Origin of the sequence: Uliginosibacterium sp. 31-12 (assembly GCF_030548425.1) — a bacterium.
Classification (GTDB): Bacteria; Pseudomonadota; Gammaproteobacteria; order Burkholderiales; family Rhodocyclaceae; genus Uliginosibacterium; species Uliginosibacterium aquaticum.
In genome coordinates this window covers 1-114,435 of sequence record NZ_JAUOOA010000007.1, presented here as the reverse complement: position 1 = coordinate 114,435, position 114,435 = coordinate 1, and the positions used below count along the sequence as shown (strand labels likewise).

The following is a 114,435-nucleotide window of genomic DNA, read 5'->3' as shown; positions in this document are numbered from 1 at the left end:
CTTCGGCGGCCTGGCCGATATCCTGCGCTGCCACCAAAGCCTGTGCCAGGCGCATCACCGCCACCACACGGCCGGCCGGACTCAGGGGCAAGAGGCGGCTACGCATGCCGAAAGCGGGCAGCACTGCGGCCACGGTGGCACCCAACAGGATAACCAGCCAGCTCAGATAGACCCAGATCAGGAAAATCGGCAGTACCGAGAAGGTGCCGTAAATCAGGGTGAAATTGGGTAGTTTGGCTAGGTAGAAACCGAACAGGCGCTGCACCAGTACTACCCCGACACCTGCCACCAGCCCGCCGGCGAGGCCATGCCAGAACTTCAGGCGCCGATTCGGCACGACGTGGAAAAGAAATACAAAGAGTGCCGACAGTAGCAAGGCGGTGGCGGCCCGGTCGGCAAACTTGCGCAGCCAGCCGGCGGGGTTGTCCATCATCCCGAGCGAGGCATGCATCAGATCCCCCGTTGCCGCCACGCCCACCGCAAAGATCACCGGCCCAAGCGTCAGCGCCAACCAGTAGATCGGGATGCGCACATACCAGGGGCGCGGACGGCGGATCAGCCAGATGCTGCTGATGGTGCGGTCGATGGTCGCAAACAGCATGATCGCGGTGACCACCAGAAAGACGGTGCCGACAATGGTCAGGCTGGAGGCCTTCTCAGAGAACTGCAAGGCGTAGGTCGCCACCACCTTGCCGGCCTTTTCCGGCAGCAGGTTCTGCAACAGGAAGCCGCGCATCCCCTCGCCGAGCTTCATGAAGGGCGAAAACTGGCGCATCACGAGAAGCACTACGGTGAGCATCGGCACCAGCGACAGCAGGGTCGTGTAGGTCAGCGCACCTGCGGTCTGCATCACCCGCACTTCACCGAACTTGTACTGTACAAGCCGGGCAAACTGGAACAGGGGATGGTCTGCGAATCGTGCTTTCATGGGGCGGGGGGCAACACCAGAACCGTATAATGCGGGCATTCTAACGACTCAGACGGCCACGCCCAACGCCGTCCGCCCCAATGCCCAGCCTGTCCGTCACCCGCACTACTGCCACTGTCTGCCTGCTGGCCCTGATCACTCTGTGCCTGGCCGCCGAACTGTGGCTGGCGCCTCTGCGCCCTGGCGGCTCCTGGCTGGTGTTGAAAGTGCTTCCACTATTGGCCGCCCTGCCCGGTTTCCTGAAGGGCAGGCGCTACACTTTCCAGTGGATGAGCCTGGCAATCTGGATCTACTTCACCTTCGGCGTGGTGAGCGCCAGCACCGTCAAGGGCATCAGCGCAGTGCTGGGGGGCTGCGAAGCCCTGCTGGCGCTGGCCATTTTCTGCCTGTGTGCGCTCTTCGCCCGCCAATCCGCCCCTTCACGCCAGAAGGCATGACAGTGAACGAAAAAGGCGTGCCGCAGCACGCCTTTGTGACGCCTACCAGCGCCTGATCAAACACCCTCGCCTTGCGGATCGACGCGCAGGCCACTCGACTCCAGCCGGTTCAGCGCATTGATGTAGGCCTTGGCTGAAGCGATGATGATGTCGGTATCCGCGCCCTGGCCATTCACTACCCGGTCACCCTTGCTCAGGCGAACCGTAACCTCGCCTTGTGCATCGGTGCCACCGGTGATCGCATTCACCGAGTAAAGCAGCAGCGCAGCACCGCTCTGCGCGATCGATTCGATGGCCTTGAAAGCGCCATCGACCGGCCCGGAGCCATTGGCCTCAGCCTTGTGCTCAACCCCGCCTACCGACAGCGTAATTCCTGCAGACGGCACTTCGCCGGTTTCCGAGCACACCCGCAAGGACAGCAATTTGTAGTGTTCCTGCTCAGGCGTCACGACTTCGTCAGACATCAGCGCCTGCAGATCCTCGTCGAAGATTTCCTGCTTCTTGTCTGCAAGCTCCTTGAAGCGCGCAAAGGCCGCGTTGAGCTGCTCTTCGGATTCAAACACGACGCCCAGATCCTGCATCCGCGCACGGAAAGCATTGCGGCCGGAAAGTTTGCCGAGAGTAAGGCGATTGGTGGTCCAGCCCACATCTTCGGCGCGCATGATCTCATAGGTTTCACGATGCTTGAGCACGCCATCCTGGTGAATGCCGGATTCATGCGCAAAGGCATTCGCCCCCACGATGGCCTTGTTCGGCTGCACCGGGTAACCCGTGATCTGCGATACAAGCTTGGAAGCCGGCACGATCTGCGTGGTGTCAATGCGCGTGGTGACCGGAAAGACATCGCTGCGCGTGCGAATCGCCATCACCAGCTCTTCCATCGCAGCATTGCCAGCACGCTCGCCAAGGCCATTCACCGTACATTCAACCTGACGCGCACCAGCACGCACGGCAGCCAACGAATTGGCGACCGCGAGGCCGAGATCGTTGTGGCAATGCACTGACCACACCACCTTGTCCGCATTCGGTACGCGCTCGATCAGGCTGCGGATCAGGGCCGCGTACTGGTCCGGCATGCTGTAGCCGACCGTATCCGGCACGTTGATGGTCTTCGCACCAGCCTTGATGACCTCATCGAATACCCGGCACAGAAAGTCCAGCTCGCTGCGCCCGGCATCCTCGGCCGAGAACTCCACATCGTCCGTGAATTGACGGGCCCAGCCGATAGCGCGCACCGCCTGCTCGACGACCTGATCTGGCGTCATGCGCAGCTTCTTCTCCATGTGGATCGGACTGGTCGCGATGAAGGTGTGGATGCGCCCAGCATTAGCCGGCCTAATGGCTTCGCCGGCGCGCGCGATGTCCTTCTCGTTGGCACGTGCCAGCGAGCACACGGTGGAATCCTTGACGGCCTCAGCCACGGCACGCACAGATTCGAAATCACCGTTCGAGGCGGCAGCAAAACCGGCCTCAATCACGTCCACGCGCATCTTCTCGAGCTGGCGCGCAATGCGCACCTTCTCATCACGGGTCATGGCTGCGCCCGGGCTCTGTTCGCCGTCACGCAGGGTGGTGTCGAAAATGACCAGACGATCCGTCATCACAATTTCTCCGGAAAACTTGTTACTTGATTCGGGGGGCTGCAGCACGCGCCTTGCGCAGGCGACGCCATAGACTCATCACATAGCCCGACAGGCCGTAGCACACGAAGAGGCCGAAAAGCACGCTGGGCGGATCGGAATGCACCGCGAGCAGCGCGCCAATGAACACCAGCGCCACCGAGAACGGGACGGCCCGGCGCAGATTGATGCTCTTGCCACTCCAGAACAGCACATTGCTGACCATCGACAAGCCGGCAAAGATCGCGAAGCCTGCAGCCAACCAAGGCACGGGGATCCAGCCCAGATGAGCCGTCCCAGCAATACCGTTATCATTAACCACCCAGATAAAACCCGTCAGCAATGCCGCAGCCGCCGGACTGGGCAAGCCCTGGAAGTAACGCTTATCGACCACCGCGATATTGGTATTGAAACGCGCCAGACGCAGGGCGGCACTCACGCAGTAAATGAACGCGGCCACCCAACCAAACTTGCCCAGATCCTTCATGGCCCACTCGTAAGCCACCAGCGCGGGCGCCGCACCGAAGGCGACCATGTCGGACAACGAGTCGTATTCGGCACCAAACTGGCTCTGGGTGTTGGTCAGGCGTGCCACACGGCCATCCAAGCCATCCAGCACCATAGCAATGAAGATTGCCACGGCCGCCAGTTCAAAGCGGTCATTCATGGCTTGCACGATGGAATAGAAACCAGCGAACAGCGCCGCGCTGGTAAACAGATTGGGCAGGATGTAGATCGCACGCGAACGCTTGCGCACATCGGCCTCAGGCGTGTCTTCATCCATCTGGATCGGATCGCTCATGGTGTTCCCTTGTTGCCATCGGCAGCCTTGCAGACCATCTGCATGTGCTCCGGTTTCACTGCAGCAGAATACAACGAGGGGGCAGAGGCAGGGGCCAAAGCCACTCCCTCTACCCCCTCAAGGCAAAACTACATCAGTTCTTGCTTTGATCAACCAGCTTGTTCTTGGAGATCCACGGCATCATCGAACGCAGCTGACCGCCGACGGTTTCGATCGGGTGCACTGCGTTCAGACGACGGCGAGCCGTCATCGACGGGTAGTTGGTACGGCCTTCGAGGATGAACATCTTGGCGTATTCACCGGTCTGGATGCGCTTCAGGGCATTGCGCATGGCTTCGCGGGACTGCTCGTTGATGACTTCCGGGCCGGTCACGTACTCGCCGTATTCGGCGTTGTTGGAGATCGAGTAGTTCATGTTGGCGATGCCGCCTTCATACATGAGATCGACGATCAGCTTCAGTTCGTGCAGGCACTCGAAGTAGGCCATTTCGGGAGCGTAGCCAGCTTCGGTCAGGGTTTCGAAGCCCATCTTCACCAGCTCGACAGCGCCGCCACAGAGCACAGCCTGTTCGCCGAACAGATCGGTTTCAGTTTCTTCGCGGAAATCGGTCTCGATCACGCCACCCTTGGTGCCGCCATTGGCTGCCGCGTAGGACAGAGCGATGTCCTTGGCCTTGCCGGAACGATCCTGATACACAGCGATCAGGGACGGCACGCCACCACCCTTCAGGTACTCGGAGCGCACGGTGTGGCCCGGGCCCTTCGGGGCAACCATGATCACATCCAGATCAGCGCGCGGCACGACCTGGTTGTAATGCACGTTGAAGCCGTGAGCAAACGCCAGCACGCCGCCTTGCTTGATATTCGGCTCGACGTTGTTCTTGTACACCTCGGGGATGTTCTCGTCCGGCAGCAGGATCATGACCACGTCGGCCATCTTCACCGCGTCATTCACTTCTGCAACCTTGATGCCGGCGGCTTCAACCTTGGACCACGAAGCACCACCCTTGCGCAGACCAACGACCACATTCACGCCGGAGTCACGCAGGTTCTGCGCGTGGGCATGGCCTTGCGAGCCGTAACCGATGATGGCGACCTGCTTGCCCTTGATGAGGGAGAGATCAGCGTCCTTGTCGTAATAAACCTTCATTGTTTTCTCCATGTGATGGGTGAGACGTGATACGTGATAAGTGGCCAAGCCACGTATCACATGTCGCTTGTCACTGAACTTTCAGAACCCGGTCGCCACGGCCTAGACCGCACACCCCGGAACGAACGGTTTCGAGAATCAGCGCGGAGTCGATCGCGCCGAGGAAAGAATCAAGCTTGTCCTGCGTGCCCGTCAGCTCGATGACATAGCTCGATTCGGTCACATCGATGATGCGGCCACGGAAAATCTCCGACATGCGCTTCATTTCTTCACGTGCAGCGCCCACCGCATGAACCTTCACGAGCATCAGCTCGCGTTCGATATGAGCAGCCTCGGAGACATCCATCACCTTGACCACATCCACCAGCTTGTTGAGCTGCTTGGTGATCTGTTCAATGACTTCGTCCGAACCACTGGTCACGATGGTCATGCGCGACAACGAGGCATCCTCGGTCGGTGCCACGGTCAGGGATTCAATGTTGTAGCCACGTGAGGAGAACAGGCCCGAAACGCGCGACAGTGCTCCGGATTCGTTCTCAAGCAGCAGGGAAAGTACGTGACGCATCTGCAGGCCTCTTACAGGTCTTCGGACGACAGGATCATCTCGTTGAGACCCTTGCCACCCTGGATCATCGGGTAGACGTTTTCAGTCTGATCAATCTGGAAGTCCATGAACACCAGATCGTTCTTGCGCGCAAAGGCTTCGCGCAGCGCGCCTTCCACGTCGCCTGGCTTGGTGATCTGCAAGCCAACATGGCCGTAGGCCTCGGCGAGCTTAGCGAAATCAGGCAACGAATCCATGTAGGACTCCGAGTAGCGGTTGCCGTGGAAGATTTCCTGCCACTGCCGCACCATGCCCAGATAACGGTTGTTCAGGGAAATGATCTTGATCGGCAGGCGATACTGCTTGCAGGTGGAAAGCTCCTGAATGCACATCTGGATCGACCCTTCGCCCGTGATGCAGGCCACCGGCTTATCCGAATGCGCCAGCTGCGCGCCCATGGCGGCAGGCAGACCGAACCCCATGGTGCCAAGACCGCCCGAAGTCACCCAGCGGCGCGGCTCATCAAAGCCGTAATACTGCGCCGCCCACATCTGATGCTGGCCGACGTCCGTGGCCACGAAGGCCTCACCGCCGGTTACTTCCCACAGTTTCTGGACCACGAACTGCGGTTTGATGATCTCGTCGGAATTCTTGTAGACCATGCTGTTACGGCTGCGCCATTCATCCACCTGGCGCCACCACGCGCTGGTGAGCTCAGGATTCGGGCGCCCGCCAGACTCCAGCCCGGCGATCATGGCATCCAGCACATCACCCACGTCTCCGACGATGGGTACATCAACCTTTACGCGCTTGGAAATCGACGAGGGATCGATATCGATATGAATGATCTTGCGCGGCTCCTGCGCAAAGTGCGCGGTATTGCCGATCACGCGATCATCGAAACGGGCCCCAACGGCCAGCAGCACGTCGCAGTAGTGCATGCCCATGTTGGCTTCATAAGTCCCGTGCATGCCCAGCATGCCGACAAACTGTTTGTCAGATGCGGGATAGCCGCCCAGCCCCATCAGGGTGTTGGTCACCGGGAAACCCAGCAAACGTGCCAGCCGGGTCAATTTCTCTGCGGCATTCGACAGCACCACACCACCGCCGGTGTAGATCATCGGGCGCTTGGCAGCAAGCAGCAGTTGCAGCGCCTTGCGGATCTGTTCCGGCTCAGCCTGTGGGGTCGGGCTGTAGGAGCGAATGCTGATCTGCTCGGGGTAAGCGTATTCGCAGCGCTGGGCGGTCACATCCTTCGGGATGTCGACCAGCACCGGCCCTGGCCGACCGCTACGGGCAATGTGGAATGCCTTCTTGAGGGTCACGGCGATGTCACGCACATCCCGCACCAGGAAATTGTGCTTCACGCAGGGACGCGTAATGCCCACGGTGTCGACTTCCTGGAAGGCATCCAGGCCGATGGCGGCAGTTGGCACCTGGCCGCTGATGATCACCAGTGGGATCGAGTCCATGTAGGCCGTGGCAATGCCTGTCACAGCATTGGTTGCGCCGGGGCCGGAGGTCACCAAGGCCACACCGACGTTCTGTGTGGTACGGGCGTAACCATCGGCCGCATGCACAGCAGCCTGCTCATGGCGCACCAATACGTGACGGAACTTGTCCTGCTTGAAAATTTCGTCGTACAGGAAAAGCACAGCCCCGCCAGGATAGCCGAATACGTATTCGACCTTTTCTTCCTGCAGGCACCTCACTACAATTTCCGCACCGGTCAAGACCATTCCCGCACCCACACACCCCAACAAAAGAACCCATTACCTTACCGGCGCCATCAGGATTGGTCAAGGCGCCGGCCGGTTCGCACCCACAGGCAACAGGTCAGACTCTGGCTTCACGCATCGAACTCTCAGATTTCCTAGCCGGCGTCGAAAGGCGCGCCTTCCGGCAAGCCCAGTTCGCCCTGCGCGATGAGGAGGCCGCCCTGGATGTGGTGCAGGAAGCCATGCTCAAGCTCGCCGAGAAGTACGCGGCACGCCCGGCGGAAGAGCTGCCCCTGCTGTTTCAGCGCATTCTGCAGAACGCCATCCGCGACCACATGCGCCGCTCCCGCGTGCGCAACCTGTGGGTCAGCCTGCTTTCAGCCTTCGGCAGCGGCGAGGAAGGGGAACCAGATCCGCTGGAGAGCATCGAAACCGCAGACACCGGCATGCTGCCTGCCGGACCACAAGGGCGCCTAGAACAGTCACAAACCCTGTCCATCATAGAAAGTGAAATATCCAAACTGCCCGCGCGTCAACGCGAAGCCTTCCTCATGCGTTACTGGGAGGAAATGGACATTGCCGAGACAGCCGCCGCCATGGGCTGCTCCGAGGGTAGCGTAAAGACGCACTGCTCCCGGGCCAGTCACACGCTGGCGGCTGCGCTGCGTGCGAAAGGAATTGAACTATGACCCCCCAACAATCCCCCTACCCCCTGGACTTCGCCGCAGAACGCGAGCTGGGCCTGTTTGTACGCAATCAGCTCAATGCGGGCACCGCTCAACTAGACGTGCCGGTGACCGAACGCCTCTTCGCCGCCCGCCAGGCGGCGCTGGCCGGCTTGCCGACACAATCCGGCGAACTCTCGCTGGCCAGCGTTGGCCGCTCCGGCTGGAGCTGGCTCGAAGAGCGTCTGCGCCCACTGGCCATGGCCTTCGGCCTGGTTCTGGTGCTGCTGGCCGGCAACCAGACCCTGTCACTGCAACACATCGAGAGCCAGGAAGACATCGACTCTGCCCTGCTCAGCGATGAACTGCCGATCGACGCGTATCTCGACCGGGGCTTCCAGTCGTGGCTGGCCGACTCCTCGCGACAATAATCCTTATCCTCGGGCTAATGGTCAGCGCTCACGCGCAGACCAGCGGCCTGCTGCCTGGCGGCGCCCAACCGCGCTGGAGCCAGCTCAATGCCCAGCAACGCACGGCCCTGGCGCCGCTCGCCCGCGAGTGGGACAAACTGCCAGACTCGCGCCGTCAGAGCTGGCTGGGCATCGCACGCCGCTTCGCCGCCCTGAGCGATGTCGAACAAGCACGCATGCAGGACCGGATGCGGGAATGGCTGGGCCTGACCCCTGCGCAGCGCGAACTCGCGCGTATCCAGTACCGTCAGCTCCAAGCCAACGCGCCCGAACAACGCCGGGCACTAGAGCGCAAATGGCAGGAGTACCAGGCGCTGCCCGAAGAAGAAAAGGCCCGCCTGCGCGCCCAGAGTCCGGCACTGGCGCGCTCACCCGCGCCGACACCGCTCCCTGATGCTTCGGCACCGACTCAATCGCGCACCACTGAATTGCGTCCGCCCAAGGCGCTTACCCTGAAAAACCCTTCCACCCGCGTTCGCGTGGTCACCGCCAGTGCGCCAGCAGTAGTGCCTGTCGTCGTGCCGGTCGAAGTACCGCCTCCGCCCCCGGAAGAAGAAATCGAGCGCGAATAAGCGCTACACGCCAATGCCCAACCGCCCGCAAGTAGAACTCGCCAGCCTGCGTCGCCGCCTGGCCGCCATGCTTTATGAATCCCTGCTTCTGCTGGGCGTGCTTGCCCTCGGCTTTTTGACCCCCCTGCTCACACTGGGCGTAGCTTTCGGCATCACCCCGCCCGGCTGGCTTGAGTGGTTGCATCTGCTGGCTTTGCTGGGGGCGTACTTCATCTGGCTCTGGCACCGGCGCGGCCAGACCCTGGCCATGCAGACCTGGCAGCTGCAACTGGTAGACGCAAACAGCGGCTTACCGCCCTCGCTGGGGCGCAGCCTGCTGCGCTACGCACTGGCCTGGCCTTCCATGCTGCTGCTTTTGAGCGGAGTCGGTCTGATCTGGACCGCTTTCGTCGATCGCGAACGCCAATTCCCGCACGACCGGCTGGCCGGCACCCGCATCGTTTTCAACCCGGCCTTGCGCCAGGACGCCGACTGAGCACTGAACCCGCGCTCAGCGCCGGTCAACTTTCCACATCAGGCCAACGGCCAGCAGAAAGAACAACAGGCTAGGCAGCGCGGCGCTCATCAAGGCCGGCCAGGCGTTCAGCACGCCCAGATTCGAAAACAAGGCATTGAGCAGATAGAAACCGATCCCCAGCATCACGCCTGTCAGCACGCGCGCGCCCACATTCACCGACCGCTGGTTGCCCAGGCAGAAGGGGAGTGCCAAGACCATCATTACCAGCGTCACCAGCGGGTAGACCAGCTTTTTCCAGAACGCCACGGCATAGCGCCCGGTACGCTGTGAGTTGGCTTCCAGATGGCGCTTGTACTGATACAGACTCGCCAGGGCCATGCGCTCTGGCGTCACCATCACGACACTGATCAACTCCGGCGTAAGTTCAGAAGCCCAACGCAAAGAGGGGATATTCAAGAGCTCGGTACGGTCGCCATGAAAGCGGGTCTGCACCACGTCACTGAGCAGCCAACCCTGCTCTACGGAATACACCCCGCGCTTGGCAACGTTGAGTGTCGCCAGACGATGCTCAGAATCGAACTCGTAGATCTTCACCATCTCGAGCGAGGCATCCGGCAGGACGCGCTGCACGTTCACGAACAAACGACCATCGCGCATCCACATTCCTGTGCGCAACTCCTGCGGCACGGTGGCATTGGTCGTTCGCAAACGCCACTTCTGGCCAATCCGCTCGAGCGGAGGTGCCACGTATTCACCCAGCACGAAGGTCAGCACCACGAAAAACAGACCGATGCGCATCAAGGCGACCAGCAACTGCCGCGTGGACACGCCGGCCGCACGCAGGACGGTGAGTTCAGAATTGCGGGCAAACTGGGTCAGCGCGTAAAGCGTGCCGATCAGCACCGCGATCGGCATGACCTCGTAGGCCCGGCTCGGGATCGACAGCGCCACAAAGATCACCGCGTGCTTGAGACGGTAGCCCTCCTTGCCCAGATCCTCGAGCTCAGCCAGAAAGTCGAAGAAGGCAAACAGGCACAGAAAGGCCCCCAGCACCAGCAGGGTGGAGTAAATGATTTCCCGGCGCAAATAGCCGCGAGCAGTCTTCATCGCTTGAAACGCCTCAGGTCAGGCAACATACGCCAGCCAAACAGCAGCACCAGTAACAGGAACATGCCGCCATGCACGCAGGCCATGCCGGCCAGAACATCCAGCTTGCCCTTGGCGATCCAGGCCTGGCTGACCCCGAGCAGGTTGAAATAGACCGCAAACGCCAGCACTGCAAAGATCAGGCTATTGGCTCGCCCGGCACGCGGGTTTACGAAAGACAGCGGAATCGCCAGCAAAGCCAGCAACAGGGTCGCCAGTGGAATCCCGAAACGCCAGGCCAGTTCGGCCTTGTTGGCATTACTGGGGAGCAGGAAAAGATTGAGCGTGGTCAGCGTGCGCGGAGTGAATTCGATCACCCCGATTTCTTTCGGCTCGATCCGCACCGCATAACGTTCGAACGCCATCACGCGGTACTCGGCCGAACCAGGCTCGCCTTCGTAACGATGACCGTTGAAAAGCACCACAAAACGATCGCCATTGGAGGCCGACTCGACCAGCCCTTCAGCCGCCACCGTCAGATCCTGGCGACCATCCTTAGACGAATTGATGAACACATTGCGAACCTTGCCAGCCTCGCGATCCACCGATTCCACAAAGAACACCCGCTGCGCCGAAACGGATTCACGGAACACGCCGGGCGCCACCCGCGAAACTTCATCCCGCGTCTCGAGGCGCTTGCGATACTCAAGCGCCTTGCCCTGCGCCCACGGCGACAGAAATAACGAAAGCGCCGCGATCACCGCCACGATCGGCATAACGAAGGCCAGCACCGGCCGCAACCAGGCGGTCAACGAGAGCCCGGAGGAAAACCACACCACCATTTCCGAATCGCGATAGCTGCGCGAGAGCGACAACAGCACCGCCACAAACACCGACAGCGCCAGTGTGACCGGCAGGTGATTGAGGGTTGAGAAACCGATCAGCGCCAGCACCGCATCGGCCGGCAGACGACCGCCCGCCGCCTGCGACAGCAGGCGTACAAGGATCACCGTAACCAGAATGAAGAACAGCGCAACAAAGATCGCTGCCGCCGTACTTGCAAATTCGCGCATCGCTGCGCGGCGGAAAATCATGATGGAATGAGTACTCGCTTTGACGGCATCAAGCTGCAGCGGGGATAATCAGGCGTCCGGACAATTGGCGCACGCCGCCGCTACATCAGGAAAAGGCCATGGAATTTAGCATAAAAGCAGCAAGCCCCGAGAAACTCAAAACCGACTGCCTGATCCTTGCCCGCAGCAGCGATGGCGAAGCCGGCCCACAGTTCGCCGCCACGGACGCCGCCAGCCAGGGCCTGCTCGGCAAGCTTTGCCTGCGCGACCTGGACGACAAGGCAGGCAGCCTGCTGGCCCTGCCCACACTGCCCGGCGTCACGGCCGAACGCGTACTGGTGGTAAGCCTCGGCAAACGTGCCGAACTGAACGCCAAGACCCTGCGCACCGCGTTGCTTGCCGTCGGCAAGTGGCTATCAAACAGCAAGGCCAAATCCGCGGCCTTTGCGGCCACCGATCTGGTTGCCGCCGGTCTCGAATTGCCCGCCAGCCTGCGTAGCGCTACGACCCTGCTGGCCGACACCGCCTACCGTTTTGAAGCCATCAAGGCCAAGGCTGAAGACAAGCCCGCCGGCCCCGCCAAGCTTGATTTCATCCTGCAGGGCAAGAGCGACTCGGCCGCCAAGCGCGCCGTCGAACAAGGCGCAGCGATTGCTGCGGGTCAGGCCCTGGCCCGCGATTTGGGCAACCTGCCCGCCAACTACTGCACTCCGAGCACGCTGGCCGACACTGCCAAGAGCCTCGCTCGCGAATACAAACTCAAGCTCAAGGTCTTCGACCGCGAGGGCATTGAAGAGCTGGGCATGGGCAGCTTCCTGTCCGTGGCGCAGGGTACGCGCGAAGAGCCGCGCTTCATCGTGCTCGAATACAAGGGCGGCAAGGCCAAGGAGGCTCCGGTCGTACTGGTCGGCAAGGGCGTCACCTTCGACTCCGGCGGCATCTCCCTGAAGCCGGGCGAAGGCATGGACGAAATGAAGTTCGACATGTGCGGCGCCGCCTCCGTGTTGGGGATCTTCCGCACCGTCGCCAAGCTGGGCCTGCCGATCAACCTGGTCGGCCTGATCCCAGCCACCGAGAACCTGCCCAGCGGCACCGCCGTCAAGCCGGGCGATGTAGTCACCTCGCTGTCTGGCCAGACCATCGAGATCCTCAATACGGACGCAGAAGGCCGCCTGATCCTGTGCGATGCGCTGACCTACGCCGAGCAGTTCAAGCCCGCCTGCGTGGTGGATATCGCCACCCTGACCGGCGCCTGCATCATCGCCCTGGGCCACCACACCTCCGGCCTCTTGGCCAATGACGACGCGCTCGCCGCTGAACTACTTGCCGCCGGCCAGAATGCAGGCGACCGAGCCTGGCAGCTGCCGCTCTTCGACGAATATCAGGAGCAACTCAAAAGCAACTTCGCCGACATCGCAAACATTGGCGGCCGACCGGCCGGCAGCATCACAGCCGCCTGCTTCCTGTCGCGTTTCACCAAGGCCTACAAGTGGGCCCACCTCGATATCGCCGGCACCGCCTGGAAGAGCGGCGCAGACAAGGGAGCGACCGGCCGCCCGGTGCCACTGCTGGCCGAGTTCCTGCTGCAACGGGCCGGGCAGTGACCGAGGTCCGCTTCTATCACAATGCGCAGGACCGCCTCGAGGCGGCCTGCGCCATCACTACCAAGGCCGTACGCGCCGGGCACAAGGTGGTGGTCTTCGCGCCGGACGCCAGCACTGCCCAGCGCTACGACAACCTGCTGTGGACACGGCAGCCGCTATCCTTCGTTCCACACGTTGTAACCAGCTCCCCGCTCGCGGCCCGCACCCCGGTCCTCATCGCACGAAGGGCAGAAGAACTAGTCCATGACGATCTGCTGCTGAACCTTGCCGACGATCTGCCGGAGGGCTATACCCGCTACGCCCAGCTTGTCGAGATCGTCGGCACCGACGAAGCCAGTCGCGTCACCGCTCGCGAGCGCTGGCGCTTCTACAAACAGCAGTCCCATCCGGTGCAGGCCTTCGATCTGTCCAAGGGAAATTCATGAACAGCTCCAGTGCCGATGACCTCCCCCTGGATCGCGCCCTGCTAGGCAAGGCCGATGCCCTGATCCGCCGCAACCGCACCAGCGGCGTAAGCCCGGACGCAGAAGAACTCCCAATGCTCACCGAGGTTGTCGAAGAAGAGCTGCCTGAACTCACCGACGCACTAGCCCTACCCGTCAGCGAAACCGCGCCTGCGGTACCGCCACGCGTGCAGGAAGCCTTTTCTCTGAATCTGGATCTCGACGACTACACACCCAGCGGCCAATTCCAGCCCATGAGCCCGCTGCCACCGGATGAAGTCATCGAGCGCGCGGTGGATGAAGCTGTCGAACGCGTCCGCGAAGAAATGCGCGTCGAACAGCAACACGCCATTCAGGAGGCCGTCGCCAAGGCGCGCGCCGAGACCCTACACGAAGCGCGTCAGATGCAGCAGCATGCCGTGCAGGCCGCCATCCGCCAAGGCCGCGAAGAGGCTGAGATCAATCAATGGCCAGCCCTGCAGGCCGCCCGGCAGGAGGCCGTACAAGGCGCTGCCGCGGCCATGAGCGAGCGCCTCATCGAGCTCGATGCGCAGATCTCGCAGAGCCTGAACCAGTGGCTCGCCAAGGAGCTGCCCCCCATCATCGCCAGCGAACTGCTGGGTCTCTCCGAGCGCCTGCGCGTGCAGACCACAGCACACATGCGCGCCACCCTGCTGCCGGAGCTCTCCGAGCAAGTCTCCAAAGTGCTCGAAAGTGCGCTGAAGGGCGATTCCGGGCAATAACGAGTTTGCTTTGCCCTGCGCGCCGAACGCGCTAGAATGAAACCGCTTTACCGATGCGCGTTGGCATCGGCTACGGAACCGGGGGCGACCTGGCTTCGACGTGGGTCAAGAAGCGATGTGGTGCATACCGAGGCCCAGTTACCTCGTAAATCCATCTGGAAATCTATACTCGCCAACGACGAGCAATTCGCTCTGGCCGCTTAAGGCCTAAGCCGCTGCACTGATTGGTCTCTGGGTCAGGTGGGGTAAAACCTACAGCAGCGTCATTCACAGAGACTCGTGCTGCATCGGGTTACTTGGTGCGGAGCTAAAACATAGGTGACTCGCCTTGCGTCGGCCTGCCGGTCGGCTAAGCGCAGGGTTAAACAAAAATAGAGCGGCTAAGTATGTAGATCCAGTTGTGGAAGTCTTGCGGACGGGGGTTCGATTCCCCCCGCCTCCACCATCAAGCATTGCAGACAAGCCGGCGCATGCCGGCTTTTTTGTGTCTGCCTCCTGTCCGGAACCATCCCCATGATTACAGTCCATCACCTTGAGATGTCCCGCTCCCAACGCGTTCTGTGGCTGCTGGAAGAGCTCGGATTGCCTTACGAACTGGTCATTCATGCGCGCGACCCGGCCACTCGACTCGCTCCGCCGGAACTGCGCAAAATTCATCCGCTGGGTAAATCGCCAGTCATCCAGGACGACGACCTGGTCATAGCGGAGTCCGGGGCTATCCTCGAGTACCTGGCTGAAGTTCATGGCGTGCAGGCAAAGGCCGAACTTGCCGGGCTAGAGCCGAAACGCGGTAGCGCAACCGCTCGGGAATGCCGCTTCTGGATGCATTACGCCGAAGGCTCGTTGATGAACTGGCTGGTCATGAAACTGGTGTTCACCACCATCCCACGCCAGCCCATGCCCTTCTTCGTTCGCCCGATCGCGCGTGGCCTATGCAACAAGGTAATTGAAAAACTGATCGAACCGAACCTTGAGCGTGCGACCGCCTTCATTGATGAGCACTTGGCCAGCCACACCTGGTTCGCGGGCGAAGCCATCAGCCTCGCAGACTTCCAGATGTGTTTTGCGCTCGAAGCCCTGAGCTCGCGCAGCACGACAGCCCGCCATGCGCCGCACATCAAGGCCTGGCTAGAGCGTGTGCGTGCCCGCCCGGCCTACCAGCGGGCCATCGAGAAAGGCGGCCCGGTGCTGCCGCAAGCCTGAACCGGAAGATCCGGAAAGAAGTCCGCTCGCCAGGAGCGCAGAAAGCAAAGACCACAGCCGGCTTCTGCATGGATGGCTCTGCGCTTCAACAGGGCTCACGCATGGCCCCAAAGTTCAAAGCGTGAGCCGGTATAATCGCGGGCTTCCCCCGAATTTCCCCCAGGTATTCCTCGATGGAACTCGCCAAGAGCTTTGAACCCGCCGATATCGAATCTCGCTGGTACCCACAATGGGAGCAGTCCGGCTACTTCGCCGCCGGCACCGACACCAGCAAGCCCGCCGACCAGTCTTTCTGCATTCTTCTGCCGCCGCCGAACGTGACCGGCACGCTGCACATGGGCCATGGTTTCAACCAGACCATCATGGATGCGCTGACCCGCTACCACCGCATGAGCGGCGCCAACACGCTGTGGCAGCCGGGCACCGACCACGCCGGCATCGCCACGCAGATCGTGGTGGAGCGCCAGCTCGATGCGCAGGGCATCAGCCGCCACGATCTGGGCCGCGAGAAGTTCCTCGAAAAGGTGTGGGAGTGGAAGGAATACTCCGGCAACACCATCACGCGCCAGATGCGCCGCCTCGGCACCTCGCCGGACTGGTCGCGCGAGCGCTTCACGATGGACTCGGGCCTCTCCAAGACCGTCACCCAAACCTTCGTGCGCCTGTACAACGAAGGCCTGATCTACCGCGGCAAGCGCCTGGTGAACTGGGATCCGGTGCTGGGCACGGCAGTGTCTGACCTCGAAGTGGTTTCCGAGGAGGAAGATGGCTTCCTGTGGCACCTGAATTACCCGCTGGCCGACGGCTCGGGCCACCTGACCGTGGCCACGACCCGCCCGGAAACCATGCTCGGCGACACCGCCGTGATGGTGCATCCGGAAGACGAACGCTACAAGCACCTCATCGGCAAGATGATCCGCCTGCCGCTTTCGTCCATGCAGGGCGATGCGCTGGACGCTGCCCACTGGCGCGAGATTCCGATTATTGCGGATGACTATGTCGACAAGGAATTCGGCACCGGCTGCGTGAAGGTCACGCCGGCGCACGACTTCAACGACTATGCCGTCGGCCAACGTCACCACCTGCCGATGATCTCGGTGCTCTCACTGGACGCAAAGATCAACGACAACGCCCCGGCCAAGTACCACGGGCTGGACCGCTTCGAGGCGCGCAAGCAGATCGTCGCCGACTTCGAAACGCTGGGCCTGCTCGGTGAGATCAAGCCGCACAAGCTACAGGTGCCGCGCGGCGACCGCACCAACGTGGTCATCGAGCCGATGCTCACCGACCAGTGGTTCGTCGCCGTCAACAAGCCCGGCCCCGATGGCAAGAGCATCGGGCAGAAGGCACTGGAAGTGGTCGAGTCCGGCGAAGTGAAGTTCGTGCCCGAGAACTGGGTGAATACCTATTACTCGTGGATGCGCAACCTGCAGGACTGGTGCATCTCGCGCCAGCTCTGGTGGGGCCACCAGATTCCCGCATGGCATGGCACGGACGGCCGCGTGTGGGTTGCCCACGACGAAGCCGAAGCCAAGGCACTCGCCGCCAAGGATGGCTACAGCGGTGATCTGACGCGCGACAACGACGTGCTCGACACCTGGTACTCCTCCGCCCTATGGCCTTTCAGCACCCTGGACTGGACCCCGGAATGGCCGGAGAAATCCAACCCGGCGATGGACCTCTACCTGCCGTCTTCGGTGCTGGTCACCGGCTTCGACATCATCTTCTTCTGGGTCGCCCGGATGATCATGATGACCAAGCACCTGACCAACAAAATTCCGTTCAAGCACGTCTATGTGCACGGCCTGATCCGCGACGCGGAAGGCCAGAAGATGAGCAAATCGAAGGGCAATGTGCTCGACCCGATCGACCTCATCGACGGCATCGGTCTGGAAGATCTGGTCGCCAAGCGCACCACGGGGCTGATGAACCCCAAGCAGGCTGCGCAGATCGAGAAGAAGACGCGCAAGGAATATCCGGACGGCATTCCCGCCTTCGGCACCGACGCGCTGCGCTTCACCTTCGCCTCGCTCGCCTCGCTGGGCCGCGACATCAAGTTCGACATGCAGCGCTGCGAGGGCTATCGCAACTTCTGCAACAAGCTGTGGAACGCCACCCGCTTCGTGCTGATGAACTGCGAAGGCAAGGACTGCGGGCTGGACAACCACAAAGTCAGCGAATGTGATGGGGCTTACCTGCGCTTCTCGTTTGCCGACCGCTGGATGACCAGCCGCCTGCAGCGTGCCGAAGCCGAGATGGCGCAGAACTTCGCCGACTACCGCCTCGACATGGCCGCGCGCACGATCTACGAGCTGGTATGGGACGAGTACTGCGACTGGTATCTGGAGCTCGCCAAGGTGCAGCTGCAGACCGGCGACGAAGCCACCCAGCGCGGCACCCGCCGCACCCTGGTGCGCGTGCTCGAAACCATCCTGCGCCTGGCTCACCCGCTGATCCCCTTCATCACCGAAGAGCTGTGGCAAACCGTCAGCGTCATTTCAGGCCGTAAGACCAGCGACTTCATCGGCGCGGCGAGCTACCCGACCTGCGCACCGGAGCGCATCGACGAAGCCAGCGAAGCCAAGGTCGCCGAGCTAAAGGCCCTGATCAACGCCTGCCGCAGCCTGCGCGCCGAGATGAATCTCTCGGGCCAGCGCGTGCCGCTGCTGGTGGCCGGCGACGAAGCCACCGTGAAGGCCTACGCACCCTATCTGGCTGCGATTGCCAAGCTGTCGGAAGTCACTGCCGTCGGCGCCGAGCTGCCGCAATCCCCGGCCCCGGTGCAGGTGGTCGGCGATTTCCGCCTGATGCTCAAGATCGAGATCGACGTGGATGCCGAGCGCGCGCGCATCGGCAAGGAAGTCGCCAAGATCGAGGCTGAGGTCGGCAAGCTCGAAGTGAAGCTCGGCAACGAAGGCTTTGTCGCCCGTGCACCGGCTGCGGTGGTCGAGCAGGAGAAGAAGCGCCTCGCCGACATGAGCGCCACGCTGGTGAAGCTCAAGGAGCAGCTCGCCCGCCTGGGTTAAGACCTGCCCGAAAGGACAAAGGCCCTGCCGCGCAAGCGGCGGGGCCTTTTTTCTGCGCTACCGTCAGCCCACAGCCGATCAAGAAGCCGTCGCACCCGCCGTTAAGCCTTGCATTGCCGCCACCCGCGGCCCTTTGCACTCGCCCCGCCATGCCCAAGCTGCCTCCCGCGCGACTGCTGATCCCGCTTGCAAGCTTCATGGTCGCCGCTGCCCTCAGCATCTGGGCCTGGCAAGGTCTGCGCACGATGGAGTCTGCCCGCCAGGAAGCAGACTTCCAGCGCCTGGCCGAGCAATACGCGGCCACCCTGCAGCACAGCGTCGATGCTGTGCTGAGCAGAGTGCAGGCCTTGCAGCAGTTTCACGCTGCAGCGGGCAGCTTCAGTCCGGAGAGCTTTAAGCGCTTCGTTGAGCGCGGCCCTCTTGATCACCGCATCGCCGCATTTCAGTGGGCGCCCCGGATCAGTGGCGCCAGCCGCACCGCCTTCGAAGCCAGCGCGCGCAGTGCAGGCCTCAAGGGCTATGCCATCCGCGAGTTCCAGGGCAGTTCGATTGGCGACGCCGGCCCGCGCGCCGAATATTTCCCGACCTTCCTGATCGTCCCCATGGCAGGCAACAGCGCCGCGCTGGGGCTGGATCTGGCCTCCGAGCTCAATCGCCGGGCCACCCTGGAACGCGCCCGCGATGAAGGGGAGATCGTGGTTTCAGCCCCGATCGAGCTGGTACAGGGCGGCAAGGGACTACTGCTGATGGCCCCTTGCTTCGAACCCGGTTTCTCGACCCAGAGTATCGAATCGCGCCAGCTGCACTTCCAGGGCATCGTGCAGGCGGTGATCCGGGTCGAGGATCTGGTCAGTGGCACTCTGGCAACCCTTCCGCCTGGGGCCGACGTGCTGCTCTCTGACAGCCTGCTCGCTGGCGAGGCCGGGCTGCTCTATCAGCACCATGCCCACACCAAAGGACAGGACCCCAATCATGACTCGCAATGGATTCAGCAGAGCCCGCTGCGTGCACAGCGTCTGCTGACCCTGGCCGGCCATGAGTTCGAATTGCTGGTGGTCCCCACCCCGGAGTATATGGACGCCACGCCACGGTCTTTCTCTGCATTCGTGCTGCTTGGCGGACTGCTCCTGAGCCTGCTTGGCAGCGCACTGGTCAGCAGCCTGCTGCAACGCAAGAACAAGGTCGAACTGGAGGTGCTGTTGCGCACCCAAGCCCTGCAGGACGCCCTGCATCATCTCGGGCGCAGCGAAGAGCTGCACCGGGCGGTGTTCGAGCAATTGCGCATTCCCATGCTGGTGACCGATCTGGAGTCCGGTCGGATCGTGGATGCCAATCTGCAGGCGGCCAGCTTCTATGGCAGCAGCCGGGAGGCCCTGCGCCGCATGCATATCGCGGACATCAACGCCCTGCCCGCGCAAGAGGTTCAGCGTGCCATGCAGGAGGTGGCCAAGGGCAAGCGCAACCTGTTCCAGGTTCCGCACCGCCTAGCCAGCGGAGAGATCCGCCAGGTCGAAGTGCACAGCACGCCGGTCATGGTGGATGGGCATTGCATGCTCTATTCGGTAATCGCCGACATCACCGAGCGCAAGCGCAACGAAGCCTTGATCCGCCTGCAAAGCATGGCCGTGGATTCAGCCGCGAATGCCATTGTGATCACCAATCGCGAAGGCATCATCGAGCGGGTCAACCGTGCGTTCACCCGCATAACCGGCTACGCCCCGGAAGAAGCGATCGGCCGCAAACCCGGCTACCTGATCGGCTCCAGCGAGCACCCGCCGGAGTTTTTCACGGCGATGTGGGAGACCCTGCTTGCCGGCAAGATATGGAGCGGAGAGCTGATCAACCGGCGCAAGGACGGCTCGCTGTACACCGAAGAGCAGACCATTGCCCCGGTCTGGGACGAAGAGGGCCAGATCAGCCATTTCGTGGCCATCAAGCAGGACGTGACGGCTGCCCACAACCAGGCCCGCGAGCTCGCGCGCGAACGTCGGCGCTTGGCCGACATCATCCGTGGCACCCATGCCGGCACCTGGGAATGGTCGGTGCAGACCGGCGAAGCTCTTTTCAACGACCGTTGGGCCGAGATCGCGGGCTATACGCTGGACGAACTCGCTCCCGTCGACATCAATACCTGGCGGCGCCTCGTTCATCCGGACGATCTGCGGCTGGCCGGCCAGCAACTTGAACGCCATTTCAGGCACGAGGCCGACTATTACGAAGCGGAAATCCGCATGCAGCATAAGGCCGGATACTGGGTCTGGGTGCTGGCATGCGGCAGCGTCAGCCAGTGGCGGGAAGACGGCCAGCCATTGCTCATATCCGGTACGCATCAGGACATTACCGAACGCAAGCTCGCCGAGGCAGCGCTGCTTGACGCCAAGCGCAGCGCCGAAGCTGCCAGCTTGGCCAAGAGCCGTTTTCTCGCCACCATGAGTCACGAAATCCGCACCCCGCTTAATGGCATTCTCGGTATGGCCCAGATGCTGCTACAGCCCGGCCTGACGGAGACCGAACAGCGCAATTTCGCCCGCACGCTCTACAACTCCGGCCAGACCCTGCTAGCACTGCTCAATGACATCCTGGACCTCTCCAAGGTAGAGGCCGGCAAGCTGGAACTCGCCAGCAGCGGCTTTTCAGCCGCCCAGGTGCTCGACGAAATCCGCGCCCTGTTTGCCGAATCCGCCTCTCAAAAGGGCCTGAAATTGATTGCCGAATGGCGGGGAGACGCCAAGCAACATTACCGGGGAGACCCGATCCGGCTTCGCCAGATGCTCTCCAATCTGCTCGGCAACGCGCTCAAATTCACCGCTCAAGGCCAGATCATGGTGTACGCCGAAGAGCTCAGCCGAGACAAGGGTTCCGCCATGCTGCGTTTTTCGGTCAGGGACAGCGGCATCGGCATCCCCCAGGAAAAACTCGCCCTGCTCTTCAAACCCTTCTCGCAGGTGGATGACTCCGACACACGCAAGTACGGCGGCACCGGCCTCGGGCTCTCCATCGTACGCAGTCTGGCCGAATTAATGCAGGGCGAAGTCGGGGTTGAAAGCACGGAGGGGCAAGGCTCCACTTTCTGGTTCCGAGTTCAGGTCAGCCTGCAGCGCGAGGCCGATGAAAGGCGCCGGACTTCACGCGAAACACCTCCCGGCCAAACCGGCCCGGAGCCTCTCGAGTCACGTATGGACGACCGACGCGTACTTGTGGTGGAAGATAACTCGACCAACCTGAAGGTCGTCACCGCCATGCTGGCCACCCTGGGCGTGGTGCCCGAGCACGCCGGCAACGGCCGCGAAGCCTGCGACATGGCCTGCGGCGGCCAAGCTTTCGATCTCATCCTGATGGACTGCCAGATGCCGGTGATGGACGGCTTCGAAGCCGCGCGTCAGATCCGGGCCTATGAGCAGAACCAAGGCCTCGCCCCGGTTCCCATCATCGCCACCACCGCCGGCGCGTTTTCGGAAGACCAGCTGCAATGCATCGAAGCGGGGATGTCTGACTTCATCGCCAAACCGCTTGATTACGCAAAGCTGGTCGACATGCTCAAGAAATGGCTGCCCACAGAAGCGCCCGCAACGACTACCGCCCCCCCCCCTGGCCCGCCCGCGCCTGAGGCCACGCCGACGCTTGCCTGCTTCGACGCCACCGATCTGCTACGCCGCCTTGGCAACGACCACACGATTGCCAGCATCGCCGCCCAGGCCTTCATCGAGGATTACGCCAGCCTGATCGAAGCCTTCAAGCGCGCCCTGGCCGAAGGGCAGCTCAATGACGCTCGCCGCCACGCCCACTCCCTCAAAGGCGCGGCAGCCAACACCTCCGGCCTCGCCCTGACCGCCCTCGCCCGTGAGCTCGAACTGGCATGCAAAGAAGAGCGCGCAACAGATGCGCTCGCAGCCCTGCCCGCCCTCGAGGCCGAAGCCACACGCTTCAGTGCCGCCTTACAGGCCTTTCTCGCGCAGGCATGAAGCTCCGGCGCCAGGCCGCTCAGCCACGCGGGCTCAGGCAGAAGCGCACACAGCCGGCCCGGTTCTCCTCCAGACGCAGCACATAACCAGCCGACTCGGCCAGACGCCCGGCCTGATACAAACCGATACCGAGCCCGGTATCCGACGCCAGCGGGCGTAGCAGCAGGCTCGCGGCCCGCTCCGTCTCAATTGCCGCCCCATCATCCTCCACACTCAGGGAGCAGCCCTGCTCGCCCGCCACCAGCCGCACCTGTACCGCAGGCGCCCCCGACTTCTCCAGGGCATTACGCAGCAGGTTATCGGCCACACAATCGAAGAGCGCTGCCGGCAAGGCGGCAGCCGCCAACGGCCCCGCCTGCTGATAGCGCAGCACAGCTTCCGCATGGCGTGCCTGCAGGGCCTGCCACCACCCCAAAGCAGGGCGGGGCTGCAAGTCCTCCTCACGCGGTCGGCGAATGCGCTGCAAGGTTTCGTCCAGACGCCGGCGAATCTCCGGCAGCTGCCCCTGCAGCAAGGCCTGCACCCCTGCCGGGTTGCGCCCGCCATCGTCCAGCACCGCAAAACACAGCGCGTCGAGCGACTGCAGCAGATTCTTCAGCTCATGCGTGCTGCGCGCGCCGGTTTCATGCACTGCTCGCAGAAAGGACAGCGCCTGCAGCCGCTGCGCCTGCAAGCGCGCGGCATGAAACTCGGCCAGGATACGCAGCATCAGATCCAGATGCCAGGCGGGAGTCGGCGCAAACGCCTGCTGCCCATACACCGCCACCTCCAGAGTTCCGTGACGCAACTGCAGCACATGCCGGCTCGTCTTCCCGAGATGCGTCATCGCCTCCGTTTCAGCACAGCGCCAGAACACCCCCTGCACACCAGGCCACCCTGCCAAGCGCTCCATCGCCGCCCGCACCAGCGCCTCAGGTGAAGCCTCGTGCAAGGCCAGCTCCGCGACCTCATCGAGCCAGTGCGCAAATGGCTGCCCGCCCGACAACACTCGCCGCGAAATCGCCAGCCCCAGCCCCGCGAAACCCTTGCGCGGAGACCACACCAGCGCCATCAACAGCAAAGCCCCCGCAACCGAACCCAGCGCCTGCAGCAAGGCCCACACATAATCGCTACGCGCCACGAACATGAAGGCCAGCGCCCCCAATGCCACGCCCCCCAGTACCAGGGCAAAAATCAAGCTCCCCACCACATCCAGCGCATCCGCCGCCTGCGCCCCGCCGCACGGCAAACCCAGCACAGCCGCCCCCAGCAAGACCGGCAGCGCAAACCAGTTCGCAAACAAGGGCAGCACCGCCGGCACCTCGGCCAAACCCTCCAACAACTCGGGCATCACCCGGCCATTCAGAGCGACCACCAGATACACCACCAGCAACCAATAGAAGCCACGCTCGCGTGGTGCCGGATGGCAGAACACCTTGCCCCCGATCACCCCTGCCAGCATCAAGCCCCACAATAGGAGCAGTCCCCAGGAGAGCCACAGGCCGATCCCGGCCAGTGCCAGCCCAAACAGCAGCATGCCCGCCCAAGACAGCCGACGCCCGCCGCTCACCAGCGGCTGCCACAGCAGCACCAGACCGAAGTGCCCCAGCAGCAAGGCCTTTCCCGCCGGCGACAGCGCGCCCTGCAACAAGGCCACATGCAACAAGGCCAGGGCCAGCAGTAACACCAGCGGCCCGGCATACATCAGCCAGCGCTCCGTGCGACGCCCCAGATCCGGCATGCGGTATTCCCTTTCATAAATGAATGAACAACAGATTGCCGAGATCCCGCCAATACCGTCAGAATCCTGACGCAAGCGTCGAGAAAACAACCACTACAGCGCCCACAACACCCCGAAAATGATCCCGGACAGCAGGCACCATTATTGCTCAAGGGCGGGCAGGAACATCACTCCCAGTGGGGACACACCATGAAACGCCAACAGTCCGGCTTCACCCTCGTCGAAATCGCCATCGTGCTGGTCATCATCGGCCTGCTGCTAGGCGGCGTACTGAAGGGGCAGGAGCTCATCAATAGTGCCAAGGCCAAGGCGGTCATCAGCGACTTCCGCAATACCGCCACCATGATCGCGGCGTATCAAGACCGTTTTCGAGCGCTGCCAGGGGATGACAAAGCAGCAACAACACACGTGGGCAGCACGACAGTCAACGGAGACGGAGACGGCATGATTGAAGGCGCTTGGAACTCAGTCGTCGCCACCGCGGACACAACAAGCTTCACGCATGAATCTGCATATGCGTGGCAGCAGCTGCGCCTGGCAAACCTGACCTCTGGCTCGTCAGCGGCGCCATCTTCGGGCACCTGGGAGCCACAGAACACGGAAGGCGGGCGCATTGGCATCCAGAGCGCAGTGCCCTATACCAACATGCGTGGCCGGATTTTTGTGTGCCAAAGCAACGTCTCCGGACGTATCGCGCTGCAGGTTGACACCACCATGGACGACGGAACGCCAAATGCCGGCTCGGTCCAAATCGGAGCCACGGCCTCGACATCTGGAACAACAGGGGCGACACCCGTAGCTTCAGCCTCCGCCGTCGACGAAAACACCCTCTACGTAGTCTGTGCCAGCTTCTGACTCCAGCACCGCTCCATCACTCGCCCCGCCCCACGCGGGGCTTTTCATTTCTGCATACCCTGCTCGCAAAAACGCCGGCAGAAGCCGGCGTCTCTTGCAACGTAAAACCTGCTCCTTGCAACTCGCCGGCCTCAACTCCCCTTGAGCAGCTTTGCCTCTGCCGCCGCCAGCCCGCCGGGCAGGCCCAGCAAGACCACCACATCCCCCGCCTCCAGCAGCATGTCGGCCGCCGGATCGAGGCTGCGCACACCACGCCGGCGCACCGCAGCAACCTTTGCCGGGCAAACATCCAGCACGAGATCGCCTAGGCGCCGGCTTACGCCATACGCGCCCGGCGGCAGGGATACTGAATGCAGGCGCGCCTCCTGTGCATCATTACCCTCATCCATATCCGAAGCGCCCAGAAAGAACCCTTTCATGAGGCTGTAGCGCTGAGTGCGGATCTGGCGCATGCGCCGGATCACGCGCGCGATCGGCGTGCCGATCAGGGTCAGGGTATGAGTGGCCAGCATGATGCTGGTTTCCAGCATTTCCGGCACCACTTCAGCGGCACCACGCTGGATCAGGCGCTCCATGTCGCGCTCATCCTGCGAGCGGGCTATCACTGGCAGACCAGGGCGTGCAGCCAGTACGTGATGCAAGACCTTGGTTGTCGCATGCTCATCGTTATAGGCAATCACCACAGCGCTGGCCCGCATCAGGCCGGCTGCAACCAGGGTTTCGTGGCGCGAGGAATCACCGAACACCACTGGATCTCCCGCCGCCGCCGCTTCCTGGATGCGATCCGGGTCCAGATCCAGGGCAACATAACCAATCCCTTCCTGCTCCAGCAGGCGCGCCAGATACTGCCCGGTGCGGCCGTAGCCGCAGATGATCACGTGCTTGTCCGTCGCGATCGACTTCGCCGCCACACGGGTCAGCTCCATCGAACGCAGCATCCATTCCGAGGCCACGAAGCGCAGCACGATCTTGTCGCTGTACTGGACGATGATCGGCGCGATCAGGAGCGAGAGTACCAGCGCCGCCATCACCAGTTGCAGCACGTCGTGCGGCACAGCTTCCACATCGGCCGCCAGCGTCAGCAGCACAAAACCGAATTCGCCCCCGGCGCACAGCCACAAACCGGCCCTCACGGCCGTTCCGTCCTGCCCCTCCAGCCAGCGTGACGCGCCAGCCACCACTGCAAACTTCAGAAGCAGCAAGCCAAGCAGGATCAGCAACACCCATTGCAGATTGCTGACAATCACATGCACGTCCAGGAACATGCCCACGGTGATCATGAACAGCCCCAGCAGCATGTCGCGGAAGGGCTTGATGTCCTCTTCCACCTGGATGCGAAACTCGGTTTCCGAAATCAGCATGCCGGCCAGGAATGCCCCCAGCGCCAGTGACAGTCCTGCCATCTCGGTCACCCAGGAAAGCCCAAGGGTGATGAACAGCACATTGAGCATGAACAGCTCGGAAGACTTGCGCCGCGCGACGATGGTGAACCAGCGTTTCATCAGGCGCTGACCGAAATACAGGATCAAGGCCAGCACCGCCACCGCCTTCAGCGCGGCCATGAACAAGGTGTAGCCCAGCGCCTCGCCCGGTTGCGCCAGTGCCGGAATCAGAATCAGCAGGGGCACCACCGCCAAGTCCTGAAACAGCAGTACGCCGATCACCTGGCGGCCGTGCGGCGTTTCCAGCTCCATGCGATCAACCAGGAGCTTGGAGAGCATCGCGGTGGACGACATGGTGATCACGCTGGCCACCGCGAAGCTGGCGGTCAGACTCTGCCCCAGCAGCCAGCACAGCAAGCCGAAAAGCAGCATGCTGCCCAGCACTTGCAAACCGCCCAGTCCGAGCACGATGCGCTTCATGGCAAACAGGCGCGGCAAGGAAAACTCAAGGCCGATCGAGAACATCAGGAAGACCACGCCAAACTCGGCAAGGTAGCGAGCCTGGGCGTTATCCGGCACCAGCCCGGCGGCATGTGGCCCAAGCGCCGCCCCCACCGCGAGGTAGGCCAGCACGGCAGGCAGGTTGAAGGCACGAAAAACCGCCACCGCACACACGGTGACGGCCAGCAAGGTCAAAACAAGAGTGAGGGCACCGTGCATGTCTGGAAAAAAGAGGCTATGCCGGCACCCGGCCGGGCAAGCGGGGCGATGAGCGGCTTTGTTATACTCGCCGCTCAGTTTAACCGCAGCCCAGCCATGACCCCAACTGCCCCGACGAACAACGCCGCCGACCCGGTGAAAGCACTTGCCACTGCGCGTCGCGTGCTCGCCATCGAGGCCGCTGCCGTCAGCGCACTCGAAACACGTCTCGGTGACGATTTCGTGCGCGCCACCAATCTGATCCTGGCCTCGCGCGGACGCGTGGTGGTGAGCGGCATGGGCAAGTCCGGGCACATCGGCCGCAAGATCGCCGCCACGCTGGCCAGTACCGGCACGCCCTCCTTCTTCGTGCATCCAGGCGAAGCCTCGCATGGCGACCTGGGCATGATCCAGCCGCATGACGTGCTGATCGCCATCTCCAATTCCGGCACGGCTGAAGAACTGCTGGTCATCGTGCCCTTGGTCAAGCGCATGGGCGCAGGCCTGATCGCCATGACAGGGAAACCGGACTCTCCGCTCGCCCGCCTCGCCGACGCTCATCTGGATACCGGCGTGGCCGAAGAGGCCTGCCCGTTGAACCTCGCCCCCACCGCCAGCACCACCGCCACCCTCGCCATGGGCGATGCGCTGGCCGTGGCGCTCCTCGAAGCGCGCGGCTTCGGCCCCGAAGATTTCGCCCGCTCACATCCGGGCGGTGCGTTGGGCCGCCGTCTGCTGACTCATGTGCGCGACATCATGCGCAGCGGCGACGCCATCCCGCAGGTTCCGGAATCAGCCAGCTTTGCCGAAGCACTGCTGGAAATGTCGCGCAAGGGCCTGGGCATGACCGCCGTCGTAGATGCGGCAGGCCGGGCCATAGGCATCTTTACCGATGGCGACCTGCGCCGTCTGCTCGAACGCGGGACGGACATCAAAGGCCTTAAGATCACCGAAGTCATGCATCGCAATCCGCGTGGCATCGGGCCCGACGCACTGGCCGTGGAAGCCGCCGAAATGATGGATCGCCACCGCATCAGCCAGGTGCTGGTCGTCGATGCTAAGCAACAACTCGTCGGCGCCTTCAACACGCTCGACCTCATGAACGCCAAGGTCATCTGATGAGCCAGCCCGCCAATTTTTCTGCCGAACACGCCAGCCGCCTGCGCCTGATGGCCTTCGATGTTGACGGCGTCCTGACCAATGGAGACCTCTACTTCACCCCGAACGGTGACGAGATCAAGGTCTTCTCCAGTCTCGACGGCCATGGCCTGAAGATGCTGCAGGAAGCCGGAGTCATCGTTGCCATCATCACCGGACGCAAGTCCGCGATGGTTGAACGCCGTGCCGAAAACCTCGGCATCCGTCACCTGTTCCAGGGAGTGCACGACAAGCGTGCTGTCATGCGCGAGCTACGCACCTCGCTTGATATGGCCTCCGAGCACACCGGCTACATGGGCGACGACGTGGTTGACCTGCCAATCCTGAGGGCTTGCGGCTTTTCTGCCACGGTGGCTGACGGCCACGAATTCGTGCGCGAACATGTCGACTACATCGCCACCAAGGGCGGTGGACGCGGCGCCGTACGCGAGGTATGCGATTTCATCCTGTCGGCCCAGGGCAAGCTCGAGCCCATGCTGCGCCAGTACCTGCAAACATGAAACGCATCTCATCGTTATTCCCGCTAATCATTGTCGCCCTGCTGGCCGCGGCCAGCTTCTGGCTCGAATACGTCGTGCGCAACGAGAGTCAGAGCGGTCTCGGCAAGGGCCGGCACGACCCTGATGCGATCGTGAACAACTTCCAGGTTGATCGCTTCGACATCAACGGCAAGCTGAGTTCTCGCCTGACGGCAAAGAAGCTCACCCACTACCCGGACGATGACACCGCCGACATAGAAACCCCGCACATCACCTTCCTGCACGAATCCCGCAACATGGAATTCCGCAGTGAACAGGCGCATGCCGACAATCGCCAGCGCACCGTGCTGCTGTTCGGCAAAGTGCGAGGCGAACGCCCCGCCACGGCAGATTCGGCCGCACAAACCCTCGACACTGACGAACTCACGGTCTGGGTCGATGATGAAATTGCCCGCACGCCGCAACCCGTGCTCTTCACCCACGGCAAAAATCGTGTAGAAGCCGTGGGCGCTGACTGGAACAACCTGACCGGGATGCTCAACCTGCACTCCAGCGTTCAGGCCACCCTCCCGCCGAAATCCACTACTCACTGAAGCCTGCGAGCGCCCCATGCCCATCAGCCTCCGCATCACCGCTCTTGCCCTCTGCCTTGCCGCGCTACCGGGCATCGCCCTTGCCGAAAAGGCCGACCGCGAAAAACCGGTCACCATCAAGGCCAGCAAAGCCAGTGCGGACGACCGCAACAAGGTGCAGATCTTTGAGGAGAACGTTCGCCTCGTCCAAGGCACTCTGGAAATCACAACCGACAAGCTTGTTGTGAGTCAGGACGCAGAAGGCTTTCAGAAAGGCGTCGCTACCGGTGGCAAGGATGGCCTCGCTCGCTTTCGCCAGAAACGAGAAGGACGCGACGAATACATTGAGGGCGAAGCAGAGCGCATCGAATACGATGGCCGCACTGACACAGCCCGCCTCTTCGTCCGGGCCCAGGTTCGCAGCGGCCCCAATGAAAGCCGCGGCCCTTACATCGAATACAACGGCTACACCGAGCTCTACACCCTAAGCGCCCAGCCCAGCAGCGGTGTCAGCAAGAGCAGTGACGGAGTCACGGTCATCATCGCCCCGCGCAGCGCCCAGCCCGCGCGTAAGCCCTGAAGCCAGCCCTCTTGCGCGGCGCGCACTGCGCGCCAACGCCTGCCCTTCTGGACACAGCCTAAAAGACTGCGGCAGCACAGCAAATTCTGCTGCTATCTCTCCCAGGGTACGCGCCGCAACCCCTGCTCTGACAAAGAGTATGGTTAAAAAACCTTCTCCGGTCGCATTTGTTGCGGTGCAGCAAAAACTTCTTGACTGTCGGTTTCTCCTCCATATAATTCGGGTTGTGCGGCGCAACAAAAGTTTGATCCGGCAGCACATGCGTAGCGCCCGTAGCAGTTCTGCTCAACCGAATTGAACCCGACTCAGGAGATCACCATGTCCCTTCCCGATCAAATCAGCATCGCCAACAAAGCCTCCATCGAAGCCGCCCTGACGTTTGCCAATACCGCCTTTGCAAGCGCCGAAAAACTGGCCACCCTCAACCTCAACACCGCACGTACCCTGCTGGAAGAAAGCGTTTCCAACGCCAAGACTCTGCTCGGCGCCAAGGATGCGCAGGAATTGGTCTCGCTGCAGAGCGCACTGGCTCAGCCGACCATCGAAAAGATCGTCTCCTACGGCCGTAGCGTCTACGAAATCAGCGCAGCCGCTCAGGAAGACATCGGCAAGATCCTCGAGTCGCAAATGTCGGAAGTAAACAAAAACGTCTCAGCGGCGCTGGACAAGGCCGCCAAGTCGGCGCCTGCAGGTTCAGACGTCGCCGTAGCCGCCGTCAAATCCGCCATCGCCGCCGCCAATTCGGCTTACGACAGCATCAACAAGGCCGCCAAGCAGGTTGCCGAGATCGCTGAAGCCAATGTTGCCGCCGCCACCACCGCCACGGTAAAGGCTGTCGGCAGCGCCGCTCCGAAGGCCAAGAAGGTCGCCTGAGCCACACCCGTCATCGGGCCCCGGCTGCAACCGCCGGGCTTTCAGACCCGCAGTCGCAATGACTGCGGGTTTTTTACGTCTGTAATACTCTCGCCCACTGGGCTTGGCTTGTGATCGCAGCCACCGGCCCCTCCCCCTGCATCCGGCCTCCTGAACCCCACAAAACATGGCGGCTCAGACCTGTGCGCTGGACGTACCGTTTGCTCGGAAAAATGCATTTCCTGATCTCCGCTCACAGCCCAATAGCACAGCCTCGGAGAGCCTCTCAAGGGAGAGAGCTCATCCCTTGCGTCGCAGATAGCCACTCACTTGCGCCAAAGTTCAGGGTGCAAAGAACAAAGCCCCGCATCCAGACAGAGAGCGGCTCACACCGAGCCGCATCTACTGACGGTATCAAACCCCCAGGCAACACTTGCTCCAGAGGCTGTCTCTCATGGAGCGGGCGCCTATAAAACCTACCTCACCCCGTACAACAAGCAACACAAAATCAGGCACAAAAAAAGGCAGCCCGAAGGCTGCCTTTTTAAGTCGTTTGACACTTCCGGAGGAAGGATCAGAACTCTTTCACGAAACCCACGCGGGTGTAACGCTCGTCGCGCTTGGTAGCGGAACGGGTTGCACCGAAAGCATCGGCGGTACCATCGTAGCCACCCACGCTGTTTTCGTTGCGTTCCCAATCGCTCTTCTGCACAGCGCCGTAGACATACACGCTCTTGGTCAGGAAGTAAGCGCCGCCCATCATCCAGCCATGGCCGCTGTTACGGTTGCTGCCGACGTCACGCACGATCGAGTACTCGACACCAACGGAAGCCTTGTCGTTGAAGTTGTACGACACGACGGCGTTGGTGATCTTGTCCTGATAGGCGGTGTTGATAGCGCGAGCGCGACCATTCTGGGTGGAGTAGGTACCCGCCAGCTTCAGACCACCGATCGGGAACACCGACACGAAGGCGCGTTGGAAGCGCATGCCATCTTCGGTTGCATCGGTCACGCCGGTGCTGCTGCGGCTCACATAGTCGTAACCGCCGTTCACCACCTTGCCGAAGGCGAATTGGAAGCCACCGCCCAGAACGTCGCCGCTACCGGTTGCATCAACGTTGCTGTTGCCGCCCTTGCGGTTGTCGCCGATCGCGTAGATGGCTTGGCCACCGATCTTGAAGGAGCCGAGGCTCAGGGTCGGGGTCAGGTACTGGGTGGTACGGTTGGTCAGCGCGGTCATGCGGTAGGTGGAGATGCCGTACTTGACGAATTCCAGATCCTTCGGCTCAACCATGTAAGGCTTGCTGGCGACGTAGAAGTCGTCACCGAAGTTCTGCACGCCCCACTGCACGCGACCAAGCATCTTGCTGCTCAGGTACACGGCCTTCTTATCGTTGGAGGTCAGGCCGCCCACACCGGCAACGGTGGAGGTGGTGCTGTTGTTGGTGGCCTTGCCATCGAAGAAGTCAGAGAAGCGCAGATCGATGCTGACACCGGCCTCCAGATCGCTGTTGATGGTTTCCTTGGCGCTGACGGTGATGCGCGAGGTGGAAGCGCTGCCATCCGACAGGGTTTCGGTGGTCTTGCCACCGGTGGAGCCGCCGCTGGAATCAGCGTTGGCAGTCTTCTTGAATTGATAACCGGCATCAACCTTACCGCCGATGGTCACGGAAGTTTGAGCGAAAGCGGCGCCAGACATCAGGCCGGCGACTGCCAGAGCAATGAGTTTCTTCTGCATGAGTTTCTCCTCACAGTTGAAGTACGGGGGCATGGCAGTTGCTACCTTGCTCTCCCATCCCACCTCTCGCGATTCGAGAAGTTGGGCTGATTCTGGCAAGTGGCTATGACTCACGGCAACACAAAGTCTCCCGCAGACGAGATTTGGCGCCGCCCCTGTTGCAGGCGTGCAACAGAAACATAATTCCACTCAGTCAAAAACACATCAGCTGCGCATATCCCGAGCCACAAAAAAACACCGGGGCACAGGCCCCGGTGTCATGAATGCAGCTTCTAGCAAGCGATCAGGCAGGCAGATCTGCCAGATAGAGTGCGGGCTCGCCTTCAAAATCAGAAGTAAACAGCACCCGCTTGTCATCCGGCGTAAAGGAAGGGTGCGGATGCGTGACCTGACGGTCTTCCTTGTACACTTTCCACGACGAGCTGTGCTTGCAGATCTTCTTGGTGGTCTTGGCCTTGAGGTCGAACATGTACAGGAAGGGGTCATTCTCATGCTCGTGAGCGGAGGTGTCAGACACATCCGGAGGCGTATCGCAGCCATCGCCCACGGCAAGCGTGCCGTCGTAGTTCGAATACAGGTGCGAGCAGGCCGGCATCGTGAGTAGGGCTTCATTCTTGAGCGTGATCGGGTCTGCGGCGCAGATCCAGCGCTCGGTGCTGCCCTTCTTGTAAGACACGTAGATCATCTTCGAGCCGTCCGGCGTGAAGAACTCATGCGTGCAGCTCTCACCTTCTTCGTGCTCCTTGACCTTGCGGACGTTCGTGCCATCTTCATTGACGAACCACATGCGCGCATCGACCAGATCATGCGGGCCCTCATGGCAGTAGGCCACGGTGCTGTCGTCGAAAGGGCGATACAGCGGGTGGCCCATCCACTTGGCCTGCTCGAAGATCACGCTGCTGGTGCCAGTGGCGATATCGATCTTCACCAGGCGGCAGCGCGGCTTGTTGTGATACTGCACGGCAAACTCTTCCCAGGTCTTGAGCGGCAGCAGGTCGCCTTCGACCACTTCGATACCGACCAGCTTGGTACATTCGGTATTAGCCACCCAGGTGCCGTAGCCCTTGTAACCTGCCGGCACGGTGTAGAGCACCTCTTCGACCAGCGAGTCGAGATTGACGCGACGCAGCTCGCGGCCGCCCTTCACGTAGTAGAGATACTTGTCATCCGGCGAGAGGAAGTTGCCGAAGGTGTTGTCGACCTTGCCGACGCCATCCGTAAGCTGGCGCGCGGTTTGTGTCTTGAGGTCGAGCAGGTAGGCATTCCAGCTACCGTTATCAAAGAGGCCACCAAACAGCAGCTTCGAGCCATCGTTGGTAAAACACTTCTGATAGAAGTAGTTACGGTGGCAGGTCACGTCAACCGGGGTCAGACGCGTCACGCGCGCGCCCGTATCGGAATCGGTGAAGTCTTCGAATTTCAGCTGGATGATATCGCCCTTGGCCATGGTGTTCCCCAAGAAAAATCTGCAGAACCGGCTCCGCAGAAAGTCTGGCATTTTACGGCAAGGGCGCCCGAAATCTTTAACCACGCCAGCAAGAATGTAAGCTCCGACGGGATCGCTTGACCCAAGGCAAGGCCATTGCACAGGGGGCTCCACTAAGCTTGGCGCCTGTTTTCAGGGGATCGAACGCAATGCTCAAACCCGAGCTGGTGTGCCCGGCCGGCGGCCTGCCGGCACTCAAGGCCGCCGTGGATAACGGGGCCGATACGGTCTACATGGGGCTCAAGGATGCGGCGACCAACGCCCGCAACTTCAGTGGTCTGAATTTCGATCTTTCCACCGCCCGCGAAGGCATCCGCTACGCGCACGGCAAGGGTCGAAAGGTGCTGATGGCCATCAACACCTTTGCCCAGGCAGGCGAAGAGCCTCGCTGGCACAAGGCCATCGATACGGCCGCGGAGCTTGGCGTGGATGCAGTGATCCTGGCAGACATGGGACTGCTGGATTACGCCACTCGCACCCATCCGCAGTTGCGGCGTCACCTCTCGGTGCAAGGCTCGGCGACCAATTACGAGGCCATCAACCTGTGCCGCGACCTGTTCGGCATCCAGCGCGCTGTGCTGCCGCGCGTGCTGACCCTGCCGCAGGTGGAGCATGTGATCGCCCATACCGATGTGGAGATCGAAGTCTTCGGCTTCGGCAGCCTGTGCGTGATGGTGGAAGGCCGCTGCCTGCTTTCCAGCTACGCCACGGGCGAATCGCCCAATACCGCGGGGGTCTGCTCACCGGCCAAGGCGGTGCGCTGGGTGGAAACCCCCTCCGGTACGGAGGCTCGCCTCTCAGGCATCTTGATCGACCAGTACAAGGCCGATGAGCCGGCCGGCTACCCGACCCTGTGCAAGGGCCGCTTCGAGGTCAATCACGAAACTTATTACGCGCTGGAAGAGCCGACCAGCCTGAACATCGTCAGCGCGCTGCCGGACCTGCTCCGCATCGGCGTGGCGGCGATCAAGGTTGAAGGCCGCCAGCGCAGCCCGGCCTATGTGGCCGAGGTCACCCGCACATTGAGAGCTGCCCTCGACGCAGCCTGTGCCGACCCGGCGCGCTTTGCCCCGAAACCGGCCTGGGATGCGGCGCTGGGTAAGGTGTCCGAAGGCCAGCACGTCACCCTGGGGGCCTATCTGCGCCCCTGGAAATGAAATCTTAGCCCGGATGCAGCGCCGCGAAATCCGGGGCCAAGCCCATCACGACACACGCCCGGAATGTGGCCTGCGGCCTTCATCCGGGCTACGGATAACAGCATGAAACTGACCCTCGGCCCCCTGCTCTACTTCTGGCCCCGTGAGGACGCCCTCGCCTTCTACCGCGAAGCGGCGGACTGGGCCGTCGATACCATTCACCTTGGCGAAGTGGTGTGCAGCCGCCGCCAGCAGGTGCGGCTGGATGACTGGCTCGGGCTGGCCCGAGAACTGGCCCAGACAGGCAAGGAAGTGGTGCTCTCCTGCCAGGCGCTGCTTGAATCCGAAAGCGAACTCAAGACCCTGCGCCGCCTCTGCGGCAATGGTGAATTCCTCGTCGAAGCCAACGATCTCGGCGCTGTGCAGTTGTTGCGCGGCGGTCGCTGGGTGGCCGGCCCGCATCTCAATATCTACAACGCCAGCACTCTGAAGCTCATGGCGGGCATGGGCGCTATGCGCTGGGTGCCGCCGGTGGAGATGAGCGGCGAGCGTCTGCAGCAGTTGCTGCAAGACGTGAGCTCCATCGAAACCGAATTGTTTGCCTGGGGACGCCTGCCGCTGGCCTTCTCGGCGCGCTGCTTCACCGCCCGCCACTTCAATCTGAAGAAGGACGATTGCCAGTTCCGCTGTCTGGAGTTTCCGGACGGCCTCGCGCTGGATACCCGCGAGGGCCAGCACTTCCTCGCCATCAACGGCATCCAGACGCAATCGGGCGCCGTGCAGGCGCTGCTGCCGCATCTGGCTGGCTTCGCCGCAGCCGGCGTCACGGGCCTGCGCATCAGCCCGCAGGCCCGCCACACCGCCGAAATCGTACGCCTGCATCGTGCCGCGCTTGACGGCGCTGCGCTAGACTCCACGCAACTGGCCGGACTTGCTCCGGCCGAACTCTGCGATGGTTACTGGCTGGGCCGCGAAGGCATCCGGCTTGGAGAAGAGCATGTTTGCTGAACTACGCCCGCCAAAATTTCTCGCCGAAATCGGCCCGAAGCTGCCCCAGCGCCCGTGGAGTGATGTGCTCTGCGCCAGCCTGGAGCTCGCCCGCATCACGAAGCAACTGGAGGCCGACTTCAGCTTCCTAGAAGGGCGCACGCTGCGCATCGTGATCGAGGATCTGGGGGCTCGCGCCACCCTGCGCTACGTGAGCGGCCATTTCCGCCCGGCTCCTGCAGATGCTGAGGCAGATGTGAGCTTCCGCGCAGCGACCGCCGATTACCTGAAACTGCTGCGCCGCACGGAAGACCCGGACACGCTCTTCTTCCAGCGCAAGCTGCGTATCGAGGGCGACACCGAGCTGGGCCTGACCCTCAAGAACCTGCTCGACTCGATCGAGCCGCCCGCTTGGTTCAGCAAGTTGGTCGCCTGACGCATGGCGGATGAGCCCTACGCCCGCTTCCGGCAGAGCGAGCTGATCCTGCGCGACGAGCTGGCCATCGACCGGACGCTCCTGGCCAACGAAAACACCCTGCTCGCCTACCTGCGCAGCGCCGTAACGCTCGCAGTTGGCGGCGCCACCCTGCTGCACTTTTTCCCTGCGGGTCACCTGTACTGGCTGGGCATTGCCTCCATTACAGCGGGCATCGGGCTGGGTGTGTTCGGCGTCTGGCGCTTTCTCCGCACCCAGCGCAGCATCAAGCAGGTGCGCCAGAAGACCGAAGCCTGATGCTGGACATCCTCTATCGCGACGAACACCTCATTGCGATCAACAAGCCTGCCAAGCTGCTGGTGCACCGCTCGGAGATCGATCGCCACGAAACGCGCTTCGCCATCCAGCTGCTGCGCGACCAGATCGGGCGCATGGTGTGGCCGGTGCATCGGCTTGATCGCGGCACGTCGGGGGTGCTGCTGTTCGCACTGGACCGCGACACGCTGGCGCTCGCAGGCCAGGCCTTCGAGCGCAACGAGGTAGAAAAGGAATATCTGGCCGTGGTGCGAGGCTGGCCCGAGGCGCAAGGCGTGATCGACCATCCGCTCACGCGCCAGTACGACCCCTACGAATCCCGCCCCGAGGAGGAGCCCGCGCCACAGGAGGCCTGCACCCGCTTCGAGCGCTTGGCCACGGTGGAGCTTCCCTTTGCGGTGGATCGATATCCGGCGAGCCGCTACGCCCTGCTGCGCCTGTTCCCGGAGACCGGCCGCCGCCACCAGATCCGCCGCCATCTCAAGCACATCGCCCATCCGATCATCGGCGATGCCACCCACGGCAAGGGCGTGCACAACCGTTTCTTCACCACCCAGTTCGGCAGCGAGCGAATGCTGCTGGCCTGTACCCACCTGCGTCTTCCGCATCCGCTTAGCCAGCACACGCTGGACCTGGAGGCGCCGCTGGATCCTGCTTTTTCAGCAGTCCTTGCGCAAACCGGCTTGGCTTACGGTCTGAAGCCCGCCAAGGCCACGACCAACTGAGCGACGACTCCGCTCCAGTCGCCAGCCTGCGTCTGACGGAACAGGCGCGCACTGGGATACCAGGGGCTATCACTGCGCTCCTGCAGCCAGCGCCAGTCCGCCGTCGTGCATAGCGCTATCCAGACGGGCTTGCCAAGTGCGCCTGCCAGGTGCGCTGCAGCGGAATCCACCGAGATCACCAGATCCAGCTGCTCGACCAGTGCGGCGGTATCGAGAAAGTCATTCCGGTCCGCGGCAAAGTCCCGCCCGCCGAAAGCCTCCAGGCGCTCACGGTCATCCTCGGTCAAGGCCTTCTGCAACGACACGATTGTGCTTCCGCTCGCCTGGCAAGCCCGGAGCAGTGGTTCGAGCGCGGCCAAAGGCATCGAACGCTTGGCATCCTCGACATTGGCCGGATTGCCGGCCCAAGCCAGACCGATCCGCAAACCGGCAGACAAATCTTGCAGACGCGCCTGCCAGACAGTACGGCGCGGCGGCGTCACGGCCAGATAGGAAGCGCGGGCAGGAATAGTATCCAGCTCCGTCCTGAAAGCTCGCGGCAATGACATCAGGGGGCAATGCAGATCGAAGGCCGGCAAGGTCTCTTTATCGTTCAGTACGGCAGCAGCCCCCTCCACCGATTCAAACAAGGGAATCAATTCCGGATGGGCCGCGAGGATGACCCGGGCACCGCGCTCAGCCACCAACGGGGCATAGCGCACAAACTGAATGGCATCACCAAATCCCTGCTCGGCGTGCAGCAGGATGGTCTTGCCGGCCAGATCCGCCTCCCCCGCCCACAGTGGCTGCGGGAACTGGCGGGGCGGTGGAAAACGGCACGAAAGCCAGCGTGATTCATAGAGACGCCAGCCCTCGGCGTAATCGCCCTTGAGCAGACGACACAGGGCTTCATTCCAGGTCGCCTCGGCAAAACCGGCAGGATCATTGCGCGCTTCGGCATAAGCGGCCAGCGCTTCATCGACCTTACCCATGGCATGCAGCGAGCAGGCCAGATTGAAACTGGCCTCGGAAAAGGCTGGCCGCAGGCGCCGGGCTTCGGCAAAGGCTTCCAGCGCCTCGTCAATCCGCCCCAGATCCTTGAGCGAACTCCCTTTGTTCAACCAGGCCTCGGCATTGCCCGGCTCTAGCGCCAGGGCCCGTTCGAAGAACGGCAGGGAGTCCTCGAAGCGCTTGTTTTTCCAGAGCAGAGCCCCGCAATTGTTGTAAGCCGCCACATCGCCCGGCTCCAGTTCGATAGCGCGCAGATAGGCTGCCTCGGCCTCCTCAAGGCGCTGCATCTGCTCAAGCAGGTTGGCACGATTGAAATGCACCGAAGCCAGGCTAGCATGCAAGCGAATTGCATTGTCATAGCAGGCGAGCGCCTCCTCCAGCCGGCTCTTGCGCCGCAAGAGCATGCCGAGATTGATCCACGGCCCCGGATGCTCCGGATCTGCCCGCTGCGCATCGCGAAAAAACCGCTCTGCGGCTTCGTCCTGACCACGGTCACCGGCGATCAGGCCCAGCAGGTTGAGCGCATCCGCGGCTGCGGGCGCCATCTGCAACACGGACTTGCACCGTGCCTCGCTGACCGCCAGCTCGCCTTGCGCGTAACTCTGCACAGCTTGCTCAAGCAGACCATGAATGATGTTCATCAGATACGTCATGAAATTTCTCTCTAAAGCCCAAAACGGCGGTGGGCAGATCAGGCGGGAAGTGCCTGCCGCATCTGTGCAACCAGACCCTGCCAGTCCCCCGGCGAGCCCTGACGGAACAAGCGGGCGGTGGGATACCAGGGGCTGTCCACACGATCCAGCAGCCAGCGCCACTCGCCCACGAAAGGCAAAGCCAGCCACAGCGGCTTGCCCAGCGCGCCAGCCAGATGCGCAGCAGCCGAATCGACCGAGATGACCAGATCAAGTTGCTCGATCAGCGCAGCCGTATCGAGAAAATCATTGATCTCGGCACTGAAGTCCGCCACGCCGAACCTCACCAGCAGGCCACGCTCAGCCTCCGTAGGCGCCTTCTGCAGCGAAACGAAATGGGCGCCCGAACGCAGCAGGGGCTCAAGGCTTGCCAACGGCATCGAGCGGTTGAAATCGTTGCGGTGGGCGGGATTTCCTGCCCAGGCAATCCCGATCTTCAAACCCTGCGGCAAGTGGGCCAGGTGCTCACGCCAGCACAGGTTACGCTCAGCCGATACGCCAAGATAAGGCACCTCCGTCGGAATGCTTTCGAGGCAGGTGCCAAAGGCCAGCGGCAAGGTCATCAAGGGGCAATGACAATCAAAAATCGGCAGCGAGTCGCCCGCATCGATCACCTCGGCAACGCCGGCCACCGATTCAAGCAGCGAGCGCAGGCCCTTACGCACTTCGAGCAGCACCCGCGCACCTCGTGCAGCCACCAGCGGAACGTAACGGGCGAACTGCAGCGAATCACCAAAACCCTGCTCGCCATGCAACAGGATGGTCTTGCCAGCAAGGTCCGTGTCACCCAGCCACAGTGGTTGCGAAAAATTGCGCGCGGCAGCGAAACCATCGACCTGCCAGCGCGCCTCGTGCAGGCGCCAGCCCTCCAGAAAATCCCCCGTCAGCAGTCGGCAGCGGGCTTCGTTCCAGCGGGCTTCGGCAAACTCCGGCGCAAGGCGCCGGGCTTCTCCATAAGCCGCCAGGGCTTCGTCGAAGCGACGCATATCCTGCAACACTAGGCCCCGGTTGTTATGCAGCAAGGCCAGCGCCGGCTGCTGGCGGATGGCAAGATCAAGCGCAGCCAGAGCTTCTTCAAAACGGTGCAGATCGCTCAACAGGTTGGCACGATTGACCAGCGCCTCGAAATAATCAGGCGCGAGGCGCAAGGCCTGTTCGAACGCAGCGAGGGCGGCCCGCCGCTCACCTTCAGCCAGCAGGATCAACGCATGGGTGTTGTGCGCGGAAGGGGAGTCCGGCCGGATCGCCAGTGCGCCGCGAATCATGGCCAGCGCTTCGCTCAGCCGGCCCAAGCCCTGCAGCACGGAAGCCAGGGCTTCGAACACGACGGGGTTGCCGGGCGCCACGGCCAGCAACCGGCGCAGCAATTGCTCTGCCTGTGCCAGGCGGCCGCTCTCCGCATGCTCAAGCGCCAGCCGAAAGACCTGCTCCGGCGTGTACTGCCCCTGTGGGGGTGACGCAAAGATATTCATGCTCACTCAGCCCTGTTCATTCAGCACGCCGGTCAGTGCAACAACAACTCCCTGCCAATCACCAGGAGTGGTTTGCCGGAACAATCGCGCAGACGGATACCAGGGGCTGTCGTAGCGTCCCTCGAGCCAGCGCCAGTCTGCAGCGAACGGCAGCAGGATCCAGACCTCTCGGCCCAAGCCCCCGGCCAGGTGCGCGACCGAGGTGTCAATCGATATCACGCGGTCCATCTGTGAGAGCAGCGCGGCGGTGTCTTCAAAATCACCAAGCGCATCATCATGGAGGAATACATTCGGAAAATCCGCCAGATAGCGGCGCTCCTCATCGGAGACCACCTTCTGCGCAACATGGAACTCCATTCCCGTCGCCAGGAGCGGCGCAAGCTGATCGACCGATAGGGACTTGATTCGGTCACCCGGTGTGGTCGTCCGCCAGACCAAGGCAATCCTCGGCGCGGTAGCCGGGCCCAGGCGACGAGCCCAGACATCAAGCCGTGCCTGACGAACATCGAGATAAGGTCCGGAAACAGGCAGCGTGTCCAGCGTCACATCCAGCAACAAGGGCAGGCTGATCAGCTCGCAATGCAGATCAAACTCCGGCAGTGGCTCGCCCTGCGCCACAAGCCTCCCCATCCCGGGGCGTCCTTCCAGCAGCGGCAACAACCCCGCCTGCAATTCGAAGACGATATTCGTGTCCTGGCTAACCAGCTGAGGCAGGAAGCGGCAGAACTGCAGCGTATCGCCCAAACCTTGCTCTGCGTGGACGAGCAGGGTTCTGCCGGCGAGCGGCTCGCCTTGCCAGCGGGGCTCGGTCAGCTGGCGTAAAGCCAACTCCCGAGGCTCCTGCAAGCGCCATTCGTACAGCGGCCAGCCTTCCCGGTAGCGCCCGAGCTTGAGCAGGCACAGCGCCGCATTCCAGTGCGCGGCATAGTGCGCCGGATCACGCTGGGCGGCACGCGTGAAGCACTCCAGCGCGGCCTCGGTCTGCGCCGCAGCTTCGAGCACCAGTCCTCGCCCCACGGTCGCTTCTACATGCTCGGGCTGGAACACAAGGACGCGCTCGAAAATTGCGCCGGCTTCCTCTCGCCGTCCAAGCTGTTCGAGCGAAGCGGCCTTGCCGACATGCAGATCGAGATTGTCCGGCGCAATGCGCAAAGCCCTGTCAAACCAAGCAACAGCCTCCTCATGCCGACGCACTTTTTGCAGCAAGGTGGCGCAGTTGTTGTAAGCATCGGGATCCTGCGGATCGCAGCGCACGGCCTGCACGAAGGCCTCGACGGCCTCCTGCGGGCGACCTAGTTCGCGCAGGAGATTGCCACGGTTGAAATGCGCAGCAGCCATGTCCGGCCAGCCATGCAAAGCCTTGTCATAGGCTTCCAGTGCTTCGGTGAAACGGCCCGTGGCCTTGAGCAGCATGCCCAGATTGAGCCAGATCTCGGCGGTCTCAGGCTGATGCCGCAGCGCCTCACGGAAGCAGGCTTCGGCGGAGGCTTCCTGGCCCGTCTCGCTCAGAATCAGGCCCAACAGATTGAGTGCATCGACAGAACGAGCCTCCATCTGCAGGACGGAGCGACAGCGCTGTGCAGCCTCGGGCAATTTACCTTGCTGATACAAGGAGAATGCAGTGGCCAACAGATTGTCGATAACGAATGACAGCGGGTTTACGGCCATGAACGGCATGCCATCCTGAAAAACGGTGGGCCATTATAAGGCAGCCGTATTCACCTGCCCGATCTCGATCCTGGCCCTCAGACCACGCCCATCCGCGCCAGCTCCCAGGATCAGGCGGCCTTGATGCCCCTCGACGATCTCGCGCACGATGGCCAGGCCAAGGCCGCTGCCACCACCCGGAGAGTCGGGCAAGCGGGCAAAACGCTCCAGCACTCGGCCGCGCTGCTCAGGCGGAATGCCCGGGCCATCATCCTCGACCTCCAGCCAGACCTGCGTGGCATCGGCTCCGGTGCGCAAGGTCACGCAACCACCACGCGGAACATATTCGAGCGCGTTGTGAAGAAGATTGGCCATAGCCTCACGCAACAGCAAAGGAGATCCATTCAAAGGGGCGGTCCCAAGCTCAAAGCCCAGATCAATGCCGCCCTCGATCGCCCGGGGGACCCATTCATTGACGAGCTCACCGGCCAGTTTGGCCAGATCGGTCGGCACATGAGCGTCTGTACTACTGGCCCCGGGTTCGGCGCGCGCCAGAGATAGCAGTTGCACCGCCAGACGCGCCGAGCGCACGGCGGATTCGTGGATTTCACCAAGGCGGCCGCGGTTCTCGGGATCCTTCGTTTCCAGCTGCGCCAGCTCGATGCGCGATTGCAGCCCGGCCAGCGGCGTGCGCAACTGATGCGCTGCTGTGGCAAGGAATGCCTGCTGGGCCTGGTTGGCCTCGCCCAACTGCTGCATCAGGCGATTCACCGCCGTCACCAGGGGCTGGACTTCATCCGGCGCGTCACGCAATTTCACTGGCGAAAGCTCACGCGGCGAGCGCCGCTCAATCTCGCGTGAGAGGCGCACCAGCGGCCGCAAACCACTGCCCAACCCGAACCACACCAGGGCAAAAGCCACGCTGCCCACAAGCGCCACCGGCACGAGGGCGGAGAGCTGCATGTCGCGGATCAGGCGGCCTCGCTTGCGCAGGGTGGCCGCCAGCACCACGCCGCAGTCGAGTGCACCGCACGCTTTGAGAATGGCCACGGCGCGCACCGGGCGCTCGTTGACCTGCGCGTCAAAGTAATACGGCTCGCCACGTTTGACGACATTTCCCGGCCACAGCAGGCCGCTCTCACCTGCGATGCGCTCGAAACGCTCGTTGAACGCGGCGTACCAGTTGTAGTCCAGGGCGTCTGCGTCCAGCAATGCGGCGGCCTCGTCAGAAAGCTGGAAGCCGGTATCACCGGTGTCGTCCACCACGAAGTGCTCGGCCAGCGCCACCGCGACGTCGTTCATGGCGCGATCGAATTCGCGCTGCATCGGGCGCACCGCCAACAGGTATTGCACGGCAGCGCTGGCCAGCAGCAGCGCCAGCAGAATCGGCAGCAGGATCAGCGCAAGGCGCCGACGCAGGCTGCCGCTAAGCTTGCGCAGCATCGATCGGCTCTTCTTCGAGCATGTAACCGAAACCGCGCACAGTACGGATGCGCAAACCGGAATCGGTCAGCTTGGTACGCAAACGGGAAACGTAGACTTCCACGGCGTTCTCGCTCACGTCCCCCTCCCAGCCCGATAGCGAGCTGACCAGATGCTCCTTGCTGACCACCTTGCCGAGATGGCGCAGGAAGTATTCGAGCAGCTGCCATTCGCGCGCCGGAAGCTCAATCTCCAGCCCGGCCACCCAGGCCCGTCGCGCGGCCGCATCCAGTACCAACTTGCCAACCGTGGTCTGCGCCCCGGCAGACTGGCCGCGTGCACGCCGCACCAGCGCCTTGGCGCGCGCCACCATTTCGGGCAGGGCAAAGGGCTTGACCATGTAGTCGTCCGCGCCCAGTTCAAGGCCATGCACGCGATCATCGATCGCCTCGCGCCCAGTCAGCACCAGCACCGGCAGGCGCAAGCCCGCGGCACGCACCCGGCGCAGCACTTCGAAACCGTCAATGCCGGGCAGGCCGATATCCAGCACCAGCAGGTCGTAGTCATCCGCCTGCAGGGAGTTGGCCACTGGCTCGCCCTTGGCGGTCCAGTCGACCTGCGCGTCGGCCTGGCTCTGCAGGGCACGCGAGATCGTATCGGCCAGCGCAGGATCGTCTTCCACCAGCATGACGCGCATGTTCAGGGCTTTCAAATTAAGAGTTCATATGGTGCCAGAAAAGCACAAACGCCCGTGGAGGTGGCGGGCGCTTGTGCTGGCTTGAGCCGCTTGCGCGACCCCTCAGACATTTACTTCTTGGCCGGCGCTACAGGTGCGGAAGCCGCCGGTGCCGGAGCGGCAGGCGTCGAAGTACTGGCCGAAGACTTCGCCTCAGTCTTCTTCTCGGTGCTTGCCACCTTGTGCAGCGCGGGAGCGGTGGTCTTCCCGGTGCTCACGGTGGAGGTTGCCTTTTCGGTCTTGGCCACCGCCTTGACCGGAGCAGCCGGCGTTTCGGCGGCAAAAGCGGTGGAGGCTGCGAAAGCCAGGGCAACAACGCTCAGGGTGATCTTGGTCATTTGGCAATTCCTCGTATCTGGTTGAGTGGCGGACTTGCTTGAGCGCGTGTCCGACCACTGCAGATTAAGGATTGAAGCTGACCACAGCCTGAGGCCAGACTGACAGCGAGCTGACACCACCTGCCCTTGCTGCTCAGCCCTCTGCTTAACCCCGACTAGCCGAGATCACGCCCTGCACTTCGCCGATCTGCTGGATCACCCGCGCCACCGGCTCGGAGCCGGAAACCTCAATAGTGAAACGCATGTGCGCCCGGCCGGACTTCGAGACCGTATTCACGCCAATGACATTGAGCTTATCGCGGGTAAACACATCCGACACATCACGCAGCAGGCCCGGGCGGTCATGCGCCTCGAGCACCACATCGACCGGAAAGACCTCGTTAAAGGCCTTGGCCTTGACGGCATGCGACCCCCACTCCGCCGGCACGATGCGCTCCGGGTGCTGCTTGGCAATATTCTGGAAGCTCGTGCAATCCGTACGGTGAATCGACACACCACGCCCACGCGTCACGAAACCCTGGATTTCGTCCGGCGGCACCGGCTTGCAGCAGCGTGCAAGCTGGGTCAGCAGGCGACCGACGCCGACCACCAGCACGCGGTCGTCCGATGAAGGCTTGTGCTCTTCACGGATCACCAGCTCCGGCTCAGGCGCAGCTGGCAACTCGGGAAGCACTGCGTTGTGAATCTGACGTCCGCTGATGTCACCACGCCCCACTGCGAGGAAGAAAGCGTGCAGATCCTTGAAGCCCAGCTTGCCCGCCAGTTGCTCCTGATTGGCCTGGGTCATGCCGCCGCGCTGCAACTCCTTGGTCACGATCGCACGGCCATGTGCAGCAGTTTCCTCTTCCTCCTGCTGCACGAACCAGCGCCGCACCTTGGCGCGCGCGTTCGAGGTGACGAGATAGCCTAGCTGCGGGTTGAGCCAGTCCCGCGAGGGGCCGCCTTGCTTGGCGGCAATGATCTCCACCTTCTGCCCACTCGCGAGCGGTGTATCCAGCGGCACCATCTGGCCATCAAGCTTGGCGCCGCGGCAGCGATGGCCCAGGTCGGTGTGCAGGCGGTAAGCAAAATCAATCGGCGTCGCACCCGCCGCAAGATCGATCACGCGCCCTTGTGGCGTCACCACATAAACGGTGTCGTCCAGCGCAGCTGCCTTGGTGTGCTCCTCCCACATGGCGCCATCAGTGACTTCATCACGCCAGGACAACAGGTTGCGCAGCAGGGCGATCTTCTCGTCATATTCCGAGCCACCCGGCTCCTTCGCACCTTCCTTGTAGCGCCAGTGTGCAGCTACACCCAACTCGGCATGGCGGTGCATGTCATAGGTGCGGATTTGCACTTCCATCGCCCGGCCGTCCGCCGCGCGCACAGCCGTATGCAGCGACTGGTAATTGTTGCCCTTGGGCTTGAGGATGTAGTCGTCAAACTCCTTGGAGATCGGCTCCCACAACTCGTGCACCAGGCTCAGCACCGCATAGCAGTCACGCACTTCCTCGACCAGCACCCGCAAGGCGCGAACGTCATAAACCTGATCGAAGCCAACGTTCTTGCTACGCATCTTGTTCCAGATGCTGTAGATATGCTTGGGTCGGCCATAGACCTCAGCCTTCACTCCGATGGCGGCCAGATCATGCTTGAGACGCGCGATCGAGTCTGCGATGAATGCCTCGCGCTCCACGCGGCGCTCGTCGAGCTGCTTGGCGATTTTCTTGTAGGTGTCCGGCTCAAGAAAACGGAAGGACAGATCCTCCAGCTCCCATTTGAGCTGCCACACCCCGAGGCGATTGGCCAAGGGTGCATAAAGATCCATGCTCTCGCGGGCGATATCGAGATTGGTGCACTCTTTGTGCAGCGCGAAGTGACGCAAAGTCTGCACCCGCGACGCCAGGCGCAGCAGCACCACACGGATGTCCTCAGCGAGTGCCAGCACCATCTTGCGCAACACTTCGGTCTGCGCACGCAGGTCCGCAGGCGTTCCGCTTTCGGTACGCGAACTCATCTGCAGGCGGTTCAGGCGCCGCAAGCCTTCGACAAGCTTGGAGGTAAGCCCACCGAATTTCTCCTCGATATGCTCGGTGGCCTTCGGATCAAACTCATGCACAGCAAACAGCAATGCTGCAACACGCGCATCCAGATCAAGGCGCAGTGACACGGCCACCAGTGCCATGCCAAGAGCATGCTCAAAGATACCTTCGCCACTGGTTAGCTTGCGATCACCATAGCAAGCCTGTGCCCACTCCACCGCCTGGGCAAGCACGGGCCGCGCCTCGGCGGACAGGCCATTGGCAAGGACTTCATCAAAGGGAATTGCGCCGTCGGTATTGGCGACTGAGTGCTGAACTGAGACCATGCCGGATTATCCCACAGGCCACCGGCCTGCCTTGCTACCCTCTCGGGGAAACCCCGACACGGATACACATCATGTTTGCTGCGCTGCGTCGTCTTTTTGCTGCAAGAAACGCGCCGCCCGATGTGTCGGAGGCCTTTTGGTCGGCCGTTGAGGCCAGCCTCTCCTGCCTGGCTCACTTATCGCCGGAGGAGCGCCTACGTTTGCGCCAGATGGCCCTGGCCTTCCTTGACGACAAGGTCTTCGCTGGCGCCCAGGGCTTCGAACCGGACAATTTCGCCCGCCTGTCGATTGCCCTGCAGGCCTGCCTGCCGGTACTGAACCTGGGCCTCGACGCCTATGCAGGCTGGCGCGGCATCATTGTCTATCCCAGCGACTTCGTGATCCCGCGCAGACTCATCGACGAAGACGGCCTGCTTCACGAGTACGAAGAAGATGCACTGGGCGAATCCTGGGATGGTGGCCCGATCGTGCTGAGCTGGTTCGACAATCCGGCGGACTATGAAGGCGCCAACGTGGTGATCCACGAGTTCGCTCATAAGCTCGACATGCTGGGCGGCGAGGCGGATGGGCGCCCCCCGCTGCATGCGGGCATGAACGTGGACACCTGGTGCGCGGCATTCGATGCCGCCTACGAAGACTTCTGCGCGCGCGTCGATGCCGAAGAAAAGACAGAACTCGATCCCTATGCCGCCGAGCACCCCGCCGAATTCTTCGCCGTCTGCTCGGAGGCCTTCTTCACCGCACCAGCCGGACTTGTCCACGACTACCCTGGCGTATACGCCCAGCTGACGGCCTTCTACAGGCAGGATCCGCTGCAGAGCAAGGCCTGATGCGGCTCGCCGCGATATTTCTTTTTTCTATTGGCGCTCCCGGCTGGCTCTCCTAGCCTGAGAAGGCTGGTCTGCGCCAGCCCCCTCTCTCAATCCCACAGGAGTCCGCCATGTCCATGACCTGGATCGTCGTCGCCAACGCCCGTCACGCCCGCATCTTTGCCCACCGCGGCCCCAATAAGGCCCTCGAACTGGTCAAGGAAACCGAGCTGAATGAAGACGAGTTCAGTGTGGCCGAATCCAGCGGACGCGCCTCACCCAAACGCAAACAGCCCGGACGACATACCGCCCAGGGCTTCGCCCACCGCTTGGCCTTGGACCTGTGCAGCGGGCGAAGTCGAGGCTCCTTCCAGCGTGCCATCCTGGTCGCCCCCCCTGCATTCATGGGGCTCCTCAACGCCGAGCTGGATGCCCCCACCGCCTCGCTGGTGAGCGGACGACTGGATAAGGATTACACCCGCAGTGAAGCCACGGCCCTCTCCAGCCACCTCGGTAATTGCCTGTGCGTATGACCCCTGCAGGTTGATGTAACCCAGCGCTTGCGGCAGCGCAGGCAGTCGCAAGCGCTTCCGGTAGAATCACGGTTCCCGTTCTTCGCGGTGCTCACCGATGCTTCGCTGGCTTCCTGCCCCTCTCAAACTCGTGTTCGCCAGTCTGGCCGGTGCGCTCAATACCGTGCTGGTCTTTCTCGCCTTTATCCCCTTCGCACTGCTCAAGCTGTGCATCCCGCTGACGCCGGTGCGCAAGTTCGCCGACCATTGCCTAGTTGCACTGGCCAATGCCTGGGTCAAAGTGAATGATCTGTGGATGGGCACCATCGAGGCACGTCGCTGGCAAATCAGCGGAACCGACGATCTGCGCCCGCGCGGCTGGTATCTGGTCAGCGCCAACCACCAGAGCTGGGTCGACATCCTCGTGTTGCAAAGCATCTTTCGTGGGCGCATCCCCTTCCTGAAATTCTTCCTCAAGAAGGAGCTGATCTACATCCCGGTGCTCGGGCTAGCCTGGTGGGCATTGGACTTCCCCTTCATGCGCCGCGGTGGCAAGACTCTCTCGGCAGCGGCTGCGGATATGGCCACCGCGCGCAAGTCCTGCGAAAAATTCCGCCATATCCCTACTTCAGTGATCAACTTCCTTGAAGGAACACGCTTCACAGCAGCCAAACATGCCCAGCAGAAGTCGCCCTACAAGCATCTGCTCAAACCCAAGAGTGGCGGAGCCTCGATTGCCCTGGGCACCATGGGCGAACTCTTTGATGCCCTGCTGGACGTAACCATCGTCTATCCGGATGGCGTGCCGCGCTTCGTCGATCTGCTGCGAGGTCGCATGGGTCGGGTGATCGTCGACGTTAACAAGCTCACGATCCCCGCAGAGTTTCTCGGCGAAACCGCCTCGGCTGATCCTCAATACCGCGGCAAGATCCAGTTGTGGCTCAACGAGCAATGGGCAGCCAAGGATCAGCGCATCGAGTCCCTGCTGAAAAAGTGAGCCAGGATGGGCGAGAAGCTGCTTCTAAGCAACCGCCCACTCGGCAAGGCGCCGATAGCGCAATCCATCAGACTTGGCGGATGCCGCCAGAGACCAACCTTCAAGCGGCCACTCAACGGGCTCCACGACCTCGAGGGATAGATCCGTACTCGCCTTGCGCAGCAAGGTGACATGCGGCACGAAGTCACGGACGTCCAGCTTAAAGCCCGCATCGGTCAGTGCTGCGTGCAAATCGGTCACAAAGTCGGCCAGCTCCGGCGGCCAGATCTCCGGAGCGGCCCACAGGATCTGGTTGTGCGGCCAGTATTTCAGGCTTCGGATGCGCAAACTGGCTCGCGGCAGAGAGAGGCTTGCAGCAATCTGCCGCAAGCACTCAAACTCCTCCGCATCCACATCCCCCATAAACGCGAGCGTCAGGTGCAGGTCACCGGCCCGCAGCGGCAGCCCCTCTTTGTTTTTGCCCAACGCATGCAGTCTGGCAGCCACCTCCGGAGGTGGCCACAGAGCGAAGAAGGTTCGCGTAAACTCAGCTCGCACGGCGCGCCAGCAACGCCACCGCCTGCGTGGCAATACCCTCGCCACGACCAAGATGACCAAGCTTCTCGTTGGTCTTGCCCTTCACGTTAACGCAGGCGGGCTCAACGCCAAGATCCGCAGCAATATTGGCCACCATCTGGGCCGCATGGGGTGCGATCTTCGGGGCCTGCGCAATGATCGTGGCATCCACATTCACAACCTCCCAGCCGGCTTCGCGCACCCGGCGCATGGCTTCACGCAGGAGTACCCGGCTGTCCGCTCCGGCATGCGCGGGGTCTGTATCCGGAAAAAGCCGGCCGATATCTCCCAAGCCAACGGCGCCCAACACCGCATCTGTAATCGCGTGCAGCAGGGCATCCGCATCCGAATGCCCAAGCAGACCCTTCTCGTAGGGGATCTCGACGCCCCCGAGAATCAGCTTGCGGCCCTCTACCAGACGATGCACATCCAGCCCCTGGCCAATCCGAAACCCCACACTCATGCTCCGCTCCTTGCACGCAGAATCAGCTCAGCGAGCGCCAGATCCTGCGGATATGTCAGTTTGAAATTGGTCGCATCTGCTGCAATCAGCCGCGGGCTCAGACCCAGCGCCTCGACCGCACCGGCTTCATCCGTCACGCCTGGCGTAGCCTGCAAGGCCTGGCGCAACAAGCCGAGGCGGAACATCTGCGGTGTCTGTGCCTGCCACATCGCCTCCCGCGAAACAGTTGCCGCCACGCGCCCGTCTGCGCCGCTGCGCTTGAGCGTATCGGCCACCGGCTGAGCCAGCAGCCCCCCTACCGGATCATCCGCCAGCGCCTCGATCAGGCCATCGACCTGCGCATCAGTGATACAGGCGCGTGCCGCATCATGTACCAGCACCCAATCTTCGGCAGTCAGATCGGCCGCGAGAACCCGCAGCGCGTTCGCAACGCTCCCCGCACGTGTCGGGCCGCCCACTCGCAGCACCTGCAGGCGCTCTGCCAGCGGCAGCCAGTCAAACTCATCCCACCACTCATCTTCCGGCGACAAGACCACGCACACCCGCTCGATGCGCGACACCCGCGTCAGGGCGGCAAGGGCATGCCAGAGCATAGGCCGGCCGGCCAGCTCAAGATATTGCTTGGGACGCTCGGCCCCCATGCGACTGCCACTCCCAGCAGCCGGGACGATGGCGAAGAAGCGGCTCATGCCAAAGGCTCCGATAGATACGAAAAAGCCGGGCAGCTACGCCCGGCTTTTCTATTAATGACCACGAAGATCAATCCGCTTGCTTCCTGAGGAAGGCCGGGATGTCGTAAGTGCCAAAACCGTTATCACTCATCGCCTGCACCGTGTTGCGGGTGCTGCGCCGAATCACAGCAGGCATGGCCAGATCTTCGTAATTGACTTCCATCGGCACATTGTCGGTGCCGGTTTTGACCATCTGGATCACAGGCTGACGAGCTGCGACGCGGCGCGCACCTAAGCCTGTCGCCAACACGGTCACACGGATGCGGTCTTCCATGGCATCGTCAAATACCGTACCGTAGAACACGGTAGCATCTTCAGTCGCAAAGGCACGCACGGTCTGCACCGCTTCACGCACTTCGGACATCTTCAGCGAGCGGCTAGCGGTGATGTTGATCAGCACGCCACGTGCGCCGGAGAGCTCGACACCTTCCAGCAGTGGGCTGGCTGCAGCCTGCTCGGCCGCGATGCGGGCGCGATCCATGCCGGAAGCCTCGGCCGAACCCATCATGGCGCGGCCCATCTCGGCCATCAGCGTGCGCACGTCCTGGAAGTCGACGTTCACCAGGCCCGGCACATTGATGATTTCGGCGATGCCGCCAACAGCCTTGCGCAGCACGTCGTCGGCATTACGGAAGCATTCTTCCATGCTGGCATCATCGCCATAGACTTCCATCAGCTTGTCGTTGAGCACAACGATCAGGGAGTCGACATGCTTGGCCAGCTCTTCCACGCCACTGTCAGCAGTACGGAAGCGGTTTTCGAAATCGAAAGGTTTGGTGACCACCGCCACCGTCAGGATGCCCAGTTCCTTGGCGATTTCAGCCACCACCGGAGCGGCGCCCGTACCAGTGCCGCCGCCCATGCCTGCAGTGATGAAGGCCATGTGTGCGCCTTGCAGGGAGGCCACGATAGCATCGCGGGCTTCAAGGGCTTCAGCACGGCCTGCTTCAGGCTTGGCGCCAGCACCGAGGCCGGACTTGCCGAGCTGGATCTTGCGCGAAGCGAGCGAGCGCTTCAGCGCCTGGGCGTCGGTGTTGGCACAGATGAATTCGACGCCTTGAACACCTTCGCGAATCATGTGATCAACTGCATTGCCACCTGCACCGCCGACACCAATAACCTTGATGACGGTACCACTCGGTTCCTTGTCGACAACCTCGATCAGATCCATATGCTCCCCTTTTCTGCCAGCGCTGCGCCCTGCGTGAAGATGTTTTGCGGCAAATCAAAACACCCTAAATGTAGTATCACGGCGCGGAGTGTACTACTAAATAAGCGAAAGAAATACAAGAGCTTCCCCTAGGTCCAGATAGCTGTTGCAACTACATGACAAATCAGAAGTTTTTCTCAAACCAGGCCTTCATGCGCTCGAAAGAGTGGCGCAGGCTACGCGTCTCGCGCGCCTGCAGACCACGCCGGCGCTGGGCCGCTCCCTCCAGCACCAGGCCCATCACATTGGCGTATTGCGGCTGGCTCACGACATCGGCCAGCGGCCCTTGATACACCGGTACGCCAATGCGCACCGGCACATGAAACACCTCATCCCCCAGCTCGCACATCCCGCCCAGCAGGCCAGTGCCCCCTGTCAAGACAAGGCCAGATGAAAGCAGCTCTTCATAGCCACTGCGCCGCAATTCAGCCTGCACCAACTCGAAAAGCTCCTGCACACGAGGCTGGATAACCGCCGCCAGGCTTTCGCGTGACAGTCGGCGCGAAGCGCGGTCACCCACGCTCGGAACGTCAATGGTTTCTTCCGGATCCACCTGGCTCTGCATGGCCATGCCGTAATCAAGCTTGATGCCCTCAGCCTCGCTGGTCGGCGTGCGCAAGGCCATGGCGATATCGTTGGTGATCTGGTCGCCGGCAATCGGAATGACAGCCGTGTGACGGATTGCGCCCTGTGTGAACACGGCCAGGTCGGTCGTGCCGCCGCCGATGTCCACCAGGCACACGCCGAGTTCCTTTTCGTCCTCGGACAGGGTGGCAAAGCTGGACGCCAGCGGTTGCAGCACCAGATCGATGACCTCCAACCCGCAGCGACGCACACATTTGACGAGATTCTGCGCAGCAGACACTGCGCCGGTGATGATGTGCACCTTGACCTCTAGCTTCACACCACTCATGCCGATCGGCTCGCGCACACCGTCCTGGCCGTCAATAATGAATTCCTGGGTCAGGATGTGAAGAATCTGCTGATCCGCCGGGATCGGCATAGCACGCGCCACTTCGATCACCCGCTCGACGTCCAGCGGGGTGACTTCCTTGTCCTTGATGGCCACCATACCGTTGCTATTGAAGCTACGGATATGGCTACCGGCGATGCCGGTATAGACATCGCGGATCTTGCAGTCAGCCATCAGCTCGACTTCCTGCACCACGCGCGAAATCGCATCCACCGTGGCTTCGATATTCACCACCACGCCCTTCTTCAGGCCTGAGGAAGGCTGTGTGGCCACGCCGATGATTTCTAGACGCCCATCCGGCCGCAATTCGGCCACCATGGCGGTCACCTTGGAAGTGCCCACGTCAAGACCAACGATCAGATCCTTGCTGTCCTTGCTCATTGCTTGCCTTTTCCTTGTTCGCTGCCTGCCATTCGCACCGCGAAACCACTCGGGTAGCGCAGATCCGCCACCGTAACGGCGCGCGGCAGCCTTTTCGTGAGTTGCGGCCACATACTTACAAAACGCTTGAGTCGCTCATCGATCGGCGCCTTTGCCTGGTCCTTGCCCACTTCCACCACCATGCCATCGTCAAGCTTGAGCTGCCAGGCATGACGTCCGGAAAGTGACAAGGCCACCACATTCCTGTTGATCGGCTGCAACAATTCATTGAAGCGACGCATTTGCGCCAGGATATGCATGCTCGCTTCGGGCGGGCCGCTGAACACCGGCATGCTGTCATTGGCTGCCGCATCGAACAGTTCGCCAAAGCCATTGACCAGACGTGTATCGCCGGAATCGGCACTGCGCCAGTAGGCTACCGCCACATGCTCTTCCAGCGAGACCTCGATGGCCCCCGGCCATTGCCGGCGTAACTGGGCGCTACGGACCCAGGGCAGATTCTCGAAAGCCGTACGGCCCTTCTCAAGATTCACGGTAAAGAAATTGCCACCCAGCGCGGAAGCCGCCACGTACTCCAGCTGTGCATGGGTGACATGCGACAGGGGCGACACGATTACCACCTCACGCAAACCAAACAGCGGCAAACGCACCGCCGCCTTGACGGCCGCCATGCCCAGCAACACCGATGCCACCAGGATCAACACATCGGAGACCAGATTCATCCAGTCCGGCCGATGCCAGAAGCCCGCCGCAGCACGTCGCACGCCGGCCTCGCGGCCGCGCGTAGCTGACGTCTTGCCGAAGGCGGGCTGGTGCTCAGTCAAGCTTCGTCTGCTCCAGAATGGCTAGGCACAAAGCCTCGAAACTGTAGCCAGCTGCACGAGCTGCCATCGGCACCAGGGAGTGACTGGTCATGCCCGGCGCGGTATTGGCCTCGAGCAGATAAGGCAGGCCGGCTTCATCCATGAGAAAATCGACACGCCCCCAACCCTTGCCGCCAAGCACTTCGAAGCCCCGCAGCGCGTACGCGCCAACTTGCGCCTCCATCTCAGCGGAGAGACCCGAGGGGCAGCGATAAACCGTGTCGTCGCGGAAATACTTGGCTTCGTAATCGTAGAAATCGCTCGCAGGTTCGATCTTGACCGAAGGCAGTGCCCGACCACCAAGAATCGCGCAGGTGTATTCACCACCACCGATGAAGCGTTCCGCCATCACCAGTTTGTCGAGCTTGCGCGCGGCCTCGAAGGCATCGCGAAACTCCGCCAGGCTACGCACCTTGGTCACCCCCAGGCTCGAGCCTTCGCAAGCGGGTTTGACGAATAGCGGCAAACCCAGCCGTTGGGCGATCTGTTCGAAATCACTGTGCTCATCGAGCATGCAGAAGTCAGGCACCGGCAGGCCAGCCGCCTGCCACAGCAGCTTGGTCCGCCACTTGTCCATGCCGATGGCGGAGGCAAGTACACCACATCCCGTGTAGGGAATGCCGAGCGCCTCCAGCGCGCCCTGCACCGTGCCGTCTTCACCGAAGCGACCATGCAGCGTGATGAACGCGCGGGTAAAACCCTCTTGCCTGAGTTCCCACACCGGCCGTTCGGCCGGATCGAAAGCATACGCATCCACGCCAGCCGCGCGCAGAGCGGCCAACACGGCGTTACCGGAAAGCAGCGAAATTTCGCGCTCGGCCGAAGGCCCTCCCATCAGGACGGCGACCTTGCCGAAGAGCTTCACATCTGTTGTCACGAGTGCTTCCTTGTTACGCATCCGTGGCCACCAGCTTCGCCGGCACAGCGCCGATCGAGCCTGCGCCCATGGTGATGACTACATCGCCATCCCGCGCCACTTCAAGAATGCGGGCAGGCATGTCGGCAATATCTTCCACGAAGACCGGCTCAGTCTTGCCAGCCACGCGCAGAGCGCGCGCCAGCGAGCGACCATCGGCGGCCACGATAGGTGCTTCGCCAGCGGCATAGACTTCGGCCAGGACCAGTGCATCAACCGTGCCGAGCACCTTGACGAAATCCTCGAAGCAATCACGGGTACGGGTGTAGCGATGCGGCTGAAAAGCCAGCAGCAGACGCTTGTCGGGAAATGCGCCGCGCGCGGCTGCGATGGTCGCCGCCATCTCGACCGGGTGGTGGCCGTAATCGTCAATCACCGTGCAGACACCACCGGCCGGCAACGCGGCTTCACCGTAACGCTCGAACCGCCGCCCAACGCCGCGAAATTCGGCCAGGCCTTTCTGGATGGCTTCGTCTGACACGCCCAGTTCGGTTGCCACGGCAATCGTCGCCAGAGCATTGAGCACGTTATGCATGCCTGGCAGGTTCAGCACCACCGGGATGCGGGTGGTCTCGCCATTCTGGCGCACGCAGTCGAAATGCATCTGGCTGCCCACCGCACGCACATTCTCCGCACGGACATGCGCCGAAGGATCCAGACCATAGCGCACGATCTGCTTGGACACGAAGGGCATGATCTCGCGCACATGCGGATCATCCACGCACAGCACCGCCACGCCGTAGAAAGGCAGGCGGTTCAGGAAGTCGACGAAAGCCTGGCGCAGCTGAGAGAAATCATGGCCATAGGTGTCCATGTGGTCGGCATCGATGTTCGTGATCACCGAAATCACCGGGCTCAGGAACAGGAAGGACTTATCAGACTCGTCCGCTTCGGCCACCAGCACATCACCGGTGCCAAGCTTGGCATTGGCGCTCGCAGCATTGAGCCGGCCACCGATCACGAAGGTCGGATCGAGCTGACCTTCAGCCAGCACGCTTGCGACCAGGCTGGTGGTTGTCGTCTTGCCGTGAGTCCCGGCAATCGCGACTCCCTGCTTGATGCGCATCAGCTCGGCCAGCATCTGGGCGCGTGGCACAACCGGGATCTGCCGGCTGCGCGCGCAGATCACCTCGGGATTGTCGCTCTTCACTGCCGTAGACACGACAATCGCATGGGCGTCCGCCACATTTTCGGCGGCATGGCCAATGCTGACCTTGACGCCGCAAGACTGCAGACGTCGTGTCGCGGCACTCGGCGCGAGATCCGAACCGCTGACCTGATAGCCGAGATTGGCCAGCACCTCGGCTATGCCGCTCATGCCGGCACCGCCGATACCTACAAAATGGATGCGTTTGATCTTGTGTTTCATGCGCGCACTCCGGTGCGGGCACGGGAAATCCGGGTCATGGAGCTGCCTGTGGGAATAGCGAAGGAAGGGACGCGCTCGCGCGCGTAATGAGGGGCGCAGTGTCGCAAATTTCGAGCCTCAAGACACCTCTTGACGCAGCCACCGACTGGCTCTCTCCCTCGGCCAGTCTGGCTTTGCAGCGAAAACACGATTTCCACCCTGCCAGAGAGGTGCGCGTCCCGCGGGCTCAATGCTGATACAGATGTGCACACAGCTCTGCTACCTCGGCCGCAGCTTGCGGGCGCGCACAAGAACGCGCAGCCTGGGCCATTTCAAGCAAACGCTCACGGCTGACCCGCGCCAGCCAGCCGGCCAACCCTTGCGCCGTCAGTTCGGACTGCGGCATCAGGATCGCGGCATCCCGCTCGGAAAGAAAACGGGCGTTGCCGGTCTGATGGTCATCCACCGCATGCGGGAATGGCACCAACACGCTGGCTACCCCTGCTGCGGCAAGTTCCGCCACAGTCAGCGCGCCGGAGCGGCAAATCACCAGATCGGCCTCAGCATAACGCTGGGCCATGTTGTCGATGAAGGGCAGCAATTCCCCCTCGATGCCCGCCGCAGCATACGCAGCGCGCAAGGCCTCAATCTGACTTGCGCCGGACTGGTGCGTAATCAGCGGACGCTCACCCGGCGGCAACAAGGCCAACGCTTGCGGCACGACCGTGTTGAGCGCCTGGGCGCCCAGCGACCCACCAACCACCAGGATCCGCAGCGGCCCGGTGCGCCCGGAAAAGCGCAAAGTGGGCTCGGCGATTGCAGCGATCTCAACACGCACCGGATTGCCAAGCCAGTGCCCCCCCCGGATCACATCAGGAAAACCACTCGCCACTCGATCGGCAACACTGGCCAGCACGCGATTAGCCAGCCCCGCCACCGAATTCTGCTCATGTACGACCAAAGGCTTGCCCAGCAGGGCCGCCATCATTCCGCCAGGGAAACTCACATAGCCGCCCATGCCCAGCACCACATCCGGCTTCACCCGTCGAATGGCCTGCAGGGCTTGCCAAAAACCACGTAGCAGATTCAGTGGGAGCAGCAGCTTCGCCAGCAGCCCCTTGCCCCGCAGGGCACCGAACCGGATCCAGGCCAGTTCATATCCGCGCTGCGGCACGAGTTTGCCTTCCATGCGGTCTTCATTCCCCATCCAGGCAATCTGCCAGCCGCGCGCGCGCAGCGCTTCGGCCACCGCGATGCCTGGATAGATATGTCCGCCAGTCCCTCCAGCCATCACCAGCAATTTCGGCATGCGACTCATGGCGCCATCCCTTCACGTGAGGGGCTGGCTACACGGTGCGCAGCGGCCATGTCGAAACTGCCAAGACCGCTGGCGCGAGGCGGCTGACGATTTTCCCAATCAATACGTAAGAGGATGGCCAGCGCCAGGCAGTTAGCAAGGATGCCGGAGCCGCCAAAGCTCATCAGCGGCAGAGTGAGGCCCTTGGTCGGCAGCACCCCCATGTTTACGCCCATGTTGATAAAGGATTGCACGCCGATCCACAAACCAATGCCTTGCGCGACCAGGCCCGCAAAATGATGCTCAAGCTGATGGGCGCGGCGGGCAATTGCAAAGGCGCGCTGCACAAGGATCGCGAACAGGGTGATGACCACCAGCACACCCGCGAAGCCAAGCTCCTCGGCAATCACTGCGAGCAGGAAATCGGTATGCGCCTCGGGCAGATAGAAGAGCTTTTCGACGCTACCCCCCAGGCCCACGCCCAGCCACTCGCCACGCCCGAAAGCAATCAGCGCATGAGAGAGCTGATAACCGCTGCCGAGGGCATCCTTCCAGGGGTCGGAGAAGCCAAACAGGCGCTCTCGCCGATAGGGTGATAGCCAGATCAGCAACACAAAACTGATCAGCGCCAGCACGAGCAGCAAGGCAAAGATGCGTGCGTTCAGGCCACCGAGAAACAGGACGCCGAAGGCAATGCAGCTGATCACCACGAAGGCGCCGAAGTCTGGCTCACGCAGAAGCAAAGCCCCCACCATCACGATCATGCCGAACATCGGCAGGAAGGCGCGCTTGAAACTCTTCATGTCCGGCAGCTTGCGCGCCGTGTAATCCGCCGCATACAGCGCGACCGCAAGCTTCATCAGCTCGGACGGCTGGATATTGGCAAAGCCCATCGGAATCCAGCGCCGCGCACCATTCACCTCGCGGCCGATGTGCGGAATCAGCACCAGAATCAACCCCAGCAACCCCACACCGGCCAGCCAGGGCGCCAGTTTCTGCAGGCTGCGCACCGGCACCTGAAAGGCGATGGCTCCCGCTACCAGGCCCATGACCAAAAAGATCGAATGGCGCAGCAAGAAGAAGTGCGCCTGATGCCCGGACAGGCGACTGCCCTCGGCAAACGCAATCGACGAGGAATACACCATCACCAGGCCGAACAACAGCAACAAGGCCGAGGACCAGAACAGCAACGGATCGAGCTCGCCCGCCGGACGCACAACGCCACCGAGCCGGTTCTCGCCCAGGCCGCGCTCGCCAAAGAGACCGAAGCCGGCACGCAGACTCATGCTCCTCATGGCTTCACCCCCGGCAAAGCCAGTGTCGCCGTGATGAAGACCTCAGCACGATGCGCATAGTTGCGGAACATGTCGAGGCTAGCGCAAGCCGGCGAGAGCAGCACGGCATCGCCGGCCGCCGCTTTGGCATTTGCCACCCGCACCGCCTCCTCCATGCTTGCCGCATGCACATAGTCAGCACCGCTGGCGCGCGTTTCCTCCTCCAGGCGGGTCGCGTCGCGACCGATCAAAACCACCGCGCGCGCGTGCTGACGCAAGGCCTCAGTGAGCGGCGAGAAATCCTGGCCCTTGCCGTCTCCGCCGGCAATCAGCACCACCTTGCGTCCCAAGCCCTGCAGTGCCGCCAGGGTGGCGCCTACATTGGTTCCCTTGGAGTCGTCGTAGAACACCACACCATCTTCACGCCCGGCTACCCGCTCAACCCGGTGCGATAACCCCTTGAAGCTCTGCACGGTCAGTAGCAACGGTGCCAAAGGCAGATCGATGGCCACGCAAAGCGCCAGCGCGGCCAGCACATTGGCAAGATTGTGATCCCCCGCCAGGGGAACGTCAGCCGCCGGCATCAGCGGCTCTTGCCCTCTCGCCAGCCAGCGCTCGCCAGCATGCTTGATGACGCCAAAGTCCTCGCCTGCCGGAGGCTGGCCCAGTCCGAAACTAATCTGACGATGGCCATCGCGCAACATGCGGCTGGCCCAGTGATCCTCGCGATTCACCACCTGTACCGCATGACCGTTGAAGACGCCGGCCTTGCTTGCGGCATAAGCTGCCATGGCGCCATGGCGATCGAGGTGATCATCCGTGACATTCAGCACCGCCGCCGCATCGGCATTCAGCGCAGCGGTGGTTTCCAGCTGGAAGCTGGAGAGCTCCAGCACCCACACCTCGGGCAACTTGCCAGCGTCGAGGCGGCGCATGAGCTCGTCCAGCGCGGCGGGCGAAATATTGCCGGCTACCGCGGTCTCGCGCCCTGCTGCCCGAGCGAGCTCGCCCACCAGCGTGGTGGTGGTGGTCTTGCCATTGGTACCGGTAATAGCAATCAGCTTGCAGCGCTGCCGCTCCCCGAGGGCTGCGAGTGCCGCGATGAAGAGCTCGATCTCACCCGTGATCGTGATGCCGCGTGCACGCGCGGCCAGCACCAGCGGCTCATTGACCGACAGGCCCGGGCTCAACGCGAGGCAATCGATGCCTTCGAGCAGGCTCTCCACAAATGGCGCACAGAGGATTTCAGCTTGCGGACAATCACAGCGCAGCGCATCGACGCCAGGCGGTGTAGCGCGCGAATCAGCTACCCGCACACGGGCACCACAGCGCACGAGCCAGCGTGCCATCGCCAGCCCGGATTCGCCCAGCCCCAGTACGAGATAGTTACCCTGCAGTTTCATCTCAGCGCAGTTTCAGGGTTGAAAGGCCAAACAACACAAGCATCAGGGTGATGATCCAGAAACGCACCACGACCTGGGTTTCCTTCCAGCCACTCAGCTCGTAGTGGTGATGCAGTGGTGCCATGCGGAAGATGCGCTTGCCGCCGCTCCACTTGAAGTAGGCCACCTGCAACATCACTGACAGCGTCTCGGCGACGAACAGGCCGCCCATGATGAAGAGCACGATTTCCTGACGCACGATCACGGCCACCGTGCCCAGCGCAGCGCCGAGCGCCAGTGCGCCGACGTCGCCCATGAAAACATCGGCCGGGTAGGCGTTGAACCACAGGAAGCCCAGGCCAGCTCCGGCCATCGCGCCACAGAACACCGCCAGCTCACCCGCGCCCTGGATATAGGGCACGCCGAGATAGGCAGAGAAACCTTTGTGACCCGCCACATAAGCGAAAATCGCCAGCGCGGCAGCCACCATCACGGTCGGCATGATGGCCAGGCCATCGAGACCGTCGGTGAGATTCACCGCGTGGCTGGTGCCATTGATCACGAAATAGGTCAGCGCGATGAAACCGAAAATGCCCAGCGGGTAGGCCACCGACTTGAAGAAGGGCACGATCAGCTCGGTATGGGCTGGCGTTTCGGCGTTGTAAGCGAGAAACACGGCGGCCCCCAGTGCGATCGCTGAGGTCCAGAAATACTTCCAACGGCTCGCCAGTCCTTTCGGATCGCGATGCACTACCTTGCGCCAGTCATCTACCCAGCCCACCGCGCCAAAGCCCAGCGTCACCACCAGCACGACCCAGATGTACTTGTTCGAAAGATCACCCCACAACAAGGTGGTGACGCCGATCGCAATCAGGATCAGGGCGCCGCCCATGGTTGGCGTACCCGCCTTGGTCAGATGGCTCTTGGGGCCATCATCACGCACGGCTTGGCCGATTTTCTTGGCCGCCAGCCAGCGGATCAGCGGCGGGCCGAAAATGAAGGAAATCAGCAGTGCAGTCAGTGCCGCCAACATCGTGCGCAGCGTGATGTAGCCGAACACATTGAAAGCACGGATATCCTGCCCGAGCCAGAGCGCAAGTTTGAGTAGCATCCCTTGTCAGTCCTTTTCTCGAGGCGAACACAGCGCCTCGACCACACGTTCCATGCGCATGAAGCGCGAACCCTTCACCAGCACCACCACGTCGGGCGCCAGCAGCGGTCGCAGAGCCGCAGCCAGTTCGTCAACGCTCGTGAAATGCTCGGCCCCCGGGCCGAAATTATTGGCCGCTAGCGCGCTCTGCTCGCCCAGAGCGAACAGGCGATCCACGCCGGCACTCTTGGCATAGCCGCCAATCTCATCGTGATACTGGGCACTCATCTCGCCGATTTCACCCATATCGCCGAGCACCAGGAATTTGCCCCCGGGCGTAGCCGCTAATACGTCGATGCCGGCACGCACCGAGTCCGGATTGGCGTTGTAGGTGTCGTCCAGCAAGATCGCGCCGGCCGGTGCATCCTTGCGCTGCAGACGGCCTTTGGCCCCAGTGAAGCAGGAGAGGCCGCGCACGCAGGCATCCAGTGGTGCGCCAGCGGCAAGGCAAGCCGCGATCGCGCCCAGCGCATTTCTCACGTTATGCACACCGGGTACCGGCAATTCAAAACTCGCCTCCCCCTGCGGGGTTTGCAGCTTCAACAGACTGCCGAAGGCACGCGCTTCGAGACTAGCGGTCACGTCGCAGGGCTGCGTCAGCCCAAAACCCAGCACCTTCGCTGCGCCGTGCTGCTCAAGCCAGTAAGCGGCGTGCTCATCATCGGCATTGATGATAGCCACCCCTTCCGGGCTCAGCGCCTCGAATATCTGCCCTTTCTCTTCGGCCACCGCGAGCAGCCCCCCCATACCCGCCAGATGTGCGCGCTGGGCGTTGGTCACGATCGCCACGCTCGGCTTCGCCAGCCCGGCCAGATAGGCGATCTCGCCCGGGTGGTTCATGCCCATTTCGATCACGGCCGCCCGATGGCTGGCTGAAAGGCGCAACAACATCTGCGGCAAGCCAATGTCATTATTCAGGTTGCCTTCGGTCGCCAGCACGGCGTCCCCGCCAAGCCAGGCACGCAGAATCGCGGCGCACATTTCCTTGACCGTGGTCTTGCCGTTGCTGCCGGTCACACCGATCAGCGGAAGCACAAACTTGTTACGCCAGTGCGCCGCCAAGGCACCTAACGCAAGGCGGGTATCAGCCACCCGCAGCAGCGGCAGCCCCGCCGGCGCCACCAGATCGCTACGCTCATCGACGAGTGCTGCCACCGCCCCCTGCGCGGCGGCCTGAGCGAGAAAATCGTGGGCGTCGAAACGCTCGCCACGCAACGCAATGAAGAGTTTCCCCCCCAGATCTGCGCGGGTATCCGTGCTGACGGCCGAGAACAGCGGATCGCCACCGCTGCAACGGCCACCGATAGCAAGAGCTGCTTCCTGCAGATGCATCATGCGCGTGCCTCCCGTGACCAGGCAGTCAGGGCTGCACTGGCATGCTCCGCGTCGCTGAAATGGTGTTTTTTGCCGGCCACTTCCTGATAATCCTCATGCCCCTTGCCGGCAATCAGGATCACGTCATTGGCATGCGCCGCCATCACCGCGCTGCGGATGGCTTCAGCTCGATCACTGATGCATTGCGCCTGTGGCGCGCCCTCGGCAACCTGGCGGATGATGGTGTGCGGATCCTCGCTGCGCGGGTTGTCGCTGGTAATGACGACCTTCATGGCAAGGCGGGCAGCCACCTCGCCCATCAGAGCGCGCTTGCCAGAATCACGATCACCGCCACATCCGAACACACAGCACAGTTGGCCCTGCCGTGAATCCACAGTGTGGGCCAGCGCATGGAGCGCCTGCTCCAGCGCATCAGGCGTATGGGCGTAATCCACCACCACCAGCGGTTCGCCAATGCCGCCCAGGGTCTGCATGCGGCCCTCCGGGGGTGTGAGCTCACGGCTGGCCGCAATGGCCTGCTCAAAACTGTAACCGGAGTGCAGCAGAACTCCGATCACCGCCAGCAGATTGGAGACATTGAATTGGCCGACCAAGCCCACGCTCACCTCGGCGCGCTGGCCATCGTAGCTCACGGTAAAACGCATTCCCGTCTGCGTGGTGCGCAGTTTTTCTGCTACCAGCATGTGCTGTGCGGGCGCGGCACTGGTGTTGTCCGGAATCACGCTGTAGCCGGTCACCTGAACAACGCCGGCGGCGGCCAGCCGGCGCGCCAGCATCACCCCCATCAGATCATCAAAGTTCAGGATCGCGGCCTTGAGGCCAGGCATGTCGAAAAGCTTGGCCTTGGCGGCCGCATAGGCCTCCATGGTGTGGTGGTAGTCGAGATGATCACGGGTCAGGTTCGTGAAGACCGCCACATCCATGCGACAGCCTGCCACCCGCCCCTGATCAAGACCGATCGACGAGACCTCCATGGCAATCGCCTCAGCCCCTTCGGAACGGAAACGAGCCAAGTCTTCCTGCAGCACGATGGCATCCGGGGTGGTGTTGCCGGTCTGTACCAGACGCCCGGGAAAACCCGAGCCCAGTGTGCCAATCACCGCACACTTGCGCCCCAGCCCGCCCATTGCGCGGGCAATCCACTGCGAGACCGAAGTCTTGCCGTTGGTGCCACTCACGCCCACCATCCACAGGGCTTCGGAGGGTCTTCCGAAAACCTCGTCGGCAATGTCGCTAGCCATGTGGCGCAGACGATCAACGGGCAGATTGGGGACGGCAATGGCCGGATCCCATTCGAAATTTTCACGCTCCCACAGCACCGCTGCGGCGCCACGCTCAACAGCAGCGGCGATGTATTGGCGACCATCGCTGGCATGCCCGGGATACGCCAGGAACACATCACCAGGCTGGATCTTGCGCGAGTCGGCACTCACCCGTTTCGGCTGGCAACCGCTGGCTGCAAGCAGGGCCATGATGGCGCCGGCCAGAGGACTGGTCACATGGCCTCCCGGCTCTTGCCGAGTTGCTGCTGCGCCACCTGCTGCGGCGTGATCGGCGCATCCGGACGCACCCCGAGCGTACGCAAGGCGCCAGCGGAAATCTGCGAGAACACAGGTGCTGCCACATCGCCGCCGTAGTGCCCCCCCACACTCGGCTCGTCAATCGCCACCGCCACGATCAGACGCGGCTCGGAAGCCGGCACCAGGCCGACGAAGGACGCCAGGTATTTCTTGGTATAGCGGCCGTTTTCAAGCTTGTACGCAGTACCGGTCTTGCCCGCAGCGCGGTAGCCCGGCACAGCCGCAAGTGGCGCAGTGCCACCAGATTGGGTGACGCTTTCCATCATGGCTCGCACCTGTCTTGCCACCTCAGGGCTGAATACTCGCTGTCCATGAAGTGGCGGAGCATCCACCCGGGTCAGGGAGAGCGGAATCAGCTCGCCATCGCGCGCGAAAGCCATGTAACCGTGCGCCAGTTGCATCAGCGTTACCGATACGCCATGACCATAGGCCATGGTGGCCTGCTCGATCGGGCGCCAGCTTTTCCAGGGCCGCAAGCGGCCGCCCACCTCACCGGGAAAACCCAGCTTGAGCGGCTTGCCAAAGCCCAGATCGTCGTACAGCTCCCACATGTGCTGCGCCGGAAAGGCCAAGGCCATGCGCGCCGAGCCGATATTCGAGGACTTCTGGATGACCTGGGCCACACTCAGCATGCCATGCGAATGTGAATCGCTAATCGTGGCGCCATCAATGGTCATCTTGCCGCCGAGCGTATCGATCATGGTATCGGCGCGGAAGCGATTGGATTCGAGTGCCATTGCGGCCACAAAAGGCTTCATCGTCGAACCCGGCTCGAAGCTGTCCGTCATCACCCGATTGCGCAGCTGCTCGCCCGAGAGTTTCACCCGATTGTTCGGGTTGTAGGTCGGGTTGTTCACCAGCGCCAGCACTTCGCCGGTCCTGGCATCCAGCACCACGGCGGAGCCGGCTTTGGCCTTGTGTTGTTGCACAGCCTGCTTGAGCGCGCTATAGGCCAGATACTGGATCTTGGCGTCGATGGCCAGCTGCAGGTTGCCGCCATCCTGAGGACGACGGATGGTTTCCACGTCTTCCACGATCTGGCCGCGACGGTCCTTGATCACCCGGCGCGAGCCCGGCTTGCCGGTCAGCATGTCATTGAAGGCCAGCTCCACGCCCTCCTGCCCACGGTCATCCACGTTGGTGAAGCCCACCAGATGTGCGGCCATCTCGCCAGTCGGGTAATAGCGACGGTACTCGTCCTGCGCCTGCACGCCGGGCAGCTTGAGTGCCATCACACGGTCGGCTACGTCTGGTGCTACGGCGCGCGACAGGAATACGTAGTCCTTGCCGCTGGCGAGTTTGCGATTGATGTCCGTCAGGTTCAGATCAAGGATCTTGCCGAGCTGAGCCACCTCGCCCGCGCCCAGCTGCGCCATGTCAGGAATAACTGCAATGGATTTGACCGGGGTGCTGGTGGCCAAGGTATCGCCATTGCGATCCACCACCTTGCCGCGGTTGGCAGAGAGCTCCAGCGTACGGGCGTAACGCGACTCACCCTTGCGCTGCAGAAATTCCTTGTTCACCCCTTGCAGATACATGGCACGTGCGCCGAGCACCACCGAGCCGCTGAGCAGGGCGATCAGCACCAAACGGGCGCGCCACTCTGGCAGGCGCTTCGACAGCAAGGGGTTGTGATTGAAACTGTGTGTGTGCTTCATCCGCGCCCGCCTCCTGCCGGGTCCAGCGTGATCTCGGCATCCCTGACGGGAGCCTGCATGCGCAAGGTGCTACGGGCGAAGCGCTCGACGGTAGGCAATGCGGCTACAGCCTGCTGCTCGATATCGAGCTGAGTCCATTCCACTTCAAGATTGCGAGTGCGCACCTGCTCGCGCTCGATGGCGGTGACCAGCTTGCGCGAGCTGTGCTGCGAGGCCACTACACCGAGCGAACTGGCCACGACAGCAATCATCAGGAACGCGGTAAAACGGATCATCCCGCGTACTCCCAAGCCGACGCACTGCGCGCAGCCACCCGCATGATGGCGCTGCGCGAACGTGGATTGGCGGCCACTTCCGCCTTCGAAGGTTTGATCGCATCGCCAACCAGCAACAAGGGCGGCTGCGGACGTTCGGCTTCGCGAATCGGCAAGCCTTTCGGCAGCGCAGGCGGCTTCGCGTGATCGCGCATGAAGCGCTTCACGATGCGGTCTTCCAGCGAATGGAAGGCAATCACCACCAGTCTCCCCTCAGTTTTCAAGCGTGACACCGCCTGCGGCAGGATCAGCGACAGCTCTTCAAGTTCGCGGTTAACGCAAATCCGTAGAGCCTGGAAGGTGCGCGTCGCCGGGTGCTGCCCCGGCTCGCGCGTGCGGACGGTCGCCGCAACGATCTCGGCAAGCTGTCCTGTGGTAGCAACATTGCCCCCCTGCCTAGCAGCGTCAATCGCCTTTGCAATCGCGTAAGCAAACCGCTCATCTCCGTACTCCCTCAATACATTGGAGATCTCGGCCACGCTCGCGCGGGCCAGCCACTCCGCTGCGGTTTCACCCCGCGTCGGATCCATGCGCATGTCCAGCGGCGCATCAAACCTGAAACTCATGCCCCGGCTCGCGTCATCCAGTTGCGGTGACGACACCCCCAGGTCCATCAACACCCCATCCACCGCCCCGACCCCCAGCGCATCCAGCTCCCCGGCAAAGGCCGAGAAAGGCTCATGCACCAGCGTCAGACGCGGATCATTCAGCGCCCTGCCCGCCTCGATGGCGCGCGGATCTCGATCAAACGCAATCAGCCGCCCCGCCGCCCCCAGTGCAGCCAGAATTCGCCCGCTGTGCCCGCCCCGTCCGAAGGTCGCATCCACGTACACCCCGTCCGGGCGGATCGCCAATGCCTCAACCGCCTCATTCAGAAGGACGGTGATGTGACTGAACTCGCCGCTCACAGCACGAGGTTTTCAAATCCGGGCGGCAACTCGCCGCTCGCGAACTGCGCAGCCGCCTCGGCCTGCTTCTGCTGCCAGACGGCTTCCGACCACAACTCGAAATGGGTACCCAGCCCCATCAGGCGAACCTGCTTGTCCAGCTGAGCCCAGGCCCGCAACTCGGGCGCTACCAGCACCCGGCCGCTGGCATCCATGGATTCATCCAGCGCATTGCCGACCAGCAGGCGGCGCAGGTTGGCTGCGGCCACATTCATGCTCGGAATGGCCAGGATCTGGTCGCGAATCGGCTCCCAGTCCGGCGCCGGATAAACCAGCAGACAACCATGCGGATGCGTGGTGAGGACCAGGTTGCCGCCACAGCGCGCCATCAGCGCGTCACGATGCCGCGCCGGAACGCCTAAGCGACCCTTCGCATCGAGACTGAGCACTGAAGCACCCTGGAAAGACATCCATCCCCCTCATTGACCCCGGAACAGGGAGCAGGCCGGCGCACAAGCCAAGCGCCACATCAACCCACTTTTATCCCTTTTATCCCACTTCGCTCCACTCTAGTTGGAAAGAAAAGCGCGGTCAAGCTCGCTCGCCAGGGAAAAGCGGCGCGCGAACAAGGACTTGCGGACAGGCGGCGGGTGCGGCGGCCGGCAGCGCCAAACGGAGGACAACAAGCCTCAGGGCAGCAAACAAGCCAAGGCCTTGGCAGACAAGAACAAAAGGAGAGGGGCTGCGCAAAGGGTGCGTTGCGCGAGGAGAAACGGAGGGGGAAGTTCGTCGATAAGCCGGGTTCTGTCGCGCCGGCTTGCGCCGACGGGGCAGTCATTCCTCTGGGCGACACGTTACCGTGCCGCTCTAGCAGCCTACCCGGGGGCTCTGCGGGCCACATCAACGCCCCCCTATTTGGCCTTGCCCCGGATGGGGTTTACCTAGCCAGCCCTGTTACCAGGAACTGCGGTGGGCTCTTACCCCGCACTGCTTGCGCAATGCGCCAAACCTCGCTCACGCTCGGCTTGACACCATTTCAACCTTGCCTGATCTCCTTGCGGAGCCATCGGCGGTATGTTTTCTGTTGCACTTTCCGTCGCCTCACGGCGCCCGGCCGTTAGCCGGCATCCTGCCCTGCGGGGCCCGGACTTTCCTCCATGCGCCGAAGCACACAGCGACTGCCTGACGAACTTCCCGCCGTGATTATACGGGGCGGGGCGGCAAACGCCGGATTTTCCGGGACTTCATTTCCGCTCCGCCGAGCCGTTAGTACGAGGAGCACAGAAAATTCCGCACAAGGTCAGTCGGCATGATCAAGAAAATTCCAAGCCAGGAACTCCGAGTCGGCATGTTCATCCACGAACTGGATTGCGACTGGCTGAGCCATCCGTTCCTGAAGAACCAGTTCAAGCTCGCCAGCGACGCTCAGATCGAGAAGGTGCTCGACTCCGGTATCCACTATGTCTATATCGACACCGATAAAGGCCTTGATGTACCAGATGCGCCAACCGAGGAAGAGGTACGGGACAGCCTGCAGGAAGAGTTGATCGCGCTGGTAACGGCCGAACAGCCCGTGATCATCCACGCCACGCGCGATGAGGAAATCCAGCGCGCCTACGCCATCAAGGGGCGCGCCCAGGCGCTGGTGCGCAACGTGATGGCAGATGCCCGCCTGGGCCGCGCAGTAGAGGTCGAGCAGGTCGATCACGTGGTGGAGAACATTACCGAGTCCATCCTGCGCAACAGCGGCGCCATCCTCGGTCTGCTCACCATCAAGAACAAGGACGACTACACCTTCCTGCACTGCGTGAGCGTGTGCGCCCTGCTCGTAGCCTTCTGCCGCACCATGAATCTGGACGCCGAAACCACCCGCCTCGCCGGTATGGGCGGCCTGCTGCACGACACCGGCAAGGCACTGGTGCCCGATGAAGTGCTGAACAAGCCAGGCAAACTCACGGATGATGAGTTCGAGCTGATCAAGCGCCACCCGCGTGACGGCTACGAAATCCTGCTCAAATCGCCCGAAATCGGCCCGATCCCGCTGGACATCACCCTGCATCATCATGAGCGCATGGACGGCAACGGCTATCCGGACAAGCTCAAACCCGAACAGATCCCCCAACTGGTGCGCATGTCATCGATTGTCGATGTTTACGACGCAATCACGGCGGATCGCTGTTACCACCGCGGCATTACGGCCACCGACGCACTGCGCAAGCTGCACGAATGGAGTGCCTTCCACTTCGATCCGAAACTGGTCCAGGCCTTCATCCGCTGTGTCGGTATCTATCCGGTGGGCGCCTTAGTCAAGCTTGAATCAGGCCGTCTCGGTGTGGTGCTGGAGCAGAACGACACCAACCTGCTGCAGCCCCGCCTGAAGGTCATTTTCAACGCCAAGACTGGCCACCGCGTCGAACCTTACGATCTGGATCTGTCGCGCCCGATGGGCTGTGGCGGCGCCGACCGCATCGTCGGTCACGAAGACCCGGCCAAGTGGAAGCTCGACACCCAGCCTTTCATCTCGTCCTGAATCTCAGGCAGGTGGCTGCTCGCGGCGCAGGCGCCAGATCGTCGAACAGCTGATCGCGGTAATCATGAGCTCCATCGCCGTACCGCCGATCGAGCCCATCAGGATGTTATTGACCAGCCACAGCAGGGTCGCGCCGAGCATGCCGTAGCGCAGTTGCAGCCCGCTGAAGCGGAACATCGAAATGGTGGCCACCGCAGCAGCCAGCAGCGGGAATACATTCCAGGCGCTCTTCACCACGAAGAAGGCCAGCACGAAGTTGGCTGCCAACAGCACTCCCGCCACCCACAGGGAGCGGGTGCGCATCGACAATAGATTGCGCGCAATCGACAGTAGCATGCCTGCCGTGGCAGCCACGTTACCCATGAGGATGAAGTGCACAGCGTAAACAAAGTTCTGCAGGGTCAGCCACTTGCGGAACTGATGATCGTGCTTGCGGGAGAAACTAACCATGCCCAGCACAAAAGTGGCATAGCCGAAGAGCTGCGGCAGGGAGAAAGCATCGGCGGGCAAAGCGTTAAACCCGGTTGGAGTAAGCCGGAAGTTTCCGCTACTCACCTGCAAGAGGCAATCCGCGTCACCACGTAGGCCAGAGCGGAAGATGCGAAGCCGACTAACCGCCTCCACTCACCACGAAAGGAATACGGGGCCGGGCCTGGCAGAACCCCGGTGCGCGGGAAATGATCGGCAGCAGGCACCTGTCGGCCGCAAGCCGAATGGATCACAAAGACGGCGCCGGGAGCCGCCCCTCAGGGCACGGCCGGCTCGAAGACCAGAGCCCCTTCTTTCTTGACGAAACTGCCGACCAGCCTGCCGGGTGGGCTGGTCGGCCGGTCCTCCGGCTTGAAGGTCTGGACCACGCACTGCTCGGTTCCCAGTGCATACCAAGCCTTGCCCTGCTGAGCGGCATACAGGCGTGGCGCAACTTCGTATAGATCAAGCTTGGCCATCCCGGTGCCGGTCGCTGCAATGTCGTAACGACGTTGACACTCGGGAAAACGTGCAATGACGAAGCGCTGATGCACCTCACCGAACCAGGGCAGATTCTGCTCGCGCACCAGGCTGATCGAATGGTTCTTGCTCTCGTCGATCGAATAAGAGGCCGCATTGTTCTCGCAGCCCGTCAGCAACATCGCGGCAGGCAACAACAGGAAGGACAGCCTCTTCATCCTAATCTCCTCACACCAGACGCCAGGCCACCGTCTCGCCCGCACGCAGCGGCACCAGCGGATCGCCCGGCAAATAATCCATCGTCGCCGGCACACTCCAAGCTTCTCTGGCCAGCGTGATCGTGTCGGCATTTCTCGGCAGGCCATACCAGTCCGGCCCGTTAAAACTCGCAAACGCCTCCAACCTGTCCAGCGCCCCGGCAGACTCGAAAGCTTCGGCATACAACTCGATGCCAGCATGCTCGGTATAGCAACCGGCACAGCCACAAGCGGCTTCCTTGGTGCTCTTGGCGTGCGGTGCAGAATCCGTGCCGAGGAAGAATCGCGGGTTGTCCGAAATCGCCGCCTCAAGCAGCGCCTGACGATGCACTTCGCGCTTGAGTACCGGCAGGCAATAGTGATGCGGGCGGATACCGCCGGCAAAGATTGCGTTGCGGTTCATCAGCAGGTGGTGGGCCGTGATCGTGGCGGCCACATGCTCACCGGCGCTGCTCACATACTGCGCCGCCTCGCGCGTCGTGATGTGTTCGAACACCGTACGCAGACGCGGGAAGCGTTGCGCCAGCGGAGCCAGCACGCGGTCAATAAAAACAGACTCGCGATCAAAAACATCCACGTCACCATGGGTCACCTCGCCATGCACACAGAGAGCCAGACCGAGTTCTTCCATGCGCTCGAGCACGCCGGTGACTTTCTCGATCGACGTCACCCCGGCATCCGAATTGGTCGTGGCGCCGGCCGGGTACAGCTTCACCGCATGGATGAAGCCGGAGGCTTTGGCACGAGCGATCTCATCGGGTGAGGTGTTGTCTGTCAGGTACAACGTCATCAGAGGCTCGAACTTGAGCCCGGCCGGTACAGCGGCGAGGATGCGTGCGCGGTAGGCGGCCGCCTGCTCCACGGTGGTGACCGGCGGGCGCAGGTTGGGCATGATGATGGCGCGGCCGAAGCGCTGCGCGGCATCCGCCACGGTGACGTGCAAGGAAGCACCATCGCGCAGGTGCAGGTGCCAGTCGTCAGGGCGGGTAAGCGTGATTTTTTGCATGCAGTTCTTTCCGGGGCGAGAAACGTTCCGGCGCATTTTAGCCGGCGATGGCGAGCCTCCAAAGAAAAACGGCCGGGTTCCCCCGGCCGTGCCTGCCTGAATACCAAAGCTTGATTACGGCTCCGGGGCCCAGCCTGCGTTGCCATTCCACTGCGCAAAAACATTTTTGCGAGTAGTCAAGCCTGAGAGATCAGCCGTCGTGCTGGCAAACACCTTGCCAGTTGAAGCGTAAGTTGTAAGACGGCCACTCAGATCAAGTGCAGTGCCGCTCAGATTGGTAATGCCACTTTCGCGGTAGCCAGTAGTGCTGCTGGCTGCAAGCGGGGGCTCATTGGAAGCCAGCCAGCCGACCGTTGCGATATGGCTATCCATCTTGGTGTTGATATAGGCCACGTTATTGCAGCCATAGTTAGCGTTAGCCAACGACCCTGTCGTGGTGGCCGTGCTGCAGTAGCCACTCGAGAAATTGCTTGCCTGCCTCGACAGATAGGTTGCGCCATCCGGCACTCCGGCTTCACGGGTCAGCGAGCTGTTGAGCACAACAATGCCCGGGAAGCCATACGCCATGCGCGACTCGGTCACATATCCACCCAGTGTGGTATTGGTTGTATCAACCACCGTGCGCAGTTCGCTCTCTTCCAATAGGATGGCATACGCAGCGCCCCATACGAAGTCCACATCACCCTTGATCAACGACTGGTAGAACCATGCCCAGCCCTTGGTCTGGATCGTGTCCTGAGTGCTATAGAAGTTCATATACGTAGCAATCAGACGCCCACCAGACAGTGACCCACTGTTGAAGTAGATCGTTTCTGCCTGGTTGTTGTTGCCAATCGTAATCGTGTTGCCCTCCCAAGCGTTCTTCACATGGGTGTTCTGCAGGGTGAAGTTGGTGAGCTTGAGCAAATCAGCCCCCTCGACCAGCAGTACGGAACGACCACCGTTCAGACGCGTCCGGTTGCCACCCGTTGCAGCATAGGTCAGCGTTCCATATGCAGAAGCATTCACGCTACCACCAGTACCCGGGTTGTACTGGTCAAAGTTTTCGGAGCGCACCAGCACTCCTGCACGGCTCTCGCCCTGAATAACCAGATTATTAATATTGCGGACAAACAGTTCGCCGTCATAAGTACCGTTCTTCACCAGGATGCTCTTGGCGACGCTGATGTCGGTACAACTGCTATCGCTGCCAGCACTGCCACACTTGCTGGTGACCCAGTTGATTGCACCCTGCACGGTCCGAAAATCGGCCGTAGTACCGTCATCGTCGACCGTCACGTTACTGGATGAGGTCGGCGCAGTACGTGTGGTGAAGCTCCATGTTGTCTTGTCTGAAATCCCGCCGAAGGCGGACCCTTTGTAGGTACCACTCAGCACACCATTCTCGATCTGCACGTAGTACGCAGTGGACGGGCTTAACACGCCATCATGGAGTCGAATTGTCGCGGTCTTGCCAGAGATTGAGACTGGGCGATAGAAGATCCAGCGCCATTGTGTCAGCGCAGTCCCCGCACCGTAGCCAAGCCTGTCGATCTCTGTATTGGCCGTCGGAATAGCCGTCTGGGTGTTGTTGGCGGTCAGCGTAGCTGCGGTGTATTGAGGGGCAATAGTGCTACCGGTAGAAAACACGTTCAGACTAATCGTATCCACCAGCGTGTCATCACTTGCTTTGTAGACCTTGATCAGACCGCTGCCCCCTAGCGAGGGAACGGTGTCGAAAGTGATCTGCAAGCGCGTGTCCACATGGATGGAGCTGGCGCCTGCAGCAGGCACCAGCGCAGCGCTGGAGCTGGAGCTGGAGCTGGCTGCCGTGCTGCTGGCTGCAACCGAACTAGCGGCCGTGGAACTAGCGGCGCTGGCGGCTGCAGAACTGATGGCGCTCGTAGCGCTGGCAGCTGCCGAGCTTCTGGCGCTGCTGGTGGCCGCCGAGCTGGCGCTGCTGCTTGCTGCAGTGCTGCTGGAAGAATCGCTGCTGCCACCGCCGCCGCACGCGGCCAAGCCTGCGGCCATCAGCACAGCCAGCAGGCTGCTGATATTCCTTGTTACTGCCATCTTGTATCTCCTTCACTTCCATTTTTATGGTGCGGCTGCCGCTCGTTGCCGACAAACCTGTCAGGCATGTTCTGACATGCCCACGCGGCATTTATGTGACCGCGACCATGGAAGTGTTACCGATATCAGAATTCCTTTGCAACCGGTAACAACATCAAAGACACAAAATTCTCCAAGACCTGTGACGAAATAGTCACGCCGCCGCAACGAAACCCAAAACGCTGCGTCGCAGCAAGTTCAACCTCCGGCTTACTCAGCCCTGGCCGCCAAAACACAGATACTTGAGCTCAAGGTACTCATCGAGGCCATAGCGCGAGCCTTCCCTGCCAAGACCGGACTGCTTGACGCCCCCGAAGGGCACCGCCTCATTGGTAATCAACCCGGTATTGATGCCCACCATGCCGCACTCCAGCGCCTCGGCCACCCGCCAGCAGCGCGCCTGATCGCGGCTGTAAAAGTAGGCCGCCAGACCATACTCGGTGGCGTTGGCCATCTCCAGCAAGGCACGCTCGCTCTGGAAGCGGAACTATGCTGCCACCGGACCAAAGGTTTCTTCTTGCGCGATGCGCATGGCCTGGGTGACCTCGACCAGCACCGTCGGCTCGAAAAAGCCGTGCCCAAGCGCGTGACGCGTACCGCCCTGAACCAGTTGAGCTCCCTGCGCCAACGCATCAGCCACATGCACCTCAACTTTATGCACGGCGCGCTGATCGATCAGCGGCCCCAAGCTCACGCCCTCCTCCAGCCCGTTGCCCACGCGCAACTTGCGCACAGCATCGGCCAGCTTGCGAGCGAAGGTTTCATAGACGCCGTCCTGCACGTAAATGCGGTTGGCGCACACGCAGGTCTGACCACTATTACGAAACTTGGACGCGATGCAGCCCTCCACGGCGGCGTCCAGATCGGCATCCTCGAACACGATGAACGGTGCATTGCCGCCCAGCTCCAGCGACACGCGCTTGACCGTATTCGCACACTGGGCGAGCAGCTTGCGCCCGACAGCGGTCGAGCCGGTAAAACTCAGCTTGGCCACTTGCGGGCTGGCGGTGAGGGCTTCGCCAATGGCCGCAGCATCGCCGGTCACGACATTCAGCACTCCGGCCGGCACGCCGGCCTCGACGGCCAGCGCGGCTAGTGCCAGGGCCGAGAAAGGCGTTTGCGGCGCGGGCTTGAGGACCACAGCACAGCCCGCCGCAAGCGCTGGTGCCGCCTTGCGCGTGATCATCGCATTCGGGAAGTTCCAGGGCGTGATTGCCGCCACCACGCCCACAGGCTGACGGATCACCACCAGACGCTTGTCCGCCTGCGGTGAGGGAATCACATCGCCATAGCTGCGCTTGGCCTCTTCGGCAAACCACTCGATGAAACTTGCACCATAGGCAATCTCACCCCGGGCCTCGGCTAGCGGACGGCCTTGCTCAAGGGTAAGCAGGCGAGCCAAGTCCTCCTGGTGCTGCAGGACCAGTTCGAACCAGCGCCGCAGCACGCGCGCGCGCTCGTGGCCCGTTCGCCTGGCCCAGGCCTTCTGGGCTTCGACGGCAGCCGCGATGGCACGCCGCGCTTCCTCGGCGCCCATGTGCGGCACGTGCCCCAGCAAATCGCCGCTGGCCGGGTTGTAAATCGGCTGCAGCATGCCCGAATCCGCCTGACACCAAAGGCCACCAATCAGGGCTTGCTGGCGGAACAGAAAAGGCTTTGACAGCGACAAGGGCATGGAGACTCCCGAAGAGTGCGGAACAGGCTAAGTTCTGGGCTACAACCGGCTGCGAGGCAGCTGACCGAAGTGTAGCCTCGCAAGGCGCAACGCAAACAAACGGCAACCCGGTGTGACAGACTGCCAAGCGCATTTTTAACAGTTTTGTTATTTTCTCAATTCAAGATCAGGCTCGATATCTGTGCAGGCCGCCGCCGGCATTCAGGGCTTATCCACACGAGACACGCCATGCTCCATTTCCGCAGCTTTGCCCTGCCTGCAGTTGCCAGTCTGCTCACTCTGGTGTTTACCGGCTTTGCCTGGCACCAGCTGCACGGCGACTATCTGGCCCGCCGCGAAGCCACGTTCAGCCATCTTGCCAATGAAACGCAAAGCCTGCTCCAGCAGCAGCTTGATCGGAGCGCCCACCTGCTGCGCAGCGCCCAGGCCCACTACGCCAGCGGCAACGGCAACACCCTGGCAAGCTTTCTCGCCCCGCAACTGCCAACAGCCGGCCTCAACGGGCTCGAGAGCCTCAGCATCAGCCCGCTGGTGACCCTTGAGCAGCGTGACAATTTTCTCATCAGCCAGCGCCAGAAAACCGGCAGCAGTTTCGATATCAGCCCCGCCGGCGAGCGCCCGCTCTACGCCCCGGTCAGCCTCGCCCTAAACGCTCAGGGCGCCCGTCTCACACAGCTCGGCCAGGATCTGTTTGCCGACCCTGAGCAGCAACGCATCCTGACCCTAGCCCGCGATGCCGGCAGCCCCAGCCTCTCGGGGAACCTCACCCTCCGGGCGGACGGCAGCGAGTTCAAGCCCGGCTTCATCATCGCCAGCCCCCTATTTACTCCGGGCGAGCCTGCGCTCAGCGTTGCGGAGCGCCGCACCCATCTGCAGGCCTGGCTGGTCGCAGCCTTCTCGATGCGCGAATGGCTGCATGAAACGCTTGGCCAGAAGGCCGACGATCTCGAACTGCTGATCACCGACGGAGCTCAGGACAGTGCCGAAACCCGCCTCTCCCCAGCCTCCGGCAGCAGCGCTCCGGTAGCTGTCGCTCCGGATCTGAGCTACAGCGGCGAACTGCGCCTTGGCGAGCGTATCTGGCCGCTGCACATCCACGCCCTGCCCGCCTTCAACAGCCATATCGGGGGTGATCCAGCCAAGCCGGTTGCCTTGCTCGGCGTCGTACTGGCGGCCCTGCTGTTCTATCTCTGCATGCACTTGTCGGCGGGCAAGCGTCGCAGCAGCAATGAGGTCGAGCGCCTTCAGGACGCATTGCAGGAAGCCGAAGAACGCTGGCGCTTCGCCCTCGAAGGCTCCGGCGACGGGGTATGGGACTGGGATCTGAAGAGCGGCCAGATCAGCTTCTCGCCGCGCTGCGACGAAATCCTCGGCGTATCCGCCGGGCAAGCCGCCAAAGCCATCATCCACCCGGAGGACGAAAGTCAGGAACGCGCTGCCATGCAGGCCTGCCTGGATGGCAAGAGCAGTCAGTATCTCAGCGAGCACCGCATGCAGGGCGAAGACGGCCAGTGGCACTGGGTGGCCGCGCGCGGCATGGTCGTAGCGCGCACTTTTACCGGTGCGGCCGCACGCATGATCGGCACCATGAGCGACATCACCGAACGCAAGACGGCCAGCGAACGCCTGCAAGGCATGGCCCAGGTCGACGCGCAGACCGGCCTGCCCAATCGCACCCTGTTCTTCGATCGCCTTCAGCAGGCCCTGCGCATGGCCAAACGCAAACGCGAAACCCTCGCCCTGCTGTGCGTGGATGTGGACAACTTCAAGAGCGTGAATGAGAACTTCGGTCAGGCCGTGGGCAACAAGCTGCTGCGCGAGATTGCCGAGCGCCTCAGCAGCACCGTACGCGACTCGGACACCGTCTCCCACTTCGGCTCGGACGACTTCACCCTGCTGCTGTCCACCCTTGCCAGCGATGAGGATGCCCACCTCGTCACCCACAAACTGCACGCAGCCCTGAGCCAGGACTTCGTGATCAACAATCGCCACATCAGCATCACCGTGAGCATCGGCGCCGCCCTCTTCCCGCAGCATGCACGCAGTGCCGAAACCCTGCTCAACAGTGCCCAGCGCGCCATGCAACAAGCCCGCAAGGCGGGCGGCAATACGGTGTGCTTCAGCCTCACCGGAAAATCCTGAGCGCCGCCCAAATACCGGAGCCGGCACGCTCGCTGGCCCTGCAGCGCATCAATACGCGGCCGTTTGTTGAACAGAAATATTAATGGGCTCATTAAATTAGCTTCTGGCTAGTTTGATTGCCATCAAACTGCGGCCCACCCGCCTGGATGAGACTTTGCTCGCTGCATTTGCAGAATTCATTTCAGAGGTATCCCATGAAGAACCGGTGGCTCATCGCACTGGCCGCAGTCGGCATCCATATTTGCATCGGCTCGGCCTACTCCTGGAGCGTGTTCTCCAAACCCCTGCAAGCGGCCTTCGGCTGGAGCCTGAAGGAAGCCAACCTAACCTTTGGCATCGCGATCTTCTTCCTCGGCATGTCGGCCGCGGTGATGGGCCACTTCGTCGAGAAGCGCGGCCCGCGCGTGTCAGGCACCGTCTCCGCAATCCTCTGGGGCGTAGGCCTGCTCGGCGCCGGGGTGGCCACCAAGATCGGCAACCTGTGGCTGCTCTACCTCTGCTACGGCGTGATCGGCGGCATGGGCCTGGGCACCGGTTATGTCACACCTGTTTCGACGCTGGTGAAGTGGTTCCCGGACCGTCGCGGTCTGGCCACCGGTATGGCCATCATGGGCTTCGGTTTCGCCTCGATGATCGCTGCACCGATCATGGCCAAGCTGATCGAGAACGTGGGCGTCTCCACCACCTTCTTCATCATGGGCTCGGTGTACCTGGTCGTGATGATCGCCTCAGCCCGCTACCTTGAGCCACCGCCCAAGGACTGGAAGCCTGCTGGCTGGAGCGGCGCAGTGGCCGGCAAGAAGATCAAGGAAGATCTTTCCAACATCACCGCCAACGAAGCGGTGCGCACCAAGCCCTTCTACGGCCTGTGGATCATGATGTTCATCAACATCACCTGCGGGATCGCAGTGATCTCGGTGGCGTCGCCCCTGGCACAGGAGGTGACCGGCATGAGCGCCATCGCTGCGGGCGCAATCGTCGGCCTGATCGGCGTGTTCAACGGTCTGGGCCGTATTGGCTGGGCCTCGGCCTCCGACTATCTGGGCCGCCCGAACACCTACATCGCCTTTTTCGCCTTCCAGATCCTGGCCTTCTGGCTGCTGCCAACCCTGTCCGCCGTGCTGATCTTCCAGGTGGTGCTGTACGCGATCATGAGCTGCTACGGTGGGGGTTTCTCCACCCTGCCGGCCTACATCGGCGATCTCTTCGGCACCAAGCAAATCTCGGCCATCCACGGCTACGTGCTGACAGCCTGGGCCATGGCCGGCATGATCGGCTCGAGCTTCGCGTCCTTCCTGCGCGAGCAGACGGGCAGCTACGCCGCGATGATGCAGGTATTTGCGGGTGTCTTTGCCTTCGCCCTGATCGTGTCGATCGCGATGAAGGTCTACATCAATCGCGCCCACGCCAGGAAAGCCGCCAGCTCCGGAGCACTGGCTCCGCAGAAAGCCTGACACCGTTCAGTGCCACGGAAAGCCCGCTGCGCGCGGGCTTTCTGCTTTTCAAGCCTCCTTCCCGACACCCCATCAGCGCGCCATCGCGCCAAAGCGCGCCAGCACGTGCTCAGCAACCTTGCCTAGATCCAGCACCGCATCAGCGGCGCCGAGCTGGATGGCTTCGCGCGGCATGCCAAACACCACACAGCTGGCTTCATCCTGCGCCACCGTATAGACGCCCTTCTGCTTCAGAGCCAGCATGCCCTGGGCACCATCCTTGCCCATGCCGGTGAGCAGCACCGCTACCGCGTTGGCGCCCACATTAGGCACAGCGGAATGGAACAGCTTGTCCACCGAAGGTCGGTGCAGACTCATCGGTTCGTCGTCGTTCAGTTCGGTGAGGTAGAACGCACCGCTGCGCTTGAGTACCAGATGGCGCCCACCGGGAGCGATGTAGGCGTGGCCGGGCACGATGCGCTCACCGCTCTGCGCTTCCTTCACGGTGATCCGGCACAGACCATCCAGGCGTTTGGCAAAAGAGGCCGTGAAACCGGCCGGCATGTGCTGCACGATCACGATCGGCGGGCAGCTGGGTGGCATGTCGAGGAGCACATCCTTGATCGCCTCGGTGCCCCCAGTTGAAGCCCCAAGCAGGATCAGCTTCTCGCTGGCGCCCTTGATGCTGGAAGGCACCACCAGCGGCACATGCGGCCCGGCCGAGCGTTTGCGCACCTGGCTACGCGCCGCGGCGCGGATCTTGGCAACAATTTCCTGTGCATACTCTTCGAGGCCTTCAGCCACGCCGAGTTTGGGCTTGGTCACGAAATCAACCGCCCCCAATTCCAGCGCACGCAGCGTAACGTCGGCCCCGCGCTCGGTCAGGCTGGAGACCATCACCACCGGCATGGGGCGCAGACGCATGAGTTTTTCGAGGAACTCCAGCCCATCCATGCGCGGCATTTCCACATCCAGCGTGAGCACGTCCGGGTTCAGCTCCTTGATCCTGTCGCGCGCGATCAATGGATCGGCGGCCTGGCCAACCACCACGATATCGGCTTCGCGGGAGAGAATGGCCGTCAGAATCTGCCGCACCAGGGCAGAGTCATCGACGATGAGTACCTTGATCATGCTGTCGTATCTCCGTCGCTTCAGAACAGGTCCACGCTGCCCTCGACCTTGAGCTTGTCGAGCATGGTTTCGTATTCGAGCTCGCGCTGGGCAATCGTGTCGTTATGCAGGGCCCTGAGTTTCTTGACCAGCACCCGCCCCTCCGCCGGAAAGAAATATACCTTGCGCGGATAGATGCCAAGAATGTCGCTGGCCTGCAGGCGGATCCCTTCGTTTTCAATATAACGCATGGCAAACGAGGCATTTCGGGCTCCCACGTCGGTATGCGTCAAACCATCCAGAACATGACCCGCACCAAAGACCTTGGCTTCCAGGCGGTTACGCGCTGCGCCTGCCTTGATCAGATTGTTGATAAGAATCTCCATGGCATAGGCGCCATAACGAGCGGACTCGCTGAGCACGCCCCCCTCGTGACTGTCAGGCAGCATGAAATGATTCATGCCGCCAACATGAGCGACGCGATCATAGAGACAGACCGACACACAGGACCCAAGCACGGTAACGATGACCACCGGGCGGCCGGTCACGTAATACTCCCCGGGCAGGATCTTGATCGCTTCGATATTGAAGCGGCGATCGTGATAACGGTTAGGCGCCGAACCGTAGTCAGCCATAGCGAGCATCTTCGAGCACACGGTAGGCCGTGCGGCCGATCGACTCAAAGACCCGTCGGTCAACATGCGGACTCTCGGAGTGACCGATGAAGAGCAGGCCGCCAGGCTTGATGTACCGGGAAAGATGCTCGATCAGGGCGGCCTGGGTCGACTTGTCGAAGTAGATCAGCACATTGCGCAGGAACACCACATCAAACTTGTGACGCATTGGCCAGGATTCGGCGAGCAGATTCAGGCGTTTGAAGGCAATCATGCTGCGCAGACGCTCCACTGCCCTCACCTGGCCTGCATGCGCCCCCTGGCCCCGCTGGAAATAGTGCGCGCACAGCTTGGCGGGCAGGCTGTCGATGCGCTCGGCCGGGTAGATGCCGGCACGCCCCTTGTCGAGCACGCTGGTATCAATGTCAGTAGCCAGGATCTTCACCTCGTCGCTCGCCCGGTGCAGGTTCTGCGCAACGGTGATGGCGATGGAGTAGGCCTCTTCCCCCGTGGAAGCAGCTGCACTCCACACGCGCAGTGGACCGTGCCCGGCATGTTGGCGAAGGTGCTCAGCGAGCATCTCGAAGTGGTGTTTCTCGCGGAAGAAGGCGGTGAGGTTGGTGGTGAGCGCATTGGTGAAATGCTCCCATTCCGGTGCCTGTGGCTCATCCAGCTGATCCAGATAGTGGGCAAAGGAGCGTATGCCCAGGGCACGCAGGCGGCGCGCCAGGCGGCCGTAGACCAGATCCTGTTTGCTGGCCGACAGTGAGATACCGGCGCGCGCATAGATCAACGCGCAGACGCGCTGGAAATCCGGCTCGGTGAACGTGAATTCGCGCTCGCTGAAGAGCAGGTCTGCGGAGTTTTCGGCTGTCGTCACGCTCGTCATGCCAGCCGGCACGCCGGCCCTCCCGTTTGCATGGGCTGGCAGCGTGCCCACAGCAGGCACGCTACCGCTTCAGTCAGAACTCGCTCCAGTCGTCGTCACCCTCAGCAGTCACCGGTTTGCCGGCCGCAACCGGCGCAGCCTTGCGTGCCACAGGTACGCGCAGCGGCTTCTTGGGCTTGGGCAAAGCCGGAGCCGGACGGGCCGCGGCAGGGGCGGCTTCGGCAGCATCTGCCGCGAGCGCCACATCATCCAGGCGGAAGCGCCGAACGATCTCCAGCATGGTGGCGGCCTGGCCAGAGAGGGCTTCGGCCGAGGCCGCCGCTTCCTCAACGAGCGCCGCATTCTGCTGGGTGGTTTCATCCATCTGGATCACAGCGGTGCTGACCTGCTCGATGCCGTTGCTCTGCTCCAGGGACGCCGCCGAGATCTCGTTCATGATGTCGGTGACGCGCTTGATCGAAGTCACGACCTCTTCCATGGTCTTGCCCGCGGTCTCAACCAGACGGTTGCCGTCCTCCACCTTCTCGACCGAGTTGCTGATCAGGCCCTTGATCTCCTTGGCGGCAGCGGCTGAACGCTGTGCCAGATTCCGCACTTCGCCCGCCACCACGGCAAACCCCCGCCCCTGTTCGCCGGCCCGTGCCGCTTCAACCGCCGCGTTGAGCGCAAGAATATTGGTCTGGAAGGCGATGCCGTCGATCACACCGATGATGTCCACGATCTTGCGCGCGCTCTCGTTGATCTCGCCCATGGTGGTCACCACGCGGCCCACTACATCCCCCCCCCGGCTGGCGACTTCGGATGCCCCCTCGGCCAGCTTGTTGGCCTGGCGGGCGTTCTGCGCATTCTGCTTCACGGTGGAGGTGAGCTCCTCCATGCTCGAAGCGGTTTCCTCCAGCGAGGCGGCCTGCTCTTCGGTGCGGGAAGAGAGGTCCGTATTGCCGCTCGCGATCTCGCCAGCTGCGGTATGGATGGTTTCCGAGGCCTCGCGGATATGCCGCAGCATCTGCTCGAGGCTGCGCACGGTTTCGTTGGTGTAGTTCTTCAGGTCCGCAAAAGTCCCCTGATAGTCGGCACTGATCTTCTCGGTGAGATCACCTTTGGCCAGCGCACCAAGCACGCGAGCGATATCCCGGAGGCCGGCATCCGAAGTGGCCACAACCTTGTTGATCCCCTCCGCCAGCACCTTGAAGAAGCCCTGCTTGTTGCCCTCATCGATCCGCCGCGAGAAGTCACCGGCAGCGGCGGCAGAAACGATGTCGCTGACCTCCTGCTCCACCGCCACTTCAACCGTGCGATCCACCCATTCCACCACGCTGCCCAGACGCTCACCGCGCTCGTTGATGACCGGGTTGGCAGTGAGCAGGAAAGTTCGCCCGCCAATCTTGGCCGTGGCCTGGTAAGTACTTGTAAAGGTAGCCAGGAGGCGCGCTTGGTGCTCCGGGTTCTTGTGGAACACATCGATCCTCTTGCCCTGCAGATGGTCAACATCAAACTGTGGCAGATCTTTGCGAATGTCATTCTGTGCCGCACGCATCATCGTCTGCACCGAAGGATTCATGTAGATGATGTTGCGATCGTTGTCGGCGATCATCACATTGGTCGCCACACTGTCGAGGCCGATCTTCAGGCGCAGGGATTCCTCGGCACGCTCGCGGGCGTCATTCAGATCGAAACCCAGCTTGGTCTGCATGGACTTGAGTCCATGCATGAGCTGGCCGATCTCGTCCTGGGTGCCGGCCTGAACCTGGCCTTTGAAGTTGCCGCCAGAAATCTCACGAAAACGTTCGATCGCGAGCTGAAGCGCGCTGCAAGTGTTGCGTACAAACCAGAAGGCGATAACTACGCCCACCAGAAAGATACCGAGCGTGAGGCCAATCAACCTCAAGGCGTCGCGTTGCAGGCGCGCCGAGCGCGCCACCAGCAATTCGTCCAGCGTCGCCGTAGCCTTGTCGTAGAAACCAAACGTAGCATCCACGGCTTGTGTGCCCGCAGCAAAGAAATCCGGTCCGTTAATCTCTGGTTTGGCGGGCCCGATCAGCTTCTGCTCGGAAAGCGTCAAGAAGCGCGTAGAACTCTCACTGATCGCGGCGACCAGCTGCCCGAAACCCGAATGGAGTGAGGGCGTATCACGCACAGCCTGGGCCATGGAATGCTCAAGCTCTTCGATATGCTGCTCGGCTGAGCTCAGCTGCCGGATCAAGATGTTCCGGGTATCCGAATCCAGCGCGCCGCGTGCCAGTGCCTGAGCCCCTTGCCCCCGCGCAAACGCAAAATGCTCAGCCGCATCCATGGCATTGAGTACAGCTGCATTCATGACATGGAAAGTGGTGGCATCCGAGTCCAGCTCCAGATTGGAGTCATTGGAAACTTTGCTCATCAGCTCAAGCAATTTCTCGATCAGTGCCGTATGGCGCGTAAAGCTCTGCTCAGCGCTCAACTTGCTGCTATCCGCAAGCAAGCTCGTCCAGTCCGCGCGCAAGGCGGGCCAGGCTTCACTGGCGCCCAACTGTGGCCGCTCTCGCACCTGCTCATCAAGGGCGTTGATCTGCGCCGCAAGTCGTGTCTCCACAGCGGTCAGTTGGCGTCGGGCATCGGCATTGCCGGCAATCGCCAGGCCATTTAGGCCGCGGTGTTTCTGCAGCTCGGGCAGCACCTGACGCAACTCACCATGCAGCGCAAGGCCCGCCCGCTCAAGATGAATGACATCAATCCCCTCCTTGAGATTCATGCCCAGCAAGCCAAGCGCCATCAGCAACGGAACGAAGAGCAGCAGGCCGATCAGGGCAAACTTGGTCCGCAACTGCACGCCTTCATGCAAACTGCGCACGAAATTCAAGCGCTGCCACAGGCCGGTCTTGACGACCCGGCCTTCGCGGATCGCCACATTTCTGGCCCGCCCCTCGCGCATCGCGCGATACAGCACATCAGCCTCTTCCACACGCTGGCGCGAGGGTTTGACGCGCACCGAGAGATAACCCACCACTTGCCCGCTCTCAAAAACCGGCGTGGCATTGGCCTCGACCCAATAGAAGTCACCATTCTTGCAACGGTTCTTGACCAGCCCCACCCAGGGCTTGCCAGCCTTGAGCGTTTTCCAGAAGTCTTCAAAGGCTGCCGGCGGCATGTCCGGGTGACGCACCATGTTGTGCGGTTTGCCGATCAGCTCCTCTTCGGTGAAGCCGGAGATTTTGATGAAATCCCGGTTCACAAAAGTGATATGGCCTTTGAGGTCCGTTTTCGAAACGATGAGCGTGTCATCCTCGTACTGGACTTCGTGATCGGTGACTGGCAGGTTCACTTTCATGGTGCGGCCCTCGGGTCTGTCTCTAGATACGTGGGAAAGGGGTCGGGTATAGCGTCAGGCAACAGCCGCTTCGACCAGGCCCATCTCGGGGCTGGCCATGAGCGTTTCGATATCCAGCAGAATGATCATGCGTTCGCCCACCGAAGCCAGCCCAGTGAGGTATTCGGTGGCCACAACGGCGGCCATTGGCGGTACCGGCCGGATATCGGCGGCGGGCAGATTCATCACCTCGGACACGCCATCCACCACCATGCCCACCACCCGCCCACCGGCAAGATTGAGCACGATGACCACGGTGAACTCGTTGTAGCTGGGTTCTCCAAGCTCGAACTTGATGCGCATGTCCACCACCGGCACGATGGTGCCGCGCAGATTGATTACACCCTTGATGAAGGGGGGCGCATTCACGATCGAGGTGACGGCGTCGTAACCCCGGATCTCCTGGACCTTGAGGATGTCGACCGCGTATTCCTCGGTGCCCAGCGAGAAGCTGAGGTATTCGACGGCGCTACTGACAGGTGCATTCATGCCGGCTCCTTGCTGCGTTTCAGGCGGCCTGCGCCGTATGGCTGGCGTGGACGATATCGGCCACATCAAGGATCAGGGCCACACGCCCATCGCCCATCACGGTGGCTCCGGAAACTCCCGGCACGCGCCGGTAATTCGACTCGAGGCTCTTGATCACCACCTGGTGCTGGCCCAGCAGATCGTCCACCTGCAGGGCGGCCTTGTGCTCACCGGCCTGCACCAGCAGCAGGATGCGGGTAGCGGGGTCATGCACACCGCGTAGCCCCAGCACATCGAAAAGCGGGATCAGGGGCAGGTAATCGCCACGCACATGCACCACCTCGCCCTTGCCGGCCACGCGGCGAATATCGCCCGGCCCCGGCTGAAGGGATTCGAGGATGTAAGTGAGCGGGATGATGAACACCTCCTGCCCCACCGCCACCGACATGCCATCGAGGATGGCCAGGGTGAGGGGCAGGCGGATGATGAAGCTGGCGCCCTGGCCGGCCACCGAGCTGATCTCGATGCGCCCCCCAAGATCGGCGATGTTGCGCTTGACCACATCCATCCCGACGCCACGCCCGGAAACGTCCGTGACCTCAGCTGCGGTGGAGAAGCCGGGGGCGAAAATCATCTGCCAGACATCGGCATCGGCCATCGCCTCATTCACCGGCAAACCGTTTTCCAGCGCCTTGGCGAGGATGCGCTCACGGTTGAGGCCAGCACCATCATCGCTGACCTCGACCACGATATTGCCCCCCTGTTGCGAGGCGCGCAGCACTACCGTGCCGCGCTCCGGCTTGCCGGCCGCGCGGCGCTTTTCGGGAGACTCGATGCCGTGATCAATGCTGTTGCGTACCAGATGGGTGAGCGGATCGACGAGCTTCTCGATCAGACCACGATCAAGTTCGGTACCTTCGCCCTGGATCACGAGTTCGACCCCCTTACCCAGCTTGTGCGAAAGATCGCGCACCACGCGCGGAAAACGGTTGAACACGAAGCTGATCGGTAGCATGCGAATCGACATGACGGCCTCCTGCAGATCGCGCGTGTTGCGCTCAAGCAGGTTCAGTGAATTCTGCAGACGCTCAGCGACCGGGCCGTCAACATGCTGGCCGGTTTCGGCCAGCATGGCCTGGGTGATGACCAGCTCGCCAACCAGATTGATGAGCTGATCGACTCGCTCCACACTGACCCGAATCGAAGCGGCATCAGGCGCCGGCTTGCCGGCCTCGCGCGCAGGTGCGGCCGCCTTGACCGCTTCGGCAGGTGCTACGACCGCCGTCAGCGGCTTTTCCGGCATGGGTTCAAAGAAGCCAAAGCCTTCATCCACAGCAGTTGGAGCGGGAGCGGCGTCTAGCGGGGCAAACAGGCCGAAGCCGTCAATGGCGTCCTCTACCAGCCCCGGGGCGGGCGGGGAGACAAAGAAACCGAAGCCCTCATCGGCCGCAGTGAGCGGCGCAGCAAACAGCCCGAAAGAGCCGTCGTCGCTCTCCAGCGCAGTAGCAGGGGGAGTGGCCGTCGCACACGCTCCTGTTCCGAGCTGCTCAAAACGCTGCAGCATGCTCTGATATTCGGCCTCGTCCGGCTCGCAACTGTCGCGGCAGCACTGCAGCAGCAGGCGCAGGTAGTCCACGGCCTGCAGCAACTCGTCAGCAATGGCCTCAGTCATCCTTACCTTGCCGGAGCGGATCAGATCCAGATGGGATTCAAGAACGTGGGTCAGGCCGGAGAGGCGGGTAAAGCCGAAAATGCCGGCGCCGCCCTTGATGGAATGGGCTGCGCGGAAAACACTGTCGAGCTCATCCGCGGTGGGGGCTGCCGTGTCCATGTGCAGGAGCAGGCGCTCCATGTCCGCCAGATGGTCGGTAGCCTCCTCGAAGAAGGTCTGGAAAAACTGGGCAAGATCGATGGACATGGGCGGGGCCTCGCCGCAGCGCTCAGACCAGCACCTTGGAGACGACCTGAAGCAGCTTCTGCGGGTCAAACGGCTTCACCAGCCAGCCCGTAGCCCCCGCCTCACGGCCCTTGTTTTTCATGTCGTCGCCGGCCTCGGTGGTCAGCATCAGGATCGGTGTGCTCTTGTAGCTGGGCAGGCCGCGCAGACTGCGGATCAGCGTCAGACCATCCATGACCGGCATGTTCTGATCAGTAAACACCAGATCAAAACCCTTCACTTTGGCTTTTTCCAGTGCGGCCTGACCATCACCAGCCTCTTCCGTCTCGAAGCCTGCGCTCTTGAGCGTGAAGCTCACCATCTGGCGGATCGACACAGAGTCATCCACGATCAGGATTTTCTTGCCCATCGAAATCTCCCTGGCAGCATGTATTACGGCTCGTCAGGGCTTTAACGGTGGCAGTGCGCTCTTTTGAAATGGCATAAAGGGCAGCGGATAGCAGACTTCTGCCTCAGAAAACCCCGCACTCAGAGCTCGTACTCGGCCTCTGCACGGTTTCCAATCCCGAGATAGCGGACCTTCCGACACAAGGTCCGCAGCAGCTTCAGACCCCGTCCAGCCTGCTCCAGACTGAGCGACATCAAGCCTCCGGCGCCCTGATTGGCCTCGTTCAGGGTTTGCAGTACATCGCAGCGCGCGCACACCCCGTGGCAAAACCCCCGCCCGGAATCCTCGATCAACACCCTAATCACCCCCCGCCCATCTTCCTTGCGGTAGTCCAGCCGCACGTCGACAAAGCCTTCCACCAGCTCATCGAGTTTCTGCTGGCGCAGCAGGTAGTAATCCATAAAGCCCTCGGCGGTATTCTTCAAGCATGCGTTCAAACTCAATACGCCGTGCTCCAGCGCGTTGTTGAAGAGCTCAGTGACCACCACGTAGAGTTGCTGGCGATGATGTGCGGAGATCCCAAAGGCGGTGAGCTGCCCCATCACTAGCGGCACTGGGTCAATCCTTGCCAGGTTGGCACCTTCCAGGCGCAGACTCCAGTTCCAGGCGTTAGCAGGCAACTCGCATACGGCCTGCCCATCATCATCAATCCGTGCGCAGGCAAACAGAGCCTTTTCGCAAGGGATAGCCACCAAGCTGATGTCGTCCTGCTGCTCGGTACCGGCCACAAAGTCTGTCAGCGTGGCGCGCACGCTGTTGAATGCCTCGCTTGGCGAGCAAGCGTCCAGAACGCCTTCCAAACGTTCCTCACCAAACGGCTCACCGGCGGCATTGCAGGCTTCGGTTACGCCATCGCTGCATAACAGGAAGACATCGCCGGAAGCCAGCAGCAGAAGCTCGGGCTCACAGCCGGGAATGAATCCGGCAAGGGCTGCAAGTGGTGGATGCTGCGAGGCAATCTGGCGACGCGAGCCATCGGTGCGGCACAGATAGAGATCCGGCAAGCCGCTGTTCCATACCATCGCCGTCTGCAGATCCGCTTCGATACGCAGTGCTGCCGCAGCGAGAAACATGCCTGTAGGCAACAGACGATGCAAACTCAAGTTGATCTCGGCGAGCACCTCACTCAGCGAGAAGCCTTTGGCTGTCATGGTGCGAAAGGTCTCCGCTGCGGGCAGCGCGCCCAGCGCGGCGGCTAGGCCATGGCCGGTGAAATCCCCCATCAACACGGAGAGTCCGCCAGCAGGCGTATACGCGCTGATGAAAAGATCTCCGTTGAAAGTACTGGCAGACTTCAGCCAGCTCTGGATTGGCGGACTCGCCACATTGCGCGCCATCACAGCCCCACTGAGGATACGTTCGGCTATTTGCTGCTCGTACTGCATGCGCGCATGCAGATCCGCTAGTTCCGCACGCTGCAGGCGCCCACTCTCATAGAGATCCCGAATTCGTTCTATGGCCGCTATCTTGGATTTCAGGATCGAGAAATTGACGGGTTTGGAGAGGAAGTCATCGCCACCGGCGGCCACGCATTCAGCCAGCGCCTCCTCCTCAGACAAACCAGTGAGAAAGATGATCGGCACGAAACGCTCACCGGCGCTACGCTTCATCGCACGCGCCACTTCGTAGCCGTAAAAGTCCGGCAGGATTACGTCGAGAAATACGATATCCGGAGCCTCAAGCGCGAACTGCTCAAGCGCCTCCTTGCCATCTGCCGCCGTCACCACCCGATAGTGCTCGCGTTCAAGCCTGGCCTTGAGGATCAAACGCCCGGTCGACTCGTCATCCACGACCAACGCAGTATTACGCACGGATGCCACAAGCTCCGGCATACCTCAGCCCTCGCAGCGACACAACGGCATCTCCCGCGCGCGGCAGCAGGCGAACGAACACACGCCGGGTATGAAGCGCGTGACAGGCCTGTTTTCCAGTCCGCCTCCAGAGGTAAATCCCATGTGCGTGAGCCTCCCTGCAAAGGTGATCAGAAAAGCTGCACGCTGCCAGCATCCATCGAAGTCTGGCTGACGATGCCACGCCCGACCTTTTCACCGTGCGTTTCGCGAAAACGCTGCATCAGTACCAGCAGCTCCTCCGGGTCTGCAGACTGTGCAGCCGCCTGCTGCAATTCGCTGGCCAGCTGGCGCAACAATTCGCCCCTCAGGCGAGCGTCATCGAGGGCCTGGCGGACGATGTCCTCGAACTGCAGGGAGCGGATCGAATCCCCCACCGCCTGCTCGATGTGCTGAGCCACACCGCCCATATCAGCAGCGTGATCGGTAAATTCGTGATTGATTTTCTCGACGCTATTGAGCAAGTCCTGCACCTGTGCCTTGGCACCGATGCACTCGTTGATGTCGCGCGAGGCCATGCCGGCAACGGTTTCGCGCACCCGGTCGATGGACTCCTTGGCGCCGATCACGCGCTCACGGATGCGATCGTTGATGGTCTCGGAGATCTGCGCCAGCTTGCGCACTTCGTCGGCCACCACACCGAACCCCTTGCCGGCCTCACCTGCACGAGCCGCTTCGATGCTAGCGTTCAGCGCTAACAGATTAGTCTTCTTAGCCAAGCCCTGCACTTCATCCACGGCCGCGAAGATGGCCTCGGTCTGCTCGACCATGTCGTCGATGTTGCGCACCGTAGTAAGGCTCTGCACGCTCACCTGAACCAGCAGATCCACAAAGTCGCTCATCATCTTGCCAACATCCTGAGCAAAGTTACGCACATTCGCGCCCTTGGCTTCATCCGTGTTCTCCGCACGGTCCAGCACTGCGCGCACAATGCCTTGCTGCACGCCAGACTGCGTGGCAATCGCTTGCAGGCCACCAGTCAGCAAGGCGACTGAGTCGCGCAACAAGGCCTGGGTGCGGGCTATTTCTTCATCGATAGCGAAAAGCTCCGCACCAACCGTGCGGTTCAGCCCGCTACAAAAATCAGCCATCCCCGGTGTGCCTCTAGCTACGATTTGCGCCTCGTGCGATTCGGCGGCACGCACACTGCCGTACACCGCCAGCCAGCCAGCCACCACGGCCGCAAATATCAGCAGCACAGGCCACAGCCAGCCCGTGCCAAGGAAAAGCAACGCCAGCCCGTAGCCCAAACAGGCACCAGTCAGCAGCGTCAGCCCAGCACGCCATCGCACAGCATTCTTTACATGAAAATCTGCGGCCATGAAGCCTCCGGCAGCCCTGAGTCCAGTGTTCCGCAGGCTTAACGACGCGGGCTACAGCGAACTTTAAGGCCCTGCCCTTGGGGACGTCGGCGACACGAAGACACGTGGTCAACGCAAGAGAGGCGCCGCAGCGCCTCTCCTTGAACTCAAGAAACAGCAGGGCTTACTTCTTCACACGGGCTTCGGCTTCGCTGATCTGGCGATCCAGATCGGCCAGCTGCACGTAGCCGCCGATGCGGCTGCCATCGGCCAGGAACATGGTCGGCGTACCAGTGATGCGGTATTTGCGCGCCATTTCGGCGTTCTTCTGCACCGGGGTGTCGCACTTGGCCTCGGCGGCCATCTTGCCGTCCACCATCCAGTCGTTCCAGGCCTTGTCGCGATCCGCCGCACACCAGATGTTGCGGGCCTTGTCGCCAGAATCCGGCGACAGGATCGGAATCATGAACACGTAGATGGTGGTGTCTTTCAGCTCACGCATATCCTTGGCGAGCTTCTTGCAGTAACCGCAGTTCGGGTCTTCGAAGGTAATCAGGGTACGCTTGCCAGTCCCGCGCACCTGCTTCACCGCCTGCTTGAGCGGCAGCTCGGCAACGTTCACGCGCGACAACTCGGCCTCGCGCTCAGCGGTGATGTTCTTCTTGTTCTTCAGGTCGATCAGCTGACCGCTGACCAGAAAGGCGCCCTTGCCATCGACATAGACCAGATCGCCATTACTCAGCACCACTTCGTACAGATCGCCATAAGGCACTTTCTGCAGGCTAGTCACCGAGCCTTCCTGACGCAGGATGCCGCCCACCGCTTTGCGAACTTCAGCCTCGCCAGCCAGTACAGGCAGGCTCACGGCCAGGGTGCAGGCGGCCAGCAGGGCGCGCCGGAAGGTGTTCTTCATGTCTTCTCCAATCATTCGACTACAGTAATCCCGCCGCGTAGCGCGCCAGCGCGCTACGCAAGGGTGGAATGGCTCCGGCCAGATTCATGCCGGCATTACGCAACAGGGCCAGCGGTGCAAACGCAGGCTTGAACAGACGCTGCAGACCGTCGGTCATCTCACGCACCAGCAGGGTCTCCTCTGCGCGCGCGCGCTGATAGCGACGCAACACCGCAAGCTCCCCGCAATCACGAAAAGCCGGCAAGGCCAGCAACTGATCAGCCAACTCACGCGCATCCTGGAACCCCAGGTTGATGCCATGCCCGGACAAGGGATGCACAGCGTGCGCGGCATCACCGATCAGGGCAAGGCGCGGCGCAACAATCGCATCCAGCTTCATCAGACGCAAGGGAAAACCGGCGGGCGGTGCCAGCAACTCAAGTCGCCCGAGGCGGCCTTCGCCCGCCTGCGCCACCCGGCTGGCAAAAGCTTCCGGACTCAGCGCCAGCAACTCCTGCGCATGGGCTTCGGGAGTGGACCAGACAATCGAGATGCGGTTCCCGGGCAGCGGCAGATACGCCAGCACCCCGTCACGCCGGAACCACTGGAAGGCGGTGCCGAAATGAGGCTCTGCGCAGGTGAAGTTCGCCACCACCCCAAGCTCACCATAGGGCCGCAGCTCGGCCGGAATGGCGGCCTGGTCACGCACCCAGGAGTTCACGCCATCGGCGCCCACCACCAGACCGGCGCTGATCTCGCGTCCGTCGGCAAGACGCAGCCGGGCCACGTCGTCGTCAAAGACCAGGGATTCAGGCTGTGCCGGGCAGATCAATTCGATATTCGGCTGGCGGCGGGCGGTTTCCCACAACTCGCGCGCCATTGCGCTGCTCTCGACGATCCAGGCCAGCGCCTGCAACCCGCACTCGTAGGCCGAGAACACCAGCTGGCCGCCTGCATCCCCCGCCACGACCATACGCTCGACCGGCGCAATACGCTGTGCATCCAGATGTGCCCAGGCTCCGCAGCGCTGCAGGAACTCCACATTGGCCGGGCTGATCGCGTAGATACGCGCATCCCAGTCAGCCGGCCATTCCGGGCGCTGCCGCTCGAGCAAGCCGATGCGGTAGCGGCTGCCGCGCAGGGCACAGGCGAGGCTGGCGCCAGACAGGCCGGCGCCGACGATGAGGATGTCGAAATGGGTGGAAGCACTCATGCTGGAAACCGGCAGCCGGCCACAAGGAGCAGGGATTCTGCCACGGATCGGAGATGGCGAGACTCAGGCCAAGCGCTGGAGGGGCATGACCCTCGGGCTGCTGCCCACAAAACCGCGCTCGACCATGTCGATGAACACATCGCCGGTCACCGGCGGGCAGAAGTAGTAGCCCTGCGCCTCACGGCAGCCTTCCTGCATCAGGAACTCGACCTGCGGGCGCGATTCGGCGCCTTCCGCAATCACATCGAGCTTGAGGCTACGGCCAAGCTGAATGATCGCGCGCACGATGGCCGCATCGTCCGGGTCATCAACCATATCGCGCACAAAGCCCTGATCGATCTTGAGACGATCCACCTCAAAACGCTTGAGGTAGGACAACGAGGAGTAGCCGGTGCCAAAGTCGTCAATCGACAGGCGCACGCCGAGGCCCTTGAGGCGCTGCACGGTTTCCAGCACATCCTCGGCATGCTCCATGAGCAGGGACTCGGTCAGCTCCAGCTCGAGACATTCGGCAGGCAGGCCCGTCTCTGCCAGCGCATCACGCACATTGGCAACGATGTCGTCACGACGGAACTGCAGCGCCGAGATGTTCACCCCCACTACCACGTCGCGAATGCCGCGCGAGTACCAGCCTCGCGCCAGGCTGCAGGCCTCGCGCAGCACCCAGCGCCCGATCGGTACGATCAGGCCGGACTCCTCGGCGATCGGAATAAAGCGCCCCGGCGGCACAAAGCCCAGCGCCGCAGACTCCCAGCGCAGCAAGGCCTCGGCGCCAACGATGGCTCCACTGGCCAGATCCACCTGGGGCTGGAAGTGCAGTACCAGTTCGCGACGCTCCAGCGCGCCACGCAACTGGCTCTCCACCTGCAAGCGCTCCAGCGCATTGGCATTCATCGTCTCGGTGAAGAAGCGGTAAGTGTTCCTCCCGCTTTCCTTGGCGTGATACATGGCCGTATCGGCGTTCTTCATCAGCACATCGGCCTGGCGCCCATCATCCGGGAACACCGCGATGCCGATCGAGAATGATGTCCCCAGAACATGCCCATCGACCTCGAAAGGCTCCGCCAGACGACGCAGGATCTTCTCCGCGATCCGCGCCGGCACCTCGGCATCAGCCACCTCGGGCAACACGATGATGAACTCGTCGCCGCCCTGACGGCAGATCGTGTCGGTGTCCCGCACGCAATGCTGCAGCCGCTCAGCCACCGCCTGCAACAAGCGATCGCCGGCCAGGTGGCCGAGCGAGTCATTAATGGTCTTGAAGCGATCCAGATCCAGGAAAAGCAGCGCAGCCACACTGCCCAAGCGCTCAGCACGCACCAGCGCCTGCTCGAGACGATCCTGGAACAGGGTCCGGTTGGGCAAGGCCGTGAGCGGATCATGGTGGGCCAGGAAAGCAATCCGCGCTTCGTTGGCCTTACGCTCGGTGATATCGGAAAACACCGCCACGAAGTTGCTGATGGCATTGCTGCGATCACGCACCGCGCTGATCGACAGCCACTCCGGAAACTCGCTGCCATCGCGCCGACGCTGCCAGATCTCTCCTTGCCAGCTGCCCTTGCTGGCAGCCTCACGCCAGATCGAATCGTATTGCACCAGGCCCTGCCTGGATGACGAAAGCATCGCCGGGGTCTGCCCGGTCACCACGCTGGAGGGAAAACCGGTCAGATCGGTGAAGGCCTTGTTGACCGACAGGATGCGGCGCTGCGCATCGGTGATCATGATCGCCTCAACACTGTTGTCGAACACGGTGGCCGCCAGGCGCAATTCTTCTTCAGCACGGCGCTGCGCGGTCACATCATTAATCGTCAGCACCACCGGGTGCAGACCGGTGTGGACATCGCGTGCCAGCGGCTCGGCCTTGGCCAACATCCAGCCGCGCGTACCATCGCGGCGATCGATGCCCACCACCGCGGAAGCCGGCCTGCCAAGGTGCATGGCACGTGCGCCCGGCAACTCCTCCACCGGGCAGGGGCTGCCATCCTCACGCACGAAGCTGTAGCCCTCGGGCTCGAGCAAGGGCGGAAAACCTTCCTCCGGCATCAGGCCGTACAGGCGCCGTGCGGCCGCGTTGGCGATGATCACGCCACCACGCGCGTCACGCAGGATCACACCTTCGCGCATCGCCACCAGAATGCTGCGCAGCCGACCTTCACTCTCTCGCAACTCGCGCTCAGCGATCTTGCGCGCCGTGATGTCCTCGATCACCTCCATGAACTGACCGCTGCCGCGCCGTGAGCGCACCAGGGACATGGTGAGATTCACCCACACCATGTCACCGCTGCGCCGCAGCATGCGTTTCTCGATCGAGAATTTTTCCGCAGTGTCCAGCACCAGCGCGTCGAGCAGGCGGTCATTGGCCTCCACATCGTCAGGGTGCGTCAGCTCACGAAAATCGCGCAGCAACAACTCGCTCCCGGAGTAGCCGGTAATCTCGCAATAGCGCTGATTAACGCGCATGTAGCGGCCGGACACCGCGCACAGCCCAACCCCCACCGCAGCCTGCTCGAAGGTGCTGCGAAAGCGCGCTTCGCTGTCCTCCAGCTCAGCTTCCGACGCCTTGTGCGCGGTAATGTCGACGAAAATCCCGCGCATGCCCGTCACATGCCCCTTATGAGCCTCGATCGGAGTACGCAGGTCACGCACAAAGACCTCGCGTCCGTCAGCACGGATCAAGCGGTACTCGCACTCGCGCTGATCCGAGCGCAGCAGCATGTCGCGCAGAAAGGAGAGTGCCTGCTGGCTGTCTTCTGGGTGCAGGCGGGCACGCCAGAAACCGGATTTTTTCCAGTCCTCCAACGGAAAGCCGAGCAGACGCGCGCCAGGCGCGGAGACATAGGTGAACGCGTCCGAACCCGCGTCATACTCCCAAGCGACCACGCTGGTGCCTTCGATGATCAGGCGGAAACGCTCTTCGGAGAGCTGCAGCTCACGCGTGCGGCGCGACAGGGCTCGAAGCTGGCGTCGATAGAGCAGCGCAGCGGCGAGCAGAAAGAGGGTTGCGAAACCTGCGGCCCAGACCAACACCTTGCCTTCCGGCAAATGGAGGCCGCTCTGCGCCAGCGCCTGAGGCGCGCACAGCAGCAAGCCAAGCACCAGCAGCGCCTGCTTTCGCCTCTGCGTTGTCTGGCTCCTGTGCCGCAAGGCCCGCTCCCCGTGTGATGTTCTTGTCGACAGCGCCCCGAGCTGCCCCCTTGCCCTCCGCAAAACTCCCTTCAAGACAAGGAATTAGCGCGGGACAAAGCAGCCCGGATTGTCGCATCAAGCGCCTGGCAAGCAAGGAGGAAAGGCGAAGACAGTGGCGCGCGTACCACAGCCTGCCCGCGGGCCGGCTACTTGATACGACGCAGATGGCTGCCCTTGCTGGCGGGCGGTGGCACCGGCGGCTCATCGTCCGGCTCAGACGCGCTTGCAGCAGTGGCCGGCAGGTGCTCGACAGACTCTTCCTCCGGCGCCTCCACCACACCACCCAACTCCATGCCGGAACCACTGATGGCCCCAGGCTGAAAAGCCATGCCTTGACCGTTTTCACGGGCATAGATGGCCAGCACCTGGGAGATCGGTACGTAAATGGTTTCAACCTTGCCCGAGAAGCGAGCCTGGCAGCTCACCGCCTCAGCGTCGATGAGCAGCTTGTTGGTCGCGTAAGGCGCAATGTTGAGCACGATCTGACCGTCGCGCACGTGTTGCAGCGGCACCAGAGTCCGCTCATCCACCAGCACCACGACATAGGGCGTGAGGCTGTTGTCGACGCACCAGTCAAAGATGGCACGAATCAGATAGGACTTGGTGGAGGAAGACTGGGATGTACTCATGATGCAGGCCTTGAAAGCAATTCGGGCGCGACCCGGAGGAGTCGCGCCCGAACATGATCTCACGAGTTCAGAGAAGATAGCTCTTGCTCGGGAAATGCCCATCGACCATCGCGAGCGGAGCCGGGTTTGAGAGGAGAAACGCTGCCATATGTGAATACGGCAAGCTTCGCAGTCTCAAAATCGGCCCGCACAGCAGGCCGATGGACGTTTACCGACGCATGGCGCGTTCGGAGGGCGTCAGCGCGTCGATGAAGCCCTGGCGGGTAAAGATCCGCTCGGCGTACTTCATCAGGGGCGCAGCCGTTTTCGGCAGCTCGATGCCGTAGTGCTCAAGGCGCCACAGCAGCGGTGCCACCGCCACATCCAGCATCGAGAACTCGTCGCCGAGCATGTACTTCTGCTTGGCGAACAAAGGCACGAGCTGCATCAGCTGATCACGCACATGGCCACGGGCCTTGTCGGCAGCAGCCTTCTGGTTCTTCTCCAGCGCCTCGATATGCGAGAAAAGCTCGTTCTCAAGCGTATGCAGGATCTGACGCGCCTTGGCACGCATGATCGGATCCGGCGGCATCAGCTGCGGGTGCGGGAAGCGCTCGTCAATGTACTCATTGATGATGTTCGACTCATACAGGATGAGGTCGCGGTCCACCAGCACCGGCACGCGGTTATAGGGATTGATTGCGGCGATGTCTTCAGGCTTGTTGAAGAGATCAACGTCCACCACCTGGAAATCCATGCCCTTTTCGTACAGCACGATCCGGCAACGGTGGCTGAAGGGGTCCGTTGTACCGGAATACAAATTCATCATTGCGGAATTACTCCAGGAATATTCAGTGTCACGAACCACACGACGCGCCTGCTGCGCTTCGCTGTCGCGACCAGCCAACACCATCATTTCGGTTGCACACCTGTTAATGCACGTCTTTCCAGAATGCCTTCTTGAGCATCCAGGAAAGGACGGCCAGAACACCCAGTACGGCGAGCACGGCCCAGCCGAGCTGGCGACGCGTCTCCTGTGCCGGCTCACCCATCCAGGTGAGGAAGGACACGAGATTCGCCACCTCTTCGTCGTACTCCTCCTTCGTCAAGAGGCCGGGCTGAACCAGTTCCAGCCCTTCCAGATGCTTGACCTTGTTGCCATGGCCATCATCTTTCTCGACGAAGCGCGCTTCCTGCACGCCCTGCAGATTCCAGAGGGCGTGCGGCATCCCCACTCCGGGGAAGATCACGTTGTTCCAGCCGGTCGGACGCGAGTCGTCGCGGTAGAACTGACGCAGATAGGTATACAGCCAATCGGCCCCACTGCCATCACCCGAGGCGCGAGCACGGGCGATCACCGAGAGATCGGGCGGCGCGGCGCCAAACCAGCGCTTGGCGTCGTCACTGCGGATGGCGACCTTCATCTGCTCACCGATCTTGTCGGCGGTGAACATCAGATTATCCTTGATCTGCTGCTCGGTCAGGCCGATCTGGGTCAAACGGTTGTAGCGCAGGGCGCTCGCACCGTGACAGTTCAGGCAGTAGTTGACGAAGGTCTTTGCGCCACTTTGCAGCGACGCATTATCGAAGCGCAGCGGCGCACGGTCCAGTTGCACACCACCTGAGGCCTGGGCCAGCGCGGCCGTGAGGGCCAGCGCGGCAATGGCCAGAGTCTTGTTGAACAGGCTCATTTCGAGGTCACCCTTTCCGGTTCAGCTTTGGTCTTGTCGAGGCGTGAGTACCAGGGCATGAAAGCGAAGAACGCTAGGTACAGCCAGGAGCAGATCTGCGAGACGAGGTTGCCGATCGGCGACGGCGGCTGCACGCCGAGATACCCGAGGATCACAAAGCAGACTACCCAGACTGCAAGGATGCTTTTGTACAGGCCACCCTTGTAGCGGATCGACTTGACCGGGCTCTGGTCCAGCCAGGGCAGCAGGCCGATCACCATCACCGAGCCGCCCATCAGCACAACGCCCCATACCTTGGCCTCGATCAGCACGAAAGCACCGAGCGCGCCAAGCGTCACTACCGCCGCGACGGCCTTCACGGGCTTGCACTTCGAGGTCAGGATGGCCAAGCCACCGGTAATCGCCACCAAGGCGCCAAGAGCCCACATGAAATCCGAAGTGGTGGCACGCAGGATCGAGTAGAAGGGCGTGAAATACCACACCGGGGCAATGTGCGGCGGCGTCTTGAGCGGATCAGCCGGGAAGAAGTTGTTGTACTCGAGGAAGTAACCACCGCCCTCGGGAGCAAAGAAAATGATGGTCGCAAAGACGATCAGGAACACGCACACCCCGAAGATATCCTTCACCGTGTAGTACGGATGAAAGGGGATGCCATCAAGAGGAATGCCGTTGGCGTCCTTGTGCTTCTTGATCTCGACACCGTCCGGGTTGTTCGAGCCGACTTCATGCAGCGCGACCAGGTGAGCCGCCACCAGCCCCAGCAGGACCAGCGGAATAGCGATCACATGAAAGGCGAAGAAGCGGTTCAGCGTCGCGTCAGACACCACGAAGTCGCCACGGATGAAGATTGACAAGTCCGGCCCGATCACAGGAATCGCCGCGAACAGGTTCACGATCACCTGCGCGCCCCAGAAGGACATTTGGCCCCAAGGCAGCAGATAGCCAAAGAATGCTTCAGCCATCAGACACAGGAAGATGGCGATGCCGAAGAGCCAGATCAGTTCACGCGGCTTGCGGTAGGAGCCGTAGAGCAAGCCACGGAACATGTGCAGATACACCACCACGAAGAACATCGAGGCGCCCGTGGAGTGCATGTAACGGATGATCCAGCCACCCGGCACGTCGCGCATGATGTACTCGACGCTGGCAAACGCCACCGGAATGCCGGCGCTGTTCAGCGAAGCGTCCGGCTTGTAATGCATGACCAGGAAAATGCCGGTCACAATCTGCAGCACCAACACCAGCAGCGCCAGCGAGCCGAAGAAGTACCAGAAGTTAAAGTTCTTGGGCGCATAGTACTCGGACAGATGCGCCTTATAAGTGGAGGTCAGCGGAAAGCGATCATCCACCCAGCCCAGCAGTTGTTGGCCCTTTTCGGCCAGCATCTTGGAATCAATCATCCTCAGGCTCCCTTGGAGTCTTCGCCGATCAGCAGGCGTGTTTCACTCAGATAGGTGTGCGGCGGGATCACCAGATTCGTCGGCGCCGGCATGGCCTTGAACACACGCCCGGCCAGATCGAACTGCGAACCATGGCAGGGGCACAGGAAGCCGCCCTTCCACTCCGCTCCCATACCGCTCTCGGCACCTGCCTTGAGCTTGTCGGAGGGCGAACAGCCCAGATGGGTACAAATACCGATACAGACAAAATACTCGGGGTTGATCGCGCGCTCGATGCCCTTGACATAGGCCGGCTGCTGCGCAGCCTGCGACTCGGGATCAACCAGTTTGTCCGCCCCCTCCTTCAGTGCAGCCAACATTTCGGGCGTGCGGCGCAGCACCCACACCGGCTTGCCCTGCCACTCGACGGTCATCTTTTCACCGGGCTGCAGCTTGGAGAGATCAACCTCAACCGGTGCTCCGGCCGCTTTGGCACGCTCGGACGGCGTAAAGCTCGCCACGAAAGGTACGGCCACTCCGGCTGCCGCCACCGCACCGACACCGGCCGTAGCGGCCAGCAGGGTGCGTCGGGACGAATCCAGACTGCACGCACAGAACGATGCTCCGCCAGCGGATGCATCTAGTTTGTGATCGCTCATTGCAAACCCCGAGTGATTGTGATTCAGAAAACTGGGCGATTATAGCCAAGACGGCAGGAGGGATTAAAGCCCGCGCTCCAATCTATTCTTAAAAACACATAATAATCATAAATCTACAAAGCAAATAAACCCTAACGTCATTCAACCCAAAAAGCGCAAAAAGCTCAATTCGGGCAATCCTTGATCTGCTTTGCGCATGCGCAGCCCGCTCTCTGTGCATCTACGGCATACTTCCGGCATGTGTTTTTGACCTCCCCTGTAACAGGAAAACAAATATGGCCAAGTGCATCATCTCGGACATGGATGGCGTGATCTACCGTGGCAAACAATTGATACCCGGCGCCAAGGATTTCGTCACCCGCCTGCTTGAGAGCAAGACCCCCTTTCTGTTTCTGACCAACAACGCCGAACAAACTCCGCTGGACCTCAAGCTGAAGTTGGCCAGCCTCGGTATCGACGGACTCACCGAAGCCAATTTCATCACTGCGGCCATGGCCACAGCGATGTTCCTGAAGAACCAGAATCAGAAACAGCACGCCACGGCCTATGTCCTCGGTGGAGGCGGCCTGATCAACGAGCTCTACAACGTTGGTTTCTCGATCTCGGAATCGAATCCGGACTATGTGGTGGTCGCCAAGTCCTCCACGCTCAGTTACGAGCAACTCAAGAAGGCGGTGCGCCTGATTGACCAGGGCGCCAAGTTCATCGGCACCAACCCGGACATGATCGACCCGGTCGAGGGTGGCCTGGAACCAGCCGCTGGCACCATCCTGGCCGCCATTTCGGCAGCCACGGGCAAGAAACCGTACATCGTCGGCAAGCCCAACTCCTTGATGATGATGCTGGCCGCCCGCAAGCTCGGAGCCCATCCGGAAGACTGCGTGATGGTGGGAGACCGCATGGATACCGACATCGTCGGCGGCATGGAAGCCGGCATGAGCACGGTACTGGTCCTCTCAGGCGTGACCACGCCGACGCTGATGGCTGAGTTCCCGTACAAGCCCGACTACGTTCTCAACAACGTCGGCGAAATCGATCTGGCAGCTCTCTGATCGCGGCGCCCGGCCAGCACTGGCCGGGCCGCCTGCCCCGACAGCCACTCCGTAGCCGCTCAGTCCCGGCCTAAAATTGCTGCGCCGCACACATCGAGCGGCCTGGCCAACCAGCACAACGGACAGCGGCAATCTTCTTGAAAGAACGGGGCAAAGCATGAGCGACGCGATCGAAAACCGCACCTACGACGAAATCTCCATCGGTGACTCAGCCAGCCTCACACGCACCATCACCGAGGCAGACATCCAGCTCTTCGCCGCCCTCTCTGGAGACATCAATCCGGCCCACCTGGACCACGAATACGCTCAGGGAAGCATGTTCGGCGGCGTGATCGCGCACGGCATATTCAGCGGCGCCCTGGTCTCCACGGTGTTGGGAGTGAAGCTGCCGGGCCCCGGCACCATCTACCTTAGCCAGACGCTGCGCTTTGCCCGACCGGTCAAGCCGGGCGACCGACTCACCGTCACGGTCACCGCGCGCGAAAAACTCGATGACAAAAAACGCGTGGTTTTCGACTGCGTCTGCATCAACCAGGATGGCAAGGCCGTCGTGAAGGGCGAAGCCGAGGTGCTGGCGCCAACAGAAAAAGTCCGCCGCCCGGCTATGCCGGTCCCGCCGGTGACGCTCGACGGCGCGCGCTTCAGCCCCACCCCCTGATACGCGTCAGCGCCCGGTTTTAGGGTTCACGCCCTCAAAGGCAGGAGCGGCCGGGCGGGAACTGGCGGGCGGCTGTGTTTTGACTGGCACGGGAGTGCGCATGGCCAAAGCCGCCTGCTCATATTCCTGATTGAAGTCCTGCCCGATGCGCTGAAACTCCGGCAGCGTGTTCTGGATCTGCGAGCGCAGCAACTGCCCAACAGCATCCGCAATCTTCCCCCCTTGCCGGAGCGCTTTCTGCCCGCTCGCGCTGCGATAGAAACCGAGCAGGTCCCGCACCTCTCCCTCGCTGTAATTCTCGAGGTAAATCTGGGCGATGGGATCCTTGAACCGGCTCCAGTCCAGCGCTGCGTCCAGAGCAGCATTGGCTCGCTGCGAGAAACGCTCGACAGCGGCACGCTGGGCTTCGTTCAGCTGATCCTCTTTCTTGCCAGCCAGGGCCTTGTCAATCACCTCAATGGCCTGCGCATCCAGTTGCTTGCGCCAGGTCGTCACCGCCCCGTCAGCCCGCAGAACCAGCATCAGTTCATCCACGGCCTTGCGATGGCTTGCAGCATCCGCCCATACGCATACCGGCCAAAACAGCAACAACATCAAGCCACGCTTCATTCGATCATTCCTTTTACCAGCCTCGCCGTTCGACGAAGGCCTGCGCCACCGTCCCCAGGTCGGTATGCTCGAGCTCACCCCCAACCGGCACGCCACGTGCAATGCGGCTCACCCGCAGCCCCCTCGCACGCAGCATCTCACCGAGATAATGGGCCGTCGCCTCACCCTCGTTGGTGAAATTGGTGGCCAGGATCACTTCCTGGACAATCCCGTCTGTCGCACGTTCGACCAGTTTGTCGAACTTCAGCTCACGCGGACCAATGCCATCCAGCGGCGAGAGTTTGCCCATCAAAACGTAGTACAAACCCCGATACGCCAGCGTGGACTCCATCACCATCAAATCCGATGGCATCTCCACCACGCATAGCTGGCTCGCGTCCCGCTGCTGGCTAAGGCAGCGCTCGCACACATCAGCCTCGGTGAAGTTATTGCAGCGCGCGCAATGGCGCACTTCGGCCAAGGCTGCAGCGAGCGTTCCTGCCAGGCGTGCGGCGCCCTCGCGATCGCGCTGCAGCAGGTGATAGGCCATGCGCTGGGCCGACTTGGGCCCAACGCCGGGCAAGACCCGCAAAGCTTCGGTAAGGGAGTCCAGAAGAGGCATGGGAGAGTCGGGGCAAGCGCGCTTGTCCCCGCCTGTGTTTCAGAACGGAAGCTTGAAGCCCGGCGGCATGCCCATGCCAGAGGTGAAACCCGCCATTTTTTCGCTGCTGACGGCCTCGGCCTTGGCTGCGGCGTCATTCAGCGCAGTCACGATCAAGTCTTCAAGCATTTCGCGATCATCCATCACGGCTTCGTTGATCTGCACCCGCTTGACCTTGTTCTGGCAGTTCATCACCACTTTTACGGCACCGGCACCCGCAGAGCCTTCGACATCGATCTGGCCCAGCGCTTCCTGAGCCTTCTTCATGTTTTCCTGCATCTGCTGGGCCTGTTTCATCAGGCCAGCAAGGCCGCCTTTCATCATTCTGCTTCTCCTAAAGGTTTGACGGAGGATTCCACCAGCGTCGCATCGCAACGCTCAATGAGCTCCTGCACAAAGGGATCGGATTCCAGCGCAGCCACGGCATCGGCCTGGCGCGCCTGACGGATTTCTTGCTTGCGCTGAGCCGGCGTCTGGCTGCCCGGTTCAGCAACTTCGATGTTCACACGTAAGGGCCTGCCCTGCGTGGCGGACAAGGCTTCCTGCAATTTGCTCAGGTTTGACGGCATCGCCATCAGATGCCGATGCGCCGGCGCCAAACGCAGACTCAGCACACTCCCCTCCAGACCGAGGAACTCACAGTTCTGCGCCAACTCACGCACCATGCCACCCACGCCGCTCGCCTGGATCTGGGCCAGCCAGTCGGCAGCCCCCGCCAGCGCCACGGGCGCCGCAACAGCGGCCGGAACAGGCGGCGAAGGCGGAGCGGCAACCTGCGTCGGCGGAGCGGATTCGTCTTCCCATGGCGGTGGCGGCTCCTGTACAGACTGCGGCGCAGCAGCCACCGGACGCGCGGCAGGTACAACAGGCGTAGCCGCTGTCGCACCGGGGCGCAGAGCCGGAGTTGAGACCGGAGCGGTCGACGCACGCGCTGCGCTGCCAGGTGCTTCGGGCCGAAACGCGTGCAGACGCAGCAGGCTCATCGTAAAACCGGTGTACTCATCCGGCGCCAGAGCCAGTTCTTCCCGGCCATGAATCGTGATCTGGTAAGCCAGTTGCAAAAACTCAGCGTCAAAGGCCGCCGCATAGGGCGCCAGACGCTCACGCTCGAAGTTATCTGCAATCGCCAGCGGGGCAAATTGAGCCAGTGCGACGCGATGCAACAGGGTCGCGAACTCCTGCAAGGCCGATTCAAAACTCAGGCTGCGCGCCTCCATGGCATCTGCCACGGCGATCAAGGCCCCAATATCCTGCGCCTGCAAGGCATCGAGCAATTCGAAGAGATGGTCTTCGCCGACCGTGCCGAGCATGTCGCGCACCCCCTCCTCTTCAACCTTGCCCGCACCATGCGCGATGGCCTGGTCAAGCAGCGATAGCGCGTCACGCATCGAACCATTAGCACCCTTGGCGATATGGCGCAGGGCACCAGACTCGAAAGATACAGCCTCCTGCCCAAGGATGTTCGATAGATGCTCGACGATGTGCGTCTGCGGCATCTGCTTGAGATTGAACTGCAAACAACGCGACAGGACCGTGACCGGAATTTTCTGCGGATCCGTCGTCGCAAGAATGAACTTCATATGCGCCGGCGGCTCTTCCAGCGTCTTCAGCATGGCGTTGAAGGCATGCCCGGTCAGCATATGCACTTCATCGATCATGTAGACCTTGTAGCGGCCGCGCGAGGGGGCATACGCCGCTTTTTCCAGCAAGGCCGCCATGTCATCCACCCCTCGGTTGGAGGCGGCATCCATCTCGACGTAATCAACGAAGCGCCCACTGTCGATTTCGGTGCAGGCGGCACACACGCCACAAGGGGTGGCCGTCACGCCCTGCTCGCAGTTAAGGCTCTTGGCCAGAATGCGCGAAATGGTGGTCTTGCCGACCCCGCGTGTTCCGGTAAAAAGATAGGCGTGGTGCAGGCGCCCCGTGGTGAGCGCGTGTGTCAGAGCGCGGACCACGTGCTCCTGCCCGACAAGGGTCTCGAAACTCCGGGGGCGCCACTTACGGGCAAGGACCTGATAACTCATGGGCGCGATTGTAGCCCGGATGCCCTCGCCGCTTCGCACCGATTTGTCCGCCTAAGGCCTTTGCATTAATGACGCAAAGCGCTCGTAACAGTCAAACCACAGGAATCCCCCCTCCCCGCTGCAGCGCTCCGCGCAGGGGGAAGTTCATTTTGACTATTACCATCTTTCGATTAATAAATTGGATTGAATAACAGCAATCCAATATCTTTAGACAATCAAAAGGAGCCTGCCATGTCCCAACACAAACAGTTCGCCAACCACCTGCTGGATCTCTGCATCAACGTGTTTGCAGGTCAGGCTGAGCACTATCAGCATTTAGTCCGCCTTTGAAGCCATATCTGGAGCACATGGGTGCTGAAGCGATACCACAGCCATGCTCTGACCCTATCAGTAGCTTGCACAGATTCAATTGGCGAGCCCACACCACGTAAATCAAGCTGAAATCAGCGGCACATCAGGAGCACATCATGCACAACACATTGTCAGCCAAGTTTGCACACCGCCTGCGCGAAGGCCTCGGTCTGGCCATCTTTGCCTTTGGCGCAGCGCTTCTCATCATCTGATCGCAGACGCGGCATACGCCTTCAAAGGCAGGTCGTCAGCGCCTCACGTGAGCAACAACCAAATTGAAAAGCCATGAGGAGCCCGCGATGAGTCCCAAAGCCCGGCACAGAGCGAGTAACCACCCCTTGTTCCAATTAGTGGCAACAGTTTTACTGGCTATCTGCGCCATGTGGCTGCTCAACGCATGGCTCGGGGAAGCCACAACACCAGTCTCGGCAAGTCAGAGGTATGAGCGACGTAATGCCATACAGCCTGCCACAACGCCAGCGCCGCCCCCTGTCGCACAAAGAGAGGCCTGACGCTTCCCTGCGCCAGCCTGCAAAAGAAACGGGCTGTGTCGCAAGACACAGCCCGTTCATATATTCGAGGCGGCGAGCCTGACCCCCGGCACTTGCAGGGAATGGTTATGGCTGCTTCCTTCCGGACCTGACCAGGTTCCCACGCTGCAATGCGGGGAGACCCGCCGCGCGCCATTGTACCCCAGTTTTTCCATGTACCCGCGTTGCCGCAAAGGGGCCTGCCGCTCACAGCACAGCAGAGACTGCTGCGTCACCCTGAACGCAAGCTCGTGCCCGCACAAGACGCTGCCCGCTCGGCCACTCAAGTTGCTAGGAGCTGCGCCGATAACCGGGAACACCTCGGCTGCTGACAATCTGTGCATCGCGCCTTAATGCATAAGCGCCCTCATGTATCCAGCGCTACGCGCAGCCTTGCAACGACCGTCACCGCAACAAGAGAGTAGGGGCCAAACATGATCAAGCTACTGCAGCGCATGATGGCAATCGGCCTGCTGACATGCAGCCTGAGCGCCCTGGCTACTGATCTGACCGTCATCTACAACAAGAACGAGCCGAAGAACTTCATCTCCTTACTCGAAGCTGCACTTGAACGCACCAAAAACGAGGGCGGTTTCAGCATCAAAGCCAGTGACACGACCTTCGGCACCGCCCGGGCAATTGACGAAATCGCCGACAACACGGGCAAGCTGCACATTCTGACCCGTGGCTCCAATATTGATGAGGAGAAGAAACTTCTTCCGGTCCGGGTTCCGCTGGACAAGGGCTTGCTCGGCTATCGCATCATGCTGGTACGCAAGCAGGATCTGCCGAAATTCGCTGCAATCCAGAGCGTAGATGAGCTCAAGCGGCTAAGCGTCGGCCAAGGCTCCCGCTGGCCGGACACAAAAATCCTGGAGGCCGCGGGCTTCAAGGTGACCAAAGCCTATTACTCGGCCGGACTGCTGCGCATGCTCACCGAAGAGCGCTTTGACATGTTTGCCCGCGCCACCTGGGAAGCGCCGGGAGGGCTTGCTGACGCCACCAAGCAAGGCATCACCGATCTGGCGATCGAGCCCACTCTGGCCGTCTATTACCCAATGCCACGCATCTTCATGGTGAGCCGCAAAGGAGAGGGCCCGACACTCGCCGCGCGCCTCGAACGCGGCCTGCGCGCCATGATCAAGGATGGCAGCTTCGACCGCATCTTCACCGAATCCTTCGGCCCCGCCCTGGAGGCAGCCCGCCTGCACGAGCGCAAGATTTTCCGGGTAGACAACAAGTTTCTCTCACCGGACACCCCATTTGAGGACAAGTCCCTGTGGCTGGACGTGAGCGTGCCCTACTCCGCCGGCGCCAAGAAACCCTGACCTTCCAGAAGGGAGCTCACCATGCCCAGTTTCGACCTGAACAGTGTCAGCAGCCGCCTGATCCTGCTGTTCCTTGTCATCATCACCACGCTGCTCGCTATCTCCGGTGGCATCAGCTACATCTCGACCAAACACAGTCTAGAGGCAGCACTCGAAGAGGATGCCAGCGATGCTATCGAGCGCATCCAGACCAACCTCTCGATGCCGCTATGGAATTTCGACAAACCTGTCATGGTCGCGACCCTCAAGGCCGAGCTGGGCGCCGAATTTCTGCAGTCGGTCAGCCTCAATACACCGAAAAACTGGAGCCTGCTCATCGGGCGCGACAAGGATGGCAAGCCGGACGAGCTCACAGAGCTTGTCGACAAACCGGAGTTGATGAGTAAGGAAGCGGAAGTCACCTATACCGAAGGCGACAAGACCCAGAGCATCGGCAAGTTTTCTCTGCGCTATTCACGTGCCGGTGTTGATCAGGCATTGCGCGACGAACTCGTTGGCGTCGTGTTGCAAATCGTGCTGCTCGATATCGCCTTGTTGATGGCCCTGACCGTAGCCTTGCGCACCACGGTGATTGGTCCGCTGCAAAGAATTCGCGACGCCTTGCGCAGCATTGCCGAGGGTGAGGCCGACCTCACCCGCCGCCTCGACGCCAGCGGCAATAAGGAGTTCGCTGAAGTGGCACACTGGTTCAATACCTTCGTTGCCCGCATTCAGACCGTGATCAAAGATGTGGCAGGTAGCGTGGGCGAACAAGGTTCGGCCGCACGCGAGCTGACCGCAGCGGCACAAAAAGTCAGTGCCGCCTCAGGCCATCAGTCCGAAGCGGTTCAGTCGACCGCAGCCGCTATTGAGGAAATGTCGGTTAGCGTCAGCCATATCGCAGAGAACACGCACAACGTTGAATCCGAAACCCGCAGCGCCGCCAGCACAGCCAGTAGTGGCGCGCACACAGCGCGCCAGGCCGCTGGAGAAATCCGCCAGATCGCCCAGGCCATCACTCAGGTCAGCGAAACCATGAGCGCGCTAGCCCGTCGCTCCGATGAAATCGGCAGCATCGTCAATGTCATCAAGGAGATTGCCGATCAGACCAACCTCCTTGCGCTGAACGCCGCCATTGAAGCGGCCCGCGCCGGCGAGCAAGGGCGCGGTTTCGCAGTGGTAGCCGATGAGGTGCGCAAGCTGGCGGAGCGCACGACTGTCGCCACCCAAGAAATCAATGCCAAGATTGAAGCCGTGCAGCGCGACACATCGAACGCAGTGGTCGGCATTAACGATGCCAACCGCAAGGTCGAAGCAGGCGTACGTAGTGCCGGTGATGTAGCCGAAGCCCTGCAGCGCATTGAGGAGCAGTCCACGGAAACCGTTGGTCATATCTCGACAATCTCCACCTCGGTGCAAGAGCAAAGCAGTGCCAGCCAGGACATTGCCCGTCACATCGAGCGCATCGCCCATTCCAGCGAAGAAAATCAGGAGGTGGCAGAAACCACCAATCGGCTTGCAGCTCGTCTGTCAGATATCGCAGGCCGGCTGGATGCCACTGTTCGCCGCTTTACCGTCTGAGCTCCTTGCCGAAGACATGCCTTCGGCAAGAAAAAACGCTGTCGTAACAAATAATTGCGTGCAATCCGCGTTTTCTTGCTGTAGAGTGCGCAGCCTTCCACTGCGGCGTTTGTGCAGTGCGAAATCGTTTCATCGTCCCTGACCCCCTCTTCACGCATTTCCGCATTCTTCGGAAATATTGCGCGTTTGTTGTACTGGTTGGCGCCGATGTGTTTGCGCAGCTTGATCTGCGCCTGTTTGCGCCCAACCCCGTGCTGCTCTGGCAGCCACGGCTCTTCGCGCTTTTTCCGATAGGCAAGAAATGTCATTTGATTCCTTGGGTCTGAACCCAATCCTCGTTTCCGCTGTATCCCGCGCCGGCTACACCACGCCGACGTCCGTTCAGGCCGCCGCCATCCCGGCCGCACTTAGCGGAAGCGATCTGATGGTCTCCGCCGCCACCGGCAGCGGCAAAACCGCAGCCTTCATGCTTCCTGCCCTACAGCGCTTGGCCGAACCAGCTGCCGTGCGCAGCATCGGGCCGCGCGCAGTCATCCTCTGCCCGACGCGTGAGCTGGCTCAGCAAGTGGCCAAGGCTGCTATCACCTACAGCCGCACCATGAAACGGATCGCCGTCGTAACAGTTGTTGGCGGCATGCCCTACCCCGCCCAACTGAAGCTGCTGCGCCAGCCGGTGGACGTTCTCGTGGCTACCCCGGGGCGCCTGCTTGATTACATCAGTAGCGGTCGCATCGATTTTTCACGAACCGAAATGCTGGTTCTCGACGAAGCAGACCGAATGCTCGACATGGGCTTCATGGAAGATATCGAGAAAATCATTGCGGCATTGCCCGAGAGCCGTCAGACCCTGATGTTCTCCGCCACTTTTGGCGGTGAAGTCGGTCGTCTCGCCCAATCCATGCTCCGCGCCCCGCAACGGATCGAGCTCGCCAATCAGACCGATCGCCATGCCGATATCGAGCAGCGCGTGCATTGGGCCGATGACACCGCTCACAAGAACCGCCTACTCGATCATTTGCTCAAGGGTCATGACGTTACCCAGGCCATCGTTTTTGCCGCAACCAAGCGCGACGCAGAATGGCTCTCCGAAACGCTGGCCGACAAGGGCTTCGCTGCCGCCTCCCTGCATGGCGATATGCCGCAAGCCAAGCGCAATCGCACCCTCACCGGGCTGCGCCGTGGCGACATCAAGATCCTCGTGGCAACCGACGTAGCAGCCCGCGGCATCGACGTCCCCAATATCAGCCATGTGATCAATTACGGCATGCCGATGAAGCCGGAAGATTATGTTCACCGCATCGGCCGTACCGGTCGTGCCGGCCGTGCCGGCTTGGCCATTACCTTGGCTATTCCAGCCGAGCGCTTCAAAATTCGCGCCATCGAACGCTTTACCACTCAGCAGATTCCGGCAAGCGTCATCGAGGGGCTGGAACCGCGCTTCAAGCCCGAGCAACGTAGCGGCAATCGCCCGCATGGCGATCGCCCCCAGCGCAGCGGTAGTGATCGTCCGCGCAGCTTCGGGGATCGCAATCGCTCCAAGGATGCACCACGCAGCCGTGAAGAAGGCTCCAGCCCTGCACGCAACTTCATCGACCCGGGTCGCTTTGAAGAGAGTGCTCGCCGCTTCAGCGAGCGCCCGGCAGCGGCCACTGCACCGGCAGCAAACCGTAAACCGGCTGGAGCGACGGCCGGTGCAAAGAACCGTCCGTTGTTCAATGGCGAACGTCACTTCGATGCTCGCCCTCGCAGCGAAAGTGGAAACTTCACTGATCGCCCTGCACGTGGCGAGTCACGCACAAGCGCGCCTGCTCGCAGCAGACCGCGCTAAGTAGCGCATCAGGGCATTGATTCTTCACCAAGGTGAAGAATCAATGCCCTGATCTGGTTTTAGGGAAATGCGGGGCAAACGCCGCCCCGCTGTTATCGGCTTTATCTCTTTCTCAGGCCGGCTTGAGGGTCACTTCACAGCCCAGTTTGGCAATGATCTTCTGCAGTCCGCGCATCGTCGCGCCATTGATAATCAATGGAGCCATCAGGTTCGCTTTGACGTGAGCATCGCCGGCACGACGCATCTGCTCCGGCTCTCCCTTGCGCAGGATAACCAGTACAGCCACATCCTCTGCACGCGTCGCGCCAAGCAAGTTCTGCTCTTCTTCACTCAGCTCAAACTCATAGTGAAGGCCAAGCAAATCCGGGGTTGTCACTGCAAACGCAATTGCCGGGTCATCCACACCTTGCAACACGGCAAAAGCCTCGCTGCTCTGCTCTACTTCAATGAATGTGTAGCGCTTGCAGGCCTCGAAGCCAGGCAAACCAAGTGGAAACTCAACCACCTTGTTGCTGGCGACCTCCAGGCTACCGAACTGCGGACTATCGATCTTCATGAGCCCCTCCTGACAAGAACTACGATGACTGGCTCAGTCCGGACTTGGCGGGCAAAGTCAGCAAAAAAGCTTGAGCCTACAAGACAGGCATGCCATCTTGCATACTCTAGTCGCCTTGTTCTACCCCAAAGCCCTGAAAAGAAATTGAAAAACGGCCCATCAAGGCCGTTTTATGCTGGTCGGCAGCAACATACCGCCACCTATGCCCAACTTTTTCAAGCGATCCTGAGCCTTCACTGCCTCTTCCTTGCTTGAAAACGGTCCCACTTGCACCCGGGTCTCGAGCTGAGTGGGAATGCCTGCCTGTCGAAGTTTGTTGCGTAACTCTTCGGCATTCCCTGGATTACTGAACACCCCAACCTGCAAGATGAAGGGGCCAGCATCCCGTGTTTCGCTCAGGGCTGCGGATGACGGACGGACGGACTCTGTACGGCCGGCACTGGCCGCAGGCGTCAGCGTTGGTGCTTGGGGGTGTGAATCGCGCCCAGCGCGTACGGACGAATGCACTAGCGTCGTGGCAGTAGCCAAAGGCTTGGTCGGCACATCGGAGCTTCCCTCTGGCACGACAGGGGTCTGGGAGGCCGCGGGGCTTGTCGCCGGAGCAGACATGCTTGCAAGAGTGGCCTGCGCAGCGTCAGGAGCCTCCCTTATCGCCCGCTTGAGCTCTTCCGGCATGCTTTCCGGCACAGCAGCAGGGGTGGTCGGAGCAGCGGAGACAGAAACACCAATCCGCGGCGCATTCAGTGCCGCGGCAACGGGGGCTGCCTCGCTGACATCAGGTCGGTCTGACTTGCCTTCGAAGATCATCAAACCAGCCAGCAAAGCAACTATCAGCGCAACCACCAAAACAGCACGGGACACCAGTTTGTTGCGTCCTCGCGTCACCACGCCGTCATTGTCGAATTGCTCATGCTCTGTCATTGCCTTGCTCCCCCTTGGCATCTGAACTCAATGAACGCACCAATTGCGCTTCAGCGATTGAAATCCCGCAACGCTCAGCGATGGCATCGACATCATAGCCACGTTGCGCAAGGGCTACGGCTTCGCTGTACATCGGGGAAACCTGGCAGGCTGCACGCAACGCATGCAACTCATCCTGCAAGGTTTTAACCTGAGCTTGCAACTGGTCATGACTTAGGCGTAATTCATCCAGTAAGTGGCGCGTCTGGCGCATCTCAAGCAAGGCATCAAAACCAAATTCAGTCGCATCAGGTTCTCCGAGGCGATTCAACCTTGGTTCGGTGCGTGGTATACCGGCATCAGTCTCAAAAGTGTTCGCAGGGCGCGAACCATCGAAATGAACGCTGGAAAATGAAAGCTCCGGATCCCCTCCGAGGATCTGGGAGTGAATCGTCTCCGGAGGGGTCGCTTCCTCGGAAAACGTAGGGGCCGAAGTACGTGGCTTACGCAATCGCAAGAGTCTGACGCACAGCCACACGAGATAGGCAGCCAACCCTCCCACCAACCAGAGAACGATTTCGCGAAACGTCAAATGCCGCCTCCGTTCAGCCCATAAAACGAGCTGTTTGATAAGTCCTGAGAAGATTCAAATCGCGGTACGCTGCCGACTGCGCTTGATGATACTGAGAATGCGAGTGTGTTGCCAAAGAGTTGGGGGCATTGTTTTTTTCCCCCCCAAAAAGCAAAACCCCCCTGCCTCGTGAGAGACAGGGGGGTTTTGGGTATGGGGTAGTCTGACGATGACCTACTTTCGCATGGGCGGACCACACTATCATCGGCGCGGTTTCGTTTCACGGTC

General features: G+C 61.7%; 99 protein-coding genes, 3 other RNA genes and 1 pseudogene (1 of these 103 only partly in view). 35 read left to right on the top strand and 68 right to left on the bottom strand.

The window, feature by feature from the left end; translation table 11 throughout:
* Positions 1-928, bottom strand: the 5' portion of a protein-coding gene (locus Q3Y64_RS14065; RefSeq protein ID WP_158239290.1) for a YihY family inner membrane protein. 302 nt of this gene lie to the left of the window's left edge; 928 of the gene's 1,230 nt are visible here — the first part of the coding sequence; the start codon lies at positions 926-928; the stop codon falls past the left edge of the window.
* 80 nt (positions 929-1,008) lie between these two features.
* On the opposite strand from Q3Y64_RS14065, the gene Q3Y64_RS14060 reads away from it, so the two are divergent.
* On the top strand, positions 1,009-1,365 hold the full coding sequence (locus tag Q3Y64_RS14060) for a DUF2069 domain-containing protein (protein WP_303562748.1): 357 nt from the start codon (positions 1,009-1,011) through the stop codon (positions 1,363-1,365).
* Between the two features lie 56 nt (positions 1,366-1,421).
* Here the strand turns inward: Q3Y64_RS14060 and Q3Y64_RS14055 are convergent, their stop codons facing one another.
* The 5 genes from Q3Y64_RS14055 to ilvB all read right to left on the bottom strand — a co-directional run bounded on the left by Q3Y64_RS14055 (position 1,422) and on the right by ilvB (position 7,219).
* The gene (locus Q3Y64_RS14055; protein WP_303562746.1) at positions 1,422-2,966 is read right to left on the bottom strand and encodes a 2-isopropylmalate synthase; all 1,545 of its coding nucleotides are present in this window, start codon (positions 2,964-2,966) and stop codon (positions 1,422-1,424) included.
* 22 nt (positions 2,967-2,988) lie between these two features.
* Positions 2,989-3,786 (bottom strand): CDP-diacylglycerol--serine O-phosphatidyltransferase, encoded by a 798-nt coding sequence (gene pssA, locus Q3Y64_RS14050; protein WP_101944399.1) that lies wholly within the window; start codon positions 3,784-3,786, stop codon positions 2,989-2,991.
* Positions 3,787-3,919: 133 nt separating this feature from the next.
* A complete protein-coding gene (gene ilvC, locus Q3Y64_RS14045; protein WP_158239289.1) occupies positions 3,920-4,948 on the bottom strand; it encodes a ketol-acid reductoisomerase in 1,029 nt (342 codons plus the stop codon).
* 58 nt (positions 4,949-5,006) lie between these two features.
* Positions 5,007-5,501 (bottom strand): acetolactate synthase small subunit, encoded by a 495-nt coding sequence (gene ilvN / locus Q3Y64_RS14040; protein WP_101944397.1) that lies wholly within the window; start codon positions 5,499-5,501, stop codon positions 5,007-5,009.
* Positions 5,502-5,512: 11 nt separating this feature from the next.
* Positions 5,513-7,219, bottom strand: a complete 1,707-nt coding sequence (ilvB, locus tag Q3Y64_RS14035) for a biosynthetic-type acetolactate synthase large subunit (RefSeq protein WP_303562742.1) — start codon at positions 7,217-7,219, stop codon at positions 5,513-5,515.
* Between the two features lie 56 nt (positions 7,220-7,275).
* On the opposite strand from ilvB, the gene Q3Y64_RS14030 reads away from it, so the two are divergent.
* The 4 genes from Q3Y64_RS14030 to Q3Y64_RS14015 are packed head-to-tail and all read left to right on the top strand — an operon-like array spanning position 7,276 to position 9,380.
* Positions 7,276-7,887, top strand: coding sequence for an RNA polymerase sigma factor (locus tag Q3Y64_RS14030; RefSeq protein WP_101944395.1), 612 nt, complete (start codon positions 7,276-7,278; stop codon positions 7,885-7,887).
* On the top strand, positions 7,884-8,294 hold the full coding sequence (locus Q3Y64_RS14025; protein WP_101944394.1) for a DUF3619 family protein: 411 nt from the start codon (positions 7,884-7,886) through the stop codon (positions 8,292-8,294). Before Q3Y64_RS14030 ends, Q3Y64_RS14025 begins: the two co-directional genes overlap by 4 nt.
* A gap of 17 nt (positions 8,295-8,311) precedes the next feature.
* Positions 8,312-8,905 carry a DUF3106 domain-containing protein gene (locus Q3Y64_RS14020; RefSeq protein ID WP_303562738.1) on the top strand — a complete coding sequence of 198 codons (594 nt, stop codon included), beginning with the start codon at positions 8,312-8,314 and terminating at the stop codon, positions 8,903-8,905.
* Between the two features lie 13 nt (positions 8,906-8,918).
* The gene (locus tag Q3Y64_RS14015; protein WP_303562737.1) at positions 8,919-9,380 is read left to right on the top strand and encodes an RDD family protein; all 462 of its coding nucleotides are present in this window, start codon (positions 8,919-8,921) and stop codon (positions 9,378-9,380) included.
* 15 nt (positions 9,381-9,395) lie between these two features.
* On the opposite strand, the gene lptG is transcribed toward Q3Y64_RS14015, so the two are convergent.
* Both lptG and lptF read right to left on the bottom strand, forming a co-directional pair.
* Positions 9,396-10,469, bottom strand: a complete 1,074-nt coding sequence (gene lptG, locus Q3Y64_RS14010; RefSeq protein ID WP_303562735.1) for an LPS export ABC transporter permease LptG — start codon at positions 10,467-10,469, stop codon at positions 9,396-9,398.
* Entirely contained in the window at positions 10,466-11,542 is a 1,077-nt protein-coding gene (lptF, locus tag Q3Y64_RS14005; protein WP_303562734.1) for an LPS export ABC transporter permease LptF, read from the bottom strand. Before lptF ends, lptG begins: the two co-directional genes overlap by 4 nt.
* A gap of 98 nt (positions 11,543-11,640) precedes the next feature.
* Here lptF and Q3Y64_RS14000 point away from each other — a divergent pair, with 98 nt between their 5' ends.
* The 7 genes from Q3Y64_RS14000 to Q3Y64_RS13970 all read left to right on the top strand — a co-directional run bounded on the left by Q3Y64_RS14000 (position 11,641) and on the right by Q3Y64_RS13970 (position 22,502).
* Entirely contained in the window at positions 11,641-13,125 is a 1,485-nt protein-coding gene (locus Q3Y64_RS14000; protein ID WP_303562733.1) for a leucyl aminopeptidase, read from the top strand.
* Positions 13,122-13,550 (top strand): DNA polymerase III subunit chi, encoded by a 429-nt coding sequence (locus Q3Y64_RS13995; RefSeq protein WP_101944388.1) that lies wholly within the window; start codon positions 13,122-13,124, stop codon positions 13,548-13,550. The genes Q3Y64_RS14000 and Q3Y64_RS13995 overlap by 4 nt, the downstream gene beginning before the upstream one ends.
* Positions 13,547-14,311 carry a hypothetical protein gene (locus Q3Y64_RS13990; protein WP_101944387.1) on the top strand — a complete coding sequence of 255 codons (765 nt, stop codon included), beginning with the start codon at positions 13,547-13,549 and terminating at the stop codon, positions 14,309-14,311. Before Q3Y64_RS13995 ends, Q3Y64_RS13990 begins: the two co-directional genes overlap by 4 nt.
* 80 nt (positions 14,312-14,391) lie before the next feature.
* Positions 14,392-14,756, top strand: a transfer-messenger RNA (tmRNA) gene (gene ssrA, locus Q3Y64_RS13985).
* Between the two features lie 68 nt (positions 14,757-14,824).
* Positions 14,825-15,514, top strand: a complete 690-nt coding sequence (locus tag Q3Y64_RS13980) for a glutathione S-transferase family protein (RefSeq protein WP_303562730.1) — start codon at positions 14,825-14,827, stop codon at positions 15,512-15,514.
* Positions 15,515-15,687: 173 nt separating this feature from the next.
* The gene (locus tag Q3Y64_RS13975) at positions 15,688-18,540 is read left to right on the top strand and encodes a valine--tRNA ligase (RefSeq protein WP_303562729.1); all 2,853 of its coding nucleotides are present in this window, start codon (positions 15,688-15,690) and stop codon (positions 18,538-18,540) included.
* Between the two features lie 149 nt (positions 18,541-18,689).
* Positions 18,690-22,502, top strand: coding sequence for a PAS domain S-box protein (locus tag Q3Y64_RS13970; RefSeq protein ID WP_303562726.1), 3,813 nt, complete (start codon positions 18,690-18,692; stop codon positions 22,500-22,502).
* A gap of 19 nt (positions 22,503-22,521) precedes the next feature.
* Here the strand turns inward: Q3Y64_RS13970 and Q3Y64_RS13965 are convergent, their stop codons facing one another.
* On the bottom strand, positions 22,522-24,222 hold the full coding sequence (locus Q3Y64_RS13965) for an ATP-binding protein (RefSeq protein WP_303562724.1): 1,701 nt from the start codon (positions 24,220-24,222) through the stop codon (positions 22,522-22,524).
* Positions 24,223-24,411: 189 nt separating this feature from the next.
* Between Q3Y64_RS13965 and Q3Y64_RS13960 the strand changes: the two genes are divergently transcribed.
* Positions 24,412-25,077: a prepilin-type N-terminal cleavage/methylation domain-containing protein gene (locus tag Q3Y64_RS13960; protein ID WP_303562722.1), complete on the top strand. Its 666-nt coding sequence runs from the start codon at positions 24,412-24,414 to the stop codon at positions 25,075-25,077.
* A 131-nt stretch (positions 25,078-25,208) separates the two neighbouring features.
* Here Q3Y64_RS13960 and Q3Y64_RS13955 read toward each other — a convergent pair whose 3' ends face one another.
* Entirely contained in the window at positions 25,209-27,179 is a 1,971-nt protein-coding gene (locus tag Q3Y64_RS13955) for a monovalent cation:proton antiporter family protein (protein ID WP_101944366.1), read from the bottom strand.
* A gap of 96 nt (positions 27,180-27,275) precedes the next feature.
* Between Q3Y64_RS13955 and Q3Y64_RS13950 the strand changes: the two genes are divergently transcribed.
* The 5 genes from Q3Y64_RS13950 to Q3Y64_RS13930 all read left to right on the top strand — a co-directional run bounded on the left by Q3Y64_RS13950 (position 27,276) and on the right by Q3Y64_RS13930 (position 30,820).
* Positions 27,276-28,277: an SIS domain-containing protein gene (locus Q3Y64_RS13950; protein ID WP_303562719.1), complete on the top strand. Its 1,002-nt coding sequence runs from the start codon at positions 27,276-27,278 to the stop codon at positions 28,275-28,277.
* Positions 28,277-28,816 carry an HAD family hydrolase gene (locus Q3Y64_RS13945; RefSeq protein ID WP_101944365.1) on the top strand — a complete coding sequence of 180 codons (540 nt, stop codon included), beginning with the start codon at positions 28,277-28,279 and terminating at the stop codon, positions 28,814-28,816. The genes Q3Y64_RS13950 and Q3Y64_RS13945 overlap by 1 nt, the downstream gene beginning before the upstream one ends.
* A complete protein-coding gene (gene lptC, locus Q3Y64_RS13940; protein ID WP_303562716.1) occupies positions 28,813-29,388 on the top strand; it encodes an LPS export ABC transporter periplasmic protein LptC in 576 nt (191 codons plus the stop codon). The genes Q3Y64_RS13945 and lptC overlap by 4 nt, the downstream gene beginning before the upstream one ends.
* 16 nt (positions 29,389-29,404) lie before the next feature.
* Positions 29,405-29,947 (top strand): lipopolysaccharide transport periplasmic protein LptA, encoded by a 543-nt coding sequence (lptA, locus tag Q3Y64_RS13935; RefSeq protein ID WP_101944363.1) that lies wholly within the window; start codon positions 29,405-29,407, stop codon positions 29,945-29,947.
* 318 nt (positions 29,948-30,265) lie between these two features.
* Positions 30,266-30,820: a phasin family protein gene (locus Q3Y64_RS13930; protein ID WP_101944362.1), complete on the top strand. Its 555-nt coding sequence runs from the start codon at positions 30,266-30,268 to the stop codon at positions 30,818-30,820.
* A gap of 553 nt (positions 30,821-31,373) precedes the next feature.
* Here Q3Y64_RS13930 and Q3Y64_RS13925 read toward each other — a convergent pair.
* Entirely contained in the window at positions 31,374-32,537 is a 1,164-nt protein-coding gene (locus Q3Y64_RS13925) for a porin (RefSeq protein ID WP_303562713.1), read from the bottom strand.
* 283 nt (positions 32,538-32,820) lie between these two features.
* A complete protein-coding gene (locus Q3Y64_RS13920) occupies positions 32,821-33,984 on the bottom strand; it encodes an oligogalacturonate lyase family protein (RefSeq protein WP_170022784.1) in 1,164 nt (387 codons plus the stop codon).
* A 188-nt stretch (positions 33,985-34,172) separates the two neighbouring features.
* On the opposite strand from Q3Y64_RS13920, the gene Q3Y64_RS13915 reads away from it, so the two are divergent.
* From Q3Y64_RS13915 to Q3Y64_RS13895, 5 genes are all read left to right on the top strand, one after another.
* Positions 34,173-35,180, top strand: a complete 1,008-nt coding sequence (locus tag Q3Y64_RS13915) for a peptidase U32 family protein (protein WP_101944359.1) — start codon at positions 34,173-34,175, stop codon at positions 35,178-35,180.
* 102 nt (positions 35,181-35,282) lie between these two features.
* The gene (locus tag Q3Y64_RS13910; protein WP_303562706.1) at positions 35,283-36,167 is read left to right on the top strand and encodes a U32 family peptidase; all 885 of its coding nucleotides are present in this window, start codon (positions 35,283-35,285) and stop codon (positions 36,165-36,167) included.
* Positions 36,157-36,582 carry an SCP2 domain-containing protein gene (locus tag Q3Y64_RS13905; RefSeq protein WP_303562704.1) on the top strand — a complete coding sequence of 142 codons (426 nt, stop codon included), beginning with the start codon at positions 36,157-36,159 and terminating at the stop codon, positions 36,580-36,582. Before Q3Y64_RS13910 ends, Q3Y64_RS13905 begins: the two co-directional genes overlap by 11 nt.
* 3 nt (positions 36,583-36,585) lie before the next feature.
* The gene (locus Q3Y64_RS13900; protein ID WP_101944356.1) at positions 36,586-36,879 is read left to right on the top strand and encodes a YidH family protein; all 294 of its coding nucleotides are present in this window, start codon (positions 36,586-36,588) and stop codon (positions 36,877-36,879) included.
* Positions 36,879-37,622 carry a pseudouridine synthase gene (locus Q3Y64_RS13895; RefSeq protein WP_303562701.1) on the top strand — a complete coding sequence of 248 codons (744 nt, stop codon included), beginning with the start codon at positions 36,879-36,881 and terminating at the stop codon, positions 37,620-37,622. The genes Q3Y64_RS13900 and Q3Y64_RS13895 overlap by 1 nt, the downstream gene beginning before the upstream one ends.
* On the opposite strand, the gene Q3Y64_RS13890 is transcribed toward Q3Y64_RS13895, so the two are convergent.
* The 7 genes from Q3Y64_RS13890 to Q3Y64_RS13860 form a co-directional block, all read right to left on the bottom strand.
* On the bottom strand, positions 37,586-39,265 hold the full coding sequence (locus Q3Y64_RS13890) for a tetratricopeptide repeat protein (RefSeq protein WP_303562698.1): 1,680 nt from the start codon (positions 39,263-39,265) through the stop codon (positions 37,586-37,588). The two genes, Q3Y64_RS13895 and Q3Y64_RS13890, sit on opposite strands and share 37 nt — an antisense overlap.
* A 38-nt stretch (positions 39,266-39,303) precedes the next feature.
* Positions 39,304-40,776, bottom strand: coding sequence for a tetratricopeptide repeat protein (locus tag Q3Y64_RS13885; protein ID WP_303562696.1), 1,473 nt, complete (start codon positions 40,774-40,776; stop codon positions 39,304-39,306).
* A 6-nt stretch (positions 40,777-40,782) separates the two neighbouring features.
* Positions 40,783-42,444 carry a tetratricopeptide repeat protein gene (locus Q3Y64_RS13880; RefSeq protein WP_303562694.1) on the bottom strand — a complete coding sequence of 554 codons (1,662 nt, stop codon included), beginning with the start codon at positions 42,442-42,444 and terminating at the stop codon, positions 40,783-40,785.
* 33 nt (positions 42,445-42,477) lie between these two features.
* On the bottom strand, positions 42,478-43,866 hold the full coding sequence (locus Q3Y64_RS13875; protein WP_303562692.1) for a sensor histidine kinase: 1,389 nt from the start codon (positions 43,864-43,866) through the stop codon (positions 42,478-42,480).
* Positions 43,850-44,557, bottom strand: a complete 708-nt coding sequence (locus tag Q3Y64_RS13870; protein ID WP_368506657.1) for a response regulator transcription factor — start codon at positions 44,555-44,557, stop codon at positions 43,850-43,852. The genes Q3Y64_RS13875 and Q3Y64_RS13870 overlap by 17 nt, the downstream gene beginning before the upstream one ends.
* Positions 44,558-44,652: 95 nt before the next feature.
* Entirely contained in the window at positions 44,653-44,919 is a 267-nt protein-coding gene (locus tag Q3Y64_RS13865; RefSeq protein WP_101944350.1) for a hypothetical protein, read from the bottom strand.
* A gap of 145 nt (positions 44,920-45,064) precedes the next feature.
* On the bottom strand, positions 45,065-47,269 hold the full coding sequence (locus Q3Y64_RS13860) for a bifunctional (p)ppGpp synthetase/guanosine-3',5'-bis(diphosphate) 3'-pyrophosphohydrolase (RefSeq protein WP_303562689.1): 2,205 nt from the start codon (positions 47,267-47,269) through the stop codon (positions 45,065-45,067).
* 71 nt (positions 47,270-47,340) lie between these two features.
* Here Q3Y64_RS13860 and Q3Y64_RS13855 point away from each other — a divergent pair, with 71 nt between their 5' ends.
* The 3 genes from Q3Y64_RS13855 (at position 47,341) to Q3Y64_RS13845 (ending at position 49,587) form a co-directional block, all read left to right on the top strand.
* Positions 47,341-48,099 (top strand): zinc-dependent peptidase, encoded by a 759-nt coding sequence (locus Q3Y64_RS13855; protein ID WP_303562687.1) that lies wholly within the window; start codon positions 47,341-47,343, stop codon positions 48,097-48,099.
* Positions 48,100-48,209: 110 nt separating this feature from the next.
* Positions 48,210-48,611 carry a host attachment protein gene (locus Q3Y64_RS13850; RefSeq protein WP_303562685.1) on the top strand — a complete coding sequence of 134 codons (402 nt, stop codon included), beginning with the start codon at positions 48,210-48,212 and terminating at the stop codon, positions 48,609-48,611.
* Between the two features lie 97 nt (positions 48,612-48,708).
* Positions 48,709-49,587 carry an acyltransferase gene (locus Q3Y64_RS13845; RefSeq protein WP_303562683.1) on the top strand — a complete coding sequence of 293 codons (879 nt, stop codon included), beginning with the start codon at positions 48,709-48,711 and terminating at the stop codon, positions 49,585-49,587.
* Positions 49,588-49,611: 24 nt separating this feature from the next.
* On the opposite strand, the gene thpR is transcribed toward Q3Y64_RS13845, so the two are convergent.
* The 19 genes from thpR to rnpB form a co-directional block, all read right to left on the bottom strand.
* The gene (gene thpR / locus Q3Y64_RS13840; protein WP_303562681.1) at positions 49,612-50,124 is read right to left on the bottom strand and encodes an RNA 2',3'-cyclic phosphodiesterase; all 513 of its coding nucleotides are present in this window, start codon (positions 50,122-50,124) and stop codon (positions 49,612-49,614) included.
* The gene (gene ispF / locus Q3Y64_RS13835; RefSeq protein WP_101944344.1) at positions 50,114-50,605 is read right to left on the bottom strand and encodes a 2-C-methyl-D-erythritol 2,4-cyclodiphosphate synthase; all 492 of its coding nucleotides are present in this window, start codon (positions 50,603-50,605) and stop codon (positions 50,114-50,116) included. The genes thpR and ispF overlap by 11 nt, the downstream gene beginning before the upstream one ends.
* Positions 50,602-51,294, bottom strand: a complete 693-nt coding sequence (ispD, locus tag Q3Y64_RS13830) for a 2-C-methyl-D-erythritol 4-phosphate cytidylyltransferase (protein WP_303562678.1) — start codon at positions 51,292-51,294, stop codon at positions 50,602-50,604. The genes ispF and ispD overlap by 4 nt, the downstream gene beginning before the upstream one ends.
* Before the next feature lie 70 nt (positions 51,295-51,364).
* Positions 51,365-52,501 carry a cell division protein FtsZ gene (gene ftsZ / locus Q3Y64_RS13825; protein WP_101944380.1) on the bottom strand — a complete coding sequence of 379 codons (1,137 nt, stop codon included), beginning with the start codon at positions 52,499-52,501 and terminating at the stop codon, positions 51,365-51,367.
* 169 nt (positions 52,502-52,670) lie between these two features.
* On the bottom strand, positions 52,671-53,900 hold the full coding sequence (gene ftsA / locus Q3Y64_RS13820; RefSeq protein ID WP_101944342.1) for a cell division protein FtsA: 1,230 nt from the start codon (positions 53,898-53,900) through the stop codon (positions 52,671-52,673).
* The gene (locus tag Q3Y64_RS13815; protein WP_303562672.1) at positions 53,897-54,724 is read right to left on the bottom strand and encodes a cell division protein FtsQ/DivIB; all 828 of its coding nucleotides are present in this window, start codon (positions 54,722-54,724) and stop codon (positions 53,897-53,899) included. Before Q3Y64_RS13815 ends, ftsA begins: the two co-directional genes overlap by 4 nt.
* A complete protein-coding gene (locus Q3Y64_RS13810) occupies positions 54,717-55,628 on the bottom strand; it encodes a D-alanine--D-alanine ligase (RefSeq protein WP_303562934.1) in 912 nt (303 codons plus the stop codon). Before Q3Y64_RS13810 ends, Q3Y64_RS13815 begins: the two co-directional genes overlap by 8 nt.
* Positions 55,629-55,653: 25 nt before the next feature.
* The gene (murC, locus tag Q3Y64_RS13805; protein WP_303562670.1) at positions 55,654-57,048 is read right to left on the bottom strand and encodes a UDP-N-acetylmuramate--L-alanine ligase; all 1,395 of its coding nucleotides are present in this window, start codon (positions 57,046-57,048) and stop codon (positions 55,654-55,656) included.
* Between the two features lie 226 nt (positions 57,049-57,274).
* Positions 57,275-58,336 carry an undecaprenyldiphospho-muramoylpentapeptide beta-N-acetylglucosaminyltransferase gene (gene murG / locus Q3Y64_RS13800; protein ID WP_303562933.1) on the bottom strand — a complete coding sequence of 354 codons (1,062 nt, stop codon included), beginning with the start codon at positions 58,334-58,336 and terminating at the stop codon, positions 57,275-57,277.
* Positions 58,337-58,341: 5 nt separating this feature from the next.
* Entirely contained in the window at positions 58,342-59,610 is a 1,269-nt protein-coding gene (gene ftsW / locus Q3Y64_RS13795) for a putative lipid II flippase FtsW (protein ID WP_101944338.1), read from the bottom strand.
* Between the two features lie 5 nt (positions 59,611-59,615).
* On the bottom strand, positions 59,616-61,001 hold the full coding sequence (gene murD / locus Q3Y64_RS13790; RefSeq protein WP_101944337.1) for a UDP-N-acetylmuramoyl-L-alanine--D-glutamate ligase: 1,386 nt from the start codon (positions 60,999-61,001) through the stop codon (positions 59,616-59,618).
* Between the two features lies 1 nt (position 61,002).
* A complete protein-coding gene (mraY, locus tag Q3Y64_RS13785) occupies positions 61,003-62,091 on the bottom strand; it encodes a phospho-N-acetylmuramoyl-pentapeptide-transferase (RefSeq protein WP_303562666.1) in 1,089 nt (362 codons plus the stop codon).
* A gap of 6 nt (positions 62,092-62,097) precedes the next feature.
* A complete protein-coding gene (gene murF / locus Q3Y64_RS13780; RefSeq protein ID WP_303562664.1) occupies positions 62,098-63,465 on the bottom strand; it encodes a UDP-N-acetylmuramoyl-tripeptide--D-alanyl-D-alanine ligase in 1,368 nt (455 codons plus the stop codon).
* Positions 63,462-64,964, bottom strand: coding sequence for a UDP-N-acetylmuramoyl-L-alanyl-D-glutamate--2,6-diaminopimelate ligase (locus tag Q3Y64_RS13775; protein ID WP_303562662.1), 1,503 nt, complete (start codon positions 64,962-64,964; stop codon positions 63,462-63,464). The genes murF and Q3Y64_RS13775 overlap by 4 nt, the downstream gene beginning before the upstream one ends.
* A complete protein-coding gene (locus tag Q3Y64_RS13770) occupies positions 64,961-66,703 on the bottom strand; it encodes a penicillin-binding protein 2 (RefSeq protein ID WP_101944333.1) in 1,743 nt (580 codons plus the stop codon). The genes Q3Y64_RS13775 and Q3Y64_RS13770 overlap by 4 nt, the downstream gene beginning before the upstream one ends.
* The gene (gene ftsL / locus Q3Y64_RS13765) at positions 66,700-66,978 is read right to left on the bottom strand and encodes a cell division protein FtsL (RefSeq protein ID WP_101944332.1); all 279 of its coding nucleotides are present in this window, start codon (positions 66,976-66,978) and stop codon (positions 66,700-66,702) included. Before ftsL ends, Q3Y64_RS13770 begins: the two co-directional genes overlap by 4 nt.
* Positions 66,975-67,925 carry a 16S rRNA (cytosine(1402)-N(4))-methyltransferase RsmH gene (gene rsmH, locus Q3Y64_RS13760; protein WP_101944331.1) on the bottom strand — a complete coding sequence of 317 codons (951 nt, stop codon included), beginning with the start codon at positions 67,923-67,925 and terminating at the stop codon, positions 66,975-66,977. Before rsmH ends, ftsL begins: the two co-directional genes overlap by 4 nt.
* Positions 67,922-68,374 (bottom strand): division/cell wall cluster transcriptional repressor MraZ, encoded by a 453-nt coding sequence (gene mraZ / locus Q3Y64_RS13755; RefSeq protein WP_101944330.1) that lies wholly within the window; start codon positions 68,372-68,374, stop codon positions 67,922-67,924. The genes rsmH and mraZ overlap by 4 nt, the downstream gene beginning before the upstream one ends.
* Positions 68,375-68,681: 307 nt before the next feature.
* Positions 68,682-69,098: RNase P RNA component class A (rnpB, locus tag Q3Y64_RS13750), an RNA gene on the bottom strand.
* Between the two features lie 115 nt (positions 69,099-69,213).
* On the opposite strand from rnpB, the gene Q3Y64_RS13745 reads away from it, so the two are divergent.
* A complete protein-coding gene (locus tag Q3Y64_RS13745; RefSeq protein ID WP_303562656.1) occupies positions 69,214-70,434 on the top strand; it encodes an HD-GYP domain-containing protein in 1,221 nt (406 codons plus the stop codon).
* A gap of 3 nt (positions 70,435-70,437) precedes the next feature.
* Here the strand turns inward: Q3Y64_RS13745 and Q3Y64_RS13740 are convergent, their stop codons facing one another.
* The 5 genes and pseudogenes from Q3Y64_RS13740 to Q3Y64_RS13720 all read right to left on the bottom strand — a co-directional run bounded on the left by Q3Y64_RS13740 (position 70,438) and on the right by Q3Y64_RS13720 (position 76,411).
* A complete protein-coding gene (locus tag Q3Y64_RS13740; RefSeq protein WP_303562654.1) occupies positions 70,438-70,944 on the bottom strand; it encodes a YgjV family protein in 507 nt (168 codons plus the stop codon).
* Positions 70,945-71,180: 236 nt separating this feature from the next.
* Entirely contained in the window at positions 71,181-71,600 is a 420-nt protein-coding gene (locus tag Q3Y64_RS13735) for a hypothetical protein (protein ID WP_101944327.1), read from the bottom strand.
* 10 nt (positions 71,601-71,610) lie between these two features.
* Positions 71,611-72,645: a dihydroorotase gene (pyrC, locus tag Q3Y64_RS13730; RefSeq protein ID WP_303562651.1), complete on the bottom strand. Its 1,035-nt coding sequence runs from the start codon at positions 72,643-72,645 to the stop codon at positions 71,611-71,613.
* Between the two features lie 114 nt (positions 72,646-72,759).
* The gene (locus tag Q3Y64_RS13725; protein WP_303562647.1) at positions 72,760-74,697 is read right to left on the bottom strand and encodes an Ig-like domain-containing protein; all 1,938 of its coding nucleotides are present in this window, start codon (positions 74,695-74,697) and stop codon (positions 72,760-72,762) included.
* 253 nt (positions 74,698-74,950) lie between these two features.
* Positions 74,951-76,411, bottom strand: a pseudogene (locus Q3Y64_RS13720) (NAD-dependent succinate-semialdehyde dehydrogenase).
* 228 nt (positions 76,412-76,639) lie between these two features.
* Here Q3Y64_RS13720 and Q3Y64_RS13715 point away from each other — a divergent pair.
* Positions 76,640-78,553 (top strand): GGDEF domain-containing protein, encoded by a 1,914-nt coding sequence (locus Q3Y64_RS13715; RefSeq protein WP_303562645.1) that lies wholly within the window; start codon positions 76,640-76,642, stop codon positions 78,551-78,553.
* Positions 78,554-78,747: 194 nt separating this feature from the next.
* The gene (locus Q3Y64_RS13710) at positions 78,748-80,007 is read left to right on the top strand and encodes an OFA family MFS transporter (protein WP_303562643.1); all 1,260 of its coding nucleotides are present in this window, start codon (positions 78,748-78,750) and stop codon (positions 80,005-80,007) included.
* Positions 80,008-80,079: 72 nt separating this feature from the next.
* On the opposite strand, the gene Q3Y64_RS13705 is transcribed toward Q3Y64_RS13710, so the two are convergent.
* The 17 genes from Q3Y64_RS13705 to petA all read right to left on the bottom strand — a co-directional run bounded on the left by Q3Y64_RS13705 (position 80,080) and on the right by petA (position 101,537).
* The gene (locus Q3Y64_RS13705; protein ID WP_101944322.1) at positions 80,080-81,117 is read right to left on the bottom strand and encodes a chemotaxis response regulator protein-glutamate methylesterase; all 1,038 of its coding nucleotides are present in this window, start codon (positions 81,115-81,117) and stop codon (positions 80,080-80,082) included.
* Between the two features lie 20 nt (positions 81,118-81,137).
* A complete protein-coding gene (cheD, locus tag Q3Y64_RS13700; RefSeq protein WP_101944377.1) occupies positions 81,138-81,731 on the bottom strand; it encodes a chemoreceptor glutamine deamidase CheD in 594 nt (197 codons plus the stop codon).
* Positions 81,724-82,590, bottom strand: coding sequence for a protein-glutamate O-methyltransferase CheR (locus Q3Y64_RS13695; RefSeq protein WP_303562640.1), 867 nt, complete (start codon positions 82,588-82,590; stop codon positions 81,724-81,726). Before Q3Y64_RS13695 ends, cheD begins: the two co-directional genes overlap by 8 nt.
* A gap of 82 nt (positions 82,591-82,672) precedes the next feature.
* Entirely contained in the window at positions 82,673-85,906 is a 3,234-nt protein-coding gene (locus Q3Y64_RS13690; protein ID WP_303562638.1) for a methyl-accepting chemotaxis protein, read from the bottom strand.
* Positions 85,907-85,960: 54 nt separating this feature from the next.
* A complete protein-coding gene (locus Q3Y64_RS13685) occupies positions 85,961-86,434 on the bottom strand; it encodes a chemotaxis protein CheW (RefSeq protein WP_101944320.1) in 474 nt (157 codons plus the stop codon).
* A 19-nt stretch (positions 86,435-86,453) separates the two neighbouring features.
* A complete protein-coding gene (locus tag Q3Y64_RS13680; protein ID WP_303562636.1) occupies positions 86,454-88,331 on the bottom strand; it encodes a chemotaxis protein CheA in 1,878 nt (625 codons plus the stop codon).
* Positions 88,332-88,353: 22 nt separating this feature from the next.
* Positions 88,354-88,719 (bottom strand): response regulator, encoded by a 366-nt coding sequence (locus Q3Y64_RS13675; protein WP_101944318.1) that lies wholly within the window; start codon positions 88,717-88,719, stop codon positions 88,354-88,356.
* A gap of 119 nt (positions 88,720-88,838) precedes the next feature.
* Complete coding sequence (locus tag Q3Y64_RS13670; RefSeq protein WP_303562634.1) at positions 88,839-90,569, bottom strand: fused response regulator/phosphatase; 1,731 nt, start codon at positions 90,567-90,569, stop codon at positions 88,839-88,841.
* A 170-nt stretch (positions 90,570-90,739) separates the two neighbouring features.
* The gene (locus Q3Y64_RS13665) at positions 90,740-91,930 is read right to left on the bottom strand and encodes a methyl-accepting chemotaxis protein (RefSeq protein ID WP_303562632.1); all 1,191 of its coding nucleotides are present in this window, start codon (positions 91,928-91,930) and stop codon (positions 90,740-90,742) included.
* Positions 91,931-92,093: 163 nt separating this feature from the next.
* Complete coding sequence (locus tag Q3Y64_RS13660; RefSeq protein WP_101944315.1) at positions 92,094-92,822, bottom strand: DsbC family protein; 729 nt, start codon at positions 92,820-92,822, stop codon at positions 92,094-92,096.
* A 19-nt stretch (positions 92,823-92,841) separates the two neighbouring features.
* Positions 92,842-94,014 carry a UbiH/UbiF family hydroxylase gene (locus Q3Y64_RS13655; RefSeq protein WP_303562629.1) on the bottom strand — a complete coding sequence of 391 codons (1,173 nt, stop codon included), beginning with the start codon at positions 94,012-94,014 and terminating at the stop codon, positions 92,842-92,844.
* 63 nt (positions 94,015-94,077) lie between these two features.
* Positions 94,078-97,110: an EAL domain-containing protein gene (locus Q3Y64_RS13650; protein ID WP_303562627.1), complete on the bottom strand. Its 3,033-nt coding sequence runs from the start codon at positions 97,108-97,110 to the stop codon at positions 94,078-94,080.
* A 236-nt stretch (positions 97,111-97,346) separates the two neighbouring features.
* On the bottom strand, positions 97,347-97,829 hold the full coding sequence (locus tag Q3Y64_RS13645) for a ClpXP protease specificity-enhancing factor (RefSeq protein ID WP_101944312.1): 483 nt from the start codon (positions 97,827-97,829) through the stop codon (positions 97,347-97,349).
* Positions 97,830-98,037: 208 nt separating this feature from the next.
* On the bottom strand, positions 98,038-98,637 hold the full coding sequence (locus Q3Y64_RS13640) for a glutathione S-transferase N-terminal domain-containing protein (protein WP_101944375.1): 600 nt from the start codon (positions 98,635-98,637) through the stop codon (positions 98,038-98,040).
* A gap of 103 nt (positions 98,638-98,740) precedes the next feature.
* The gene (locus Q3Y64_RS13635) at positions 98,741-99,499 is read right to left on the bottom strand and encodes a cytochrome c1 (protein ID WP_101944311.1); all 759 of its coding nucleotides are present in this window, start codon (positions 99,497-99,499) and stop codon (positions 98,741-98,743) included.
* Positions 99,496-100,899, bottom strand: coding sequence for a cytochrome bc complex cytochrome b subunit (locus Q3Y64_RS13630; protein WP_235943884.1), 1,404 nt, complete (start codon positions 100,897-100,899; stop codon positions 99,496-99,498). Before Q3Y64_RS13630 ends, Q3Y64_RS13635 begins: the two co-directional genes overlap by 4 nt.
* Positions 100,900-100,901: 2 nt before the next feature.
* Positions 100,902-101,537: a ubiquinol-cytochrome c reductase iron-sulfur subunit gene (gene petA, locus Q3Y64_RS13625; RefSeq protein ID WP_101944310.1), complete on the bottom strand. Its 636-nt coding sequence runs from the start codon at positions 101,535-101,537 to the stop codon at positions 100,902-100,904.
* A 275-nt stretch (positions 101,538-101,812) separates the two neighbouring features.
* On the opposite strand from petA, the gene Q3Y64_RS13620 reads away from it, so the two are divergent.
* Together Q3Y64_RS13620 and Q3Y64_RS13615 are read left to right on the top strand one after the other, a co-directional pair.
* Positions 101,813-102,589: an HAD-IIA family hydrolase gene (locus Q3Y64_RS13620; RefSeq protein ID WP_101944309.1), complete on the top strand. Its 777-nt coding sequence runs from the start codon at positions 101,813-101,815 to the stop codon at positions 102,587-102,589.
* Positions 102,590-102,746: 157 nt separating this feature from the next.
* Positions 102,747-103,247: a MaoC/PaaZ C-terminal domain-containing protein gene (locus tag Q3Y64_RS13615; protein ID WP_303562620.1), complete on the top strand. Its 501-nt coding sequence runs from the start codon at positions 102,747-102,749 to the stop codon at positions 103,245-103,247.
* 6 nt (positions 103,248-103,253) lie between these two features.
* Here the strand turns inward: Q3Y64_RS13615 and Q3Y64_RS13610 are convergent, their stop codons facing one another.
* From Q3Y64_RS13610 to ffs, 5 genes are all read right to left on the bottom strand, one after another.
* The gene (locus tag Q3Y64_RS13610) at positions 103,254-103,856 is read right to left on the bottom strand and encodes a DUF2059 domain-containing protein (protein ID WP_303562618.1); all 603 of its coding nucleotides are present in this window, start codon (positions 103,854-103,856) and stop codon (positions 103,254-103,256) included.
* A gap of 13 nt (positions 103,857-103,869) precedes the next feature.
* Positions 103,870-104,457, bottom strand: coding sequence for a recombination mediator RecR (gene recR, locus Q3Y64_RS13605; protein WP_101944306.1), 588 nt, complete (start codon positions 104,455-104,457; stop codon positions 103,870-103,872).
* 39 nt (positions 104,458-104,496) lie between these two features.
* Positions 104,497-104,820: a YbaB/EbfC family nucleoid-associated protein gene (locus tag Q3Y64_RS13600; protein ID WP_101944305.1), complete on the bottom strand. Its 324-nt coding sequence runs from the start codon at positions 104,818-104,820 to the stop codon at positions 104,497-104,499.
* Positions 104,817-106,523, bottom strand: coding sequence for a DNA polymerase III subunit gamma/tau (dnaX, locus tag Q3Y64_RS13595; RefSeq protein WP_303562614.1), 1,707 nt, complete (start codon positions 106,521-106,523; stop codon positions 104,817-104,819). Before dnaX ends, Q3Y64_RS13600 begins: the two co-directional genes overlap by 4 nt.
* A gap of 931 nt (positions 106,524-107,454) precedes the next feature.
* An RNA gene (gene ffs / locus Q3Y64_RS13590) (signal recognition particle sRNA small type) lies at positions 107,455-107,552 on the bottom strand.
* A gap of 286 nt (positions 107,553-107,838) precedes the next feature.
* Between ffs and Q3Y64_RS13585 the strand changes: the two genes are divergently transcribed.
* From Q3Y64_RS13585 to Q3Y64_RS13570, 4 genes are all read left to right on the top strand, one after another.
* Positions 107,839-108,732 carry an ABC transporter substrate-binding protein gene (locus tag Q3Y64_RS13585; protein WP_101944303.1) on the top strand — a complete coding sequence of 298 codons (894 nt, stop codon included), beginning with the start codon at positions 107,839-107,841 and terminating at the stop codon, positions 108,730-108,732.
* Positions 108,733-108,753: 21 nt separating this feature from the next.
* Complete coding sequence (locus Q3Y64_RS13580) at positions 108,754-110,292, top strand: methyl-accepting chemotaxis protein (RefSeq protein ID WP_303562610.1); 1,539 nt, start codon at positions 108,754-108,756, stop codon at positions 110,290-110,292.
* Between the two features lie 116 nt (positions 110,293-110,408).
* Positions 110,409-110,618: a hypothetical protein gene (locus Q3Y64_RS13575; protein WP_158239280.1), complete on the top strand. Its 210-nt coding sequence runs from the start codon at positions 110,409-110,411 to the stop codon at positions 110,616-110,618.
* On the top strand, positions 110,594-112,120 hold the full coding sequence (locus Q3Y64_RS13570; protein WP_303562607.1) for a DEAD/DEAH box helicase: 1,527 nt from the start codon (positions 110,594-110,596) through the stop codon (positions 112,118-112,120). The genes Q3Y64_RS13575 and Q3Y64_RS13570 overlap by 25 nt, the downstream gene beginning before the upstream one ends.
* 112 nt (positions 112,121-112,232) lie before the next feature.
* Here Q3Y64_RS13570 and fliW read toward each other — a convergent pair whose 3' ends face one another.
* The 3 genes from fliW to Q3Y64_RS13555 all read right to left on the bottom strand — a co-directional run bounded on the left by fliW (position 112,233) and on the right by Q3Y64_RS13555 (position 114,168).
* On the bottom strand, positions 112,233-112,676 hold the full coding sequence (fliW, locus tag Q3Y64_RS13565) for a flagellar assembly protein FliW (protein ID WP_303562604.1): 444 nt from the start codon (positions 112,674-112,676) through the stop codon (positions 112,233-112,235).
* Positions 112,677-112,835: 159 nt separating this feature from the next.
* Positions 112,836-113,597, bottom strand: coding sequence for an SPOR domain-containing protein (locus tag Q3Y64_RS13560; protein WP_303562602.1), 762 nt, complete (start codon positions 113,595-113,597; stop codon positions 112,836-112,838).
* The gene (locus tag Q3Y64_RS13555) at positions 113,584-114,168 is read right to left on the bottom strand and encodes a DUF2802 domain-containing protein (RefSeq protein WP_303562600.1); all 585 of its coding nucleotides are present in this window, start codon (positions 114,166-114,168) and stop codon (positions 113,584-113,586) included. Before Q3Y64_RS13555 ends, Q3Y64_RS13560 begins: the two co-directional genes overlap by 14 nt.
* Positions 114,169-114,435 lie beyond the last annotated feature (267 nt).

What these genes read in the sequence shown, in the direction of transcription:
- Q3Y64_RS14060 (WP_303562748.1), top strand. Translation starts at nt 1,009, where the DNA reads ATGCCCAGCCTGTCCGTCACCCGCACTACTGCCACTGTCTGCCTGCTG.
- Q3Y64_RS14055 (WP_303562746.1), bottom strand. Translation starts at nt 2,966, where the DNA reads ATGACGGATCGTCTGGTCATTTTCGACACCACCCTGCGTGACGGCGAA.
- pssA (WP_101944399.1), bottom strand. Translation starts at nt 3,786, where the DNA reads ATGAGCGATCCGATCCAGATGGATGAAGACACGCCTGAGGCCGATGTG.
- ilvC (WP_158239289.1), bottom strand. Translation starts at nt 4,948, where the DNA reads ATGGAGAAAACAATGAAGGTTTATTACGACAAGGACGCTGATCTCTCC.
- ilvN (WP_101944397.1), bottom strand. Translation starts at nt 5,501, where the DNA reads ATGCGTCACGTACTTTCCCTGCTGCTTGAGAACGAATCCGGAGCACTG.
- ilvB (WP_303562742.1), bottom strand. Translation starts at nt 7,219, where the DNA reads ATGGTCTTGACCGGTGCGGAAATTGTAGTGAGGTGCCTGCAGGAAGAA.
- Q3Y64_RS14025 (WP_101944394.1), top strand. Translation starts at nt 7,884, where the DNA reads ATGACCCCCCAACAATCCCCCTACCCCCTGGACTTCGCCGCAGAACGC.
- Q3Y64_RS14020 (WP_303562738.1), top strand. Translation starts at nt 8,312, where the DNA reads ATGGTCAGCGCTCACGCGCAGACCAGCGGCCTGCTGCCTGGCGGCGCC.
- Q3Y64_RS14015 (WP_303562737.1), top strand. Translation starts at nt 8,919, where the DNA reads ATGCCCAACCGCCCGCAAGTAGAACTCGCCAGCCTGCGTCGCCGCCTG.
- lptG (WP_303562735.1), bottom strand. Translation starts at nt 10,469, where the DNA reads ATGAAGACTGCTCGCGGCTATTTGCGCCGGGAAATCATTTACTCCACC.
- lptF (WP_303562734.1), bottom strand. Translation starts at nt 11,542, where the DNA reads ATGATTTTCCGCCGCGCAGCGATGCGCGAATTTGCAAGTACGGCGGCA.
- Q3Y64_RS14000 (WP_303562733.1), top strand. Translation starts at nt 11,641, where the DNA reads ATGGAATTTAGCATAAAAGCAGCAAGCCCCGAGAAACTCAAAACCGAC.
- Q3Y64_RS13990 (WP_101944387.1), top strand. Translation starts at nt 13,547, where the DNA reads ATGAACAGCTCCAGTGCCGATGACCTCCCCCTGGATCGCGCCCTGCTA.
- Q3Y64_RS13980 (WP_303562730.1), top strand. Translation starts at nt 14,825, where the DNA reads ATGATTACAGTCCATCACCTTGAGATGTCCCGCTCCCAACGCGTTCTG.
- Q3Y64_RS13975 (WP_303562729.1), top strand. Translation starts at nt 15,688, where the DNA reads ATGGAACTCGCCAAGAGCTTTGAACCCGCCGATATCGAATCTCGCTGG.
- Q3Y64_RS13970 (WP_303562726.1), top strand. Translation starts at nt 18,690, where the DNA reads ATGCCCAAGCTGCCTCCCGCGCGACTGCTGATCCCGCTTGCAAGCTTC.
- Q3Y64_RS13965 (WP_303562724.1), bottom strand. Translation starts at nt 24,222, where the DNA reads ATGCCGGATCTGGGGCGTCGCACGGAGCGCTGGCTGATGTATGCCGGG.
- Q3Y64_RS13960 (WP_303562722.1), top strand. Translation starts at nt 24,412, where the DNA reads ATGAAACGCCAACAGTCCGGCTTCACCCTCGTCGAAATCGCCATCGTG.
- Q3Y64_RS13955 (WP_101944366.1), bottom strand. Translation starts at nt 27,179, where the DNA reads ATGCACGGTGCCCTCACTCTTGTTTTGACCTTGCTGGCCGTCACCGTG.
- Q3Y64_RS13950 (WP_303562719.1), top strand. Translation starts at nt 27,276, where the DNA reads ATGACCCCAACTGCCCCGACGAACAACGCCGCCGACCCGGTGAAAGCA.
- Q3Y64_RS13945 (WP_101944365.1), top strand. Translation starts at nt 28,277, where the DNA reads ATGAGCCAGCCCGCCAATTTTTCTGCCGAACACGCCAGCCGCCTGCGC.
- lptC (WP_303562716.1), top strand. Translation starts at nt 28,813, where the DNA reads ATGAAACGCATCTCATCGTTATTCCCGCTAATCATTGTCGCCCTGCTG.
- lptA (WP_101944363.1), top strand. Translation starts at nt 29,405, where the DNA reads ATGCCCATCAGCCTCCGCATCACCGCTCTTGCCCTCTGCCTTGCCGCG.
- Q3Y64_RS13930 (WP_101944362.1), top strand. Translation starts at nt 30,266, where the DNA reads ATGTCCCTTCCCGATCAAATCAGCATCGCCAACAAAGCCTCCATCGAA.
- Q3Y64_RS13925 (WP_303562713.1), bottom strand. Translation starts at nt 32,537, where the DNA reads ATGCAGAAGAAACTCATTGCTCTGGCAGTCGCCGGCCTGATGTCTGGC.
- Q3Y64_RS13920 (WP_170022784.1), bottom strand. Translation starts at nt 33,984, where the DNA reads ATGGCCAAGGGCGATATCATCCAGCTGAAATTCGAAGACTTCACCGAT.
- Q3Y64_RS13915 (WP_101944359.1), top strand. Translation starts at nt 34,173, where the DNA reads ATGCTCAAACCCGAGCTGGTGTGCCCGGCCGGCGGCCTGCCGGCACTC.
- Q3Y64_RS13910 (WP_303562706.1), top strand. Translation starts at nt 35,283, where the DNA reads ATGAAACTGACCCTCGGCCCCCTGCTCTACTTCTGGCCCCGTGAGGAC.
- Q3Y64_RS13905 (WP_303562704.1), top strand. Translation starts at nt 36,157, where the DNA reads ATGTTTGCTGAACTACGCCCGCCAAAATTTCTCGCCGAAATCGGCCCG.
- Q3Y64_RS13900 (WP_101944356.1), top strand. Translation starts at nt 36,586, where the DNA reads ATGGCGGATGAGCCCTACGCCCGCTTCCGGCAGAGCGAGCTGATCCTG.
- Q3Y64_RS13895 (WP_303562701.1), top strand. Translation starts at nt 36,879, where the DNA reads ATGCTGGACATCCTCTATCGCGACGAACACCTCATTGCGATCAACAAG.
- Q3Y64_RS13890 (WP_303562698.1), bottom strand. Translation starts at nt 39,265, where the DNA reads ATGACGTATCTGATGAACATCATTCATGGTCTGCTTGAGCAAGCTGTG.
- Q3Y64_RS13885 (WP_303562696.1), bottom strand. Translation starts at nt 40,776, where the DNA reads ATGAATATCTTTGCGTCACCCCCACAGGGGCAGTACACGCCGGAGCAG.
- Q3Y64_RS13880 (WP_303562694.1), bottom strand. Translation starts at nt 42,444, where the DNA reads ATGGCCGTAAACCCGCTGTCATTCGTTATCGACAATCTGTTGGCCACT.
- Q3Y64_RS13875 (WP_303562692.1), bottom strand. Translation starts at nt 43,866, where the DNA reads ATGCTGCGCAAGCTTAGCGGCAGCCTGCGTCGGCGCCTTGCGCTGATC.
- Q3Y64_RS13865 (WP_101944350.1), bottom strand. Translation starts at nt 44,919, where the DNA reads ATGACCAAGATCACCCTGAGCGTTGTTGCCCTGGCTTTCGCAGCCTCC.
- Q3Y64_RS13860 (WP_303562689.1), bottom strand. Translation starts at nt 47,269, where the DNA reads ATGGTCTCAGTTCAGCACTCAGTCGCCAATACCGACGGCGCAATTCCC.
- Q3Y64_RS13855 (WP_303562687.1), top strand. Translation starts at nt 47,341, where the DNA reads ATGTTTGCTGCGCTGCGTCGTCTTTTTGCTGCAAGAAACGCGCCGCCC.
- Q3Y64_RS13850 (WP_303562685.1), top strand. Translation starts at nt 48,210, where the DNA reads ATGTCCATGACCTGGATCGTCGTCGCCAACGCCCGTCACGCCCGCATC.
- Q3Y64_RS13845 (WP_303562683.1), top strand. Translation starts at nt 48,709, where the DNA reads ATGCTTCGCTGGCTTCCTGCCCCTCTCAAACTCGTGTTCGCCAGTCTG.
- ispF (WP_101944344.1), bottom strand. Translation starts at nt 50,605, where the DNA reads ATGAGTGTGGGGTTTCGGATTGGCCAGGGGCTGGATGTGCATCGTCTG.
- ispD (WP_303562678.1), bottom strand. Translation starts at nt 51,294, where the DNA reads ATGAGCCGCTTCTTCGCCATCGTCCCGGCTGCTGGGAGTGGCAGTCGC.
- ftsA (WP_101944342.1), bottom strand. Translation starts at nt 53,900, where the DNA reads ATGAGCAAGGACAGCAAGGATCTGATCGTTGGTCTTGACGTGGGCACT.
- murC (WP_303562670.1), bottom strand. Translation starts at nt 57,048, where the DNA reads ATGAAACACAAGATCAAACGCATCCATTTTGTAGGTATCGGCGGTGCC.
- murG (WP_303562933.1), bottom strand. Translation starts at nt 58,336, where the DNA reads ATGCCGAAATTGCTGGTGATGGCTGGAGGGACTGGCGGACATATCTAT.
- ftsW (WP_101944338.1), bottom strand. Translation starts at nt 59,610, where the DNA reads ATGAGTCTGCGTGCCGGCTTCGGTCTCTTTGGCGAGCGCGGCCTGGGC.
- murD (WP_101944337.1), bottom strand. Translation starts at nt 61,001, where the DNA reads ATGAAACTGCAGGGTAACTATCTCGTACTGGGGCTGGGCGAATCCGGG.
- mraY (WP_303562666.1), bottom strand. Translation starts at nt 62,091, where the DNA reads ATGCTACTCAAACTTGCGCTCTGGCTCGGGCAGGATATCCGTGCTTTC.
- murF (WP_303562664.1), bottom strand. Translation starts at nt 63,465, where the DNA reads ATGATGCATCTGCAGGAAGCAGCTCTTGCTATCGGTGGCCGTTGCAGC.
- Q3Y64_RS13770 (WP_101944333.1), bottom strand. Translation starts at nt 66,703, where the DNA reads ATGAAGCACACACACAGTTTCAATCACAACCCCTTGCTGTCGAAGCGC.
- ftsL (WP_101944332.1), bottom strand. Translation starts at nt 66,978, where the DNA reads ATGATCCGTTTTACCGCGTTCCTGATGATTGCTGTCGTGGCCAGTTCG.
- mraZ (WP_101944330.1), bottom strand. Translation starts at nt 68,374, where the DNA reads ATGTCTTTCCAGGGTGCTTCAGTGCTCAGTCTCGATGCGAAGGGTCGC.
- Q3Y64_RS13745 (WP_303562656.1), top strand. Translation starts at nt 69,214, where the DNA reads ATGATCAAGAAAATTCCAAGCCAGGAACTCCGAGTCGGCATGTTCATC.
- Q3Y64_RS13735 (WP_101944327.1), bottom strand. Translation starts at nt 71,600, where the DNA reads ATGAAGAGGCTGTCCTTCCTGTTGTTGCCTGCCGCGATGTTGCTGACG.
- pyrC (WP_303562651.1), bottom strand. Translation starts at nt 72,645, where the DNA reads ATGCAAAAAATCACGCTTACCCGCCCTGACGACTGGCACCTGCACCTG.
- Q3Y64_RS13725 (WP_303562647.1), bottom strand. Translation starts at nt 74,697, where the DNA reads ATGGCAGTAACAAGGAATATCAGCAGCCTGCTGGCTGTGCTGATGGCC.
- Q3Y64_RS13715 (WP_303562645.1), top strand. Translation starts at nt 76,640, where the DNA reads ATGCTCCATTTCCGCAGCTTTGCCCTGCCTGCAGTTGCCAGTCTGCTC.
- Q3Y64_RS13710 (WP_303562643.1), top strand. Translation starts at nt 78,748, where the DNA reads ATGAAGAACCGGTGGCTCATCGCACTGGCCGCAGTCGGCATCCATATT.
- Q3Y64_RS13705 (WP_101944322.1), bottom strand. Translation starts at nt 81,117, where the DNA reads ATGATCAAGGTACTCATCGTCGATGACTCTGCCCTGGTGCGGCAGATT.
- cheD (WP_101944377.1), bottom strand. Translation starts at nt 81,731, where the DNA reads ATGGCTGACTACGGTTCGGCGCCTAACCGTTATCACGATCGCCGCTTC.
- Q3Y64_RS13690 (WP_303562638.1), bottom strand. Translation starts at nt 85,906, where the DNA reads ATGAAAGTGAACCTGCCAGTCACCGATCACGAAGTCCAGTACGAGGAT.
- Q3Y64_RS13685 (WP_101944320.1), bottom strand. Translation starts at nt 86,434, where the DNA reads ATGAATGCACCTGTCAGTAGCGCCGTCGAATACCTCAGCTTCTCGCTG.
- Q3Y64_RS13680 (WP_303562636.1), bottom strand. Translation starts at nt 88,331, where the DNA reads ATGTCCATCGATCTTGCCCAGTTTTTCCAGACCTTCTTCGAGGAGGCT.
- Q3Y64_RS13675 (WP_101944318.1), bottom strand. Translation starts at nt 88,719, where the DNA reads ATGGGCAAGAAAATCCTGATCGTGGATGACTCTGTGTCGATCCGCCAG.
- Q3Y64_RS13665 (WP_303562632.1), bottom strand. Translation starts at nt 91,930, where the DNA reads ATGGCCGCAGATTTTCATGTAAAGAATGCTGTGCGATGGCGTGCTGGG.
- Q3Y64_RS13660 (WP_101944315.1), bottom strand. Translation starts at nt 92,822, where the DNA reads ATGAAGAACACCTTCCGGCGCGCCCTGCTGGCCGCCTGCACCCTGGCC.
- Q3Y64_RS13655 (WP_303562629.1), bottom strand. Translation starts at nt 94,014, where the DNA reads ATGAGTGCTTCCACCCATTTCGACATCCTCATCGTCGGCGCCGGCCTG.
- Q3Y64_RS13645 (WP_101944312.1), bottom strand. Translation starts at nt 97,829, where the DNA reads ATGAGTACATCCCAGTCTTCCTCCACCAAGTCCTATCTGATTCGTGCC.
- Q3Y64_RS13640 (WP_101944375.1), bottom strand. Translation starts at nt 98,637, where the DNA reads ATGATGAATTTGTATTCCGGTACAACGGACCCCTTCAGCCACCGTTGC.
- Q3Y64_RS13635 (WP_101944311.1), bottom strand. Translation starts at nt 99,499, where the DNA reads ATGAGCCTGTTCAACAAGACTCTGGCCATTGCCGCGCTGGCCCTCACG.
- Q3Y64_RS13630 (WP_235943884.1), bottom strand. Translation starts at nt 100,899, where the DNA reads ATGATTGATTCCAAGATGCTGGCCGAAAAGGGCCAACAACTGCTGGGC.
- petA (WP_101944310.1), bottom strand. Translation starts at nt 101,537, where the DNA reads ATGAGCGATCACAAACTAGATGCATCCGCTGGCGGAGCATCGTTCTGT.
- Q3Y64_RS13620 (WP_101944309.1), top strand. Translation starts at nt 101,813, where the DNA reads ATGGCCAAGTGCATCATCTCGGACATGGATGGCGTGATCTACCGTGGC.
- Q3Y64_RS13615 (WP_303562620.1), top strand. Translation starts at nt 102,747, where the DNA reads ATGAGCGACGCGATCGAAAACCGCACCTACGACGAAATCTCCATCGGT.
- Q3Y64_RS13610 (WP_303562618.1), bottom strand. Translation starts at nt 103,856, where the DNA reads ATGAAGCGTGGCTTGATGTTGTTGCTGTTTTGGCCGGTATGCGTATGG.
- recR (WP_101944306.1), bottom strand. Translation starts at nt 104,457, where the DNA reads ATGCCTCTTCTGGACTCCCTTACCGAAGCTTTGCGGGTCTTGCCCGGC.
- Q3Y64_RS13600 (WP_101944305.1), bottom strand. Translation starts at nt 104,820, where the DNA reads ATGATGAAAGGCGGCCTTGCTGGCCTGATGAAACAGGCCCAGCAGATG.
- dnaX (WP_303562614.1), bottom strand. Translation starts at nt 106,523, where the DNA reads ATGAGTTATCAGGTCCTTGCCCGTAAGTGGCGCCCCCGGAGTTTCGAG.
- Q3Y64_RS13585 (WP_101944303.1), top strand. Translation starts at nt 107,839, where the DNA reads ATGATCAAGCTACTGCAGCGCATGATGGCAATCGGCCTGCTGACATGC.
- Q3Y64_RS13580 (WP_303562610.1), top strand. Translation starts at nt 108,754, where the DNA reads ATGCCCAGTTTCGACCTGAACAGTGTCAGCAGCCGCCTGATCCTGCTG.
- Q3Y64_RS13570 (WP_303562607.1), top strand. Translation starts at nt 110,594, where the DNA reads ATGTCATTTGATTCCTTGGGTCTGAACCCAATCCTCGTTTCCGCTGTA.
- fliW (WP_303562604.1), bottom strand. Translation starts at nt 112,676, where the DNA reads ATGAAGATCGATAGTCCGCAGTTCGGTAGCCTGGAGGTCGCCAGCAAC.
- Q3Y64_RS13560 (WP_303562602.1), bottom strand. Translation starts at nt 113,597, where the DNA reads ATGACAGAGCATGAGCAATTCGACAATGACGGCGTGGTGACGCGAGGA.